We start from the raw sequence: 112225 nt of genomic DNA on the forward strand, positions 1-112225 counted from the left end.
ACATCGAGGACATCGTCGGGCAGGCCGTGCGCGAGCACGACCCCGACATGCTGTTCCTCCCGGAGAGCGCCAACGCTCCCAACATCGCCCACCCCGTCATGCGCGACGTCACCGAGCCGCTCGTCGGCCCGACGCTCGCGACCTACCGGCGCCTCGCGCGCGAGCACGGCTGCACGATCGGCGGCGGCTACCTGGCGGTGCGCGGCGCGCACGCCCGGGGCACGTACGCGGTCTGCGAGCCGGACGGCTCCGTGCACTTCCACGACAAGGACCAGCCGTCCATGTGGGAGAACGCCTACTACTCGGCCGGCACCGACCCGGGAATCGTCGACACCGCGCTTGGACCCGTGGGTGTCGCGAACGGGTTCGAGTGGCTCCGCAGCCGTACCGCGGCCCGCCTCCGGGGTCGCGTGCGGATCGTCGCGGGCGGGATGTGCTTCCCGTCGTTCCCCCTCGTGGAAGGCGACCCGGCCGTGGTTCTGGAATCGCGAGCACGCGACGATGGTCGAGCTCGCACGCGAGACGCCCGGTCGCATGGCGCGCGTCGTCGGCGTGCCGTGCGTCATGCCCTCGCACGTCGGCGACATCACGATGAAGACCCCGTTCGCGTCGTGGATCGACTGGCCGACGATCACGCTCGGCGAGACGCAGATCTGCGACGCGCAGGGCACCTCGCTGGGATCGCTGTCGTACGCCGACGGCGAGGGGTACGTGTGCGCGGACCTCGACTGGAGCGGTGCCGCGGAGCCGATGAACCCGGTGCCGCCCCGCTTCTGGATGCCCGTGCTGCCGTGGACGGTCCACGCCGTCTGGTACGCCACCAACGCCCAGGGACGCTGCTCCTACGCGCTGCGCCACCGGCGCGGCGAGCACTGGTGGCAGCAGCCCGGCGCCCACGACGGCAGCGACCTGCCCGACCACGTGCCGGCCGGCATGCTCCCCGACCCGGCCGGGGCGCCGGCGGCGGCCGACGATCCGTCGCTGAGCGCCGCGTAACTTCCGGGTCCGTCGGCAGTTGGGCGGGCATGACCCTGCGCTCCACCCTCCTGCTCGCCGCGGCGGGCACGGCCCTGCTCCCCGCCTCGGCGGCCGCCGCGACCCGCCACGCGGCGCCGGACGGCGCCGGCACGGCCTGCACGCAGGCCGCCCCGTGCTCGTTGACGACCGCGGTGAGCGGCGCGACGAGCGGGGACGACGTCGACCTCGGCACCGGGACCTACGGCAGCACCGCCTCGCCCCTGACCACGTCGATCCAGCCGACCGCGCTCGACGTGCACGTGCACGGGGCAGGCCCGGGGCGCCGGGCGACGATCATCTCGACGGCGGTCGATCCGGTCGCGATCACGATGGCGGGCGGAGCCGTCAGCGACCTCACGATCCGTCAGCTGTCCACCGCGAACCACCGCGGCCTGCTGCTGAGCGGCGACACGACCGCGACACGCGTCGACGTGCGCGTCGTCGGGACCGGTGGCTCGAGCGCCTGTCAGCTGCAGGGCAACGCGGTACTGGCGGACGCGCTCTGCGTCGCGACCGGCCAGTACGCGAACGCGCTGTCGGCTTCGGGAACCCTCAGCGGCCCGAACGCGCCGACCGCCCGCAACGTCACCGCGGTCGTCACGACGCCGGTGCCGGCCGGCAACGACAACTTCGGCAACGCCATCTCGGTGTTCTCGGTCGCGACGCGCCCGACGACCCTGCGGCTGGTGAACGCCGTCGCCGACAGTCCCAACCACGACATCCGCGTCGTCCAGGACACCGCGACCGCCGGCGTCGTGCGCTCCTTCACGGTGGCCGACGACATCAGCCTGGCCGGCGGCGGCTACGCCCTCGGCGGAGCCGGCAACACGGCAGCCGCGCCCACCTACGGCGGTGACTACCTGCCGGCGCCCGGATCGGCGATGGTCGACGCGGGCGTGACGGAGCCCGCCAACGGCCTGCTGGACCTGCAGGGGGTCGCCCGGTCGATCGGGCCGGCGACGGACATCGGCGCCTTCGAGCGGCCGCTGGCGCCGGTCGCCGACGCGGCGACGGCCGAGGCGGTCACCCAGACCGGGGCGGGCCTGCGCAGTCGCGTCGACCCGCGCGGCTCGGCGACGACGTACCGCTTCGAGTACGGCCCGACCGCCGCCTACGGGAGCAGGACGCCGGAGCGCACGGCCGCGACGCTCGACCCTGCCCGCGACGTCGCCGAGACGATCGCCGGCCTGACGGCCGGGACGACCTACCACGCGCGGCTCGTCGCCACGAACACCGCCGGAACGGCCACCGGACCCGACCTGACCTTCGCCACGCCGCCCGCCCCGGTGACCGCGACCCCCGCTCCCGCGGTCACGCCCACTCCGACCCCGGCGCCCGCGCGCGCATGCACGGTCCCGCGCGTGAAGCGCGGCACGACCCTGACCGCGGCGCGTCGGGCCCTGACGCGGGCGGGGTGCCGAATCGCCGCCACCCGCCGCGTGCGGTCCCGCACCGTCCGCACGGGCCGGGTCGTCGGCCTGAGCGTCGCGGCGGGGCGGCGGACGACCGCCGCCGTCGCGGTGCGCGTCAGCCGCGGCCGGCGCTAGGTCCCGCCGGAGCGGACGGGACCGCGGTCAGTCGGTCGCGGTCTCCGTCCCGCCCTCGGCCTCGGCCTCGGGCGGCAGCGCGTAGCCGCGCTGGGCCTTGACGACCTGCCCGACCTGGGTCAGGTGCTTGATCTTCGCCGAGACGGTGCTGGCGCTGACGTCGAGGCCGCGCGCGATGTCCCCGGCGGTCGAGCCCGGGTGCGCGCGCAGGAACGCGACCACCTCGGCGACGAGGTCGCGGCGCAGCGGCTTGATCTCCGCGCGCCGCTTGCGGGCCCGTGACGCCTTCTCGACGCGCTTGGTGTGCCGGGCCTTCTCCGGGGACGGGGAGGCGGGCGCGTCGGCGACCGGCAGCTGGGCGGCGTGGTCACGGAAGCTGCGCAGCTGCACCTCCACGTACTCCAGCCGGCCCTGCAGCTCGGCGATCTCGGACGCCAGCTGGGCGCGCTCGGCCTCGAGCGTCTCGATGACCTGGGTGATGCGTGTCGACACGGGGTCTCCTTGGGGGGTCGCGCGCCGGCTCAGTGCGGGCGGCGGAGGTTCGCGAACGTGCGCGGGCCGCTGAGGACCGGCACGGGGGCGATGCGCCCGCTGCGAGCGGCGCGCCGCTCGGCCTTCGCGGCGGCGGCACGGCGCTTGAGGCGCTGCATGTCGCGCTCACGCTGGCTCATCGTCGAGAGCTCGGGGAGCACGTCGGTCGCGTCGGCGCGGCGCGGGGTCATGATCGGGGCGTCGGGCACGACGTCCACGGCGAGGCCGGGCTCGATCTCCACCCGCCGCGAGGACTCGTAGTAGCGGCCGTAGCGGCCGTCGGCGACGTCGACGACCATGATGTCGGTGTCGGCGCCGTCCACGCGCATCGGCCAGCGCGACGGGCCGCAGCGCAGCAGGTGGTCGTAGTCGACCGGGAGCGTCTCGCGCTCGCCGGGGACGCGGCCGGTCGCGTTCATGCGCTGGAGCGCGCGGACGAGCCGGTCGAGGTTGCGGCGCGAGGGGCCGGGCACGACCGTGATCGAGTCGATGTCGTCGTCCTCCAGCAGGAGGAACTCCACGCCCGAGGCCCGCAGGCCGCGGGCGAGGGCGGTCACGTAGTCGTCGAACTGCTCCGCTCGCATGGTGCGTTGCACCGTAGGCGCGGGCGGAAGGAGTGTCGACCGCGGCAACGACGCTTGCGCGACGTCGCGGTCCGGGCTCAGGCGAATCGCGGGGCGTTGAGGGCGATCCAGTCCTCCATGGCGGCGTCGACGCCGGCGCGGTCGCCGGTGGCGAGCAGGTCGAGCAGCAGCCCGCGGGTCAGCGCCAGGCCCGCCCGTGCGAACGCCCGCGCCTGCGCGGGGGGAGGCCGAGGGCCTCGGCGAGCCGCGCGGTCGGCTCCAGCCACGAGTCGACCGCGCCGGGGAGGAACGCCCCGGTGGGCGGTCGTCCCCGAAGCGCCTGGGCGTAGACCTCGAAGAACAGCCGCTCGCTGGGCCACAGCGACGGGTCCGAGATGTGCGCCCACCAGGCACGCTGCGCGTCGGCGAACGACAGCGTCGGGTCGACCGAGAGGTCGTCGATCGCGGCGAGCTGGCGCCGTTCGACCTCCTGCACGATCGCGACCCACAGCCCGTCCTTGGAGCCGAAGTGGTGGATCAGCATGCGGTGGCTCGTCCCGAGCTCCGCGGCCAGGGCGCGGAGCGAGAGGTCGGTGAGGCCGCGGTCGGCGACGAACGCGATCGCGGCGTCGAGGAGCTTCTCGCGCGGGCCGGGCACGAGAAGAGTGTACCATCTGGTACATCATGCCCGAGCCTGTCACCGTCTCCATCGACGTCCCCCAGGGACGCGAGGCCGTCTACGACCACCTCGACGTGCTCGCCAACCACGAGGCGTTCACCGACCACCTGCTGCGCGACTGGCAGCGCAGTGGTCCGACGCGCGGCGTCGGCGCGCGCGCCCGCGTGCACGTCAAGGCGCTCGGCGTCCGCGACGTCGTCGACATCGAGGTCACCGAGGTCCGAGCGCCCGAGCTGATCGTCGAGCGCAACATCGCCCACCGGGCCGGACGGACCGCGGAGGGCACCTACCGGCTCCAGGAGCTGCCGGACGGCGGCACGCGGATCGCCTTCGAGTACCGGTGGATCGTCACCCCGTTCGTCGACCGGCTCACCGCCCCGGTCGCGCGCGCGGTCATCCGCCGGACCAACGAGACCGCGATGCGGCGGCTGGCCGAGCAGCTCGCAACCGCCTGAGGCGGCCCACGACGACGTCGGGCCGGCGCCGCGCAGCACGCGGACACCGGCCCGAGCGGTCGCCTGAGGGAGCTACAGGACGGAGGCGCGCGCGCCGCCGTCGAGGACGTAGGCCGAGCCGGAGCTGAAGCTCGACCGGGGGCCCGCGAGGAACACGGCGAGCTTGCCGACCTCCTCGGCCGTGCCGTAGCGGCCCTGCTTGGCGGCGATGAGGTCGTCGAACGGCATCGGCAGCCCGAGCGCCTCGAAGTCCGCCTTGCGGTCCTGGACGAGCTGGGTGTCGATGAAGCCCGGGCAGATCGCGTTGACGCGGACGCCCGCGTCACGGAGCTCGACCGCCGCGGTCTGCGTCAGCGACACCACGGCGGCCTTCGACGCCGCGTAGCTGCCGGTGAGCGGCAGCGCCGCCTGCGCGGTGATCGACGCGATGTTGACGATCGTGCCGCCACCCCCGCCGGCGATGACCGGACCGGCGTAGCGCGTCACGAGGAACACGCCGTCGAGGTTGATGGCCGTGACCTTGCGCCAGTCCGCCAGCGACTGCGCGACCAGCGGCGCGGTATGCGCGATGCCCGCGTTGGCGACCGCGATGTCGAGCCTGCCGTGCGTGTCGACCGCGTGCTGCACGAGCGCCTGGACGTCCTCCTCGCTGCTGGCGTCCGCCGCGAACGCGGAGCCGCCGCCCAGCGCGGAGGAGACGGCCTGGGCCGCGTCGGCGTTGACGTCCGACACGACGACCGTGGCGCCCTCGGCCGCGAGGGCCTCCGCGACGGCCTTGCCGATGCCCTGTCCGGCACCGGTGACGATGGCGACCTTGCTGTCCAGCTGACCCATTTAGAGCAACCCCGCAGTCAGAGCGTTGTCGAGGACGTAGTGCGACCCGGTGGTCCACGCCGCGTCGTCGGACGCGAGGAACGCGGTCATCTCGGCGACCTCGGCCGGGGTGCCGCGACGGCCCTGCTTCATCGCCGCGAGCTCCTCGAAGTCCATGCCGGTGAGCGCCTCGACGGGCGCGACCAGGCGGTCGACCATGGCGGTGTCGATGAACGCCGGGCAGACCGCGTTGATGCGGATGTTGTGCGCCCGCAGCTCGAAGGCGGCGACGCGGGTGAGCTGGATGACCGCGGCCTTCGACGCGCAGTAGCTGCCGAGCAGCGGCGCGCCGCCGACCCCGGCGACCGAGGACATGTTCACGATCGTCCCGCCGCCACCGGCGACGAGGTGCGGGGTGGCGTGCTTCATGCCCAGCCAGACGCCCTTGACGTTGATGTCCATCATCCGGTCGAAGTCCTCCTCGGACTGCTCGACCAGGATCGACGCGATCTCGATGCCCGCGTTGTTGACGACGAGGTTGAACCCGCCGTCGAAGGCCTCCTGGGCGGCCGCGAACTGCGCCTCCTGGTCGGCGGCCGAGGAGACGTCGCAGCGGCTGGAGCCGACGGCGCCGAGCTCCCTGGCCGTCTCGGCGACGCCCTCCTCGTTGATGTCCGTGAGGTACACGGACGCGCCGCGCTCCACGAACAGCTCCGCGATCGCGCGACCGAGCCCGGTCGCGGCGCCGGTGATCACGGCTCTCTTGCCCTCCAGCTCTGCCATCTCTCCTCCTGGGACGTACTCGGGGACCCGACCCTAGTCCGCGCGTCGCGCACGGCGGTAGGGCGGTTCCCACCCCGGCCCGGGGTGGAGTTGGGCTCCTGCGACAAACGCCCGCGACGGCGGGCGCACGGTCCGTCAGGCGCGCGGCCCGGGGATGTTGCGGAAGCCGAACGGCTGGCTCTCGCGCCCGGCCTGCACGAACCAGCACTCGCCGCTCATGTCGCCGTCGAACAGCGCGAGGACGGTGTCGGCGACCTGCTCGGCGGGGATGATCGGCAGCCCCTGGGCGACGAGCGCCTCGCGGAACGGGGCGATGATCTTCGACTCGCTGAACCCGGGGCAGACCGCGTTGATCCGCACGCCGCGCTGCTCCTTCATCGCCGCGAGGGAGCGGACCAGGCCCACGACCGCGTGCTTGTTGGCCGCGTACAGCGGGTCGAGCGGCACGGCGGTGAGCCCGGCCAGCGAGGCGGTGGCGACGATCGCCCCGCCGCCGCGGCGCTCGAACGCCGGCAGCGCGGCGTGGATGCCGAACACGACGCCGTCGAGGTTGACCCCCATCACGTGGCGGTAGCGCTCCTCGTCGAACTCCTCGCCGAGGCCGATGCCGCTGGAGACGCCCGCGTTGGCGTAGAGCAGGTCGAGTCCTCCGTAGGTCGCCTCGGTGGCGGCGACCGCGGCGCGGTTCTCCTCCAGGGAGCGCACGTCGCAGCGCACGAACGTGCCGCCGAGCTCCTCGGCGACCGCCTGGCCGCCGGCCTCGTCGACGTCGGCGCACATGACCTGGGCGCCGCGGGCGGCGAGCGCGGTGGCGACGGCGCGGCCGAGACCGCTCGCCGCGCCGGTGACGAGGGCGACCTGGGGAGAGCTCATGGGCGCAGCCTACGCGGCGGCGCGGGAGGCGCGCCCGCGCGGGGGCCCGCCGAGCACGGCGGCGGCCAGCGCGACGAGCGCGGAGACCACGAGGACGGCCGCCCACGAGCCGATCTCGTGCCCGAGCGGGTGCGAGACGACGAACAGGGCCAGCGCGACGAGCAGCAAGACCACGGTCCGCGCGGTGCCGGCGACCGGGCGCACCTGGCGCGCGCACCACACCCCGCCGGCGACGAGCACGAGCCCGCCGAGCGGGCGCACGCCGGTGAGGTCGGCGACCCCGAAGCCGAGGAGGAAGCTGAGCGCGGCGACGAGCGGGACGGGCACCACGAACAGGGTACGGACGAGGCGCCCGTCCGGGTCCCAGGACGGGGTGGCGACCGGCTGGCCGCCACCACGCCCGTGGGATGAGGGAGGGTGCTGCTGGAGCGGGTCCGCTCCGGTCCTTGCACCGCGGACGGCTGTGACATCCCCGGCCACCGAGCACGGTAGGCGGACGGTGACGGCCGTCGCATCGGCCCGGAGCGGGACCTTCGTCCCCCGTTGGGGGCAGGCCCGCGGCTCAGTGCCCGCGGCGGGCGAAGATCGCGAAGGTGCCGACCGCGGTCGCCATCAGCGTGCCGTCCTCGTGCAGGACCTCGGCGCGCAGGGAGGCCGCCCGGGCGGTGCGGCGGTCCATCGTCGCGGTCGCGCGGATGCGACCCTCGCGCGCGGACCGCAGGTAGTTCACCGAGATGTTCGTGGTCGCGATGTCCTCGTCCTCGGTGACGTGCGCCCACAGCGCGGTGGCCATCGCGTAGTCGATCAGCGCCATCGTGACCGGCCCGGAGACCAGGCCTGCCGGGTTGAACAGCGCGGGACGGACGTCGAGCTCGGTGACGCCGCTCGCCGGGAGGCGCATCCCGAGCCAGCGGGTGACGTCGTCGACGGCCTGGTCGGCAGGTCGTCCGGTCATGGCACCCAGTATCGCGGGCGCCGGAGCCGGACGACCGGCCGAGGGAACCTCCGGGCTACAGGAAGCTGACGCGCCCGGTCTCCAGGTCGTAGCGGGCGGAGACGATCGCGAGGCGGCCGTCGGCGATCCGCGGGGCGAGGACCGGGTTCTGGCGCAGGATGCGGGCCTGGCGCTTGGCGTTGAAGTTGATCGCCGACTCGACGATGTCCTTCGCGCCCGCCTTCTTCGCCGCCTCGACCGACGGGGCGATCGACTTCGCGAGCGCCCCGACGTTCTCGGACGCCTTGAAGTTCGGGTCCTCCAGCGCGGTCTTGGTCGCCTTGACGGCGCCGCAGGCCTCGTGGCCCATGACGACGATCAGCGGCACGCCGAACTCCTCGGCGGCGAACTCCAGCGAGCCGACGCCCTCGGGCGAGGTGACGTTGCCGGCGAGCCGGACGATGAACAGGTCACCCAGGCCGCGGTCGAAGACGAGCTCCGGCGGGACGCGGGAGTCCGAGCAGGACAGGATGCTCGCGAACGGCGTCTGGCCCTCGGCCTGCGCGACGCGGCGACCGCGCGAGCGGTTCGGGCCCGCGGCGCGGCTGGCGACGTAGCGGCGGTTGCCGGCACGCAGCCGGGCGAGCGCCTGGCCGGGCGTCAGGCCGCTGGTCTTCTCCGACGCGGAGGCGGGCGTGGCGAGCAGGCCGCCGCCGGCGACGGCACCGGCCGCGACGGCGGAGCCGCGGGTGATGAGGGATCGGCGGGTGATGTCGGACATCCGGAAGCTCCTTGGTGAGGGGGGAACAGCTGTCCGACGACGGTGACGGGGGGCCTGGCAGCGCTCGTGCAGGGGCCGTGCAGGGCTCGGTCAGCGTTCGGGCAACGCCCCTTCGATTGGCGCGTCGGCGATCCATCGACGGCGGTTCGGCGTATGCACGGGTGTGACCACCGCGCCGCTCACCCGGGTGCTGCTCGTCGAGGACGACCGGTCGATCGCCGCCGGGCTCGTGAAGGGCCTGTCCCGGTACGGCTTCGAGGTCGAGGCCGTCGCGACGGGCGCCGCCGTCCCGGAGCACCCCGACCACGACATCGTCCTGCTGGACCTGGGCCTGCCGGACGTGGACGGGCTCGACGTCTGCCGCGCCCTGCGCACCCGGTCGGCGGTGCCGATCATCGTCATCACCGCCCGCGGGGACGAGACCGACCGCGTCGTCGGGCTGGAGCTCGGCGCCGACGACTACCTCGCCAAGCCGTTCGGCCTGCGCGAGCTCGTCGCGCGCATGCGCGCGGTGCTGCGCCGGGTCGCGGCCCCGTCGCAGCCGTCCGCGCCAGTCGCGGTCGCCGTCGGCGCCCCCGACGAGGCGGCCGCCGTCCCGGACCCGCAGGTGCTCGGGCGGATGACGATCGACCGTCGCGCGCGGCGCGTGCTCGTCGACGGCGACGAGGTCGCCCTGTCCCCGCGCGAGCACGACCTGCTCGTCGCGCTCGCGTCCGACCCGGGCGCGCTGATCACGCGCGAGACGCTCATGTCCGACGTCTGGGACCGCGAGTGGTTCGGCTCGACCCGCACGCTGAACGTCCACGTCGGCACGCTGCGCCGCAAGCTCGGCGACGCGGTCCGCATCGAGGCGGTCCGCGGGGTCGGGTACCGCCTGGCGCGCGGGGCCTGACCCACCGTGGTCCGCCGGCTCGTCACCTCGTACGTCGCGCTCGTCGCGCTGGCGCTGATCGCGTTCACCATCCCCGTCGCGATCACGCTCGTGCAGCAGCTCGGCGAGCAGCAGCAGGCGCGCGTCGAGCGCGACGCCCGCGGCCTCGCCGCGCTGGTCGGGGCGCCCGAGGTGAGCGTCCCCGCCGTCCGCCGGCTCGCCGCGGAGATCGAGGCGGAGTCCGGCGGGCGCGTGTCCGCGGTCGCTCGCGACGGCGCGCCGATCGGCGGGCTGCCGCGCCCCGGCGGGGCGAGCGCGCTGTCCGCCCTCGCGGGGGAGGAGGTCGTCGAGCGCGGCGACCGGCCGGAGCTCGGCGAGGACGGCATCGCGATCACCGTCCCGGCGCGCGACGACGCCGGCCGCGTCGTCGGCGTCGTGCGCGTGGTCGAGTCCGACGCCGAGCGCGAGGAGCAGCTCGCCTCGATCTGGACGCTGCGCGGGGCGATCGCCGCGGTCGTCATCCTGCTCGGCGGGATCGTCGGGGTCCGCCTCGCCCGCCGCCTGACCCGGCCGCTGCGCGACCTGCGCGAGGTCGCCGCCCGGGTCGGCGCCGGGGACTTCTCCGCCCGCGCGGGCGAGACCGGCCCGCCCGAGGTCGTCCAGCTGGCGACGACGCTGAACGACACGACCCGTCGCCTCGACGAGCTGCTCGGCCTCCAGCGCACGTTCGTGGCCGACGCCTCGCACCAGCTGCGCACGCCGCTCGCCGCGATCCGGCTGTGGGTCGACTCCGCCGCCGAGACGGTCGAGGACCTCGACACGCGCGAGGACCTCGACCGCGCGACCGAGGAGATCGACCGCATGGCCCGCCTGATCGACGCGATGCTGCTGCTCGCCCGGGCCGAGGACTCGCCCACCCGTGCGGTGCCGGTCGACCTCGACGCGCTCGTGCACGAGCGCCGGCCGGGCTGGGACGAGCGCGCGCAGTCCACGCACGCCCGCGTCGTCACCGAGCTGGCCCCGGGTCTCGTGGTCCGGGGCCGTGCGGCGAGCCTCGAGCAGGTGCTCGACAACCTCGTCGACAACGCGCTCGGGGTCGGGGCCGGCGAGGTCGTCGTCCGGGCGCGCGCGGAGGCCGGACGGGTGGTCGTGACCGTCGAGGACGACGGGCCCGGGCTGCGGCCCGCCGACCGGGAGCGGGCGTTCGACCGGTTCTGGCGCGGGCCGGGCGCCGACGAGCGTCCCGGGTCCGGCCTGGGGCTGGCGATCGTGCGGCGGCTCGTCGAGCAGGAGGGCGGCGAGGTGACGCTCGAGGCGTCGGCTACCGGCGGCCTGCTCGTGCGGCTGACGCTCCCGGCGGACCGGGCCGCGACGCCCGCGGGCGTGCGCTGAGGCGCGGCGCCCGGCGTCAGGCCGGGCGGTTCTCCCACTCGCGCCGCAGCCGCTCGAACTGGTCCCAGTCCGGGGTCAGCAGCGACGGGGCGACCCCGACCGCGCGCCACAGGCCGCGCGCCCAGCCCGCCAGGACGAGCAGCACCCCGGCGCCGAGCAGCAGGCCGCCGATCGGCGCGTCGTCGAGCAGCCGCACCGCGTACGAGAACGCGATGATCGCGCCCACGAGCGGGACGCCCGCGAGGACGAGCGTGAGGGCGGCGTGACGGATGCTGGCGGGGTTCCACATGGCGGGTCTTCAGAGGGTACGCCTCACCCCTGGCATCGGACGATCGGCGCGGGGCTTGAGCCCCGCGCCGTGACGCAGCTCACAGAACGCGGTCGACGAACGCCGTCACCGCGGCGATGACCTCGTCCTTGTTCGTCTCGTTGAGCACCTCGTGCATCGCGCCCTCGTAGGCGTGGTGCTCGCTGTCGGGCCCCTGCAGCCGCTCGACGACGGCCCGGGCGAGCGGGTAGGGCACGAGCTGGTCCTCGGTGCCGTGCACGTACAGCAGCGGCAGGTCCCCGAACCCCGGGCCCGCCTCGATCGCCTTCGCGCTCGCCAGGAACGCCTCGAGCGTCGGGCGCTGGAACGGGCCGTGGTAGACGAGCGTGTCGGCGGCGTACGCCTCCCCGACCGCCGGGTCGCGCGAGAGGACGGCGGGGTCCAGCGGCACGTCCGGGATCGGGTCGAGCTCGAGCAGCCCGAACATCGGGTTCTCCGCCCCGAGCGCGGGACCGGAGAGGATCAGGCCGCGCAGGCGCTCACCGTGCAGCTGCGCGTAGCGGGTCGCGATCAGCCCGCCCATCGAGTGCCCGAGCAGCACGAGCGGCAGGCCGGGGTTCGCGGCCACGGCGAGGTCGGCGACCGCGTCGAGGTCCGCGACCTGCACGGCGTCGAAGTCGGTCAGCAGCGCCCGGTCGCCCTCGCTGAGCCCGTGACCGTGATGGTCGGGGGCGTACACGTCGGCCCCGTGCGCCACGAGCGCCTGCGCGACGTGCTCGTAGCGGCCGGCGTGCTCGCCGTAGCCGTGCGACAGCAGCAGGACGTAGCGGGGGTTCTCGCACGGCCAGTGGTGCACGTGCAGCCGGCCCGCGCGGCCGGCGATCTCGAGGGTGGAGGAGGTCGTGCTCATGGGGATGGGTCTCCTGGGTCGGGGTCGGGGGTCAGGCCTGCGCGAGCGCGTCCTGCAGCAGCTCGTCGTCGATCTCGCCGACCCGCCGGACGCGGTCGAGGACCTCCTCGATCTCGGCGAGGAACGCCTCGCGGCCGCGGCGCAGCGCCTCGCGGCCGGGATCGACGAGGTCGCGGTTGGCGGCGAGGTCGAGCGCCGCGCCGTAGAGCTCGCGGGACACGGACTCGGGGCCGTGGACGAGCCCCTGCAGCTGCAGCTGGCGGCCGACGCGCACGCACTCCTGCAGGAAGGCGTCGCGCTGCACCGGCTCGCGCGGCTCGCGCTCGGCCAGCCGTCGCGCCACGACGAGCTGCGCGTCGAAGAACGACCGCAGCGCGCGGTGCGCGGTCAGCGTGCCGGTGCGGCGCAGCATCGCGCGCGCCACCTCGGTGTCGGCGACGTGGTCGCGCCAGTCGGGGTCGATGAGGTCGAGCTCGCGGTAGAGGTTGTCGCGGAACTGGTCCTTCTCCGGGAAGAAGAACTCGAACTTCAGGAGGTCGCGGATCGCCAGCGCGTCCTCGAACGCCGCCTGGATCGGGTCGCCGGCGGGCTGCTCGCGCGCCACCGCCAGCAGCGCCAGCTCGACGATCGCCCGGTGCACGAGGTGGTGCAGCGCCCCGTTGCGGTAGAAGGCCGCCTCGTGGTGGCGGTCGGGGTCGACCTTCCACACCGGCTCGAGCCCGTCGTCGTAGCAGCGGACGATCCCGGCCTCGGTCAGGGCGTCGAGCGTCGCGCGCAGCGCGGCGGGTCGCCGCAGCTCGTCGACGGTGCGCAGTGTGTCCGCGCGCTCGAGGTGGTCGAGCAGCGGCGCGAGCAGGGCCTGCAGCTCACGCAGCGTCAGCGCCCGGTCGCGCACGCCGAGCATCGCGAAGCCGACGAGCGACGTGGAGGTCACGGGCGTCGCCCGGTTGATCCCGTCCATGACCGCGAAGCCGACCTTGTGCAGGCGGGCGGCGCCGTCCCCGACCCCGTCCAGGGTCGCCTTCAGCGACACCGGCTCGCCGAAGCGCACGCGCGCCTTGCCCATGTTCGTGCGCTGCGCGCGGACGTAGTCGACCATCCAGCCCATGCCCTCGCGGCGCTTCTGCGCCCCGGTCTGCTCGGCGGCGGTCGCGCCGATCTCGTGCAGCTGGTCGTAGACGATCGAGGTCGGCACGAGCAGCACGTCCGGGGCGCGGCCCTCCTCGACGGCCGCGGTCAGGTAGTGCAGGAGCCCCAGCCGGGGCGGGCGCAGCTTCCCGGTCCGGGTGCGGCCGCCCTCCGGGTACCACTCGAGGTTGAAGCGCTTGGCGACGAGGTGCCCGAGGTACTCGCGGACCGCGAGCTTGTACACGCGGTCGCTGCCGAAGCTGCGGCGGATGAAGATCACGCCCGCGCGCTTGCCCAGCGCGCCGATGGGCCCGAAGGACATGTTGTCGCCGCCGAGCAGGTGGTTGCGCGGGAAGTCGTGGTCGTGCATCACCTGGTTGAGGACCAGGGGATCGACGTAGGAGCGGTGCGAGGGCAGGAAGACGAGCGCCGCACCGCGGTTGGCCTCGCGCAGGCGCTCGAGCGAGTCGACGTCGACGTCGACGGTCCAGGCGCGCGAGTGCATCGGGCTCAGCAGCACCCGGTAGAGCTGCTCGCCCAGACGGGACTGGACGGTCGCGAGCTCGGCGAGGCAGCCGGTCAGCTCCTCCATCACCGACTCCGGGCTGCGCTCGAGCTCGTGGGCCAGGGCCGTCACCCGCTCGCGCACGACCCCCGAGGCGGTGATCTGCTCGGCGACGAGCCGCGGGACCTTATAGCGGTCCCCGATGACCGCGCGCTCGGCCCGCTCGGCGGCGAGCGTCGCCTGCCGCGCGACGAACGCGGCGAGCTCGTCGTCGCTGCCGGCACGGCCCGCCTCCGCCCGGAAGCGGCGCTGCAGGTCCCGCAGGTGCGCGGGCTCGCCGGCGACGACGCGCGCCCGGTCCGGGTTGCGGCGGGCCGCGACGCCGTGCAGCCGCCGCAGCGGTCCGCCCGGGTCCGCGAGCAGCAGCAGCTCGCCGATCCGCGGGCGGGCGCCGGGCACGGGCTCCGGCGGCATCCAGGTGACGCGCGCGGGCACGAGCAGCGGGTCGCCCGCCTCGCGCAGCAGCCGCGGCAGCGTCGGGCTGGCCTGGTGCACGACCGGGGCGCCCGGGTGCGTCTCGCGCGCCCACGCGGCGACACGGTCGCGCTCGGCGTCGGTGCGGGCGTCGGTGAGGACGATCGCGCCCGGACGGCGGGCCGCGCCCGGCCGGTCGGGCAGGGCGACGACGGTCACGCGGCGACCGCCATGACCTCGTCGAACCCCTCCCGGAGGCTCTGCACGAACAGCTCCTCGTCGGTGATCGCCGCGGGGTCGAAGTTGATCCCGATGCAGCAGCCGTCCAGGTGCGACAGCAGCGTGATCATCGCCGCGCAGCCCGGGAGCGGCGCGAACGGGTACGCCTTGAGGATCTTCGCGCCCGCGAGGTAGCGCTCCTCGCGCAGCCCGGGCACGTTGGAGGCCTGCAGGTCGTTGGCCTTCGTCATGTTCCCGGCGAGCTGGGAGATCAGCGGGGACGGCAGCCGCGACAGCGCCGGGGCGACGACGCCGACCGCGGCGATCGCGCGCTCCTCCCGGGCGACGCGCATCATCCGCCCGATCTCCTGCATGCGGCGGACCGGGTCGGGCTCGTCGGCCGGGGCGGCCAGGCGGGCGGCGGCGAACGCGTTGCCGCCCGCCGGGTCGCCCTCGCGGCGCACGGAGATCGGGACCGCGATCGGGATCGCGCCGATCGCCATCCCGTAGCCCTCGTGGTAGCGGCGGTAGCCGCCCAGCAGCGCGGCGAGGAACGCGTCGTTCAACGACCCGCCGACCGCCTTGGCCGCGGCCCGCAGCGGCGCGAACGGCACGTCGAGCGTCGCGAACCGCCACGACAGGCTGCGCTCGGCCAGCAGCGGGGAGCCCGACGCGTCCGGGTCGGCGAGGACGCGCTGCAGGGAGGACGCGTACGCGGCGGCGTCGCGCGCCGCCCGGTCGGGACGCCGCAGCGCGCCGAGCCGGCCGAGGCCGCCGGCGACCGCGCGCGGGACCGCGGTGGCGTCCTTCACGAGCTGCCGGGCGAGCACGTCGGTGGACGTCGTGCGCTCGGGCGGCAGCGGCGCGGGCTGCGGCTTGGCGGCGTTGTGCTCGCGCGTGGTCGAGTGCAGCATCCCGAGCAGCTGCACGCCGCCCATGCCGTCGGTGGTCGAGTGGTGCAGCTTCAGCAGGAACGCGCACTGCCCGTCGGGCAGGCCCTCGATCAGCACCGCCTCCCAGGGGGACCGCGCCTTGTCGAACGGCGTCATGGCGATCTGCTCGGCGACGCGCAACGCGTCCTCCCAGGTGCCGTCCCCGGCCAGCCGCACGCGCCGCACGTGGTAGTGCAGGTCGAAGTCGCGGTCGACCACCCAGGCGGGCATGCCGAGCCCGAGCGCGGGCTCCACGACGCGCTGGCGGAACCGCGGGACGAGCCGGGTCGCCCAGTCGCACGCGGCGACGAAGCGGTCCCAGTCCGGGGTCGTGTCGAGCAGCTCCAGCGACACGATCGTGGAGCGCAGCCGCGGGTCGCCCTCGGCGCGCCACATCAGCGCCTCGAGCGCGTTCATCTCCCGGGCCTGGCCCCAGGTCTGGTCGTCGGTGCTCACCATCACGCCACCTCGTGGTACTCGTGCTCGGCCGCGGCGCGCCGCAGGCCCCGGTAGGCCTCGCGCGGGTGGCGGCCGTCGTTGACGACGGCGTCGACCTCCTCCGCGATCGGCATGCGCACGTCGTGCTCGCGGGCCAGCTCGACCACCGTGCGCGCGGTCTTCACCCCTTCGGCGACCTGGCCCATCTCCGCCGTGATCTCCTCGAGCGTCTTGTCACGGGCCAGCGCCTCGCCGACGCGCCGGTTGCGCGACAGCGGGCTCATGCAGGTCGCCATCAGGTCGCCGAGCCCGGTGAGGCCGGCGAACGTCCGCTCCTGCGCGCCCATCGCGACACCGAGCCGGGTGATCTCGCTGAGGCCCCGCGTGAGGACCATCGCCCGCGTGTTGTCGCCGACGCCGAGGCCCTCGGCCATCCCGGCGGCGATCGCGATGATGTTCTTCAGCACGCCGCCGAGCTCGCTGCCGAGCAGGTCCTCGTTGCGGTACACGCGGAACAGGTGGGCCGCGAACAGCGGCTGCAGCGCGCACGCGGTCGCCGCGTCGGGGAGCGCGACGACGGCCGCGGCGGCCTTGCCGTCGAGGACCTCACGGGCGAGGTTCGGGCCCGCGAGCAGCCCGACCGGGTGGCCCGGGAGCGTCTCGCCGATGATCTGCGTCGGGCGCAGCCGCGTCCCGGCCTCCAGGCCCTTGGCGAGCGACAGCACCGGCACCCACGGGCGGACGTGTGGGGCCGCCTCGGCGAGCACGTCGCGGATGCTGTGCGACGGGGTGCCGACGACGAGCACGTCGGCGTGCTCGGCGGCCTCGCGCAGGTCGCTCGTCGCGCGCAGCGACGGGGTCAGCGCCCGGTCCTCGAGGTAGCGGGAGTTCGTGTGCTGCTCGTTGATCTCGCGGGCCGTGTCGGCGCTGCGCGCCCACAGCAGCGTCGGCGTGTTGCCCGCCGCCAGCGACGCGACGGTCGTGCCCCACGAGCCGCCGCCCAGGACGGTCACCTGCACCGGCCGGCTCATCGGTCCAGCTCCAGCAGGCCGTTGCGCGGCCAGTCCTCGAGCGTCTCGACGAACATGCCGCGCACCTCCTCGACGTGGTCGTCGATCGTCTCGACCGCCCAGGCGGACGTGTCGACCGGGGGCAGGACCACGATCTCCACGGTGCCGGGGCGCAGCATCTGCGCGCCGCGCCACATCACCTCGCCGGCGTTGCGGATGACGATCGGCACCATCGGCACCTCGGCCTGCATGGCGATGTGGAACGGGCCCTTCTTGAAGCGGCCCAGCCGCGGGGTCGCCGAGCGCGTCCCCTCGGGCGCGATGACGAGCGAGACGCCCTCCTCGCGGACCTTGTCGACCGCCGGCTGCATCGCGGCCTTCGCCTGCTCGGTGTTGCCGCGCTCGACGAACGCGACGCCGGCGAGCTGGAACAGCTGCCCGAAGCCCGGGACGTTCTTCGCCTCCTTCTTCGCGACGCCGGTGAAGCCGCCGCGCAGGAGCTTCATCACGAGGATCGGGTCGAGCTTGCTCTGGTGGTTGAAGACGAACACGCACGGCCGCGCGCTCCACAGGTGCTCGTGGCCGCGCACGACGTCGACGTCGATCCCGGCGATCGACAGGCCCAGGTCGGACCCGACCCCGCCGGTGATGTCGAGCAGCGTGTCGCGCTTGCGGTTCAAGGCCGCGAGGCCGAGGCCGGCGCCGAACGCGGTCGCGAACGCGCCGTAGAACCCGGCGGTGCGGACGAGCTCGCCGACGCTCGGCAGCGTGCCGCCCCGCGGGACGCAGTCGAGGATCGGCCAGCCCTCGAGCTCCGCATGCGCGCGCAGCACCTTGTGGGGGAGACGGCGACCGGGTTCCCGCAGGTCTCCAGGAACTCGATGTCCTCGCCGCCGTTGGAGTACGCGAACGACGCGTCGAGGTCGAGGTCCTCCTGCGCGGCGAGCTCGCGGACCGCGCGCGCCTTGCCGTCCGCCCACAGCGGCGGCCCGGAGGTGCGGCCGGTGATGATCCCGTCGACGACCTCGACCGGCGTGCAGAGCACGTGGTCGACGTCGAGCTCGCGGGCCATCGGGTCGACCTGGAAGCGCGTGGCGCTCGACGCGAGCGCGAGCGTGTGGCCCTTGGCCTTGTGGGCGCGGACGATCTCCCAGACCTCCGTGTGCAGCCGGCCGGCGATCTCGTGCTTGAACAGGCGGTCGCCGAGCGCCTCGATCTCCGGCAGCGGCCGGCCCTTCCAGGCGCCGAGCGACAGCTCCAGGAACGCGGCGAACTCCTCCGCGGACTCGATCCCCTGCGCGCTCATCAGCGCGGTCCGCGCGAGCTCGATCGGGCCGAGGTCGCCGGTGAGGATGCGGTGCTTGTAGAACGTCTGGGCGCTGTAGCCGGTGATGACGGTGCCGTCGTAGTCGAAGAACGCACCGACCTGCGGCCCGTCGGGCGCCGCGGCGATCGCGGCCAGGCGGCGCTCAAGCGGCGTCGTCATCGAGCACCCCCTCCAGCAGGGCGGAGTCGAGCTGGCCGATCCGGGCGAGCCGGTCGACGACGTCGCGGACCTCGTCGCGCCACGCCTCGCGGGCGACGCGGACCTCGTCGCGGCCCGGGTCGACGAGGTCGCGGTTGGCGGCGAGCTGCAACGCGGAGGCGAACAGCTCCTGGGAGACGGACTCGGCACCGTGCAGGCGACCCTGCAGCAGCATCTGGCGTCCGACGCCCAGGCAGGTGTCCAGGAACGCGGCGCGGTCGAAGCCCTCGCGCGGGTCGCGCGCGGCGAGCTGCTCGGCGACGACGAGCTGCGCGTCGACGAACGAGCGCAGCGCCCGGTCGGCGACGAGCGTGCGGCGACCGGCGAGCAGCCGGGCGGCCGGGACCCGCTCCCAGTCCGGGTCCATGTGGGCCATCTCGGCGCGCAGCTCCTGCAGAAACCGCTCCTTCGGCCCGAAGAAGAACTCGAACTTCAGGAGGTCGCGGAGCGCGAGCGCGTCCTGCGTGGCGGCCGCGATCGGGTCCTGCGGCGGCGGGTCGGCGCTGGCGGCGCGCAGCAGCGCGAGCTCCGCGATCGCCCGGACGACGAAGTGGTGCAGCGCCCCGTTGCGGTAGAAGGCCGCGACGTGGTGGTGGCCGGGGGCGATCTGCCACACGGGTTCGGTGCCGCCGTCGAAGCACTGGGCGACCCCGGCCTCGCAGAGCGCGTCGAGCACGCGGCGGACCGCGGCGGGCCGGCGCAGCTCCCCGACCTGGCCGGGGATCTCGCGGGCCTCGACGTGCTCGAGCAGCGGCGTGATGACGCGCCGGACCTGCTCGAGCGTCAGCGCCCGGTCGCGGACGCCGAGCAGCGCGAGCGTCACGAACGACGTCGACGCCAGCGGCGTGGTGCGGTTGATCCCGTCGCAGATCCGGAACGCGACCTTCTCGAGGCGGGCGCGGCCCTCGCCGGCCTCCGCGAGCGCGTCGCGCAGCGAGAACGGCTCGCCGAAGCGCACCTGCGCCCGCCCGACGTTCGTGCGCTGGGCGCGGATGTAGTTCGCCAGCCAGCCCAGGCCCTCGCCCTTCTTCGTCGCGCCGCCCTGCTCGGCGGCCATCGCCCCGACCTCCTGGAGCTGGTCGTAGACCATCGAGGTCGGCACGAGGATGACGTCCTCGACGCGCTCGTCCTGCAGCGTCTGCGCGAGGTAGTGCAGGAGCCCGTACTTCGGGGGGCGCAGCTTGCCGGTGCGCGTGCGGCCGCCCTCGAGGTACCACTCGACGTTGAAGCGCTTGGCGGCGAGGTGCGCGAGGTACTCGCGGACGGCGAGCTTGTAGACGGGGTCGTCGCCGAACGTGCGCCGGATGAAGATCAGGCCGGCGCGCTTGCCCAGCGGACCGATCGGCCAGAACGACAGGTTCGCGCCGCCGAGGACGTGGTTGCGCGGGAAGTCGTGGTCGTGGAGGACCTGGGCGAGGACCAGCGGGTCCGCGTAGGAGCGGTGGCTGGGGAGGAACACGAGCGCGTGGCGGCGGTTGAGCTCGCGCAGCCGCTCGAGGCTCTGCACGTCGACGTCGACGTCCCACGCGTTGGCGTGCAGCGGCCGCATCACGAGCCGCCACGCGTCGATCGCCAGGCGGCTCTGGACGGCGGCGACCTCCTGGAGGCAGTCGGTCGCCTCGGCGAGCACCTCCTCGTAGGGACGGTCGAGCCTCGTGGCGAGCTCGGCGACCTTCTCGCGGAACACCTTCGACGCGGTGATCTGCTCGGCGACGAGCCGCGGGACCTTGTAGCGGTCCCCGATGATCGCGCGCTCGGCCCGCTCGCAGGCGAGGTGTCCCTGCCGGGCGACGAACGCCCCGAGCGCCTCGCCGCCGCCCCCGGGCCGGCCGGCCTCCGCGCGGAAGCGGCGGCGCAGGTCCATCGCGTGCGCGGGCTCGCCGGCGGTCACGGTGACGCGGTCGGGCTCGCGCCGCGCGATCCGCGCCTGCAGCCGCGACCAGGGACGGTGCGGGTTGGTCAGGGCGAGCAGGTCGGCGGGCCGGACGCTGCGGTCGCCGTCGCGCTCGCGCGGCAGCCAGGTGACCCGCACGGGCAGGACCAGCGGGTCGTCCCCGCGCTCCAGCCGGCGGCCGAGCCCGGGGTCGTCGTGGTCGAGCTGCTCGGCCCCGGGATGGTGCTCGCCCGCCCAGGTGGCGATGAGCTCCCGCTCCGTCGGGGTCCGCGCGTCCACCAGCAGGACGACGGGATCGGTGATCGATCGACGCTCGGTGACGGTGGCCATGCACGGAGCCTCCCCGACGCGCCGGGGTGCAGGCATCGTCCGCGGGCGACGAACCCACCGGGTGACGGGCTGTGCGCGGCGCACAACCCGCGCAGGCTCAGTCGCCGCGGCGGCGCTCGAACAGCAGGCTCGCGACGTGCAGGGCGATGACGTCGTCGAGGCTGCGCAGGTCCAGGCCGGTGCGCTCGCTGATGCGCCCGAGCCGGTAGCGGGCCGTGTTGACGTGCACGTGCAGGCGGCGCGCGGCGACCTTGACGTTCAGGTCGCTCGCGACGTAGCTGGCGAACGTGTGCAGCAGCTGGCCGCCGTCGGCGGCGTCCTCCTCGAGGAAGCGGCGCAGCGGCTCGGGGACGAGCGTCCACGTCGTGTCCCCGGCGCGCAGCGCCATCCAGTCCAGCGGGGCGAGCGTGGGGAGGGCGAGGACGCCGCCGCCGGTCGGCACGCGGGCCCGGGCGCGGCGGGCGTCGGCGATCGCGTCGCGTGCCCCGTCGGGCAGCGCGTGCCGGGCGCTGACGCCGAGCGCGAGCCGCACGGGCCCGTCGGCGAGTCGCCGCCAGGCGCGCTCGAGCGCGGCGACGACGTCGTCGAGCTCCTCGGCGACGACGGGACGGACGATCACGATCTCGTCGTCGACGAGGCCGGCGAGCGGCAGCATCACGGGCTTGCCCGCGCGCGCGAGCGCGCCGACCGCGCTGGTCAGGGTGCGCCCGGCGGTCGCGGTCGTCACCGCGCGGGCGCTGACCGCGACGACCGACGCGCCGGGCACGAGGCCGAGGTCGCGCGCGAGGTCGCCGAGCCCGTGCAGCTCGGGGTCGCCGCCCTCCAGCAGCGTGTCGAGCAGCGCCCGGCGCCGTTCGGTGCCGCCGCTGCGCGTGACCTCGCGGGCCTCGACCCAGGCCTGAGCGGCGAGCGCGCCCGCGACGTCCATGAGCTCCAGCAGCCGCGCCCCGACGAGGACGACGGCGGCCGGGTCCCCGGTCTCCCCGGCGATCGCGGCGACGCGCTCGTAGATCGTGCGCTGCGCGATCCGCAGGCCGCGCGTCGTCTGCTCGATCCAGTCGCCGCGTGCGGCGCGCGCCTCGATCGCCGGGCGCAGCACGGCGACGTCCTCGACGTCCAGCGGCCGGTCGTGGTCCAGGGCGTCGGCGAGCGTGTCGACGAGCGCCCCGACCTCCTCGCCCAGCCGCGCGACGGCGTCGTCGTCGAGCTCGGCGAACGCGGGGACCTCGACGCGCCGCTCGAGCAGCACCGCGACGAGGTCGTCGCGCTCGGCGCGGAGCGCGCGGGCGATGCGACTGGTGGGCACGTCGGGCCGGTCGGTGCGGGTGCTCGGGGCGATCGGGCGAGCGTACCGCCGCGACGCGGCTCGCAGGGAGGGTCCCGCGGATAGGCTCTGCGCCGTGGAGCGGATCGGGGTGATCGGAGCGGGTCCCGCCGGGCTCGCGGCGGTGCGGGAGCTGACCGCGGCGGGGCTCGACGCGGTCGCGTTCGAGCGCGGCGCGCGGGTCGGCGGGGTGTGGACGCTGGAGGACCGGCCGACGGCCGCGTACCGCTCGCTGCACCTGATCACCTCGCGCGAGCGCACGGAGTTCGCCGCCTTCCCGCTGCCGCCCGGGACCGCCGACTACCCGTCCCGGGACGCGGTGGGCCGCTACCTGGAGTCCTACGTCGAGCACTTCGGGCTCGCCGACCGGCTGCGGCCGGGCAGCGGCGTCGCCCGGGCCGAGCGCGACCCGGCGGGCGGCTGGACGCTCACGCTCGACGACGGCGGCACCGAGGAGGTCGACCGCCTGGTCGTCGCCAACGGGCACAACGCGGTGCCGAAGTGGCCGGAGCCCGCCTACCCGGGGGCGGACGCGTTCGCGGGCGAGCAGCTGCACGCCGTCGACTACGACGACGCGCGCGCGTTCGAGGGCCGGCGCGTCCTCGTCGTCGGCATGGGCAACAGCGCGATGGACATCGCCTCGGACCTGTCGCTCGTCGCCGACCACGTCGTCCTGTCGGTGCGGCACGGCAGCTGGGTCGTCCCCAAGCGCCTGCTCGGCAAGCCGGCCGACCAGGTGACGAGCCCGTGGGCGGCGGTGCACGTGCCGCTCGCGCTGCGCCAGGCGGTCTCGCAGACGCTGCTGCGGCTCGTCAGCGGCCCGCCGGAGCGCTACGGGCTGCCGAAGCCGCAGCGTGGCCTGTTCGAGGACCACCCGACGATCTCCGACACGATCCTCAGCCGGATCAGCCACGGGCGGATCACGCCGCGGGGCGCGATCTCGCGGCTGGAGGCCGACGGGGTCGTGTTCGCGGACGGGGTGCGCGAGCAGCTCGACGCGATCGTCTGGTGCACGGGCTACCGGGTCGACATGCCGTTCCTGGACCCGGCGCTGCTGGGTCCCGAGCCGACCGAGCTGCCGCTGTACAAGCGGGTCTTCCACCTCGACGTGCCCGACCTGCACTTCGTCGGCTACATGCAGTCGACGGGGTCCGCGTTCCCGATCGTCGAGCGGCAGTCCGCGCTGCTGGCCGCCGCGCTGACCGGCCGCTGGGCGCCCCCGTCCCGCGCGGAGATGGCCGCGGACTGCGCGCGTCGCCGCGCCGACGCGGTCCGGCGCTGGGGCGATCGCGGACGGCCCGCGATGCGCGTGGACTTCGACCGCTACATGCACGAGCTGGCCGCGGAGCTCGAGGCGGGCGCCGCCCGGGTCGCGACGGTGGCGGCATGAGGCGCGCGATCATCACCGGTGCTGGCGGCGCGTTCGGCACGGCGCTGACCGCGCAGCTGCGCGAGCGCGGCTGGCGGACGGTCGGCCTGGACCTGCGCGGCGACGGCGACGACGTCCTCGCCTGCGACGTGACCGACGAGGCGGCGGTGCCGGCCGCGGTCGCGGCGGCGGTGGAGCGCCTGGGCGGCGGGGTCGACGTGCTCGTCAACAACGCGGGGATCGGCGGGCCGGCCAGCGCGGGCGCGCCGCCCGGCGAGGTCGTGCGGCGGATGCTCGACGTGAACCTCCTCGGCGCCTGGACGGTGACCGCCGCGACGATCGACCACCTCGTCGCCTCCCGCGGCCGGGTCGTGCTGCTGGGCTCGCGGATGTCGTTCCTCGGCCTGCCGCTCGGCGCCGCCTACGGGGTCTCCAAGCGGGCGCTCGGCGCGTACGCGGACGCGCTGCGGGCCGAGTACGGCACGCACGTCGGGGTGACGTGCGTGCACCCGGCGTTCGTGAAGACGCCGATCCACGACCGCACGCGTGAGGCGGGCCTGCAGCTGGAGGGCTTCTCCACCGAGGAGCCGATCGCGCAGGTCATCGCCACCCTCGTCCGCGCGTGCGAGGCGCCGCGGGCGCGCCGCGACCTGGCAGTGACGCGCGGCGGCGCCCTGCAGATCGCCGCCGCCCGGCACCTGCCCGCCGTGGTCGACCGCGTCGTCGCGCGCACCCTGCGCGGCCGCATCGCCGACGGCGCCCTGGACGCCGCCGAGATCGCCCGCGGCCTGCGCGAGCGCCACGGGCGCCCCTGACCCCGGGCGGCGGTGGGCGCCGCGGGGCGTGCGGCTGGGGCGTGGCCTGGTCGGCGGGTGGGTGACCGCCGTGCGAACTCCGCGCGTGGTGGGGGAGACGTACGGCGGTCGCGCGGCCGGGCGTTCAGAGGACGACGACCTGCCGGACGCCCTCGCCGCGCGCGAGGCGGTCGAACGCCGGGTTCAGCTCGTCGAGGCCGATGCGGTGGGTCAGCAGCTGCTCGACCGGAAGGCGGCCGGCACGGTGCAGGGCGATGAAGCGCGGGATGTCGCGCGCCGGCACGCACGATCCGAGGTAGGAGCCCTTCAGCGTGCGCTCCTCGGCGACCAGCGACACGGCCGGGATCGTCAGCATCCGGTCGGGGTGCGGCAGGCCGACCGTCACGGTCGTGCCGCCGCGGCGCGTCGCCGCGTAGGCCTGCCCGAGCACGTCGGCGTTGCCGACGGTCTCCAGGACGACGTCGGCCCCGGTCCCGCCGGTCGCGTCGCGGACCGCGGCGACGACGTCCTCGTCGGCGAGCACCGCGGCGTCGGCGCCGAGCGTGCGCGCGAGGTCGAGCTTCTCCTGCACGCGGTCGACGACGACGATCCGCCCGGCCCCGCACAGCACGGCCCCGAGCAGCGCGGCGAGCCCGACGCCGCCGAGCCCGAACACGGCGACCGAGTCGCCCGGACGGATCTGGGCGCCGTAGACCGCCGCGCCCACGCCGGTGAGCACCGCGCAGCCGAACAGCGCCCCGAGGTCGTACGGGAGCGCCGGATCGATCCGCACCGCGGAGCGCTCGGAGACCACCACGTGCTCGGCGAACGCGCTGACGCCGAGGTGGTGGTGCATCACGTCGTCCTCCGGGGAGACCCAGCGCCGCTCGCCGCTGAGCAGCGTGCCCGCGGCGTTCGCGGCGGCGCCCGGCTCGCACAGCGCGGCGCGCCCGTCCTGGCAGGGTCCGCACGCCCCGCAGACGGGCACGAACGCGAGCGCCACGTGGTCGCCGACCGAGAACGCGGAGCGCCCGCCGACCGCCACGACCTCGCCGGCCGCCTCGTGGCCCAGCGCCATCGGCATCACCCGCGGGCGCGACCCGTCGATCACCGACAGATCGGAGTGGCAGAGCCCGGCGGCGTGCACGCGCACGAGCAGCTCGCCCGGACCGGGCGGCGCGAGCTCCAGCTCGGTGACGGTCAGCGGCGCGGAGGTCGCGTACGGGGCGGGCAGTCCCATCTCCCGCAGGACGGCGGCACGGGTGCGCATCAGGCCTGCACCTCCAGCTGCTCCAGCGCGCGGCGCAGCTCGTCGGGGATCGGGGTGGACCGGCGCGACGCGCGGTCGACGAACACGTGCACGAACCAGCCCTCCGCCTGCGGCTCCTCGGCGCCCTCGCGGAACAGGCCGATCTCGTAGCGCACGCTCGAGCTGCCGAGCTTGCCGACGCGCAGCGCCGCCTCGACCGTCTCCGGGAACGCGAACGGGCCCTTGTAGGAGCAGTGCGACTCGGCGCAGAGGCCGATGACGTCGCCCTCGTGGATGTCGAGGCCGCCCTGGGCGATCAGCCACTGGTTGATGACCGTGTCGAAGAACGCGTAGTACTGGACGTTGTTGACGTGCCCGTAGACGTCGTTGTCCGCCCACCGGGTGGGGATCTGGGCGACGTGGGCGTAGCCGGAGCGCATGGACGCCAGGCTACCCGCACGCGGTTCGCGGCCGCGGGGTCCGGGCATCACCGGGCGGATGACGGCGCACGAGCTCGCGACCCCCACGATCCAGGACGCGGTCGGCGCGTTCGTCGACGAGGTGGTGCTGCCGCACGTCGCCGACTGGGACCGCGACGACGTGCTCCCCGACACGGCCTGGGAGCAGCTCGTCGCGCTCGGCGTGCCCGGTGCGCTCGTGCCCGTCGAGCACGGCGGTGCCGGCCGCACGGTCGCCTCGATGGTGCCGGTGTGGCGGACGCTGTCACAGGGCTGGATCTCGCTGACCGGGGCGGTCAACCCGACCGGTCTGGCGACCGCGCTGCTCGTGCGCGACGGCACCCCGGCGCAGCGGGAGCGCTGGCTGCCCCGGTTCGCCGACGGGACCGCGCACGCCGCGTTCTCGATCACCGAGCCGCAGGCGGGCAGCGACCTCGCCCGCCTCGAGACGACCGCGACGCCCGAGCGCGACGGCCTCACGCTCCGCGGGCGCAAGCGCTGGGTCGCGGGCGGGGTCAGCGCCGACGTCGTGTTCCTGCTCGCCCGGGTCGACGGCGAGCTGTCGTGCGTCGTGCTGCCCGCCGACGGGCGCGGCACCGCGAGCTGGCAGGTCGACGAGATCGACAAGGTCGGCTACCGCGGGGTGGAGTCCGCCGCCTACCGCTTCGCCGCGCACCACGAGCCGACCGCGGAGATCCTCGGCGGCCCCGACCGCGTGGGGGCCGGGGCCCGGCAGATGCTCGGGGCGCTCGGCGTCGGCCGGGTGAACGTCGCCTGCCGTGCGTTGGGCATCGTCGACCGGGCGCTCGCCGTCGCGCTGCAGGAGTCGACCGGCCGGGAGATCGGGGACGGCCTGCTCGGCGACCACACGCACGTCCAGCTGCGCGTCGGCGAGCTGCGCGCGCGGCTGATGGCGGCCGAGTCGCTGACCGAGCGGGCCGCGTTCGCCGTCGACGAGGAGGCCGAGAACGCGCGCGAGCTGTCGACCGCCGCGAAGGTCGTCGCCTCGGACACCGCGGTCTGGGCGGTCGATCTCGCCGCGCGCCTGTCCGCGAGCCGCTCCTACCGTGCCGGGGACGAGCTCGCGCGGCTGCGTCGCGACGCGCCGCAGACGCAGATCGGGGAGGGCGCCAACGACGCGCTCCTGCTGGCGCTGGGCCGCGGGGAGATCGCCGGGGCCAGCTGAGGCCGACGGCGGGTCAGACCGCGGCGGACAGCCCGCCCGGCCGGTGGTGCTGCAGCGCCACGGCGTGCAGCTCCTCGTCAGCCACGTCGAGCGCGAACCAGACGCGGGTGCCGCCGTCGGCGTCCACGCCCCACTCCTGGGCGAGGGTGGCGACGAGGTGCACGCCCCAGCCGGAGCCCTGCGAGGGGTCCGGACGGGAGGGGTCGGGCTCGAAGCCTTCGCCGTCGTCGCGGACCTCGACGACGAGCCGGCCGCGCTCGCGGCGGATCTGCACGCGGACGGCGGTCCCGGCGCCGTGACGGATCGCGTTGGTGACGACCTCGGACATCAGCAGCCGCGCCCGCTGTCGCACGTCGGGCGGCAGGGCGGGCTCCACCGTGTCGATCAGCGCGCGCGCGTACGCGACCGACTGCGGGGCCGCGGCGAGCGTGCGATCGACCTGGGCGGGGCGGGCCATCTCCCCCGGTCGTTCCCATTCGCGCCCGTCTTGAACATCATCCGCGCATTCTGCAGCGGTTCATCCGCAGCCCGACCAGCCGCCGTCGAGGGGGATGACGGTCCCGGTGAGGTACGCCCCCGCGCGCGAGGACAGGAAGATCGTCAGCCCGGCGGCGTCCTCGTCGCTGCCGATCCGTCCCAGCGGGACCTGGGCCGCGACGGCGGCGCGCCCCTCCTCGCTGCTGAGCAGGAACGCGGTCATCTTGCTCTCGAACGGGCCCGGGGCGATCGCGTTGACCGTGATCTGCTCGCCCGCGAGCCGCTTGGCGAGGTGCCGCGTCAGCATGTGCACGGCCGCCTTCGAGGCGCTGTAGGAGTAGTTCTCGGTGAGCGGGACCTTGATCCCGTCGACCGATCCGATGTTGATGACCCGGCCCGGGTCCTCGGCGCTGGCGGCGGCGCGCAGCTGCGGCAGCAGCGCGACGGTGAGGTGGAAGATCCCCTCGACGTTCACGTGGCTGACGCGGTCCCAGCCGGACTGCGGGAACTCCTCCAGCGGCGCGCCCCAGGTGGCACCCGCGTTGTTCACGAGCACGTCGAGCCGGTCGGTGCGCTCGCGCACCGCGTCGGCGAGCGCGACCGCCCCCTCCTGCGTGGAGACGTCCGCGACGATCGCCTCGGCGCCGATCTCCTGCGCGGCGGCGACGATGTCGGCCTCCTTGCGGGAGGAGACGAGGACGCGCGCGCCCGCGTCGACGAGGCCGCGCGCGATCATCAGGCCGATGCCGCGCGAGCCGCCGGTGACGAGCGCGACCTTGCCACGGACGTCGAAGAGCTCAGTGCTGGGGATCATGGGCGGCATCCTCGCGCACCCAGGCGAGGAAGGCCACGACCGCGAACGCGGCGCCCAGCGCGACGACCGCCCCCCAACCCGCGAGCGCGTACGCGGCCGCCGCACCGGCCGACCCGACCGCGCCCCAGAGGAAGTTGTGCGCCATGTAGGCGGTGTTCAGCCGCGAGCGCGCCTCTGGCCGCAGCGTGAAGATCGCGGCCTGGTTGGAGATGTGCTGGCCCTGGACGCCGAGGTCGAGCACGACGATCCCGGCGATCACCGCGGCCAGCGACGAGCGGCCGAACGCGAGCAGCGCCCAGCCGAGCAGCACGCACGCCCAGAACCCGCCGGTGGCCTCGCGCAGCCGGCCGCGGTCGGCGAACCGCCCGGCCGCCTGCGCGGACAGCGCGCCCGCGAGGCCGAACAGCCCGAAGAGGCCGACGGTGGCGTCCCCGTAGTCGTAGGGGGCGTCGGTCAGCAGGAACGTCAGCGACGTCCACAGCACGCTGAAGGTCGCCATCCCGGCGGCCCCGTAGAGCATCCGGCGGCGCAGCAGCGGCTCCTCCCGGACGAGTCCCGGGATCGAGCGCAGCAGCCCGCGGTAGCCGCCCTCCACCTGGGCGGCGATCCGCTGGCGCGGCAGCGCCCGCCAGAGGACGAGCGCGAGCACGAGCATCAGGACCGCGGCGGCCGCGTAGACCGACCGCCAGCCGAACGCGTGCGACAGCACGCCGCTGACGGTCCGGGCGGCGAGGATGCCGATGAGCAGGCCGCTCATGACGGTGCCGACGACGCGCCCGGACTCCTCGGGCGGGGCGAGCGTCGCGGCCATCGGCACGAGCACCTGCGCGACGACCGCGGTGACCCCGACGGCCCCGAGGGCGGCGGCGAGCACGGCGAACGACGGAGCCGCCGCGGTGAGCGCGAGCGCGAGGGCGCACGCGAGCAGCAGCCGGACGATCAGCGCGCGCCGCTCGAGCAGGTCGCCGAGCGGGACGATCAGCACGAGCCCGGCGGCGTACCCGAGCTGGGTGGCGGTGACGACGACGCCGGCGAGGCCGGTGCTGACGTCGAGCTTGCCGGCGATCGTGTCGAGCAGCGGCTGCGCGTAGTAGAGGTTCGCGACGGCGGCACCGCACACGACCGCGAGCAGGAGGACGAGCCGGCGGCTCACTCCGTCAGCGCCTCGGCCACGTCCCCCTCGACGGCGTGCCGGTCGCCCCCGGCGTCGCGGCGCGCGTGGATCGTCCGCAGGAAGCGCTCGATCGTCTCGACCACGGGCGCGGTGCGCCACGAGGGGATGACGTCGAAGGCGTGCTCGCCCCCCGCGAGCTCGACGTACGCGACCGGGGCGCGCGACACGGCGCGCAGCTCCTCGACGAACGTGCGCGCCTGCACGACGGGGATCAGCGAGTCCGCGTCCCCGTGCACGACGAGCATCGGCGGCGCGTCGGCGGTCATCCGGTGGCGTGGCGAGGCGGCGCGGAAGGCGTCGGGGTCGCGGGCCAGGCGTCGCTTCAGCACGAGCGGCTCGAGCACCCACGGGTGCAGCAGCGGCAGGCTCGTGCGCTCCTCGTCGACGAAGTCGTAGACGCCGTAGAACGGCACCGCCGCCTGCACGGTGGTGTCTGCGTCCTCGAAGCCGGGCTGCAGGAGCGGGTCGTTCGGCGTCAGCGCGGCGAGCGCGCTGAGGTGCCCGCCGGCGCTGCCGCCGGTGATCGCGACGAAGTCGGGGTCGACGCCGTACTCGTCGGCGTGCTCGCGCACCCAGGCGATCGCCCGCTTGACGTCGACGACGTGGTCGGGCCAGGTCGCGAACGGCGAGAGCCGGTAGTCGATGTTGAACCCGACCCAGCCGCAGCGCGCGAGGTGGTTGAGCAGCGGGATGCCCTGCTCCTTGCGGCTGCCGAGCACCCAGCCGCCGCCGTGGACCTGCACGATCGCGGGGCGCCGCACGCCGGGAGCGGGGTCCTCGCGCGGGAGGTAGACGTCCAGGCGCCGCGGCCGCTCGTCGTCGTCGGTGTAGGGGACCCCGCGGACGTGCCGCACGTCGCGCGCGCGGAGCATCAGCAGCGGGAGGGCGATCTCCCGCCGGGGCACGCGGTGGGTCGTGTCCTCGTCGTCGAGGTCGAGCTCGGCGACCTGCCCGGCGACCGACACGCGCGCACCGCGGGCGGTCAGCGTCCACGCGATCCCGACCGTCGCGGACGCGAGCACGAGGAGCGCGCCGACGACGCCGGTCGGCTCGTCGAGCGCCCCGAGGGCGGCGAGCAACGCGGTCAGCAGCAGCCCCCCGACGACGAGCAGCGGGGTGAGCTCCCGCGCGACCCAGGAGGCGGGCCAGCGCACGAGGATCGTCCACCAGACGTGCCGGGGCCGGCGCGCGTTGAGCACGAGCGCGACGGACAGCAGGCCGAAGAGCAGCAGCAGGATCGACACGGTCAGGGCTGCTCCTCGTCGATGATCCCCAGGCCCAGGGCGGCGGCGAGCACGGGGGCGTGCTCGAGCAGGTCGCCCCAGGGCAGCCGGGCGCCGCGGAGCCCCTCGATCCCGCGCACGCCCTCGAGCCGGCAGCCGCGCAGCTCCACGCGCGAGCAGCTCGCACCTTCGAAGTCGGCGCTGCCCAGGTCGCAGTCCACGAACGCGACGGAGTGCAGCCGCGCGCCCGCGAAGGAGCTGTCCCGCAGCACGCAGTCCTCGAACACGACGCGCTCCATCGTCACCTGCGCGAAGGTCGCGAGGTCGACCCGGCAGTCGCGCACGACGACGTCGCGCAGGCGCGTGCCCATGAGCATGGCGCCGGTGCCGCGGCAGCGATGGACCTCCAGGCGCGTGACGTGGGCGCGGCGCGCGTCGACGTTCGCGAGGTCGCAGTCGCGCAGGACCGTGTCGACGAGGCTCACGCCGAGGAACCGCTGGCCGGCGTACCGGTCGGTGACCACGGGGGCGTCGTCCTCGGGCGCGACCGGGGTCGCGGGGCGGGCGGGGACGGCCACGGGTTCAGCGTACCGGGGGCCGATGGCGGGCCAGCTCGGCGGCGGCGGTGTCGCGGTCGCCGAAGGCGCGCATGTCGTGGATGCGCCCGTCGCCGTCGGTGCGGTAGGTGAAGTGCAGGTGCTCGGCCAGGAGGGTCTGCTCGTCGTCGGCGATGCGCCGGTGCCCGGCGACGAGGACGCCTTCACCGTGCGGCTCGAACGTGAACGGGGCGGCGATGAACCGCTCGTCGCGCGCGTCGAACGAGGCGAAGAACGCGCGGATGCCGTCGTGCCCGTCGAACCGCTGGCCGTCGGCGGCGACGAAGACGGCGTCGGGGGCGACGACCTCGAGCGCGGCGTCGGGCCCGCCCTCGCGCAGGAGGACCCACATGCGGCGGACGATCTCGAGCGGCTCCCGGGTCACGCTGCCCGGGAGCCTACCCCCGGATCAGCGGGCCGCACCCCCGTCGGCGAACTCGCGCACGAGCGTCGCGCAGAACGCGGGCAGGTCGTCCGGGTTGCGGCTGGTCACGAGGCCGTCGGAGACGTGGACCTCCTCGTCGACCCACGTGCCGCCGGCGTTGCGCAGGTCGGTGGCGACCGACGGGAACGAGGTCAGCGTGCGGCCCGCGACGACGCCCGCGTCGATCAGCGTCCAGGGCGCGTGGCAGATCGCGGCGACGGGCCGGCCGTCGTCGAAGAACGCGCGGACGAACGCGACGGCGTCCTGGTCGGCGCGGAGGCTGTCGGGGTTCGCGACGCCACCGGGGAGGACGAGCGCGTCGAAGTCGGTGGCCTGCGCGTCGGCGACGGTGCGGTCGACCGTGAAGCGCTCGCTCGGGTCGATGTCGCCGTCCATGGAGGTGATCTCGCCGTCGGACAGGGACACGAGGACGGGGGTGCCGCCGGCCTGCTCGACGGCGTGCCACGGGTCGACGAGCTCGACGCGCTCGACGCCGTCGGCGGCGAGGAAGGCCACGGTGCGACCGGTGAGGGAGGGGGTCTGCGGAGTGCTCATGGCGTCGGGGTACCCGGGGTGCGCGGCGGGACACGGGGGCGCCTTGCACGAAAAACTACGGTTGTGCAGTATTTGCGCGCATGGGCCTCATCCCGAACCCCGCCGGCGACCTGCTCAAGCGCGTCGACATCACGCTGGCCAACGTCGATCCGGTGCTCTCGCGCGTGGACGACACGCTCGGCCACGTCGACCAGACCCTGGACACGGTCCGCGACACGCTCGGCGAGGTGTCGGGCACGCTGAAGGACGCGACGACGACGCTCGGCGACGTGCGCGAGCTGCTCGTCCGGCTGGAGGGCGAGCTGGCGCTCCTGCACCAGGTCCCCGACCTCGTCGCGAAGGTCGACGCGATCCACGCCGCGGTCGTCGTCAAAAGTTGACGCTGGCGTCATCTTTGGCGTAGGCTGGGGCGCATGAGCGATCCCCAGCTGCGCACGCCGCGCGTCGCGATCATCGGCGCCGGCATGTCGGGCATCGGCATGGGCTGCGACCTGCGCCGGGCCGGCATCGAGACCTTCCGGATCTTCGAGAAGTGGGACGGCGTCGGGGGCACCTGGCACGCCAACACCTACCCCGGCCTGCACTGCGACGTCCCCTCCCGCAACTACCAGTTCCGCTTCGCGCCGAACCCGAACTGGTCGCGCGTGTTCTCCCCGGGTCCCGAGATCCGGGCCTACCTCGAGCGCGTCGTCGACGACTTCCAGCTGCGCGACCGCATCTCGCTGCGCACCGAGGTCGACGAGGCGGTCTGGGACGAGGACCGGCACGTCTGGACGCTCACCACGAAGGCCGGCGAGGTCAGCGAGTGGGACTTCGTCATCACCGCCTGCGGCGGCCTCGTCGAGACCCGCACGCCGGACATCCCCGGCCTCGACGACTTCGAGGGCGCGCGCTTCCACTCCGCCGAGTGGGACCACTCCGTGCCGCTGGAGGGCAAGCGCGTCGCCGTCATCGGCACCGGCTCGACCGGCATGCAGATCACCAAGGGCCTCGCCGGGGTCGCCGGGCACTTCGAGCTGTACCAGCGCACCCCCCAGTGGATCCTGCCGATCCCCAACCGCCGCTACACCCGGCTCACGAAGTGGGCGATGCGCCGCTTCGGCGACCAGCTCGAGCCGCTGTTCTTCGCCGGCCACCAGAAGCTCACCGAGGGGTCCTTCGGCGTCGCCGTCGTCCAGCCCGGCTGGCAGCGCCGCCTGCTGTCGTGGATGTGCCGCAAGCACCTGGACTGGACGGTCCGCGACCCCGAGCTGCGGCGCCGCTTCACGCCCGACGACCTGCCGATGTGCAAGCGGCTGATCATCGGGACGGGCTTCTACCAGCTGTTCCGCCGGCCGGACGTCGAGCTCGTCGACGTCGGCATCGACCACATCGAGGCGCGCGGCATCGTCACCACCGACGGCGTCCTGCACGAGCAGGACGTGATCGTCACCGCGACCGGCTTCAACGCCCACCAGTTCGTGCGCCCGATGGAGCTCGTCGGCCTCGAGGGCCGGCGGCTGTCCGACGCGTGGGGCGAGCGGGAGCCCTACGGCTACCGCTCCGTCGCGATCCCCGGGTTCCCGAACGTCTTCATGCTCATCGGGCCGCACTCGCCGTTCGGCAACCAGTCGCTGTTCATCATCAGCGAGACCCAGCGCGCGTTCGCGATGGGGTGGATCGAGCGGTGGCGCCGCGGCGAGATCGCGTGGGCGACCCCGACCGACGAGGCCGCCGAGCGGTTCAACGCGGAGATGAAGCAGGCACTGCCGAACACGATCTGGACCAGCGGCTGCTCCTCCTGGTACATCGGCAAGGACGGCCTGCCGTCGGTGTGGCCGTGGCAGGCCTCCCATCACCGCGAGATCCTGCGCGAGCCCGAGCCCGCCGACTGGCGCGTCGAGCAGCCGCGCGAGCGCGAGCCCGCGCACGCGTAGCCGTCCCGTCCGGACGGGGGCACGCGGCGAACTGCTACGGTCGTCGCGTGCAGTCCGCCTTCCTCTAGGTCCTCGGTCGTCCGCCACACCGGCACCCGTCGCGCGCGCCTCCCGGGCCGCGCCGGGTCGACGTACCGCCCGCTGCTCCGCAGTCGAAAGGACCTTCCATGCACCTCGTCATGGCCGGCGTCACCGCGCCCAGCCACGTCTACCCGAGCCTCGCGCTGATCCGCGAGCTCGTCTCCCGCGGACACGACGTCCGCTACGCCGTCGGCGACCGCCTCGCCGACCTCGTCGCCCCGACCGGGGCGACCGTCTCCCCTACCGCTCCGTGCTGCCGACCACCGACGAGGCGTGGTCCGGCGACCCGGGCGAGGCGATGCAGCTGTTCCTCGACGAGGCCCGCGCCGGCTTCGACGTGCTCGTGGACGGCCCCGCCCCGGACGCCGTGCTCTACGACATCGGCGGGCTCGGGGCGCGGATCGCCGCGCACCGCTGGGGCGTGCCCGCGATCCAGCTGTCCCCCGCGATGGTCGCCTGGGACGGCTACCGCGAGGAGACGGCCGAGTTCACCGCGCAGCTGAAGGCGTCGGCGAGCGGGGCCCGCTACTTCGCGTCGCTCGGCGCGTGGCTGCGCGAGCACGGCGTGACGCTCGACGTCGACGACTACCTCGGGCTGCCGCCCGCGTGCGTGGCGCTGCTGCCGCGGGTGCTGCAGCCGCACGCCGACCGGGTCGGCCCGCACGTGGTGTTCGCCGGACCATGTGTCGACGAGGGTCGCCGCACGGGGTTCGTGCCGCCGGCCGGTGACCGGCCGCTGGCGTACGTGGCGCTCGGCACCTCCTACACGGACCGGCCGGACCTCTACCGCGCCGCGGTCGACGGGCTCGCCGACGCCTACCGCGTGGTCCTCGCCACCGGCAAGGTCGATCCGGCGACGCTCGGCCCGCTGCCCGACGGGGTGGTCGCGGCGCGTGCGCAGCCGCAGCTCGACGTGCTCGACCACGCGGCGGTGTTCGTCACGCACGCGGGCATGGGCTCGGCGTCGGAGGCGCTCTGGGCGGGCGTGCCGACCGTCGCGCTGCCCCAGGCCGTCGACCAGTTCACCAACGCCGAGCAGCTGGCCTGCGCCGGGGCGGGCGTCGTCCTCGCCGAGGACGCGGTCACCCCGGCGGGGGGTGCGGGCGGCGGTCGACGCGGCCGTGGCGCTCGCCCCGCGGGCCCGGACGCTGCGCGAGGAGGTGCGCTCCGCGGGCGGGGTCGTCGCCTGCGCGGACGCGGTCGAGCGGCTCGTCGGCGCCGGCCTCGGCGCCTGACCCTGGCGGGCCGGGGAGGTGGGCGTTACCCGCAGCTCACCTTCCCCGGGCCCAGCCATGGCCGTCGGTGCGGGACAACATGGGGGCGACGACCACCCGTCGCCCGGGATCCCCTCCCGGCTTCCCCGACCGACGGAGCACCATGTCCCCTCGCAGCACCGCCGCCCTGGCCGCCCTGACCGCCGTCCTCGCCACGCCCGCCCTCGCGCTGGCCGGTGCAGGCGACCGTGACCACGACCGCATGCCCGACCGCTGGGAGCGCAGCCACCAGCTGTCCACGCGCAGTGACGACAGCGCCCGCGACACCGACCGCGACGGCCTGACCAACCGCGGCGAGTACCTCTCGGGGACCGACCCGCGCGACCGCGACAGCGACGACGACGGCGTGCGCGACGCCCGCGAGGACCGCGACCGCGACGGGGTCTCCAACGCGCGCGAGATGCGCGACGGCACGAGCCCCTGCGACCGCGACAGCGACGACGACGGCGTGCGCGACGACCGCGACCACGGCGACGACGATCGCGGCGGCGACCGCACGGAGGACCGCAGCGACGACGACCGCGACCACGACCGCAGCGACGACGACCGCAGCGACGACTGACCCGCCGCCGCGGCACCGCTGACACCGGCGGGCCCGCTCGCGCCCCACCCCACGCGGGGTGGGGCGCGGTATCGCTCAGGCGACCGTCCAGGTGTCGCCGGCGTGGAGGAGCCCGTGGAGGTCCTGCGCGCTCGGCGCCGCCGGCGGCGGCACGTCGGCCTGGTACACCGGGCGGGACACGTCGCGGAACACGCCGATCGGGGTCGGCCCGTCGGGGTGCGAGGACAGCCGCGAGAGCGCGAACGCGAGCGCCGGGTTCTCCCGACGCGCGTCGTGCACGACGATCCGCGACTCGTCCGCGTCGGCGAGCGCCACGACCTCGAGGTCGCCGTCCGCGCCGTGGACGACCGCGCGGCGCGCGTCGTCCGGACCCCACACGACGGGCTCCCCGTCGACGAGGCGGATCTGGTTCAGCGCCGCGTGGTCCTTGTCGGTCAGCGCGGTGAACGCCCCGTCGTTGAACACCGGGCAGTTCTGGTAGATCTCGACGAGCGCGGTGCCCGGGTGGGCGGCCGCGGCCCGCAGGACCTCCGGCATGTGCTTCTTGTCCTTGTCGATCGTGCGGGCGACGAACGTGGCGTCGGCGCCGAGCGCGAGCGACACCGGGTTGAACGGCGCGTCGCTGGAGCCGAACGGCGTCGACTTCGTGACCTTGCCGCGCTCGGAGGTCGGCGACACCTGGCCCTTGGTCAGCCCGTAGATCTGGTTGTTGAACAGCAGGATCTTCACCGGCACGTTGCGGCGCATCGCGTGGATGAGGTGGTTGCCGCCGATCGACAGCGCGTCGCCGTCACCGGTGACGACCCAGATCGAGAGGTCGTCGCGCGCCGTCGCCAGGCCGGTGGCGAGCGCGGGACCGCGGCCGTGGATGCCGTGCATCCCGTACGTGTCCATGTAGTAGGAGAAGCGCCCGGCGCAGCCGATGCCGGACACGAACACGACGTTCTCCGGCGGGATGCCGAGCTCGGGCATGAAGCCCTGGACCGCCGCGAGGATCGCGTAGTCCCCGCAGCCCGGGCACCAGCGCGTCTCCGCGTCGGACTGGAAGTCCGCCTTCGTGAACGGGGTCTCGATCGTGCTCATGACTGACGCTCCAGGATGGCCTGCTCGATCTCGGGCGCGAAGAGCGGCCGGCCCTCCACCCTGCTGTAGGACTCGATGTCGACGAGGTAGCGGGCGCGCAGCACCATCGCCAGCTGCCCGCAGTTCATCTCCGGCAGCAGCACGCGGTCGTAGGACCGCAGCACGTCGCCGAGGTTCGCGGGCAGCGGGTTGAGGTTGTGCAGGTGCGCGGTGGCGACCTTCGCGCCGGACTCGCGCGCGCGGCGGGCGCCCGCCCGGATCGCGCCGCGGCTGGACCCCCAGCCGAGCACGAGCAGCGTCGCGTCCTCGTCGCCGTCGACGACGACGTCGGGGACCTCGATCCCGGCGACCTTCGCGGCACGCACCTCGGTCATGCGCGCGTGGTTGGGGCCCTCGTAGCTGATCGCGCCGGTCAGCTCCGCCTTCTCCAGTCCGCCGATGCGGTGCTGCAGCCCGGGGGTCCCGGGGATCGCCCACTGGCGCGCGAGGTCGTCGTCGCGCGAGTAGGGGAGGAACACGTCGTCGTCGGACGGCGCGCTGGTCCGGAACCGCGGGTCGATCGCGGGGAGCGCGTCGGGCTCCGGGATCCGCCACGGCTCCGAGGAGTTCGCGAGGAACAGGTCGGTCAGCAGGATCACCGGGGTGCGGTAGCGGACCGCGATGCGGCAGGCCTCGTAGGCGGCCTCGAAGCACTGCCCCGGCGTCGACGCGGCGACGACCGGCATCGGCGACTCGCCGTGCCGGCCGTAGAGCGCCTGCAGCAGGTCGCCCTGCTCCGTCTTCGTCGGCAGGCCCGTGGAGGGGCCGGCGCGCTGCACGTCGATGATGACCATCGGCAGCTCGAGCATCACGGCCAGGCCGATCGTCTCGGTCTTCAGGTCCATGCCGGGGCCGGAGGTCGAGGTGACGCCGAGCCGGCCGCCGAACGAGGCGCCGAGCGCGATCGACGCGGCGGCGATCTCGTCCTCCGCCTGGACGGTGCGCACCCCGAGCTTCGCGTGGCGCGACAGCTCGTGCAGCAGCTCCGAGGCGGGCGTGATCGGGTACGCGCCGAGCACGAGCGGCAGGCCGCTGCGCGAGCTCGCCGCGATCAGGCCGAGCGCAGTCGTCGTCGTGCCGTTGACGTTGCGGTAGGTGCCGGCGGGCACGTCGGTCGCGGCGGGAACGGAGATCTGGACGTCGATCAGCTCGCTCGTCTCGCCGAAGCTCCAGCCCGCCTTGAGCGCCGCGACGTTCGCGGCGGCGATGTGCGGCTTCTTCGCGAACTTCTGCGCGATCCACGCCTCGGTGACGTCGAGCGGCCGGTCGTACAGCCACGAGATCAGCCCGAGCGCGAAGACGTTGCGGGACTTCTGCGCGTCGCGGGTGCCGACGCCCTCGAGCCCCTCGACCGCGGCCTGCGTGAGCGTCGTCATCGGGACGCGCTTGACGCTGTAGGAGTCGAGCTCGCCGGTCTCCAGCGGGTTCTCCTCGTAGCCGGCCTTCTGGATCGCCCGGACGGTGAACGCGTCCTCGTTGAGGATGATCGTGGTCCCGCGGTCCATCAGCGCGATGTTCGCCTTGAGCGCCGCGGGGTTCATCGCGACGAGCACGTTGGGCTTGTCGCCCGGCGTGAGGATGTCGCGCGCGGCGAAGTGGATCTGGAAGGCGCTGACGCCGCCGATCGTGCCGGCGGGCGCGCGGATCTCGGCGGGGAAGTCGGGGAGGGTGGCGAGGTCGTTGCCGAGGGCGGCGGTCGCGGCGGTGAACCGGTCGCCGGCAAGCTGCATGCCGTCACCGGAGTCGCCAGCGAACCGCACGACGACGCGCTCCTGGACCTCCGTTCTCTTCGGAGGGCCTTCGACGGTGCTCATGGCGTTGCGGTCCGTTCGTCTCGCTGTCGGGGATCGACGGCGGCGCGGAGGACGGTGGAACGAGCCCCCTCGCTGCCCGTGGATCGCACGTTACACCGGGCGCGGGTCGGTCACGGGGTCATCTTCCTCCCCCATCGGGGGGACGCCGGGATACGGGCGTCCCGGCGGGGCGCGCGGCCGCGTCTGCCACACTCGACCGGTGGCGCTGCACCGCGACGTCGATCCCGCGAAGGGCGATGGGCCGGACCGGTCCGCGGCGGTCGGCGGACCGCACGAGGTGCGTCGCGACCGGCGGACCGGGACGCTCGGCGACGGCACCCTGGCGTGTCCGGACTGCGACTTCCCGACCCACCCGACCGCGCCGCGGATGCGTCCCGACGAGGAGCTGTGGTGCTCCTACTGCGGCCGCCGCGGGCCGGTGCGCGACTTCCTCACGCTGAGCGACGAGCCGCGCCCCGCACGGGTGACCGTGCTCGTGCGCGTGCCGCCGCTGCGGCCGCGCGCCTGACCGCGGCGGCGCGCCCGCGCGTGTCCTACTCGCGCGCGAGGGCGCGCATGATCGTCCCGACGAACGCCTCGAGCCGCGCGGCGGAGTAGCGCTCCGGGTCGACGAGCAGCAGCCGTCCGGCCTCCTCGATGATCGCGAGGATCGAGCGTGCCGCGAGCTCGACGTCGAGCCCGGCGGGACCGCCGCGCTGCTCGAGCCCCCAGGAGACGAGCTCGGTGATGCGGTCCGCGTACTGCTGGCGGTTCTGCTCGACCACGTGCCGGATCGCGGAGGGCGTGCCGTCGGGGGGCAGGAGCACGAGCCGCCAGCCGCGCGGGTCCTGCGCGACGGCGTCGACGAAGCGGCCCATCGCGCGCACGAGCGCGGCGTCCGGGTCGGCGAGGTCCTCCTTGGTCGGCAGCGACTGCTCGACGACCGTGCGCGCCCGCTCCTCCTGGCGGGCGAACAGCGCGGCGAGCACGGCGCCGAGGTCGCGGAAGGCGGAGTAGACGACCGGGCGGGTGACGTCGACCTCGCGCGCGAGCGCCTCCATGGTGAGGGCCTGCCAGCCGTCGCGGGCTATCACGTCGAGCGCCGCGTCGAGCAGCTGCTCGCGGCGGTCCTCGACCGCCATGCGCGGGGCGTACGGGCGACGGGTGCGGGCGGCCACGCGCCCATCCTCGCACGGCGGCCGGGGGAGCGGGCGCCAGATCTACGTCGGCGTAGCTTTGTCGCGGGGCGCGGGGCCATAGGCTGCCCGGCATGTCCCCGAGCCCGCTCCGCACCGAGATCGCCGACGGCATCGCCCGGCTGACCCTCGCGACCCCCGCCAACGGCAACTCGATCGACCCGGCGATGGCCGGCGCCCTGAAGGACGCGGCCGCCGAGCTCGCGGCCCGCGACGACGTGCGCGTCGTCGTGCTCGCGGGCGAGGGCCGGTTCTTCTGCGTCGGCGGCTCGATCGACTACTTCGCCTCCGCGGACGACCCGCGCGCCGCGCTGCACGCGCTGGCGACCGACCTGCACGACGGCCTGCTCGGCCTCGCCGCGCTCGACGCGCCGGTCGTCGCGAAGGTGCAGGGTGCCGCCGCGGGCGCGGGGATGAGCCTCGTGTGCGCAGCGGATCTCGCGATCGGCGGTCCGGGCGCGTCGTTCACGGTCGCGTACACCGGGATCGGCCTGTCCCCCGACGGCGGGTCCTCCTGGCTGCTGCCCCGTCTCGTCGGCCGCCGCGTCGCCGCGGAGCTGATGCTCACCAACCGGCGCGTGAAGGCGGACGAGGCGCGGGCGCTCGGCCTGCTCAACGAGGTCGTGCCCGAGGAGGAGCTCGACGCGCGCGTGGACGAGATCGCCGAGAAGCTCGCCGCCGGCCCGGTCGCGGCGCACGGCGCGGTGAAGCGGCTGCTCGACCGCAGCGCGACGGCGACGCTCGCCGACCAGCTGCAGGCCGAGGCGGACAGCATCGCCGACCTCGCGGGGTCGCCGACGGGCGTCGAGGGCGCGGCGGCGTTCCTCGCCAAGCGCCCGCCGGTCTTCCCGTAGGCGGTCGGCCGGACGGCGGCGGGGAGGGCGCCACGGGCCCTGTCGGATGGGCGCCCTCATCGCTGCTCTCGTGGCGCGTGGGCGCTCGGCGGCGTGAACGGCGGACACATCTCCAGGCCGGTTCACCGGCCGGTCACAGCGGCACGTGGGCGGCGCCCCTAGACAGCGCGGGCCAACCACCACAGGGAGACCCGTCTTGTCCCGTCGCACCCCGTCCGTCCTGGCCATCGCCGCGTCCGCGGCGTCGCTCGGATTCATCGCCGCCACGCCCGCCCTCGCGGCGACCGGCCCGTCCACCACCGTCGCGCCGTACGTGAAGCCCGTCGGTCCCGGCGTGGAGACCACCTCGCTGCTGACCGTCGGCGACCTGCCCGCCGCCAACGGCTACAAGATGGTCGGCATCCCCGACGGCCTGGGTGCGCGGGCCTCCGCGGCGACGGGCAAGCTCGACCTGTTCATGAACCACGAGCTCGGCGCCACCGCCGGTGCGGTGCGAGCGCACGGCCAGACCGGCTCGTTCGTGTCGAGCTACGTCATCGACCGTGACACGCTGAAGGTCGACACCGGCGCCGACCTCATCGGGCCGAACGAGACGAGCTTCTGGCAGTACGACGCGTCGACCCCGACGGCGGGCGCGTACGCGTCGACCCCGACCGGTCCGTTCGGGGCGGCGTTCGCCCGCTTCTGCTCGGCGACCCTGACCGCCCCGGGCGGCCTGTTCAACCCGACCACCGGAAACGGCTTCGCCGGCCAGATCTACTTCGGCAACGAGGAGAGCGGCGACAACTCGCGCGTCTTCGGCATCCTCGACGACGGCACGACGAAGCAGCTGCCGCGCCTGGGCCTGTTCTCCTGGGAGAACACGGTGCCCGCCGCCAACCGCACCGACACGACCCTCGTGCAGGGCCAGGAGGACGCGACCCCCGGCCAGATCTGGACCTATGTCGGCACGAAGACGGCCAGCGGCGACGCCTTCGACAAGGCCGGCCTGACCAACGGCACGAACTACGTGATCGACCTGCTCGACGAGACCGTCGACTCCGACGCGGAGTTCCGCGACACCTACGGGAAGGGCGTGCCGGTCCAGGTCGACCTCGCCGAGGTCCCGTGGAACCAGACCGGTGCCGCGCAGAACGCCGAGGCGCTCGCGGACGGCCTCTCGCTCTCGCGGGTCGAGGACGGTCACTGGGATCCGCAGAACCCGCGCGACTTCTACTTCCTCACCACCGAGGGCGGGGCGACCGACCTCAACGGTCCCGGGTCGCAGGACGACCGCAACGGCGGCGGCCTGTGGCGCCTGCGCTACAAGGACATCGAGAACCCGCTGAAGGGCGCCACCCTGACGCTGCTGCTCGACGGCTCCGAGGCGCCGTTCCTCAACAAGCCGGACAACATGGCGATCGACCGCCACGGCAACGTCCTCATCCAGGAGGACCCGGGCAACAACGCGTCGGTGGCGCGGATCGTCGCCTACGACATCGGCACCGGCCGTCGCGGCGTGGTCGCCGAGTTCGACCGCCAGCTCTTCGCCCCGGTCACCCCGGGCGGCGTGAACGCGCCGTTCACCGCCGACGAGGAGTCGTCCGGGATCATCGACGTCGAGGACCTGCTCGGCCGCGGCGAGTTCCTGTTCGACGCGCAGGTCCACAAGGCGTTCCCGACCTCGCAGGATCCGTCGCTCGTCGAGTACGGGCAGCTGCTGCACCTGAGCGTCCCGGACTTCGAGGCGGTCTACCAGGGCCGGGCGACGAGCGGCCAGGGCCCGGCGGGCCCGGCCGGACCGCAGGGCCCGGCCGGTCAGGACGGCGCCGACGGGACGAACGGCACCAACGGGACGAACGGCACCAACGGGACGAACGGCGCCAACGGTGCGGCGGGCACGAACGGGACGAACGGCGCCAACGGTGCCGCCGGGACGCCGGGCGCGGCCGGGCCGGCGGGGCCGCAGGGCACGCCCGGTGCGGCGGGCCCGGCGGGCGCCCAGGGTCCGGCCGGGGCGGTCGGCCCGCAGGGCCCGGCCGGCCGGGACGGCACCGTCACCTGCAAGGTGACGAAGACCCGCACGCGCGTGACCTGCACGGTCGCGTTCGCGTCGCGCTCGACCGTGCGCCTGGTGCGTGGCGGCCGCACGGTCGCGAAGGGCTCGGTGAGCCGTGGCCGCGTGACGCTGAAGAGCACCCGCCGGCTGGGCGCCGGCTCCTACACGCTGGTCGCGGGCGACACGAAGGTGCGCCTGCGCCTGCGCTAGCTGGCCGCGAGCTCCGGTCCCCGCACGGTGCGCCGTGCGGGGACCGGGGGCGGCTCAGGTGGCCCGGGGCGGCGCCGATCAGTCCGACCCCGCGCTGCGCCCGCTCGCGAAGCCCGCGGGGGTCCGTCCGACTGCGCGGTGCCCGGACACGACGTCGTCGATGAGCCCGTACTCCTTCGCCTGCTCGGCGGTGAAGAAGCGGTCGCGCTGCATGTCCTCGTGGACGCGCGCGACCGTCTGACCGGTGTGCTCGGCGTAGATCTCGTCGAGCCGGCGGCGCAGCTCGCGCGTCTCCTGCGCGTGGATCTCGATGTCGCTGGCCTGGCCCTGGTAGCCGCCGTGCGGCTGGTGGATGAGGATGCGGCTGTTCGGCAGCGCGAACCGCTTGCCGGGGGCGCCGGCGGTGAGCAGGAGCGAGCCCATGCTCATGGCGATCCCGCAGCAGATCGTCTGCACGTCGGGCTTGATGAACTGCATCGTGTCGTAGATCGCCAGGCCGCTGTAGACGACCCCGCCCGGGCTGTTGATGTAGAGCGCGATGTCCTTGTCGGGGTCCTGGCTCTCGAGGTGCAGCAGCTGCGCGACGACGAGGTTGGCGATCTCGTCGTTCACCTCGCTGCCGAGGAAGACGATCCGCTCGTTGAGCAGTCGCGAGTAGATGTCGAAGCTCCGCTCGCCGCGGGAGCTCTGCTCGACGACCATCGGGGTGAGGGGCATGACCGCGTGTATCCTTTCGACAATGAATCGGTTGTCATACGAGCATAGCAACCAGTCGGTTGTCACGCGCGAGGTGGAGATCGACGCGACCCCGGAGGAGGTCTGGGAGTCCCTGGCCACCGAGGAGGGGCGCGACGCCTGGCTCGAGGACGAGCCCGGCCGCGAGGTCCACGTCGAGGTCGTGCAGGCGCCGTCGCGGCTGGTCTGGTGGTGGTGGAACGGCGAGGAGCCCGCCACCCGCGTCGAGCTGCTCGTCGTCGCCGCCCCGGCGGGTGCCCGCGTCGTGGTGACCGAGTCCGTCCCCGCGTTTCCGCTCGCCGCGCTCGCGTGCGCGCACGCGTGCGCCCGCGCGTGACCGCCGACGGGAGCCCCGGGCAGGAGCAGGTCAGCGCGGTGTTCGCCGCGCTCGCCGACCCGACCCGGCGACGGGTCGTCGAGACGCTCCTGCGCGACGGCACGACCTCCGTCCCGGCGCTGACCGAGGCGCTGCCGATCACGCGGCAGGCGGTCGCCAAGCACGTCGCGATCCTCGACGACGCCGGCCTCGTCGAGCGCGCGCCCGGCGGCGTCGGACGGGAGGTCCGCTACCGGCTGCGCGAGGAGGCGCTGGTGCCCGCCGCGACGTGGATGGCACAGGCCGACCGGGCCTGGGCGGGCCGCCTCGCCCGGTTGAAGGACGTCGTCGAGGGGCGCGCAGGGGGCTGATCCGGGCGCGCCCGCCGCACGCCTCCCGGCCGCTGTTGTGCTACACCACAACAAGCGGTCCCGCAGAACCTTCCGACCAAGGAGCATCCCCATGGCCATCACGCTCGCCCCCGGCGCGCGCCGCCCGCTGTTCGACGACGTCCACGACGACTACCGCGAGAGCTTCCGGCGCTTCCTCAAGGCCGAGGTCGTCCCGCACCACGAGCAGTGGCAGCACGACCACATCACCTCGCGCGAGCTGTACACGAAGGCCGCCGAGCACGGCTTCCTCGCGATGGCCGTGCCGGAGGAGTACGGCGGCTCCGGCGTCGACGACTGGCGCTTCAACGCCGTCCTCTCCGAGGAGGCCGCCTACGCCGGCGTGCAGTCCTCGTGGATGGGCCCGAACGTCCACAACGACCTCGGCCTGCCCTACCTCCGCGCCGCCGCCAACGAGGAGCAGAAGGAGCGCTGGTACCCCGGCGTCGCCTCCGGCGAGTCCATCCTCGCGCTCGCGATGACCGAGCCCGGCACCGGCTCCGACCTGTCGGCGATCAGCACGAAGGCCAAGCGCGACGGCGACCACTACATCGTCAACGGTGGCAAGACCTTCATCTCCAACGGCATCAACGCCGACCTCGTCGTCACCGCCGTGCGCACCGGCGACGACCCGCACCGCGGCCTCTCGATGATCGTCATCGAGCGCGGCATGGACGGGTTCGAGCGCGGCAACCAGATCCACAAGCGCGGCCAGCACGCCAACGACACGGCCGAGCTGTTCTTCAACGACTGCAAGGTCCCGGTCGAGAACCTCCTCGGCGAGGAGGGCACGGGCTTCGCGCAGCTCATGGCCCACCTGATCCCCGAGCGCCTGGGCCTGGCCGTCAGCTCGATCGCCTGCGCCGAGGCCGCCCTCGACCTGACGCTCGACTACGTCAAGGAGCGCAAGGCGTTCGGCAAGCCGATCGGCTCGTTCCAGAACTCGCGCTTCGTGCTCGCCGACCTCCACACGAAGGTCACGATCACCCGCGCGTTCATGGACCAGACGATCCAGAAGTACGTCGACGGCACCTGCACCGTGCCCGAGGCCGCGATGGCGAAGTTCTGGACCACCGACCTGCTGTCCGAGGTCACCGACGCGTGCGTCCAGCTGTTCGGCGGCTACGGCTACACCACCGAGTACAAGATCAGCGAGATGTGGGCCGACGCGCGCGTCAACCGCATCTACGCCGGCACCAACGAGATCATGAAGGAGCTCGTCGGTCGCAGCCTCGGGCTGTGACCGAGGTCGCTCGCCCGGGGCGCGCCGCGCGGCGCCTGCCCCGGGCGGAGCGCCGCGCGCAGCTGCTGTCCGCCGCGCGCGCGGTGCTCGCGCGCACCGGGGTCGACGGCTTCTCGCTCGAGGAGGTCGCCCGCGAGGCGGGCGTCGCCGCGTCGCTGCCCCGCCACTACTTCTCGAGCTCCGAGCGCCTGCTCGTCGTCGCCGTCCTGGACGCGGTCCAGCAGGCGACCGCGCCACTGGTCGCCGCCGAGGGCGACGTCCAGGAGCGGCTGCGCGAGTGGATCGACGTGCTCGCCGCCGACCCGTGGATCCACGGGATCTGGATGCACTCCGCCGGCGTGCACCCCGAGATCGACGACGCCGTGCGCCGCCGCCGCCGCGAGCTCGTCGAGCGCGCCGCGGGCCGCCCGTGGTCCGCGCTCTCGCGCGCCGACCAGCTGCGTGGGCTGGGCTGGATCGGCGCGTGCGACGCGATCACCGCCGAGTGGGTCGCCGACGGCGCCCACGACGGCACCCGGCTCGTCGCCGCGCTGACCGACGTGTCGCGGCGCATGGGCCTCGGCGTCGGCTGACCGGGCCGGGTCCCTCTCGGCGCATTCGCGTCACGCCGGGGCTCAAGTTATGCGGGCGGCGTCCGACCGACTGGTGGTGTCCCGGGTTCCCCAGCCCTGTCGGAACGCGCCGTGACCGAGGCGCTGAGCCCGTTCGGTGACCGCGCGGTCCGTGCGGCGCTCGCGGCGATGCCCGGCGTCTCGGTCGTGGTCGTCGACCGCGAGATGCGCATCGTGTCCGTCGAGGGCGGGGCGCTGATACGGCACGGGTACATTCCGGAGCGCGTGGTCGGCCGGCGGGCCCCCGACGTCCTGCCTGCACCTGCGTGGGAGACGCTCGGGCCCCTCTACACCCGCGCGCTGACCGGCGAGACCGTCACGGTCGAGCTCCCGTCGCACGACGGCACTGCCGTCTACGAGAGCACCTTCGCGCCGCTCCGCGAGGCCGGGGAGCTCGTCGGCGCGACGATCAGCTCCCGCGACGTGACGGCTGCGCGCGGTGCGCTGCACCGCGCGGAGGCGTCGGGCCGTCGGCTGCGTGCGCTCTTGGACACGTCGCCGGACGGTCACTGCCGTCACGACGCGCAAGGCCGCGTGCTGTGGGCCTCTCGGGCGATGTCGACCCTATTGGGCTGCGCGCCCGCGGAGCTCGATGGATCCCGGGTGCCGTCCGCGCTGCATCCCGAGGACCGCGAGCCGTTGACCCGGGCCTTCGAGCGCGTCCGTCGGACGCGCGAACCCCAGACCGTCGAGGTGCGATGCTGCCATCCGGACGGCTCGTGGCGTTGGCTCGAGGTCGCGGTGCGTGGGCTCTTCGCCGACACCGGCGACGCGCTCGAGATCCACACCACCTGGCGGGACACCACGAGCCGCTACGACGCCGATCAGCTGCGCGCTCAGTGGCGCCACGCCTTTGACCGGACGACCGTCGGAGTGGCGGTCATCGACCCGATCACCCACAGGATGGAACGCGTGAACGACGCGTTCGCGTGGATGCACGGAGGGGTGCCCTCCGACTTCGAGGGCCGACATCTCGGCGACACCTTCGCGCCGCATGAGCGTGGCCGCATCCGTGACATCAGCCAGCGGGCGCACGCGGTCGGCTACGTCCGCTACGAGGCCGATCACGTCCGCCTCGACGGAACGGCCTTCCCGACGGAGACGGAGGTGATCGCCGCTCGGGATGCCGAGGGCAACCTCGTCTATCGACTGGGCTACTTCCGCGACGTCACGGAGGAGCGGCGGGCGCAACAGGAGCTCGTCAGGCGCGAAGCCGACTTCCGCATGCTGGCCGAGACGTCGACGGACGTGGTGCTGCGGATCGCCCCGGACGGCTCCCTGCGCTACGTCTCGCCCGCCGCGACCGCGGTGCTCGGCGCATCGCCCGAGCACGTGGACGCGGGGTTCCTGCACCGTTCGACGCTTCCGGAGGACCGCTGCCAGAACGCGGAACTCCGCGCCGCAGTGGTCCGCGATGGCCGGTCCCGGACGTCGGAATCGCGCTTCACCCGGCCCGACGGCGAGCAGGTCTGGCTGGAGACCACCATCCGCGCCCTCCATGACGACACCGGGGAGGTCATCGAGCTGCACGCCTCCGTCCGTGACATCACCCGTCGACGACGTGGGGAAGACGCCGCGCGCCTCTGGCAGCTGTCCTGGGAGGTCGCCCCGCGTGGACTGGCGATCCTCGACGAGGAGTCCGGGTTGGTCGAAGCCGTGAATCCGGTGTTCGCCGCGCAGCACGGCGGCCGGCCGGAGGACCTCGTCGGGCGGTCGCTGCGGGACCTGCTGCCCGCGTCCGAGCTCCAGCGAGCGGGCTCGATCGCGTCGGCGATGGAGGTCGAGGGGCGCGTGACGACGGAGGTCGATCACCTGCGCCTCGACGGCAGTCGCTTCCCGGCACGTGTCGAGCTCGTGGCGATCCGCGATCACGACGGGCGCGTCGTTCGGCGGATCTCGGTGTGCACGGATCTCACCGAGGAGCGGGCTCGCGCCGAGGCGGAGCGGCGCGCGACATCGCGATTCGAGCGGGCGTTCTCCGAGGCCCCCGCCGGGATGGCGCTTCTGCGCGACGGGCGGTTCGAGCGGGTCAACGAGGCGCTCGCCTCGCTGCTCGAAGTGCCCGCCGACGAGCTGGTCGGCGAACGGATGGCGCGATTCGCGGATGCCTTCGCCTCGGCCGACCCACTGGAGGCACGCGACGGCGAGCAGCGCCTCATCACCGCCCGGGGCCGCATCGTCCAGGTCCGTGTGCGCTCATCGGTCCTCCGCGAGGGCGCTGCTGGTGACGCGCTCCTGATCCACGTGATCGACCTGACGGCGGAGGTCGAGGTCAGGGCCGCGCGCGAGCGGGCATCCGCGCAGTTCGAAGCCGCGTTCGGCGCGGCGCCCATCGGGCTGGCCCTCGTCGGTCTCGACGGTCACTGGCTGCGCGTGAACCCGGCGCTGTGCCGGCTGTTCGGCCGCAGCGAAGAGGACCTCCTGGCCTCCGACTTCCAGACGCTCACGCACCCCGATGATCTCGACGCCGACCTGGAACTGCTCGAGCAGACGCTCGCCGGTGAGCGCGCGGGGTACGAGATGTCCAAGCGCTACCTGCGCTCGGACGGCACCGTGGTCGACGCCCGCCTCTCCGTCTCCCTCCTGCGCGACCGGGAGGGGGACCCCACTGCACTTCGTCTCGCAGATCGTGGACGTCTCCGATCTCGTCGCGGCTCAGCGCGAGGTGGCGACCGCGAACGCGCGACTCAACGCGGTCCTCGACCACAGCCCGGTCGCCATCTCGCTTCTCGACGCACAGGGGCGGTGGGAGCTGGTCAACCGGGAGGCTGCCTCCCTGCTCGGGGCAGACCCGGAGGATCTCGTCGGACGGGCGCTCCACGAGACGGTGCCCGAGGAGCAACGACGCGCGCTCGTCTCGGGCACCGAGTCTGTCCGGCGGACCGGGGTCCCACTCAGTCGCGATGAGCGCCTCGAGGATCCGCGCACCGGCATGGTCCGCGATCAGGTCTCGGTGATGTTCCCGGTCAGCGGGCTCGATGGCGGTCCCGACGCGATCGGGCAGGTGTCACTCGACGTCACGGCACGGGATCGGGCACTGCGAGAGCTCGCCGCCGCGCACGAGCTGTTCGCCGTCGGGTTCGAGACAGCCCCCGCCGGGATGCTGATCAGCCGGCTTCGGGACGACGGGACGACCGATGTCCTGCAGTGCAACGCGGCCTTCGCGTCGATGGTCGGTCGCCGACCCGAAGGCATCCTGGGAGGGTCCGAGGCCGCGCTCCTCTTCCCGGAGGACCAGGCGACCCACGCGTGGATCATCGCCGAGGTCGCCGCCGGGCGGCGCCCGGCGCGAGAGCTGCGACTGCGTCACGCTGACGGTCGTGCGGTCTGGGCCCTCGTCGCCGGCGTCCGTGTCCTCGACGCCGACGGGCGGCCGTTGCTGCTCCTCCAGGCGGTGGACATCTCCGTGCGCAGGCACATGGAGGTGAGGCTCCGCCACCTCGCAGACCACGATCCGTTGACCGATCTCTTCGGGCGCCGCCGCTTCCACGCCGAATTGCGTCGGGAGGTTCAGCGCGTCGTCCGCGACGGCGGGACGAGCTGTCTCCTGCTGCTGGACCTCGACGGGTTCAAGGCTGTCAACGACCTCCTCGGACACTCGGCGGGAGACGAACTGCTCGTTCGCGTCGCGGCCGCTCTCCGCCAGGCGGTGCGAGCGACAGACGTGCTTGCGCGCATCGGCGGAGACGAGTTCGCGCTCGTCCTTCCCGGAGCCTCGGTCGCCCGCGGCAGGTCCATTGCGCGCGAGCTGGCGTCGGTCATCCGTCGCGCAGGCGTTCTCGAGATCGACGGTGGCCGGCTGGAGGTGACTGCATCGGTCGGCGTGACGGTCGCGGGGGGTGACCGTCGGATCGATGCGGACGAGCTGCTGGTCGAGGCGGACCTGGCCATGTACCAGGCCAAGGACGCGGGCAAGGACGGGGTCGTCGTCTACGCGCCCGATCACGTGCACCGCGCGCGGATCTCCCACCGCACCGACCGGCTCGCGCGCCTGCGTCGCGCCGTCCGCGAGCAGCGCTTCGAGCTGCTGGCGCAGCCCATCGCGCTCCTCGGCGAGGACCCAGCGCCCCACGAGCCGACGGGTCACGAGCTGCTCCTGCGTCTGCGGGACCCAGAGCTGGGCCTCATGGCGCCGTCCGAGTTCCTCGGACTGGCGGAGCGCCACGGCCTGATGGCCGACATCGATCGGTGGGTTCTGCGGTCCGCCATCTCCCTGCTCTCGGAGTCTTCTCGCGCCGGACGGTGTCTGGCGTTGTCGGTGAACCTCTCGGCGCGGACGGTGCAGGACCCGCGCATCGTCGACGACGTCGCCACGATGCTGCGCGCGCATCCGATCCCACCGGGCTCGCTGACCGTCGAGATCACCGAGACAGCAGCCATCACGGACCCGGAAGGGGCGGCTGCGGTGACACGGAGACTGCGGGAGCTGGGCTGTCGGCTCGCGCTCGACGACTTCGGCGCCGGCTTTGCGTCCTTCTCGACGCTCAAGCACCTGGAGTTCGACGTGCTGAAGATCGACGGGGACTTCATCGACCACCTCCCGACCTCGCCGGTCGACCAGGCCGTGGTGCGCGGGGTGGTCGACGTGGCGCGCTGCATGGGGATCGACGTCGTCGCCGAACGGGTCGGCGACGACCGGACGATCGCGGTGCTCCGCGCCGCGGGCGTCCGGCTCGGACAGGGGTTCTTCCTCGGAGCTCCCGTGCCCGTGGCCGAGCTTCATCGGCCGCAACGAGCTCTTTGAGGATTGTTTTGTGTTGTTTTGTGTTGACTTCTGTGGGAAAGCGGGCCATACTGACCGGGCAGTCACCACGGAGGAGCCCGGATGTACGCAGAGGAACGACAGGCAGCGATCGTCGAGCAGGCCCGGTCCCGCGGGCGCGTCGAGGTCGCCGGCCTGGCCCAGGAGCTGAACGTCACGACGGAGACCGTCCGGCGCGACCTCAGCGTCCTCGAGCGCCACGGCGTCCTGCGCCGCGTCCACGGCGGGGCGATCCCCGTCGAGCGGCTCGGCTTCGAGCCCGGCCTCGCCGACCGCGACCGGGCGATGAGCGACGAGAAGGAGCGGATCGCCCGCGCCGCCCTCGCCGAGGTGCCCGCCGAGGGCGCGATCCTGCTCGACGCCGGGACCACCACCGCGCGGCTCGCCGAGATCCTCCCCGCCGAGGCGACGCTCACGGTCGTCACCAACAGCCTGCCGATCGCGCTCACCCTCTCCTCGCGGCCGAACCTCACCGTCCTCACCGTCGGCGGACGCATCCGCGGCCGCACCGCCGCGATGGTCGACGCCTGGGCCCTGCGGGTCCTCGAGGACACGCTCGTCGACGTCGCCTTCGTCGGCACGAACGGCCTCAGCGTCGAGCGGGGGCTCACCACCCCGGACACCGCCGAGGCCGCGGTCAAGCGCGCGATGCTCCGCGCCGCCCGCCACACCGTCGTGCTCGCCGACCACACGAAGATCGGCAACGACCACCTCGCGCGGTTCGGTGACGCCGGCGACATCGACGTCCTCATCACCGACCGCGGCATCGACCCCGACCAGGCCGGCTCGCTCGAGGCCTGCGGCATCCGCGTGGACCGGGCATGACCGTCGTCACGCTCACCGCCAACCCGTCGGTCGACCGCACCTGCGAGATCGACGCGCTGCGTCGCGGCGCCGTCCTGCGGCCGCTCGCCACCCGCGTCGACGCGGGCGGCAAGGGCGTCAACGTCGCCCGCGCGCTGCACGCCGCCGGCGTCCCGAACGTCGCGGTGCTTCCCGTCGGCGGCCACGAGGGCGCGCAGCTCGTCGACCTCCTCGCCGCCGCCGGCCTGCGCACCCGCACCGTCCCGATCGCCGGCGCGATCCGCGCCAACGTGACGATCGCCGAGCCCGACGGCACCACCACGAAGCTCAACGAGCCGGGCCCCGTGCTCGACGCCGACGAGGTCGCCGCGCTGCAGGCCGCGCTGCTCGACGAGGCGCGCACCGCCTCCTGGGTCGTGCTCTCCGGCAGCCTGCCCCCCGGCTGTCCCGTCGACCTCTACGCCCGCCTGACCGTGGCGCTGCACGCCGCGGGCGTGCGGGTCGCGCTGGACTGCGACGGCGAGGTCCTCCAGGCCGCGCTGCCCGCCGGCCCCGACCTCGTCAAGCCCAACCGCACCGAGCTCGCGCAGGCCACCGGCCTGGAGGTCCACTCCGCGCCCGACGCCGTGCGAGCCGCCCACGCCCTGCGCGAGCTCGGGGCGCGCGCCGTCCTCGCGAGCCTCGGCTCCCGCGGCGCCGTGCTGCTCGACGACAGCGGCGAGCACCACGCCCACGCCGCCGTCGACGCGCCGCGCAGCACGGTCGGCGCCGGCGACGCCGCGCTCGCCGGCTTCCTCGCCGCCGGCGCTCACGGCCCCGACGCCCTCGACGCCGCCGTCGCCTACGGCGCGGCCGCCGTCGCGCTCCCCGGCAGCCGCATGCCGACCCCCGCCGACCTTCGTCCCGACGCCGTACGCCGGCTCCCCGTCCGATCCCAGGAGGCCCTGTCGTGAGCATCATCACCCCCGCCCTCGTCGACCTCGACCTGCCCGGGGACGACCGCGTCGCGGCCACCCGCGCGCTCGCGCAGCGGCTGCACGCCGAGGGTCGCGTCACCGACCTCGACGGCTTCCTCGCCGACGTCGCCGCCCGCGAGGCGCAGATGCCCACCGGCCTGGAGGGCGGCATCGGCATCCCGCACGCGCGCAGCGCGCACGTCACCGAGCCGACGCTCGCGTTCGGCCGCTGCGCCGACGGCGTCGACTTCGGCGCGGCCGACGGGCCCGCCACCCTCGTGTTCCTCATCGCGGCCCCCGCGGAGGGGGGACGCCGACCACATGACGATCCTGGCGAAGCTCGCACGCCGCCTCGTCCGTCCCGCGTTCCGCGAGCACCTGATGACGGTCGCCGATGCGACCGCCGCGTCGTCCTACATCACCGAGGAGGTCGGGTCATGAGAATCGTCGCCGTCACGAGCTGTCCGACGGGCATCGCGCACACCTACATGGCGGCGGAGGCGCTCGAGCAGGCCGGCCGCGACGCCGGGCACGAGCTCGCCGTCGAGACGCAGGGGTCCGCCGGGATCGAGGCGCTCAGCGCCGAGCAGATCGCGGCCGCCGACGCGGTCATCTTCGCCGCCGACGTCGAGGTGCGCGACCGCGCCCGCTTCGCCGGCAAGCCGCTCGTCACCGCCACCGTCAAGCAGGGCATCAACGACGCGGCCGGGCTCGTCGCGCGCGCCGTCGCCGCCGCCCAGGAGGCCCCGGCCACCGCGGCGACCGCGCACGTCCTCGCGGCGGGCGCCCCCGTCGCCGCCGGTGCCGACGGTCCCGGCGGCCCGGGCCGTGCGAGCGTCGTGCGCGGCTGGTTCATGACCGGCGTCAGCTACATGATCCCGTTCGTCGCCGCGGGCGGCCTGCTGATCGCGCTCGCCTTCCTCTTCGGCGGCGCCGAGATCGCGTCGAAGGTCAACGGCGGCACGTTCGAGGGCGTCACGTACGACGGCGTCTCGAGCATCACCGACATCTACGACCAGCTCGGCATCGCCGGCCTGATGTTCAAGATCGGCGCGACGTCGTTCTCGATGCTCGTGCCGATCCTCGCCGGCTTCATCGCGTTCGCGATGGCCGACCGTCCCGGCCTCGTGCCCGGCGTCGTCGCCGGCCTGCTCGCCAACGAGATCGGCGCCGGCTTCCTCGGCGGCCTCGTCGGCGGCCTGCTCGCCGGTGCGGTCGTGCTCGGCATCCTGCGCGTCAAGGTCCCCTCGGCGATGGCCGGGATCATGCCCGTCGTCGTCATCCCGCTCGTCTCGACGCTCGTCGTCGGCCTCCTGATGATCGTCGCGGTCGGCGAGCCGATCGCCTCCGCGCAGAACGAGCTGACCGACTGGCTCGGCGGCCTCAGCGGCACCAACGGCATCGTCCTGGGCCTGCTGCTCGGCGCGATGATGGCCTTCGACATGGGCGGCCCCGTGAACAAGGTCGCCTACACGTTCGGCGTCGCCTCGCTCGCCTCCGGCGACCTGAAGATCATGGCCGCCGTCATGGCCGCGGGCATGACCCCGCCGATCGCCATGGCCCTCGCGACCGTCCTGCGCCCGAAGCTGTTCACGCGGGCCGAGCGCAAGGCCGGCGAGGCGGGCTGGCTGCTGGGCGCCTCGTTCATCACCGAGGGCGCGATCCCGTTCGCCGCCGCCGACCCGGCGCGCGTGATCCCCTCGCTGATGGCGGGCAGCGCGGTCACCGGGGCGCTGTCGATGGCCTTCGACGCCACGTCGCGCGCCCCGCACGGCGGCATCTGGGTCGTCGGCCTGATCGGCAACCCGCTGCTCTACGTCGTCGCGCTCGCCGCCGGCATCGCCGTCAGCACCGGCGCGGTGATCGCGCTGAAGAGCCGTCGCGGCGAGGTCACCGAGGACGCCACGAGCCCCTCGGTCACCGACCTGCTCGCCCCGTCGTCCCCGGCCCCGGCGCCCAGCGGCACCGCGGTCCCGGCCTGACATCCCCACCACCACGATCCCCAGGAGCACCGAGATGATGAGTGAGCGCCTCGTGAAGGTCGGCTCGCGGGTCGGCCTGCACGCCCGCCCCGCCAGCCTGTTCGTCCAGGCCGCCGCCGCCCAGCCGGCCGTGGTCACGATCGGCCGGCCCGACGGTGACGCCGTCGACGCCCGCAGCATCCTCGGCGTCCTCGGCCTCGGGGCCGCGCACGGCGACGAGGTCGTCCTGCGGGCCGAGGGGGAGGGCGCGGACGTCGCCGTCGCCGCCCTCGCCGAGCTCGTCGCGTCCGACCTCGACGCGGTGCAGTAGCGCGATGGCCTCCCTCGAGCACCACGGCCTGGGCGTCAGCGCCGGCATCGCGGTCGGGCCGGTCGCCCGGCTCGCACCCGGCCCGCAGCTCCCCGCCCACGACGCGCCGGTCGCCGACACGGCGGCCGAGGCGCGGCGCGCGACCGCGGCGCTCGAGGCGGTCGCCGCCGACCTGGAGGCCCGGGCCGCGACGGCCGGCGGCGAGGCCGCCGACGTGCTGACGGCGCAGGCCCTCATGGCCCGCGACCCGATGCTCGCCTCGGGCATCGCCGACCGCGTGACGGGCGGCCGCGACGCGCCGCACGCGGTCGACGCGGCGCTCGCCGAGCACCGCGCCGCGCTCGTCGCGCTCGGCGGCTACATGGCCGAGCGCGCCGCCGACCTCGACGACCTGCGGACCCGCGCGATCGCGCACCTGCTCGGCGTGCCGATGCCCGGCGTCCCCGACCCGGGGCACCCGTTCGTCCTCGTCGCGACCGACCTCGCGCCCGCCGACACGGCGACCCTCGACCGCGACCGCGTCGTCGCGATCGTCACCGAGCGCGGCGGGCCCACCGATCACACCGCGATCCTCGCGAAGTCGCTCGGCATCCCCGCCGTGGTCGCCTGCGCGGCCGCGGCCGGCCTGCGCGACGGCGACGAGCTGCTCGTCGACGGGGGTGTCGGGCGGATCGTCGTCGGCCCCGACCGCGCGCAGGTCGCCGACGCGCAGCGCGCCGCCCAGGAGCTCGCCGCGCGTCGCGCGGGCTCGCACGGCCCCGGGCGCACCGCGGACGGTCACCCGGTCCGCCTGCTCGTGAACATCGGCGGCCCGGCCGACGTCGACAGCGCCGGGGTCCCCGGGGCGCAGGGCGTCGGCCTGTTCCGCACCGAGTTCCTCTTCCTGGACCGGGCGACCGCCCCGACCCGCGACGAGCAGGAGGCCCTCTACCGGGAGGTCTTCACCGCGTTCGCCGGCCGCCGCGTGATCGTGCGGACGCTCGACGTCGGCGCCGACAAGCCGCTCGCGTACGTCGACCAGCCCGACGAGGCCAACCCGGCGCTCGGCGTCCGCGGCCTGCGGCTCGCGCGCCGCGACCCCGGGCTGCTGACCGAGCAGCTCCTCGCGATCGCCGCGGCCGCCGCCGGGACCGACGCCGAGGTCGGCGTGATGGCCCCGATGGTCGCGACCGCCGCCGAGGCGCGGGACTTCGCGGCGGTCGCCCGCGAGCACGGCATCGACCGCGTCGGCGTCATGGTCGAGGTCCCGGCCGCCGCCCTGTGCGCGACCGAGATCCTGCAGCACGTCGACTTCGTCAGCCTCGGCACGAACGACCTCGCCCAGTACACGCTGGGCGCGGACCGGCTGGCGGGCGAGCTCGCCGACCTGCTCGACCCGTGGCAGCCCGCGGTCCTGCGGCTCGTCGCGATGGTCGGCGAGGCCGGCCTGGCCCACGACAAGCCCGTCGGGGTCTGCGGCGAGGCGGCGTCCGATCCGGAGCTCGCGCTCGTGCTGACCGGCCTGGGCGTCTCGTCCCTGTCGATGGCGGCCGCCTGCCTGCCCGACGTCCGCGCGACGCTCGCCGCGCACACGCTCGAGCAGTGCCGCGCGCTGGCGCAGCTCGCGCTCGCCGCGCCGTCGGCGCCCGACGCGCGCGCGGCCGTCCACGCCGCCGTTCGCGGGGAGGGCGCCGCGGTCGCGTCGGGCTAGGCGCCGGGACGCCCGCGCCCGGCGGGTGCCTACCGCAGGGCGACCGGGATGTGCGTGTACTGGTTGAGGAACAGCGACCGGATGCGCGTGGGGTCGCCGTCGAGGCGCATGTCCGGCCAGCGGGCGAGCGTCTCCTCGATCCAGATCCGCAGCTCCATCCGGGCGAGCGACGCGCCGAGGCAGAAGTGGCGGCCGCCGGCGCCGAACGCCTGGTGGCGGTCCAGGCCCTCGCGCGTGAGGTCGAAGGCGTCCGGGCGGTCGGGGTAGAGGGCCGGGTCGCGGTTGCTGGCGATGTACCAGAGCAGGACGCGGTCGCCCTCGCGGATCTGCGCGCCGCCGAGCTCGACGTCCCGGGTCGCGGCGCGACCCATCATCCCGAAGGCCGGGAAGCAGCGCAGGCCCTCCTCGACGGCGGCCGGGATGCGCGAGGGGTCCTCCACGAGCAGCCGACGCTGCTCCTCGTCCTCCATCAGGGCGAGCATCGTCGCGCTGTAGGTCGCGCGGGTCGAGTCGTTGCCCGCGGCGAGCAGCAGGACGAAGAAGGTGGCGATCTCCATCTCGGTGAGCCGGTCGCCATCGACCTCGGCGGTGATGAGGGGCCGACAGGAGGTCGTCGCCGAGGTGCTCGACCCGCTCCTGGCGGACGGCCTCGATGTAGGCGACGACCTGCATGATCTCCTCGAGCGAGTCGCCCCAGGTCGCCCGGATGGCCGGGTCCTCGAACGCGGTGGCGACGTTCGTCCAGTGGACGAGCCGGCGGTCGTCGGACTCGGGGGTACCCAGGAGCGAGCCGATCACGCGCGCGGGGACGGGCTGGGCGATGTCGGTGACGAGGTCGACGTGGTCGTGGTCGGTGAAGCGGTCCAGGACGGTCTGGACGATCCGCCGCACGACGTGCTCGTGCTCGGCGATGCGGCCGGGGGTGAATGCCTTGCCGACGAGCTTCTTCATGCGGTCGTGCCGGGGCGGGTCCATCGAGATCATCTGCAGGCGCTGGACGTCCAGCGGGACCCCGACGTCGTCGACGAGGAAGATGCCGCGCCGCTCGGAGGAGAAGGTCGTGAAGTCGCGCGTCGCGGCGTGGACGAGGTCGGCGCGGGTGACCGACCAGAACCCGTCCTCGTCGGGGAAGCGGTCGTTCGGGCTCCAGTGGACGGGCTGCTCGCGGCGCATCTGCGCGAACAGCTCGTACGGGGGCCCGTCGGTCCAGTGGGCGTGGTCGCCGAGGTCGAGCGTCGACAGGTCGGCGGGGGCGGCGGTCGCGGGGCTCATGCCGCGAGCGTAAAACAGACACAGTGTCATTGCAAGCTGTCATCACGAGGTGCGTAGACTGCGGCCCGTGGCCCTGCTCGAGAAGCGCACGCGCGAGGACCCCCGCCGGGGGGAGACCGAGCGCGCGTTCCTCGCCGCGACCGAGGCGCTCCTCGCCGAGGGCGCCTCGTTCGCCGACCTGAACGTCAGCCGCATCGCCAAGCGCGCGGGACGCACCCGCACCGCGTTCTACGCGCACTTCGAGGATCGCCGCGACCTGCTCGTGCGCCTCGTCGAGGACTTCGCCACCGAGATCCACGGCGTCACCAGCGCGCACTGGGACCAGCCGCTCGCGCTCGCCGACGTGCGCCGCGTCGTCGCCGACCTGCTCGGCACCTTCCGGGCCCACGCCCCGCTCGTGCGCGCGCTCGTGGAGGCGTCGGGCTACGACCCGGAGATCCGCGCCTACTGGTCGGGGACGATCGAGCGCTTCGTCGGGCTCGCCGAGGAGCGGCTGCGGCGCGACGGTCGCCCGCCGGCCGCAGCCACCGCGACCGCCCAGGCGCTCGTGTGGATGACCGAGCGCACCGCCTACCAGCAGGTCGTCGCCGAGGACCCCGCCGTCGCCGATCGCACGCTCATCGCCGCACTCGCCGAGATCTGGGAGCGCACGCTCAACGGCTGAGCGGTCCCCGCACGGCGCGCTCAAGTCCCCGTGCGCGTCCGTCGATGGTCGGCGGATGCCCTCGCCGGTCCGCCACGCGCTCGCCGCCCTCGCGCTCCTGTGCGCGATCGTCGTCGTGCTCGACGGCCGCGGCGCCGACGCGCGCACCGAGCCGGTCGCCCGGTCGCCGGACCGGGGCACCTTCACGTTCGCGCCCGGCACGCACCCGCTGGACCGTCAGGCCGTCCTGCAGGCGGTCGCGGCCGCACGCCCGGAGGCCCGGGCGCTGATCGACCGCATCGACGGTCGCACCACGATCACCGTCGGCACCCCGTCGCTGCCCCAGGCCGCCGGGACCGCCCGCTCGCTGCCCGACGGCCGCCACGAGCTGACGCTCGACCTCGGTCCCGTCAGCCGCGGGCTCGGCGCCGCGGGCGTGGCGCGTCTCGTGCTCCACGAGCTCGGGCACGCGGTCGACGCGGCGCTCGTGCCCGCCGACCTGGCCGCCCGGCTCGACGCGCTCGTGCCCGCGGGCTACCCGTGCGGCACTCCCGGGGACGATCGCTCGTGCCTGGGCCGGTCGGCGCGCGAGGAGCGCTTCGCCGAGACGTTCGCCAAGTGGGCGACCGGCGACCTCGGGATCACCCTGCACATCGGCTACAAGGTGCCGCCCCCGCGGGTCTCGCTGGACCGCTGGGGTGCGCCGCTCGCCGCGCTCGCGCGACCCTAGGCGGCGACCGGCTCACGCTCGCGCGCGGCGCGCGGCCGCACGACCGGCGGCACGGGCGGTCCGCCGCCGGTGCGCCGGTAGGCGACCGCGGCGCCGACGGCGGCGGCCAGGGCGGCCAGCCCACCGAGCGCGAGGCCGGCACGGGGGCCGGCGTGCTCGCCGATCCAGCCGAGCAGCGGGGCGCCGAACGGGGTCGAGCCGAGGAACACGAGCGAGTAGAGCGCCATCACCCGACCGCGCATCTGCGGGTCGACGCGCAGCTGGAGCACCGACGTGACGCCGGAGGAGAACGTGACGCTCGCGGCGCCCAGCAGCACGAGCGCGACGAGCTGCACCGCCACGGTGGGGGAGGCGGCGACGAGCAGGTCGGTCACCCCGAACGCGGCCGCGGACGTGACGAGCGCGGCCGGCCCGAGGTCGCGCGCCCCGCCGATCGCCACCGCGCCGGCGATCGAGCCGACGGCCATCGCCATCGTCATCGCGGTGAACAGCCACGCGTCGCCGCCCCAGGTCGTCGACGCGAGCAGCGCGAGCAGGACCTGGAAGTTGAAGGCGAGCAGGCCGACGAGGGCCATCATCCCCAGCGGGATCAGCAGCTCGGGCGTGCGGCGGACGTAGGCGACGCCGGCCCGGATCGCGTGCGGCTGGCGCGGGCCGCGCGCGGGGGCGCCCATGCGCGCCGGGTCGAGCCGCGCGACGGCGACGATCATCGCGACGAAGGTGAGCGCGTCGACGACGAAGCACCAGGCGATCCCGGCGACGCCGATCAGCAGGCCGGCGACGGCCGGGCCGATGATCCGCGACGCGTTGATCGCGAGGCTGTTGAGCGCGACCGCCCCGACGACGCGGTCGGGCCCGACGAGCTCGATCGGCAGCGCCTGCCGTGCGGGACCGTCGAGCGCCATCGCGATGCCGCGCAGCAGCACGGCCGCGTAGATCAGCGCCGGGGTCGCCGCGTCGAGGAAGGCGATGACGGCGAGGGCGGCCGCGGGGACGATCATCACCAGCTGGGTGCAGAGCAGCAGCCGGCGCTTGTCGACGCGGTCGGCGAGCAGACCGCCGACCTGCCCGAGCAGCAGCAGCGGCACGAACTGCAGGGCGGGCACGAGGCCGACGGCGAGGCCGTCGCCGGTGAGCGAGACCATGAGCCAGACGGCGGCGACGTTCTGGATCCAGTTGCCGCTCGTCGAGATGAGCTGGGCGATGAAGTAGCGCCGGTAGTCGGCGACGTGGAGGGGGTCGAACGTGCGGCGGATGCGCGCGCTCATCGGCGGTCCACGAGCCGCTCCAGGATGTCGGCGGCACGGTCGAGGGTGGCGCGGTCCTCGGCGCTGAGCTCGGCGAGGCGCCGGGCGAGCACGGCGTCCTTGCGCGAGCGGATCGCCTGCAGGTGGTCGCGGCCGGGCTCGGTGATCGCGACCCGGCAGGAGCGGCCGTCGGCCGGGTCCGGGGTGCGGGTGACGAGGTCGTGCTCCTCGAGCTTGGCGACGATCCGGGTCGCGGAGGGCCGGCGGATGCGCTCGCGGTCGGCGAGCTCGCTCGGAGCGAGCGGGCCGTGGCGCTCGACGGTGGCGAGCGCGGCGGTGAGCGTCGGGCCCAGGAGCGTGACCTCCTCGGCGCCCGCGTGGCGCAGCCAGCGGGCGGTGCGGGCGATCACGTGGCGCAGGTGCGTGGCGGACTGGGCAGCGGATGAAGTTGCGATAGGTAATTACTTTAGCAAACCACCCGGAACGACGACCGCCCGCCCGGCGCGAGGCCGGACGGGCGGGTCGGGGGACGTCGGGGTGGGGTCGGTGAGGACTAGGAGCTGACCTTCTCGGCCGCCGGGGCGGACTGGACGTCCTCCGAGGCGGACTCACGCGGCTTGGGGTCCTTGCGCTCGACCTGCTCGCACGAGCCGTTGGGGTTCTCGGCCGTCGCGTCGGCGATCACGTCGACGTTGTCGAGGAACGCGCGGTCGGTGCCCGCGCCACAGGTGATGCGGTCGACCTCGCCGTCGCGGGTGCGGAAGCGGTCGTTGCCGTTGCCGCCGTCGAGCGTGTCGCCGACCTGGTCGACCTCGCCGCCCGGACCGGGCTTCACGTCGGACCGCGCGAGCGCCCACAGCGTGTCGTTGCCGTCGCCGCCGATGCTCGTGTCGGTCCCGGCGTTGGCGTAGATGACGTCGTCGCCCGCGCCGCCCTCCTGGCGGTCGTCGCCGGTGCCGCCGGCCATCTTGTCGTTGCCCGACTCGCCGAAGGACGTGTCGTTGCCCGAGCCGCCGTACACCCAGTCACGGGAGTCGCCGCCGCGCAGCGTGTCGTCGCCCGAGGCGCCGTAGAGGCGGTCGAACGAGGTGCGGTCACCGGTGTTGTTGGCGTCGCCGGTGATGGTGTCGTTGCCCTTGCCGCCGTTGAGCCAGTCGTTGCCGGGCCCGCCGAACAGCGTGTCGTTGCCGTCGGCCGCGAACACGCGGTCGTTGCCGGAGCCGCCGTTCAGCTTGTCGTCGGCCGCGAAGCCGAAGAGGCGGTCGTTGCCGGCGTTGCCGTTGATCACGTCGGCGGCGTTGGTCCCCCGCAGCCGCTCGTTCCCGGCACCACCGTCGATGTTCGCGGCGAAGGCCGAGGCCGGCACGAGCATGAGGGCGGCGAGGGCGCCGGCGGTGGCCTTGCGGCGGTCGGTGATGAAGTTCATGGTGGGGTCGATCCTCCGGTGGGTCGTTGCGGACTGCGACCGTTATCCCCGACCGGTGACGCTCCGTGGGGTCGCTCTCACGCAACGCTCACGATCCGTGAGGAAACGGTGAGAGATCCGTCGTGCGCGTGCGTGGGGGACGTTCGGCTGCAACCCTTCCGTCATGCCCCGCCGCCCCTCCGTGATCGCCGCGCTGACCGCGGTCCTGCTCGCCTGCACGCCGATCGTCGCCGACGGCGCGAAGCGCACCGGGACGAACGGGCGCGACGTCCTCACGGGCACGAGCAGCGTCGACAAGCTCTACGGGCGCGGCGGCGACGACAAGCTGTACGGGCGCGGGGGCGGAGACACGCTCGACGGCGGGACCGGCAACGACCTGATCCTCGGCGATGCGGGCAACGACACCATCACTGGCGGGGCGGGCAACGACACGCTGATCGGCGGCTCCGGCAACGACCGCATCTTCGGGCAGGCCGGCGTCGACACCGTCTCCGGCGGCAACGGCAACGACGTCATCAACACGGCCGGCGACGGCGCGGCCGACACCGTGACCTGCGGCAAGGGCCGCGACGTCGTCATCGCCGACGCCGCGGATCTGGTCGACGCCGACTGTGAGAGCATCACCCGTCGATGAGCGAGCAGCCCGGCGGGAGCAGCGAGACGGACGGCCGGCCGACCGTCCTGCTCGTCGACGACGACCCGGCGATCCGCCGCGCCGTCTCCGTCGGACTGGAGCTCGAGGGCTTCGCCGTCGTGCCCGCCTCGGGCGGCCGGGCGGCGCTGGCCGCGGTCGGGACCGTCCGGCCGGACGCCATGCTGCTCGACCTCACGATGCCCGACCTCGACGGGCTCGAGGTGCTGCGCCAGCTGCGCGCCGACGGCGAGGAGGTGCCGGTCTGCGTGCTCTCCGCGCGCGACGAGGTCGACGACCGCGTCCTGGGTCTCGAGGCCGGCGCCGACGACTACGTCGTCAAGCCGTTCGCGCTCGAGGAGGTGGTCGCCCGCCTGCACGCGCTCCTGCGACGCCGTCCCGCCTCCCAGCAGCAGCGGGTGACGGTCGGCGACATCGAGCTCGACCCCGCCACGTTCGTCGCCGCCCGCGACGGCCACGACCTCGGGCTCACGCGACGCGAGTTCGAGCTGCTGCACCTGTTCCTGCGCCACCCCGGCGAGGTCCTCGAGCGCAAGGTGCTGCACGAGGAGGTCTGGGGCTACACGTTCGACCCGGGCACGAACGTCGCCGACGTCTTCGTCGGCTACCTGCGCCGCAAGCTCGAGGCGCACGGCGGCGAGCGCGTCCTGCACACGGTGCGCGGCGTCGGCTTCGTCCTGCGCGTCTGAGCGTCGGCCCTCCGCGGTCCGCGACCCCCATGCGCCTGCGCAACCTCCGCAGCCGACTCACGCTCGGGGTCCTGTCCGTCCTGACGGTGGTCTTCGTCATCGGCGGGATCGTCGTCGCCGGCGTCAGCGACCGCTCCGAGCGCAGCGGCGTCGACGACCGGCTGCGCCGGACCGCCGAGCTGTCCGACACGGCGGCGCTCGCGGCGATCGAGGAGGACTCCAGCGACCAGCAGGGCCGGGATCCGCGGCTGAACAACGTCCTGCGCGCGACCGGCAGCTCGCTGGAGGCGACGCTCGGCAGCACGCCGGTCTTCGAGGCGGGGGTGCCGTTCCCGACGCTGAGCGACGCGCCGCTGGGCTTCTCGACCCGCAAGATCGACGGGCGCAACGTGCGGATCTACGTGACGACGCTGCGCGTCGACTCGCTCGGCGGTCTGAGCCGGCTGCAGGCCACGACCAGCCTGCGGCAGGTCGAGCGCCGCCAGCGCGAGCTGCGCGAGCGGCTGCTGCTCACGGGGATCCTGATGCTCGTCGCCGCCGGGATCGGCACCTGGTTCGCGGCCGACGTCGTGCTGCGCCCGCTGCGGCGGCTGCGCCGTGCCACCCGCGACATCGCGGGCGAGGAGGACCTGTCGCGGCGCGTCCCCGAGCAGGACGGCACCGAGGAGCTGCGCGCGCTGGCCCGAGGCTTCAACGACATGCTCGAGCGGCTCGGGCGCTCCGCCGCCGAGCGCAACCGCGCGCTCGAGGCGACCCGCCGCTTCGCCGCCGACGCGGGCCACGAGCTGCGCACGCCGATGACCGCGATCCAGGCGACGCTCTCGACGATCGCCCGCCACCCCGACATGCCCGGCGAGACGCGCCAGTCGATCGCGCAGGACGCCCTGGCCGAGCAGCGGCGCCTGGTCGAGCTGCTCGACGGCCTGCAGGCACTCGCCCGCGGTGACGCGAACCCGGTCGAGCACGCCCCCGTCGATCTCGCCGGACTGATCGCCGACGGCGTGCAGTCCGCGCGCGGCACCCACCTGGGGACCACGATCCAGCACGAGCCGCCGGCGGAGGCCGTGGTCGTCGTCGGCTGGGAGCCGGGCATCCGGCTGATCCTCGACAACCTCGTGCGCAACGCGGTGCGGCACGGCCGTCCCGGCGGGACCGTCCGCGTGACGCTCGAGGGCGGCGCCGCGCCGCGGCTGCTCGTCGAGGACGACGGTCCCGGGGTCGCGCCGGAGGACCGCGAGCGGATCTTCGAGCCGTTCACGCGCGTGGGCGACGAGGTCGACCAGCGGCCCGGGTCCGGCCTCGGGCTCGCGCTCGTCGCCCAGCAGGTCGGCCACCACGACGCGACGATCGCCGTCGACGCGTCGCCCGCGCTCGGCGGGGCGCGCTTCGTCGTGACGTTCTAGCGCACCGGATCCGCGAGCGCGGCCGTGAGCGCCTGCCGCGCCGCGACGATCGCGGGCGCGCTCGAGCCCGGCAGCAGCGGGCCGCGGACCCGCGAGCGGGCGCGGGCGACCTGCCCCTCCTGCAGGTCGGCGAGGACCGCGGCGACGTCGCTGTCGACGTGCTCCAGCCGGTACGGGCGGGTCGCGAGCCCGGCGCCGAGGACGTCCCGCAGCCGGTGCATCTCGGCGCGGACCGTCACCTCGCGCGTGCGGTCGCCGTAGAGCATCTCGGCGAGGTCGGCGCTCGACAGGCCGTCCGGGTTGAGGGCCAGCAGCGCCACGATCTCGCCGTGGCGGCCCGAGAGCCGGTGCTCGCCGTCGGGGGCGCGCAGCGTCACGAACGGCTTGCCGAACACGGTCACCGCGACGCGGGAGCGGGCGGCGCGCGCGTCCTGCGGCGCGGTCAGGAGCAGGCCCTCCCCGAGGTCGTGGAGCGTGCCCGTGCTGCCGTCGGGGAGCACGATCCGTCCGGTGCCGCCCGCGACCTCGAAGCGCTGGTCGCGCCATGCGTCGTGGGTCGCGGCGAGCACCCGCCCGCTCGGGGCGAGCGCCGCCGCCGGGCCGCCGTGGCGCGAGGCGTGCTCGGCGAACAGCCCGAGGATGCGCGTGTGGCGCTCGAGCATCTCGCTGCGCAGCCGCTCCTCCGCGAGCCGGGCGGCGGTCTGCACGAGCGCGAGGTTGTGCGGGTGCCCGGTCCGGTAGCTGCCGGTCACGTCGATCACGCCGAGGATCTCGCCGCTGTCCGGGTCGCGGATCGGGGCGCCCGAGCACTGGAACGCGTGGACGGCGCTGCGGAAGTGCTCGGCGCTGAAGATCTGCACCGGCCGGCCGGCGGCGAGCGCGGTGCCGACCGCGTTGGTGCCCGCGTGGTCCTCCGCCCACGAGTACCCCGGGCTGAACTGGATCGCCTCGGAGGCCCGCAGGACCTCCGGGTGGCCCTCGCTCCAGAGCAGCGTGCCGTCCGCGTCGGAGACGACGAGGATGTGGCGCGCGTCGTGCAGCAGTCCGGCGAGCACGCCGCGCAGGAGGTCGGCGGTCCGCGACAGCGGGTGCTCCTCCCAGCGGCTGCGCGCGTCGGCGGGCTCCACCATCAGCGGCGCCGCGGGCGCGTCGGGCGTCAGCCCGCTGGTGGTGCACCGCTCCCAGGAGTCGGCGACGACGTCGCGCACGATCGACGGCGCCCGGCCGCGCGCGAACGTGGCCTCGTGCGCGCGGCGCAGGAGGTCCGCCCACCGTCGGGGGTCCACTCCGGCCTGGAGGCTCGCGTCGGGATCGTGCACAGGAACTGACCTCCCGGTCAGCGTAGCGCCGCCGCGCGGTCGCCGGACGGGGATGCCACGTCGATGCAACGTCGGCGCGACGGCCGCGCAACAGTCCCGCGGCCGGTTGCGTGGCCGTCGCGGCGGGAGGAACGTCGCGGTCCCCAGCCCCGGCACGGTGCCGGGGCACCCGAGAGGAGAGATCCCACCATGGCCACGACCGCCCCCGCACCCTCCGGCGCCACCACCTTCCGCCCCGGCGGCCGCAAGCTCCTGATCGACGGCGAGTGGGTCGACGCCGCGTCCGGCCGGACCTTCGAGACCCACGACCCGGGCACCGGCGCGCTGCTGGCGACCGTCGCCGAGGGCGACCGCGAGGACGTCGACCGTGCCGTCAGGGCGGCACGCCGGGCGTTCGACAGCGGCCCCTGGTCGCGGCTGTCCCCGTCCGAGCGCGGGCGCATCGTCCACCGCGTCGGCGACCTGATCATGGAGCACGCCGAGGAGCTCGCCGAGCTCGAGTCGCTCGACAACGGCAAGCCCAAGTCGGTCGCGCTCGCCGCCGACGTCCCGCTCGCCGCCGACCTCTTCTGGTACATGGCGGGCTGGGCGACGAAGCTCAAGGGCGGCACGATCACGCCGTCCGTGCCGTACCTGCCGGACGCCGAGTTCCACGCCTACACGACGCGGGAGCCGATCGGTGTCGTCGGGCAGGTCATCCCCTGGAACTTCCCGCTGCTGATGGCCGCCTGGAAGCTCGGGCCGGCGCTCGCCACCGGCTGCACGATCGTCCTCAAGCCCGCCGAGCAGACGCCGCTCAGCGCGCTGCGGCTCGGCGAGCTGCTGCTCGAGGCGGGCGTGCCCGCGGGCGTCGTGAACATCGTCCCCGGCTTCGGGGAGACCGCGGGCGCCGCGCTCGCCGAGCACCCCGACGTCGACAAGATCGCGTTCACCGGCTCGACCGAGGTCGGGAAGATCATCGTGGGCGCGGCGCGCGGCAACCTCAAGCGCGTCTCGCTGGAGCTCGGCGGCAAGTCCCCGAACATCATCTTCAGCGACGCCGACGTGGACGCCGCGATCGCCGGTGCCGCGCAGGGGATCTTCTTCAACCAGGGCGAGGTCTGCTCCGCCGGCTCGCGCCTCTACGTCCAGGAGGACCAGTTCGACCGGGTCGTCGAGGGCCTGTCCGCCGCCGCCTCCGCGATCAAGGTCGGCCACGGCCTCGACCCGGAGACCGAGATGGGCCCGCTCGTCTCGCAGGAGCAGTTCGACCGCGTCACCGGCTACCTCGCCAAGGGCGAGCAGGAGGGCAACCGCGCGGTGACCGGCGGCAAGGCGATCGAGGGTGACGGCTACTTCGTCGAGCCGACCGTCCTCGTCGACGCGCGCCCCGACCACACGATCGTCCGCGAGGAGGTCTTCGGCCCGGTCATCGCCGCGATGCCGTTCAGCGACGTCGACGACCTCGCCCGCCAGGCCAACGACTCCCACTACGGCCTTGCCGCCGGCGTCTGGACCCGCGACATCAGCAAGGCGCACCAGCTCGCCGCGCGGATCAAGGCGGGCACCGTGCACGTCAACACGTACCACGTGTTCAGCGCCGAGCTGCCGTTCGGCGGCTACAAGCAGTCCGGCTGGGGACGCGAGATCGGCGAGGAGGTCCTCGGCGCGTACCTCGAGACGAAGAGCGTGATCGTCTCGCTGTAGGACGCCGCCACCTCGGGGGTCACCGCGCCCGGGACCGGGTACGGTGGCCCCATGGCGTCCGTGGAGGAGACGACGACGCGCACGGCCGGGGCCCGGGGCCTCGAGGCCCGTGCGGTGACCGTGACGGCGGGCGGCCAGACGATCCTGCGCGGCACCTCGATCACCGTCCCGGTCGGGAAGCTCGTCGCGCTGATCGGCCCGAGCGGATCGGGCAAGTCGACGCTGCTGCGCGCGCTCGCGGGCGTGACCGTGCCGACCGCCGGGAGCGTCGACCTCGACGGGCACTCGATCCGGCTGCGGTCCACGGACGTCGGCTACGTCCCGTTCGGGACGCTGCTGCACCCCGAGCTCACCGTGCGGGAGGCCCTGCGCTACGCGGCCGAGCTGCGCCTCCCGGCGGGCACGACCGCCGCCGAGCTCGACGAGCGCGTCGACGAGGTGCTCGCGCAGCTGCAGATGACCGACCGGGCCGACCACCGCGTCGCGACCCTCTCCGACGGGCAGAAGCGCCGCGCGTCCTGCGGCGCCGAGCTCGTCGGCCGGCCGCCCGTGCTGCTGCTGGACGAGCCCGCCACCGGTCTCGACGCGGTGCTCGAGGCGCGGATGATGCGGCTGCTGCGTCGCCTCGCCGACGAGGGCCGCGGCGTCCTCGTCGCCACGCACGCGACGTCCTCGCTGGGGCTCTGCGACCAGGTCGCCGTGATGGCCCCGGGCGGCGAGCTGCGGTTCGTCGGCACCCCGCAGGAGATGCTCACGCGGTTCGGCGTCTCGAGCTACGACGAGGTCTACGAGGCGCTCGACCTCGAGGGCGCCCCGGCGATGGAGGACGAGCCGTTCCCCGACGCGCTGCCCGGCCCGCCGCCCGCGATGGAGCGCAAGCCGTTCCCGCCGCTGGGCCGGCAGACGACGGCCCTCGCCGCCCGCTACGCCACCTGCACCTGGCGCGACCGCCGCTCGCTGGCGATCCTCGTCGGGCAGGCGCCGATCATCGGCCTGGGCATCGGCCTCGCGATGCCGCCGAACGTCTTCGACAACCCGACGCTCGGCCCGTACTACAAGGTCACGATGTGCTTCCTGCTGCTGGTCGGCGCGATCTGGCTGGGGATCATCACCGCCTGCCGCGAGATCGTGAAGGAGCGCGCGATCGTCGACCGCGAGGTGGCGGTCGGGGTGCGCTTCGACGCCTACCTGCTCGCGAAGTGCGCGGTGCTGTTCCCGATGGTCGCCGGGCAGGTGACGCTGCTGCTCGTCGCCGCGATGCTGCTGCAGCCGATCGCCGGCGGCCCCGCCGGGTTCGGGCAGCTGCTCGTCGTCTGCGTCGCCGCGGGCTGGGCGGCGGTGGCGATGGGCCTGTGGCTGTCGGCCGCCGTGCAGAAGCCCGACCAGGCGACGAGCTCGGTCCCGCTGCTGCTGATCCCGCAGCTGCTGTTCGCGGGCGCGGTGATCCCGTACGCGACGATGGTCGCGCCGGTGAAGGCGGTCGCGAACCTCATGATCTCCCGCTGGGCGCTGACCGGCATGGGCAACTCGGTCGGGCTCGACGGGTCGCTGTCCAACGACTTCGGCGCGGTCACCGGCTTCGAGCCGGACTTCTACGCCACCCCGATGGTCGTGACGGTCGGCATCCTCGTGGCGGGCACGCTGCTGATGCTGTCGGCCACGGGCATGACGCTCGACCGCCGGCTCTCGGCGGCGCGCTGACCGCGCCGCCGGGCCGGGACCGCCGTCAGGGCTCGATCAGCACCTTGATCGCCTCGCGCCCGTCCATCGCCGCGTAGCCCGCCGGGACGTCCTCGATCCCGATCGTGCGGTCGAAGACGCGCCCCGGCTGGATCGCTCCCGACAGCACGTCGGGGAGCAGCTCCTCGACGTAGGCGCGGACCGGCGCCATGCCGCCGGCGACCGAGACGTTCTTGGCGAACATCAGCTGGGAGGCCGGGATGTCCCCGGACTGCGGGACGCCGACACGGCCGACGGTGCCGCCCGCGCGGGTGACGCGGATCGCGGTCTGCAGCGAGTCGGCCATGCCGACGCACTCGAGCACCGCGTGGGCGCCGTCGCCGCCGGTGAGCTCGAGCACCTTCGCGGTGCCCGCGCGGCCACGCTCGGCGACGACGTCGGTGGCGCCGAACTCGCGCGCGAGCGACGTGCGGACCTCGTGGCGTCCCATGATCACGATCTGCTCGGCCCCGAGCCGCTTGGCGGCGATGACGCCGCAGAGGCCGACCGCGCCGTCCCCGACGACGACGACCGTGGAGCCGGGGCGCACGCCGGCGGCGACGGCCGCGTGGTGCCCGGTGCCCATCACGTCGGAGAGCGTGAGCAGCGACGGCATCAGCGCGTCGTCCTCGCCGACCGGCAGGACGACGAGCGTGCCGTCGGCCTGCGGGACGCGTACCGCCTCGCCCTGGCCGCCGTCGACGTCGCCGACGCCCCAGAAGCCGCCGTTGCGGCACGAGGTGTGCAGGCCCTCGGCGCAGAAGTCGCAGCGGCCGTCGGAGTACACGAACGGCGCGAGGACGACGTCCCCGGGCTTCACCGTCGTCACCTCGGCGCCGACGTCCTCCACGACGCCGATGAACTCGTGGCCCATCCGCTGCCCGTCGGCGCCGGCGGGCTTGGACTTGTAGGGCCACAGGTCGCTGCCGCAGATGCAGGACCGGGTGACGCGCACGAGGGCGTCGGTCGGCAGGGAGATCGACGCGTCCGGCACGTCCTCGACGCGGACGTCGCCGGCGCCGTACAGCAGGGTGGCTCGCATGTGCGGACCCTACCCGCGCGGTCCGTTCGCGGTTCGTGCTCGATTCCCCGGCCGCAACGTGGCACCATGCCCTGCGTGCCGTCCTACGTGCACGCGATGTTCGGCGCCGTCGGTCTCACGCTCGTCGTCGCGGTCCTCGCGCCCGCGCCCCGCATGCCCGTCAACCGGGCGGCGCGCGCCTGCCGTGTCCTGATGATCTCCGGCGGGCTGCTGTGGATCGCCGCGTTCACGATGCCGGCGTTCGACGTCTGGTACCCCGCGCTCGCGCTGCTCGGCGCGGCGATGGGCACGTGGTTCGGCATGTTCTGGCTCGCGCGACAGCCGTCGCTGTACGACCTGCCGCCGGAGCGCGCCGAGCACTCCGACGACGCCGACGACGACGACCAGGGCGGTGGTGGCGGCGGCGGGCGCGGTCCCGAGCCCGATCCGGGCCCCGAGCCCTCCGGTCCCGACGGGATCGACTGGGACGACTTCGACCGGCAGCGCCGGTCGTGGGAGTCCGACCGGGATCGCACCCCGGTCGGCACGCTCTGAGGCGCCTGCCGCGCCCGACTCATGTGGGACGGCCTGCAGGCCGCCGGCCCGCGGGTGGCGTAACGCGGTGTCTACTGCCCGCGTATACGCTGTGTGTATACTCGCCGTATGTCCATCGCCAAGACCTTCCTCGGGCTGCTCGAAGCGGGCCCGAGTCACGGCTACGACCTCAAGCGCTCCTACGACGAGCGGTTCGGGCACGACAAGCCGCTCGCCTACGGGCAGGTGTACGCCACGCTCGCCCGGCTGCTGAAGAACGGCCTCGTCGCCGTCGACGGCATCGAGCCCGGGGAAGGACCCGAGCGCAAGCGCTACGTCATCACGCAGGAGGGCGTCGCCGACATCGCCGCCTGGCTCGAGCAGCCCGAGCGGCCCGACCTCTACCTGCAGAGCACCCTGTACACGAAGGTCGTCCTCGCGATGCTCACCGGCCGCTCGGCCCGCGAGGTGCTCGACACCCAGCGCGCCGAGCACCTCGCGCTGATGCGCGAGCTCACCCGGCGCAAGCTCGACGGCGACCTCGCCGACCAGCTGATCTGCGACCACGCGATCTTCCACCTCGAAGCCGACCTGAAGTGGCTGGAGCTGACCGCCGACCGCCTTGACGACCTCGCGACGGAGGTCGCACGATGAGCCCGAGCACCGTGTCCCAGGACCCGATCACCACCGCGGCCGGCGGCCGCGCCCCCGACCCGCTGCTTCGTGCCGGCGGCCTGCGCAAGCAGTTCGGGACCACCCTCGCCCTCGACGGCGCCGACTTCGAGATCGCCGCGGGCGAGGTCGTCGCCGTGATGGGCGCCTCCGGCTCCGGCAAGTCGACGCTGCTGCACTGCCTCGCCGGCATCGTGCCGCCCGACACGGGCACGATCAGCTACGACGGCACCGACCTCGTCGCGCTCGGCGACGCCGGCCGCAGCGAACTGCGCCGCACCGCGTTCGGCTTCGTGTTCCAGTTCGGCCAGCTCGTCCCCGAGCTGCGCTGCGTCGAGAACGTCGCGCTGCCGCTGCGCCTGCAGGGCGTCCGGCGCCGCACGGCCGAGCGGCAGGCGCGCGAGTGGATGGAGCGCCTCCAGGTCGCCGACGTCGCCGACCAGACCCCCGGGCAGGTCTCCGGCGGTCAGGGCCAGCGCGTCGCCGTGGCCCGCGCGCTCGTCACCGGCCCGCGGGTCGTCTTCGCCGACGAGCCCACCGGGGCGCTCGACTCGCTCAACGGCGAGCGCGTCATGCAGCTGCTCGTCGCCGCCGCGCGCGACAGCGGCGCCGCGGTCGTGCTCGTCACCCACGAGGCCCGCGTCGCCGCCTACGCGGACCGCGAGATCGTCGTCCGGGACGGGCGGACCGCATGACCGCCCTGCTCCTCGGCGTGCGGCTCGCCCTCGCGGGCGGGCGCCCCTCCGCCGTGCGCGCCGCCATGACCGCGGCGGGGGTCGCGCTCGGCGTCCTCGTCCTGCTCGTCGCCGCCTCGATCCCCACCATGGTCGACGGGCACGACGGCCGCGAGGCCGCCCGCGCCGTGACGCCGAGCCCCGGCCCGGCGACCGCGACCTCCACGCTCGTCACCGCCGCGGACACGACCTTCCGCGACGAGGACATCGGCGGCCTGCTCGTGCAGGCCGAGGGCGGCCGTCCCGCCACGCCGCCCGGCGTGCGCCGGCTCCCCGGCCCCGGTGACCTCGTCGTGTCCCCGGCGCTGCGCGACCTCCTCGCCCGCCCGGACGCCGCGCTCCTGCGCGAGCGCCTGCGCGGCCGCATCGTCGGCACGATCGGCGACGCCGGGCTGACCGGCCCGGGTGAGCTGTTCTTCTACGCCGGGACCGACCGGCTCTCCGCCGCCGACGGCGACCGCGTCACCCGTTTCGGCGGTGGCGTCGCGCCCGACCCCCTGCCCGGGTTCCTCACCTTCCTGATCGCGGTCGCCGTCGTCGTCCTGCTGCTGCCGATCGGCGCGTTCATCGCGACCGCCGTGCGGTTCGGCGGCGAGGACCGCGACCGGCGCCTCGCCGCCCTGCGCCTGGTCGGCGCCGACCGCGCGATGGCCGCGCGGGTCGCCACGGGCGAGACGCTCGTCGGCGCCCTCGGCGGCCTGCTCGTCGGGGTCGGGCTGTTCGCGCTCGCCCGGCCGCTCGCCGGCGGGATCGAGCTGTTCGGGGTCAGTGTCTTCCCGGCCGACGTGCGGCCCGACGCCACCCTCGCGGCGCTCGTCGTCCTCGCCATCCCGCTCGCCGCGATCGTCTCCTCGCTGGCCGCGCTGCGCTCCGTCGTCATCGAGCCGCTCGGCGTCGTGCGGCGCAGCGCCACCGCACCGCGCCGCCTCGGCTGGCGCCTGCTGCCCGCGGTGATCGGCGCCTGGATGCTGTGGGGCATGCGCGGCGACCTGCTGCGCACCGACCAGGAGTTCGACGCCCACCGCGCCGGGGTCGCCGTGCTGCTCGTCCTCGTCGGGATGACCGCGGTGCTGCCCTGGGTCGTCGAGGCGAGCGTCCGCCGGCTCGGCGGTGGCGGCCTGCCGTGGCAGCTCGCCGTCCGCCGGATCCAGATGGACGGCGGCACCGCCGCGCGCGTCGTCAGCGGCGTCGCCGTTGCCGTCGCCGGGGCGATCGCGCTGCAGACGCTCTTCACCGCCGCCGAGCGCGTCTCCACGCTGCCCAACCCGCAGAGCAGCGCCCGCGCGAACGTCGCGATCTACCCCGTCTACCCCGGGGACGCCGCGATGCCGCAGCGGAGCGTCGCCGCGCTACGGGCGATCCCGGGGCTGCAGGAGGTCAGCAGCGTGCGGCTCGCCCCCGCCCAGCGGGTCGGGGCCGACGAAGGGGCCGAGATCATCGTCGGCGACTGCGACTCGCTACGCGCCTACGGACGCATCGGGCGCTGCCGGGACGGCGACACGTTCCTGACCGGGCGGACCGCCGCCGCACCGGCCCGCACGTTCGAGCTCGGTGGGGAGGGCGCCGCCCCGAGCCGCTGGCGGATCCCCGCCGGCGCCCGCCGCGTCGAGCCCGCTCCCGGCCCGACCGGCGGCGCGCTCACCGGCATCCTCGCGACGCCACGCGCGCTCGCCGGGATCCGCCTGCCGGGCGCGGAGGAGGAGGTCTACGCGACCGTCGCCCCCGGGGTCGGCGGCGACACGATCGAGCGGATGCGCAACGTCGTCGCCGACGGGGCGCTGCGCAGCGACGTGTTCCGCACCGACGACCCGATCGAGCTCGGTGCGTTCACGAGCGTGCGGCGCGCGATCTTCGCGGGCACCGCGCTCGTGCTGCTGCTGCTCGGCGCCAGCCTGCTCGTCGGTGGCCTCGAGCAGCTGCGCGAGCGGCGCCGGCCGCTGGCCGTGCTCGCCGCGTTCGGCACGCGGCGCCGGGTGCTCGCCTGGTCGGTGCTGCTGCAGGCCGCGGTGCCCGTCACGCTGGGTCTCGCCGTCGCGGTCGGCACCGGCATCGGGCTGGGCTGGATGCTGCTGCGCGTCGGCGGTGCCTCGTTCGTCATGGACTGGGGCGCGGTCGCCGGGATGACCGGGATCGGCGCGGCCGTCGTGCTGCTCGTCACCGCGCTGACGCTGCCTGCCCTGCTGCGCCTCACCGCGCCGTCCGGGCTGCGGACGGAGTAGTCCGGGTCAGTCGAGCTGGAGCAGCAGGTCGTCCAGGTGGTCGGCGAGCCCGACCTCCTGGGCGCCGCGGCCGACCGCCACGTCCGTCGAGGCGGCGTGCACGTGCCGGTCGGGTGGCCACAGCGCCGCGAGCAGCAGGTCGTGCGCGAGCCCGGCCGCGTCGGTCGCCGTGGCGGCCTGCAGCTCGACGATCCACACCGGCGTGCCGGTCGGGTCCTCGCGGACGTGCACCGCGGTCACGTCCCCGTGCGCGGCGACCTCGCGCGCCACGAGCTCCGGGTCCGCGCCGTGCGCGAGGTCCGGGTCGTGGACCGCGAAGTACCAGTCGTGCACGTCGTCGTCGGCGTCCGCCGCCCGCTCCTGCGCGAACCGCGCGTGCGCCGCAGCGACCGTCGAGCGGGCCTGCGCCGCCGCCTCGCCCCGGAACCGCGGGTACGCCGCGACGTCCTCCACGCCCGCGGTCAGCCGCCCGCCCACCTCGACGACGATCCGCGGGCAGCGCTCCGCCGCCCAGAGGATCGCGTCGTCGAGGTCGGCGAACTCGCCGGTGTCCTGCGCCCCGGTCGCGTGCACGCCCGCCACGCCCGCGGGCTCCAGGCTCCCGGCGAGCACGGGCGGTGACCCGATGCCGCGGGTGCGCAGGCGGATCCAGGCGGTCGCGGGCACCGGCGGTCCGTCCTACGAGGCCGCGGGCTCGGCGGTCGCGGGCGCGCGCTCGGGCGCCGGCACGAACGTGTACTCGGCCGGGTCGAGCACCGCGGTCCGCTGCGTGTACTCGCCCATGTACCCCGGCCAGTTCGTGACGATCCGGCCCGACTCGTTGCGGTACCAGGAGTCGCACTGCGTCCACGCCGTCCCCGCGAAGCGCGCCTGCAGCTCGCGGTCGGAGGCCGCCTCGACCTCCGGGCGGACCTCGATCGCGGCCGCGTCCGCGCGCCCGCGGACGTGCTGGAGCGCCTGCCGGATGTACGCGGCCTGCGCCTCCAGGTAGACGATGATCGAGCCGCCCGACGTGTTCGTGTTCGGCCCGTACATGAGGAACATCGACGGGAAGCCGGGCACCGTCACGCCCAGGTGGGCGTGCGGGCCGTCCGCCCACGCGTCGGTGAGCGCCACCCCGTCACGACCGGTGACGGTCATGGGGAGCATGAAGTCCGTGGTGCGGAAGCCGGTCCCGTAGATGATCACGTCGACCTCGCGCTCGAGGCCGTCGGCGGTGACGACGCCGCGCGGCGTGATCGCCGTGATCGCGTCGGTCACCAGCTCCACGTTCGGGCGCTGCAGCGCCGGCAGCCACTTCGAGCTGAACAGGACCCGCTTGCAGCCGAACGTGTAGTCCGGCCACGCCTTGCGCCGCACCTCCGGGTCGCGCAGCTGCCAGCGCATGAACGCGGTCGCGCGCAGCCGGCCGAGGCGGCCGAGCGTGCGCGGGTTGCGGATCATCGCGGTCAGCGACTCGCCGTAGTGGTAGATGAACCGGCGCCGGAAGGCCTGCAGGCCGGGGGTGTGCCGGATCAGCGCGCGGACGAGCGCCGGGTAGGGCCGGTTGCGGCGCGGCATGAACCAGTTGCCCGACCGCTGGAAGACGTGCAGCCGCCCGACCTCCTTGGCGATCTCGGGCACGAACTGCACGGCGCTGGCGCCCGTGCCGACGACCGCGACGCGGCGTCCGGCGAGCGGCACGTCGTGGTTCCACTCCGCGGAGTGGAAGGCGTCGCCCTCGAACTGCTCGAGGCCGGGGATGCGCGGGTAGGCCAGGCGGTGCAGCTGGCCCGTCGCGATGACGACCGCGTCGGCCTCCCAGGTGCGGCCGTCGGTCGCGGTGACGGTCCACTGGACGTTCGTGTCGCTCCACGTGCACGACGCGACCTCGACACCGGTCTCCGTGCGGCCGGTGACGCCGTGCTCGGCGGCGACGCCCTGGAGGTAGTCGAGGATCTGCGCCTGCGGGGAGCAGAGGTGCGACCAGTCGGTGCGGGTCGCGAACGAGTACGAGTACAGGTGGCTGGGCACGTCGCACGCCGCGCCCGGATAGGTGTTGTGGAACCACGTGCCCCCGACCTGCTCGCCGCGCTCCAGCAGCGTGATGTCGCGGAAGCCGTGCTGCTGCAGCTCGATCGCGCAGCCGATCCCGCCGAATCCGGCGCCGACGATGACGACCCTCGTCCCCGAACGTGACATGCGCGTCATCTTCGCAGAGGACGCGGCCCGGGCGAGGCGGCGCGACCGCTAGCCTCCGGCACGATGCCGCCGGGCCCCGCGACCGCCGACCGCAGCGACGCCCTCGACGGCATCCGCGCGCTCGCCGCCCTGTCGGTCCTCGCCTTCCACGTCTGGCTCTACCGCGACGACCGGCCCCGCGGGTTCGCCGACCGCGACCTCCTGGACCGGGTCCTGTTCGAGGCCAACGCCGGGCTGATCGCGTTCTTCGTCCTGTCCGGCTACCTCCTCTACCGGGGGTTCGCGCGCGCCGCGGTGACCGGGGCGGCGCCCCCGTCGGTGCGCGGCTACGCGGTGCGCCGCGCCGCGCGCATCCTGCCCGCCTACTACGTGTGCGGCGCGGTCGTCTTCCTCCTCTACGCGACCGTCGGGCCGACGACGATCCAGCCCGAGCTGCACGAGCTGCCGCTGTTCGCGGTCTTCGCGCAGAACTACTCGCTCGACACGCTCATGCAGCTGAACCCCGTGCTGTGGACGCTGACGATCGAGATGGCGTTCTACGTCGCGCTGCCGCTGATCGCGCTCGCGGGCCTCGCGCTCGGCCCGCGACGCACCGCCTGGCACGCCGGGGTGCTGCTCGCGCTCGTCGGCGTGACGCTCGCCTGGTACTACGCGGACTACCGCGGCGACTGGGGCGAGATCCCGCGCAAGACGCTCCCCGCCTACATCGGGCACTTCGCGCTCGGCATGCTCGTCGCGCTGTGGCTCGAGCACCGGCGCGCGCGGCGCGACGGGGCGCGCCTCACCCCGGCCGTGACCGCCGCGCTCAGCGTCGTCGGCTGGCTGCTCGTGGTCGCCGAGGGCTACTGGCACGAGACCGAGCCCAGCGGCGGCCTCGCGCGGGCGCTGTTCTCGACGCTCATGGTCGCGCTCGGCTTCGCGCTCGTCGTCGCGGCCGCCGCCGGGGGGAGCGGCCCGTCGGTCGAGTGGCTGCGCGCACGCTGGCTCGCCCGCACGGGCCTGATCTCCTACGGCCTGTACCTCTGGCACCTGCCGCTGCTGCTCGTGCTGCGCGACAACGGCCTGCTCCCCGAGGCGCTGTGGCCGCGCATGCTCGTGGTCCTCGCGGTGTCGCTGCTGGCGGCCGAGGCGACCTGGCGCTGGGTCGAGCGTCCCGCGATCGACTGGGCGGCGCGCCGACGCGCGGGACGGGCAGGCTCCTTCACACGGTCGAAACAGGTCGCCGCCGAAATTTCCTAGAGTTGGCGGGAATGGCACTCCGCAGCCGCCGGGGCGCGCTCGCGCTCGTCGCCCTCGGTCTGGGGTGGGCGCTCGTCATGCAGTCGCTCGGCTGGGCCCAGACGTCGTACTACGCGTTCGTCAAGGCGCTCGGCGCCGGGACGACGAAGATCGACGCCTACCACTGGGAGACGCGCGACAAGTCGTACATCGACGGGCATTTCTACTCGGTGAAGGCGCCCGGGCTGCCGCTGCTCCTCACGCCGGTGAGCGAGGTCCTCGACGCCGCCGGCGGGCGCACCGTCGCCGCGGACGCCGCGAAGCGCGCGAAGGAGGGCGGCGCCGCGCAGTGGTCCTACCGGGCGCTGAACGTGCACGCCTACGGCTACGACCGCGCCAACGCGATCGCCACGAAGAGCCGCCTCGAGCGACAGGCGCCGCTGGTCTGGGCGCTCGGCCTCGTCGGCACGGTGATCCCGGCGCTGCTGCTGCTCGTGCTCGTGCGACGACGCGTCGAACGGGTGGAGCCCGGCCTCGGGGCGCTCACCGCGGTGACGCTCGGCGGCGCGACGCTGATCATGCCGTTCGCCGTGAACCTCTTCGGCCACGTGCTCGCGACGCTGCTCGCGTTCGCCGCCTTCGCCCTGGCCTGGCACGAGCGCGAACGCCCCACACCGCGGCTCGTGCTCCTCGCCCTCGCGGGCCTCCTCTCCGGGCTCGCCGTCACGACCGAGTACCCGCTCGCCATCGCCGGCGCGATCGTCGGCCTGTACGCGATGCTGCGGCCCGACGCGATCACCGCCGGGCCGCGCGCGCTCGCCGCACGCGCCGGCACCTACGCGACCGGCGTGATCCTCGGCGTGGTGCCGCTGTTCGTCTACAACCTCGTCGCGTTCGGCTCGATCACCACGCTCTCCTACAAGAACGCGGTCAACGAGCAGGGCCGCACCGGGCACGAGACGCTCGGGCTCAACGACGGCGGCTTCTTCGGCATCGGCGTGCCCGCCCCGCGGCAGGCGCTCGACCTGCTGATCTCGCCGCGCGGCGTGCTCGTGCTCATCCCGATCATCGTCATGGCCTGCGTCGGCACCTGGCTGCTGTACCGCCGCGGCCGCCGCGCCGAGGCGTCGGTCATCGGCGCGATCGCCGCCGCCTACTACCTCTACGACACCGGCTACTGGCTGCCGATGGGCGGCGGCTCGCCCGGCCCGCGGTTCCTCATCCCGATGCTGCCGTTCCTCGCCGTCGGGCTCGCCTGCGCGTGGCGCCGCTACCCGGGTCCGACGCTCGCGCTCGCCGTCCCGAGCGCGGTGACGATGGTCGTCGCCACGATCACGATGCCGCTCATCGGCCCCGGCGGGACCGCGACCTGGATGGACCGGCTGGAGATCGCGAACTTCCAGCACACGTTCCTCAGCGTGCTCGGCCTCGACAACGGCTGGGTCGCCATCGCGCCCGTGCTGCTGCTGTTCGGTGCGGCCGCCGTGCTCGCCGCGCGCTCCGCGCCGCGCCTGGCGCTGCTGCGCGGGCAGGCGCGGCCGGCGGCGCTGACGCTGCTGGCCTGGGGCGTCCTCGCCGGGCTCGTCGCGCCCGCCTACGGCGAGGAGGAGATCTCCGGGGCGATCGTCGGCCCGACCGGCAAGATCATCCACACCGCCCACCAGTCGCTCGTCGTGGCCGCCGTGCTCGTCGCGGCGCTCGTCCTGCTCGTGACGATCCGCCGTTCAGCGGACGCGGTAGACGACGAGGTCCCCACGGACGCGGCGCTCGAGACCCAGGCCCGTGAGCGGGCGCGCACGCCACGCCTGCCATGGCGTCCCGGCGAGCCGATCGGCGTGCAGCACCACCGACCGGACCCCGAGACGGCGTAGCGCCGCCACCGACCGGGCGTCCGGGAAGCCGTCCATGCGGGCCAGCAGCCGCGTCGTGCGCTGCGGCTGGATGCTGCTGCGCCCGTTGACCATCGGGGCGAACCCGTCGGTCGACCACAGCAGGTACTCGCGGTTGTCCTGGGCCCCGACCGGCAGTTGCAGCAGCGGCCCGGGCACGTCCGCCAGGCCGGCCGGTGCGGGCGGCGCGGTCGGGTGCGGGTAGGCGCGGCCGGGCGCGAAGCCCGCGCCCTCCGCGAGCACGACCGCGGCGAGCGCCAGCGCCAGCGCGGTCCGCGCCCGGGCGGCGGTGACGCGGGCCAGCAGCGCCGCCGTCCCGCCCGCCGCGAGCAGCGCCAGCAGCAGCGACGTGAACGTGTTCATCCGCTGCGGCACGCGGATCCCGGAGAAGCCGGGCACCAGCTCGTAGAGCAGCCGGTAGGGGAGCAGCTGCCCGAGCCCCGAGGTCTCGAAGCCGAGCGACAGCACCGCGAAGAGCCCGGTGCCCGCGACGAGCGCGCGTCGCAGCCGCCGCGACCAGCCCGCCCACAGCGCGCCGAGGACCGCGAGCGCGACCGCCGCCAGGCCGGGGAACAGGGTCTGCTCGGCGACCGCGGGGAGGTCCTCGCGGGCGCCCGCGCCCGCCGGACCCCACAGCGGGTTCAGCGACGAGCTGACGAGGAACTGCTTCGGGCCGACGCTGTAGGTGGCGAGGGTCTCGGCGCTGCGCTGCGCCGCGGGCTCCCCGTCGCGCACCCGCAGGTACGGCCGCCCGATCACCGCGCTGACGACGAGCACGAGGACGACCCCGAGCGCGGTCGCGCGAACGAGCGTCCGGCCGGGCCGCGGCCGGGCGTCCGGGGCGGTCCGCCACCAGGCGACCGCGAGCACCGCCGCGCCGCCCGCGAGGACGACGAGGAACGGCAGCCCGAGGCTGAAGCCGATCGACACCTGCCACGCCACGGTCGCCCAGCCCGCCACCACCATCCGCGGCCGCCGCGCGCGGTAGCCGCGCAGCAGCAGCATCAGGGCGAGCGGGATCCCACCGCTGGAGAGGATGTGCAGGTGCCCGCCCTGCTCCAGCCGCCATGGGGCGTAGGCGAAGACCGCGCCGGCGACCACCGCCCCCGCGACCGGGGCGCCGAGCTCCCGCGCCAGCAGGTACGCCCCGGCGAACGCGAGCGCGGTCGCGAGCAGGAACAGCAGCGCGTACCGCGTCAGGGCCGCCTCGACCCCGTCCCCGGGAACGGCGAGCGGCGCGTACCCGACGAGGGCGTCCGACAGGGCCAGCGTGTCCCGCATCGGCCAGAACTGGTTGCTCTGGAAGAACGCGCCCGGCTGCTCCACCAGCGCATGGCCGCCCCAGGCCAGCTGCCAGGCCTGCGAGAGCGGGTCGCCGAGGTCCTTCGGGACGTCGCTGCCGAGGTGCAGCACCAGCGGCCAGAACATCGCGACCGCCAGGAGCGCCGAGCCGACGGCGAGCACGACGAGCTCGCGGGGCGTCAGCCGCGGTGACGGCGGCAGCATCGGGGCGCGCATCCGCGCTGGAGGGTACGGCAGCGGCACGGCGATCCGGGACTCGACCGTCGGTCGAGTGACCCGGTGCGGGCGCACAGCTATCGTCCGCCGCTCCTGTGAGCGTCCGCGTCGCCATCGAGCACCGCACGGTCTACCGCTTCGACCGTCCGGTCCGGCTCGGACCGCACGTCGTCCGGCTCCGTCCGGCGCCGCACTGCCGGACCCCGATCGACGGCTACGCGCTGACGGTCGGGCCCGACCCGCACCGCGTGGTCTGGCAGCAGGACCCGTTCGGCAACCACACCGCGCGGCTCGTCCACGCCGAGCCGGTGCGCGAGCTGTCGATCACCGTCGAGCTCGTCGCCGACCTCACGACGATCAACCCGTTCGACTTCTACCTCGACGAGGACGCCGCACGCTGGCCGTTCGCCTACCGCGAGCCGACCGCGACCGACCTCGGGCCGTTCCTCGTCCTCGAGCCGAGCTCCGCGCTCGACGCGTGGGTGGCGGCCTACGGGCGGCAGGAGCGCGGCACGATCGACCTGCTCGTCGACCTGACCGCCCGGATCGCGCAGGACGTCCGCTACGAGACGCGCCTGGAGGAGGGCGTCCAGACCCCGGACGAGACGTTCGAGCGCGCCGCGGGCTCGTGCCGGGACAGCGCCTGGCTGCTCGTGCAGCTGCTGCGCCGCCTCGGGGTCGCGGCCCGCTTCGCCTCCGGGTACCTCGTGCAGCTCGCGGGCACCGACGGCGACGGGCCCGCGCACGACAGCACCGACCTGCACGCCTGGGCCGAGGCGTACGTCCCGGGCGCCGGCTGGATCGGCCTGGACGCCACCTCCGGCCTGCTCGCCGGCGAGGGCCACATCCCGCTCTGCTGCACCTCCACCCCCGCGGCGGCCGCCCCGGTCAGCGGCACCAGCGAGGCCGCCGGCACGCTGACCTTCGCCAACGCGGTCCGGCGGCTCGAGGAGGACCCGGACGTCACCGCCCCGTACACGCCCGAGCAGTGGGAGCGCATCGACCGCCTCGGCCACGAGGTCGACGCGCGCCTGGAGGCGGGCGGGGTCGCGCTGACGATGGGCGGCGAGCCGACGTTCGTCGCGGTCGACGACCCCGACGCCCCCGAGTGGAACATCGCCGCGCTCGGCCCGACGAAGCACGGACGCGCGATCGAGCTCACCCACCGGCTCGCCGACGCCTTCGCCCCGGGGGCGCTCCTGCGCTACGGCCAGGGCAAGTGGTACCCGAGCGACCCGCTGCCGCGCTGGGAGATCGGCGTGCACTGGCGGCACGACGGCGTGCCGGTCTGGCGCGACCGGTCGCTGCAGGCCGACCCGACCACCGAGGGCTCCGCGACCGCCCAGGACGCCGAGGAGTTCGTCCGCGGCCTGCTGCCGCGGCTGGGCCTGCCCGCCGAGGCCGCCTACCCCGCCTACGAGGACACGATCGACGAGCTGTGGCGGGAGGCCCGCCTGCCCGGCGGCGACCCGCCGGAGCTCGAGGCCCCGGACCCGACCGACCCGCGGCTCGCCGCGTCGGTGGCGCGGGCCGCGTTCATCGAGCAGCTCGACGCGCGCACCGGCGACCCGGTCGGCTGGGCGGTCCCGCTGCACCGGGCCCCGGGCGACGAGGAGTGGTCGACGGGCCGCTGGGCGCTGCGCCGCGGACGGCTGTTCCTCACCCCGGGCGACTCGCCGATCGGCTTGCGGCTGCCGCTCGACGCCCTGACCTGGCGGCCGCCGGAGTTCGTGCCCGAGCCGTCCGTGTTCGCCGAGGTCGCCCCGCTGCCCGTCCCCGCCGACGCGGTCCCGGGCGAGCCCGGGTCGGCGCCGCCGACGGACGTCGCCGCAGCGCCCACCGACACGCCCGCGCCCGCGCCCGCGCCCGCCGACGCGCGGCTCGTCGAGCCGCCCCCGATCACGACGCTCACCGCCCAGGTCCGCGCCAGCGGGCACCTGCACGTGTTCCTCCCGCCGCTCACCGCGCTCGAGCACGCGCTCGAGCTCCTGCGGGCGATCGAGGACACCGCCGCCGAGATCGGGGTGCCCGTCGTCATCGAGGGCTACGCGCCCCCGTCGGACCGGCGCGCCGGCCGCTTCGTCGTCACGCCCGACCCGGGCGTCATCGAGGTGAACATCCACCCCAGCGCGAGCTGGCCCGAGCTGTGCGAGCGCTCCCGCACGATCGTCGACGCCGCCCGCGAGACCGGGCTCGCCGCCGAGAAGTTCGCGCTCGACGGCACCCACACCGGGACCGGCGGCGGCAGCCACCTCACCGTCGGCGGCGCGACGCCCGCGCAGAGCCCGTTCCTGCGCCGTCCCGACCTGCTGCGCAGCCTCATCACCTACTGGCAGATCCACCCGTCGCTCTCCTACGTGTTCTCCGGCCGGTTCGTCGGCCCCACGAGCCAGGCGCCGCGCATCGACGAGGCCCGCCACGAGGCGCTCTACGAGCTGGAGATCGCGTTCGCGGAGCTCGAGAGGCTCGGCGAGCAGGCGCGCGAGAACGGCTGGGAGACCCCCGCCTGGCAGGTCGACCGGCTGCTGCGCAACATCCTCACCGACCTGACCGGCAACACGCACCGCGCCGAGTTCTGCATCGACAAGCTCCACAACCCCGCGCTCGAGAGCGGCCGCATCGGCGTCCTGGAGCTGCGCGGCTTCGAGATGCCGCCGCACGTCGACATGGGCCTCGTGCAGGCGCTGCTCGTCCGGACCCTGATCGCGCGCTTCGCGGAGACCCCGTTCACCGCGCCGCTGCGCCGCTGGGGCACCGAGCTGCACGACCGCTTCCTGCTGCCCTGGTGGGCCGCGGAGGACCTCCGCGCCGTCGCCGCCGACCTGCGCGACAGCGGCTTCGCCTTCGACGACGACTGGCTCGACCCGTTCCTGCACTTCCGCTTCCCGCGCCTGGGCGAGGTCACGCTCGACGGCACCCGGATCGAGCTGCGCCGCGCGATCGAGCCGTGGAACGTGCTCGGGGAGGAGGCGACCACCAGCGGCACCGCCCGGATGGTCGACTCCTCGCTCGAGCGGCTGCAGGTCCGCGTCGACCACCTCGATCCCGACCGTCACCTCGTCACCTGCAACGGGCACGCGCTGCCGCTGCACCCGACCGCCGTGCCCGGCGTGCAGGTCGCCGGGGTGCGCTATCGGGCGTGGAGCCTGTGGTCGGCGCTGCACCCGACGATCGGCGTGCACGCCCCGCTGGAGCTCGAGCTCGTCGACCGGCGCACGCGCCGCTCCCTGGGCGGCTGCACCTACCACGTGACCGAGCCCGACGGGCGCGCCTACGGCGGCGTGCCCCGTGGCGCGAAGGAGGCGGAGGCCCGCCGGGCGTCCCGCTTCGTGCCCGGTGGACGCCCCGGGACGATCGTCGACGCGCTCGACCCCGGCTGGGACGCCGACTACCCTCGGACGCTCGATCTCCGCCGGAAGCCCGTCCGGCCGCGCTCCTGACCCCCCGTGAACCCGCCCACGGCCACCACCGACGCGCCGTACCGGCCCCTGGACGGGTGCTACGACGAGATGGTCGACGCGCGGGGCGAGACGCGCGAGCACTGGACGCCGCTGGCCGGGCGCTGCGCGGCCTCGGGACCGCGGCGCTGCTGGACCGGCGCGCCGAGGCCGCCCGGCTGCTCGACCAGGACGGCGTCGTCTACCACGCCTACGAGGACCAGCGCTCCGACGCGTGGCTGCTCGACCCGCTGCCCACCGTCCTGACCAGCCGCGAGTGGCTGCTGCTCGAGGCGGGCCTGATCGAGCGCGCCGAGCTGCTCAACCTCGTGCTCGAGGACCTCTACGGCGCGCGGGACCTGCTGCGCCGCGGCATCGTGCCGCCCGAGGTCGTGTACGGCCACGACGGCTTCCTGCGCGCCTGCGACGGCATCCGCCTGCCCGGCACCCAGCAGCTCTTCTCCTACGCCGCCGACCTCGGCCGTGACGCGAGCGGCGCCTGGGTCGTCGTCAGCGACCGCGCGCAGGCCCCGTCCGGCTTCGGGTACGCGCTCGAGAACCGGCTCGTCGTCTCGCGCGTGCTGCCGTCCCTGTACCGCGACGCGCACGTCCACCGGCTCGCCCCGTTCTTCCGTCAGCTGCGCACCGCCCTGCAGGAGGCCGCCCCGCCCGGCGTCGACGACCCGCGGATCGTCGTGCTCTCCCCGGGCCCGTGGAACGAGACCGCGTTCGAGCACGGCATCCTCGCCTCGACGCTCGGCTACCCGCTCGTGGAGGGCGCCGACCTCACCGTGCGACGCGACGGCGTGTGGATGCGCTCGCTCGGGCGGCTCGAGCCCGTGCACGTCATCCTGCGCCGCGTCGACGGCGACTCCTGCGACCCGCTGGAGCTGCGCGCCGACTCGCTGCTCGGCGTGCCCGGGCTGGTCGAGGCCAGCCGCCGCGGCGTCGTCAGCGTCGTCAACACGCTCGGATCCAGCGCCCTGGAGAACCCGGCGCTGCTCGCGTACCTGCCGCGCATCAGCCGCCACCTGCTCGGACGCGAGCTGCGCCTGCCGACCGTGCCGAGCTGGTGGTGCGGGGACGAGGACGGGCGCGCGGAGGTGCTCGCGCGCCTCGACGAGCTCGTCGTCCGGCCACTCTCGCGCGGCGCCGGCAGCGCCACCGTCTTCGGCTGGGAGCTCAGCAACCACGAGCTCGAGGAGCTGCGCGCCCGCATCGAGGCACGCCCCGGGGCGTGGGTCGGGCAGGAGCGCGTCATCACCTCGAGCACGCCGACGCTCACCGACGACGGGCTCGTCGCGCGCCGCAGCCTGCTGCGGTCCTTCGCCGTCGCGCGCAACGACTCCTACGCGGTGATGCCCGGGGGCTCACCCGCGTCGCGCCCGACGACGGCGACGGGCGCATCAGCAATCAGGCGGGCGCGATCTCCAAGGACACCTGGGTCCTGGCCAGCGAGCCCGAGCACCTCACCGGCTTCTGGCTGCAGACCGGGCCGGTCGTCGAGGGCATCGACCCGATGGCGCAGGTGCCCTCGCGCGTCGCCGAGAACCTCTTCTGGCTCGGCCGCTACGCCGAGCGCGCCGAGTCCGTCACGCGGCTGCTGCGCGTCATCGACGACCGGCGCACGGAGTTCGAGGGCAGCGACAACCCCGCCGGGGTGGAGGCGCTGCGCACGCTGCTGCAGGCCGTCACGCGCGTGACCGCGACCGAGCCCGGGTTCCTCGGCGCCGGCGCCACGCAGCGCCTCGCGAGCCCCGGGACCGAGCTGCGCGACCTCGTCATCGACGAGCGCCGGCCGGGCACGGTCGGCCACGCGGTCCGCGGCATGCTCGGGGCCGCGTACGCGGTGCGCGACCAGCTCTCGACCGACACGTTCCTCGTCGTCGGCACGCTCGACCGCACGATCGGCGGGATCTCCGGGGCGGCGCGCGCCGCGACCGTGCAGGCCGCGCTCGGCAAGGTCATGCAGTCGGTGCTCGCGTTCTCCGGCCTCGCGCAGGAGAGCATGGTCCGCGACCTCGGCTGGCGCTTCATGGACGCGGGACGACGGCTCGAGCGCGCCCTGCAGCTGCTCGCGCTGCTGCGCGCCACCGTCACGACGGACCGCGGCACCGCGGCCGACAGCCTCGTGCTCGAGAGCGTCCTGGCGGCCGGCGAGTCGCTCATCACCTACCGCCGCCGCTACCGCTCGCAGGCGCAGCTCGCGACGCTGCTCGACCTGCTGCTGCTCGACGACGGCAACCCCCGCTCGCTGGCCCACCAGCTCGCCCGGGCCGCGGAGGACCTCGCCGAGCTGCCCGCGGGCAGCGGCCGCCTGCGCGAGGACCAGCGCCGCGTGCTCGAGGCGTCGACCGCGCTGCAGCTCGCGGACGTCGGCGGCCTCGCGCTGTCCGGGGCCGACGGCGACCGGCCGGCGCTGTCCGCGTTCCTGGACGAGCAGCTGCGGCTGCTCGAGGAGGCGGCGCTCGCCCTGGAGCGCGACCACTTCGTCCACCGGCTGCCGCAGAGGACGCTGTCGTGAGCACCCGCTACCGCGTCGTCCACCGCACGCAGTACACGTACGCCTCCGTCGTCAACCCGAGCTACTCGCAGCTGCACCTGCTGCCGCGCGACGTGCCCGGACAGCGCTGCGTCTCCAGCGAGGTCGTCGTGTCCCCGCGGCCGGAGGACTACCGCGAGCACGTCGACTTCTTCGGCAACCGCGTCGGGTACGTCGCGATCCACCGCCCGCACAAGACGCTCACGGTCACGGCCACGAGCGTCGTCGAGGTCGACGACCGGCCCGCCGGCCTGCCGCTGCTCGGCCGCCGGCCGTGGGAGGAGGTCCCCGTCGCGCTGCGCGAGACCGACCCGCTGTGGGCCGCGCACTACACGCTCGACTCGCCGCTGGTGGCCGCGTCCGAGGCGGCCCGCGCGTACGCGGAGCCGTCCTTCCCGCCGGGCCGTGACGTGGCGGAGGCGGCCACCGACCTGTGCGCGCGCATCCACCGCGACTTCACCTTCGACGCGAAGGCGACGACCGTCGCCACCCCGCTGGAGGAGGTGCTGCGCGACCGGCGCGGCGTCTGCCAGGACTTCGCGCACGTCGGCATCGCGTGCGTGCGCGCGATGGGCCTGCCCGCCCGCTACGTGTCCGGCTACCTGGAGACCGACCCGCCGCCCGGCAAGCCGAAGCTCGTCGGCGCCGACGTCTCGCACGCGTGGTTCAGCGTCCTGCTGCCCGAGGTCGGCTGGCTCGACCTCGACCCCACGAACGACCAGGTCGTCGGGTCCCGCTACGTCGTCACCGCGTACGGGCGCGACTACCAGGACCTGCCCCCGGTGAGCGGCGTGATCTTCACCGAGGGCCGGACGAAGAAGCTCGAGGTCACGGTCGACGTGACCGCCCTCTGACGGTCACGTCGACGCCCGCCCCGCTCAGCCGCCGGTGTAGCCGGCGATCTGGAACCGGTGCGGGTACGGGAACGCGCCGCCCGCCGCCACGATCCGGTCGCCCACGACCACGACGTCGTTGAAGAACCCGGGCGAGCCCGCCGAGGGCACCGTGCGCACGCCGCCGGCGGCGAACGCGGAGTCCGGCTGACCGCTCGCGCTCACCCGACCGAGCACCGCGTGCGTGTCGAGCGCGAAGTCCGACCCGGCGATGACGTAGCCGCCGGCGGCGCGGCGCGCGAGGCCCGGGGCCTCGCAGCCGTCCGGGAGCGCGAGCGTGATCGAGCCGCCGGCGCCGAACGCCGTGTCGACGCCGCCCTGCGGCGTGATCTTCGCGACCGTGCACTGCGGGCGCGGGGTCGCGCTCGTGCGACCGCTGAGGACGAGGGAGCCGTCGGGCTCCCCGACGATCGCGGTCGCGGACGCCACCCGGTCGGGGTCGAGCACGCGGCGACCGGGGGTCCCGGCGTCACCCCAGAGCGCGTCGACCTGCACGTCGCCGGCGCCGGACTGCGGCGCGAGGCGCAGCACGACGCCCTCGGAGTACCCCGGACGCGCGCTGTCGATCGTGAACCCGCTGAGCACCAGGCCGGTGAGGGCGCCGCCCGCGGTCTGCATGGCCATGTCGGTGATCTGGCAGCCGCTGCCGCCGCCCCCGGCGATGTCGCAGGCGTTCGCGGGGAGCGTGACGAGGCCGTCGCCGCCGTTGTCGAACGTCGGGTCCGGGGTGCCGTCCGCGGTGAAGCGGGCGGCGAACACGCGCGAGGAGATGCCGTCGGCGTAGTCGCCGGCCACGACGATCCGGCCGTCGGGCTGGATCGCGACGGCCTGCCCCCTCACGCGCAACGCCCCGGGGACCGGGATCGAGGCGAGGCCGCTGGAGCCGAACGTCCCGTCGGGCGTGCCGGCGGACGTGAGCCCGTAGACGCGGACGTCGCCGAGCGAGGTGGTCTCGCCGACCAGCAGGATCCGGCCCGAAGGCGCGACGGCGGCGTCGCGGCCCCCGAGGTCGATCCCGCTCTCGATGAAGGTCGCCGTGCCGCCGCTGCCGTAGGTGTCGAGCGCGCCGTTGGCCGTGTAGCGCGCCGTCGCCCAGTCGTAGGCGCTGCCGCGCTCGCGCAGGCCGATGAGCACGAACTTGCCGTCCGGGCCGGTCGCGATCCGGTTGACGTACGCGCTGCGCTGCATGCCGCCCTGGCTGAAGGGCAGCGACTCGACGCCCCCGAGACCGAAGGTCGGGTCGAGCGTCGCGGGCGGCAGGCCGCTCACGTCGGGCGCGCCGCCGCCCCCGGTGGCCGGAACCTTCGGCCGGAAGTTCGCGGCGACGATGAGCGACGGCCCGGGCCGGTCGGTCACCAGGCCGACCCGGCAGGTCTCGCCCTTGTTCGGGTTGCCCTTCGTGCAGCCCTCGAAGCTCGCGATCTCCGAGCCCGCCGCCGGCTTGGCGTCGAGGTCCACGCTGTCACCGGTGACGAAGAGGTGCGAGCAGACCGGCGGGCACGAGATCTCCCCGCCCGCGGACACGAGGGCGCCGCTCCCGCTGCCGGTGATCTGCACGGTGATGCGCGTGCCCGGGACCGTCGGCGCGGTGATCCGCGGCGCCTCGATCGCGGCCTGCTGGGTGGAGTTCACCTGGTCACGGATCGTGACCTGGCGGGCGGTGATCCGGGTGCGCGGCACCCGCACGAACTGCGCCTCGGTCCTCGCCGCGGCGGCGTACGTGTCGGGCACCTGCAGCGGCAGCCGCTTGGCGACGTCCGCCCAGCGCGTGGCGACCGCCGCGTTGCCGAGCTCGGCGCGGATGAAGTCGACGACCGCCGGGCTCTTCTTCGCCGCCTGGTAGGAGAGCGGCTCGCCGAGCGTGCCGAAGATCAGCTCGTACATCGTGCGCGTCCGCGCGTTCATCTTCGCGCCACCCGTGGAGATGGTGCCCGCGGTCTGCGGCGGGGCCTGCCGGAAGCGCCCGTGCACGTCGACGGGACGGTGCGCCGCCCGCAGCGCGTTGCGGGCGCCGAGGACCTTGAGGTAGCCGCTCCAGTTGCCCAGCGCGGTCGTGAGCGCGTTGCGCACGGTGAACGTGGTCGCCCGTCCGGTCTTCGCCGACACGGACCGCACCCAGAACGACCGGTTGGCGGTCGCGTTGGTGACCTTCACGGTGAACGAGGCGGTCTTCGGCGTCGTGGCCTTCGTCTTCTTGCGGACGAGGAACACGAGGACGTTGCGGACGGCGGCGCTGCCCTGGCCCTGGACGGGCGCGGTCGCGACGTAGACCTTGGTGGTGCGCCGCAGCCGCTTCCAGGCGCTCGAGCGGATGTCGATGCCGAGGGTCCCGACGGTCTGCCCGACGGCGCGCGTGGCGCCCGGCCGGGATCGCGGCACCTTCGTGCTCGTACGGCGCACCTGCACGACGCCGTAGGAGACGTCGCCGGGTGCGGGGGCGGCGAGGACGAACGAGGCGGGCTTGGCCTTCTGGGCGACGGCGGCCGACGGTGCGACGGCGGCGACCGCGAGCAGACCGACGGCAACGGACGCGGCTGTGGCGCGCGCGGCCCGGGAACCTGCGGGCATGAGGACTCCTGAGGACGAGTGAACCGCTGACCGCGGCCCCTGGACGGGCGCGAATGTACCGGCTGTCGCACCTTCGTGCCACTGCCGCACCGCGTTCAGGTGTAGTCGACGCTCTCCGGGGTCGCGCGGTGCTTCCAGTAGCCGAGCACCTGGACCGCGCCGGCGCACGCGGGCAGGTGGGCGGCGACGTGCCGTCGCACGTCGCGCATGACGAGCGCCTCGCCGCCGCCCCAGCACTGCCCGCGGGTCGTCGGCAGCTCCAGCGTCCGCAGCGTGTCGATCACCACCGTCGACGTCCCCGGCGCGGTGTCCCCGCGCACGCACCAGTGCCAGTCCACGTCCGCGGCGCTGTCCACCGGGGCCCGCTCCGCCTCGTCCTGGACCTCGACGAGCGCGATCGTCCGGTGGCCGGCCGGCAGCTGCTCGACGATCGCCTGCAGGGCGGGCAGCCCGGTCTCGTCCGCGGCCAGCAGGCTCCAACCGGCGTCGGCGACCGGCTCCCAGTGGGTGCGCGGTCCGGCGTGGCCGACCCTGTCACCCGGACGGGCGTTGAGCGCCCAGCGCGCCGCGATCCCCGCGGGGCCGTGCAGGAACACGTCGACGTCGATGGTCGCGTCCGCCGGGGCGCTGCGGCGGACGGTGAAGTTGCGCCAGTGCTGCTCGGGGCCGCCGGGCGGGAAGCGCCAGCCCTCGCGCGGGAGCACGAGCTCCTCCCCGGGACCGGCGAAGCCGAGCGTGACGATCTCCCCGGGCTGCTCGATCCCGGGATCGCCGAACGCGTCCGCGGCGAGCGTCAGGCGCAGCATCCGCGGCGTGAGCGCGCGTCGCGCCACGACCGTGGCGATGCCGGCGTGCAGCGGGAACGGCCGGGTCATGCGGGCAGCTCCTGCGCAACCGCCGTGCGCGCCGCCGGGATGACGAGCGGGGCGCCGGTCTCCGGGTCCTCGATCACCCGGCAGCGCAGGCCGAAGACGCGCTCGACGAGGGCGGCGTCGACGATCGCGCGCGGGTCGCCCTGCGCGACGATCGCCCCCTCGCGCATCGCGACGAGGTGCGTCGCGTAACGGCAGGCGTGGTTGAGGTCGTGCAGGACCGCCACCAGCGTGCGGCCGCGCTCGTGCAGCTCGGCGCACAGGTCGAGCACCTCGACCTGGTGGGCGATGTCCAGGAACGTCGTCGGCTCGTCCAGCAGCAGGATCGGCGTGTCCTGCGCGAGCGCCATCGCCAGCCAGACCCGCTGGCGCTGACCGCCGGAGAGCTCGTCGACGATTCGGTCGGCGAGGTCCGTCACGCCGGTGGCGTCCATCGCCGTGGCGACCGCCTGCTCGTCGGCGACCGACCACTGCCGCAGCAGCCGCTGATGGGGATAGCGGCCCCGGGCGACGAGGTCCGCGACCGTGATCCCGTCCGGGGCGATCGCGCTCTGCGGCAGCAGGCCGAGCTCGCGCGCGACCGCCCGCGACGGCTGCGCGCCGATGTCGCGCCCGTCGAGCAGGACCGTCCCGGTGCGGGGGCGCAGCATCCGCGCGAGCGCGCGCAGCAGCGTGCTCTTGCCGCACGCGTTCGGGCCGACGATCACGGTGAAGGAGCCGTCGGCGATCGCGAGGTCGAGGTCGCGCGCGACGACCCGCCGGTCGTAGGCGAGCTCGAGGTCGGTGGCGGTGAGGCGGGGGCTCATCGGGTTCTCCACTCCTGGGTCAGCAGCCAAGCGAGGAAGACGCCGCCGACGAGGCCGGTGACGACGCCCACGGGCAGGTCCTGGTCGAGCAGCCGCTGGGCGGCGAAGTCGCCGGCGGCCATGAGCGTCGCGCCGGTCAGGGCGCTCGTGCCGAGGCCGGGGACGGCGGCACGCGTCAGGCGCCGGGCGATCTGCGGGGAGGCGAGCGCGACGAACAGCACCGGCCCGGTCGACGCGGTCCCCACCGCGGTCAGCGCCACGGCGAGCGCGGCGAGCGCCAGGCGCGCGCGCTGCACCCCGACCCCCAGCGCGCTGGCGGCGTCGTCCCCGAGTTCGAGCAGCTGCATCGAGCGGGACAGCAGCAGCGCCAGCGGCAGCAGCACCGCGAGCGCGGCCGCGACCGGCCAGACGTGCTCCCAGCCGCGCCCGTTGAGGCTGCCGACGAGCCAGTGCGACGCCTCCAGCGCGTCCTCGCGGGTGGCGCGGGTGATCAGGTAGTCGTTGAGCGAGTAGAGCGCGTAGCCGATCCCGATGCCGACGAGCACCAGCCGGTAGCCCTGCACGCCGCCGCGGAACGCGAGCAGGTACACGACCGCCGCGGTGACGACGCCGCCCGCGACGGAGCCGAGCGCGATCGCGACCGCGCCGCCGCTCGTCGTGAGGATGACGAGCAGCGCCCCGCTCGCCGAGCCGGCGGTGAAGCCGATGACGTCCGGGCTCCCGAGCGGGTTGCGGGTGATCGACTGGAAGATCGCGCCCGCGACGCCGAACGCGGCGCCGACCAGCACCGCGGTGAGGACGCGCGGCAGGCGCAGCGTCTCGACGATGAACGCGTCCCCGGGGTCGCCGCGGCCGACGAGCACGGCGAGGACCTGGCCGACGGAGAGCGGGAAGTCCCCCGTGGTGAGTGCCAGCACGACGGTCGCGAACGTCAGCAGCGCGAGGGCCGCCCCGACGAGGAACGGACGGCGGTGCAGCCGCAGCGAGACGCGGCCGCCGGCGGCGCGGAGGACGATCGCGCTCACAGCTGCGCGATCCGGGTGCGGCGCACGAGCGCGATGAACACGGGCGCGCCGACGAGCGCGGTGACGATCCCGACCTGCAGCTCCCCGGGGCGCACGACGACGCGTCCGAGGACGTCGGCGGCGAGGATGAGGATCGGGCCGAGCAGCACGCAGTACGGGAACACCCAGCGCTGGTCGGGGCCGGTGATCGCGCGCGCGACGTGCGGGATCGTCAGGCCGACGAACGCGATCGGCCCGGCGGCGGCGGTCGCGGCGCCGCACAGGAGCGTGATCGCGACCGCGGCGAGGATCCGCGTGCGGCCGAGGTTGGCGCCGAGCGCGCGTCCGGTCTCGTCACCCAGCGCGATCGCGTTGAGCGACCGGGCGAGCCCGAGCGCGAGCAGCGTCCCGGCGAGCAGGAACGGCCCGACCTGCGCCAGCACGTCGAGGTCCCGGCCCGCGAGCGAGCCGACGCGCCAGAAGCGGAAGTCGTCGAACGCGACGGGGTCGAGCAGCGTGACGCCCTCGATGAACGCGCTGAGCGCCGCGTACGTCGCGGTCCCGGCGAGCGCGAGCCGGACTGGCGTCGCGCCACCGCGGCCCATCGAGCCCAGCGCGTAGACCGCGACCGACGCGAGCGCGGCACCGACGAAGGCGAACCACACGTAGCCGGAGGGGTCGCTGACGCCGAGGAAGCCGATCGCGACGACGACCGCCGCGGAGGCCCCGGCCTGCACGCCGAGGATGCCCGGGTCGGCGAGCGGGTTGCGCGTGATCGCCTGCATCAGCGCGCCGGAGAGGCCGAGGGCGACGCCGACCGCGATGCCCACGAGGGTCCGCGGGATCCGCAGGTCGCGGACGACCGCCGCGTCCTGCGAGCCGTCGTCGGCACGGAGGTGGTCGAGGACCTCGCCGAGCGGGATCGAGCGGGTGCCGACCGCCGCCGAGAGGCCGACGAGCAGCACGAGGACGGCGACGCCGAGCAGCAGTCCGGCGGGACGCGTGATGCGGGGGAGCCGGCGTTCGGCCGGCGGGATGGCTGCGACAGAGGACACGGATAAGGGTGCCCTAACGATGCTAGCGTGGTGACCATGCCTAAGGTCCTCTCCCTCCTCGCCGGCCTCGCGCTGGCCCTCCTCGTCCTCGCCGGGTGCGGTGACGACGACCCGTCGTCGGCCACCGGGGCGGGCACGGTCAGCACCGCAGCCGGCGCGTCCTTCCCCGCCACGATCACCCACCGCTACGGCTCGACCGAGATCGAGCGCGCCCCCGAGCGGATCGTCACCGTCGGCCTCGTCGAGCAGGACGCCCTGCTCGCGCTCGGCATCACCCCGGTCGCCACCACCGAGTGGTTCGGTGACCGGCCCGGCGCGATCTTCCCCTGGGCGAAGGACGAGCAGGGCGACGCCCCCGACCCGACGGTCCTGAAGTCCCCGACCGGCGCGGTCCAGTTCGAGAAGATCGCCGCGCTGCGCCCCGATCTCATCCTGGCCCTCTACGCGGACCTGAAGAAGACCGACTACGACAAGCTGTCGCGGATCGCCCCGGTCGTCGTCGCGCCGAAGCAGTACGTCCCCTACGGCATCCCCTGGCAGGACGTCACGACGATCGTCGGCCGTGCCGTCGGCCGCCCGGCGCAGGCCGCCGAGCTCGTCGACGGCGTCGAGCAGCAGCTCGCCGACGCCAAGGCCGCCCACCCCGAGTTCGCCGGTAGGCGCGGGCTCGTCGCCACCTACTTCGAGGGCAAGCCGTACGTGTACGGCCCCCAGGACCCGCGCGGGCGGCTGCTCACCACGCTCGGGTTCTCGCTTCCGGACGGCCTGCAGGAGTACGTCGGCACCGAGTTCGGCCGCGACCTCAGCGAGGAGCGCGCCGACCTCCTCGACGTCGACGCGATCACCTGGCTCGTCGCGTCCGACAAGGACCGCCAGGTCATCCGCGACCGCCCGACCTACCGGCGGCTGCCCGTCCGCCAGAAGGGCCGCGAGGTCTTCCTCGACGAGACCACCACGCTCGGCCAGGCCGCGTCCTTCATCAGCGTCCTCTCGATCCCCTACCTCCTCGACGAGCTCGTCCCGCAGCTCTCGACCGCCGTCGAGCGGGAGTAGCGGCCGGGCGGCTCTCCCAGGGTCGAGTGGACGCCAGATCCTTCCGCGAAGGACCTGCTGTCCACTCGGCGCCGCCGGCCGCAGGCGCCTGAGTTCGGCGTCCGGCGGGTAGACCGCGACGGATGAGGGATCTCCGCACGCCGACGCCCGTTGCCTCGTTCGAGCTGCACGAGCTGCGCTCCGAGCACGACCGGGTCGTCGTCCGGGGACGGTGGAGCGGCACGCGCGGCATGCGGTTCGTGCGCCCCACGCTGCTCGTCGGCGATCGTGAGGTGCTCGCCTCGCTGGAGCACAAGCCCTGGGCGCCCGACGAGGGCGCCCCCTGGACCGCGGCGTTCCCCTGGGAGGGGCCGGCGATCGAGCCGGGCGACGCCGCGCTGGCGGTGACGCCGGCGGTGACCGTCCCGCTCGCCCCCGAGGCGTCGCGGTCCGCGCCGCCGGCGGCCGCCCCTGCCCCTCGCGGCACGCCGCCCGCGCGTGCCGACCTGCCCGCGCCCGCCGCCCCGCCGGCGGATGTCGACCTGGCCACGCGCGCGGACGAGCGCGACGCCGTGCGCGCCGACCGGCCCGCGCCCGTGGCCGCCGACCGGCGTGACCGCGGATCCGGCGAGCCGTCCGCCTCCGCGGACCGGCCCGCGCCCGCCATGGAGGCACCGGGGGCGGACCCGGAGCTCGATCGGCTGCGGGCGCGGCTCGCCGGCGCCGAGCGCGACCGGGAGGAGGCGCGCGCGACCGCGAGCCGCCTGCGGGAGGACCTCGACGAGGCGCGCGAGCGACGGTTCGCGGCCGAGGACGCGCTCCGCGCCGCGCAGGAGCAGCGCCACCGCGCGGAGCTCGAGCGGGACGACGCGCGCGCCGACGGCCGCCGCTCCGAGGGCTGGGCCGAGCAGCAGAGCCGCCACGTGCGCAGCGTCCAGGAGGAGTCCGCCCGGCTGGTCCGGGAGCGCGACGACCTGCGCGCCGCGCTCGCCGCCGTGGAGCGCGAGCGCGACGAGGCGCTCCGTCGCGCCGACCACGCCCGCGAGGCGCGCGACGAGACGCTGATCGCCTTCCGCGCCCTGGAGCGCCGCGCGCGCACCGGCGACACCGCCGACCACGCCGCGCTCCCGGCCGCGACGCGCGAACGGCGCGCGCCGCGCCCGGAGGCCGAGGACCCGGCGCCCGCCGAGCGGCCGGCCGCCCGCGCGGAGTCCGCCCCCGAGCGGCCCGCTCCCGAGCGGCTCGTCCCCCGCGACGACGGGGACGACGACACGCAGCCGCCCGCCGACCGGCGCCGCGCGCACGCCGGCACGACCTTGACCGCGCCCGACGACGACCCCACGCTCGTGGCACCCGCCGACGACCCGGACGAGCCGCTCGGCGTCGTCGCGCTCCCCGCCGCGAAGGACCTCGCGGCGGACGTCCATCACGTCGACCGGCTGAGCGCCCGCCCGGTCACGGCGTTCGACGTCTGGGCCGTGCGGATCCTCGGCTCGGTCGCGGCGGTGTGCTTCCTCGGGCTGCTGCTGCTCCTGATGCTCACGTTCGCGTGAGCGCCAGCGCGGCGAGCGCCTCGCCCGCCGCCCGCTCGCCGGACTGGATCGCCCCGTCGATGTAGCCGTTCCAGGTCGTCGCGGTCTCCGTGCCCGCCCAGTGCAGCCGGCCGGTCGGGGCGCGCACCGCGCGGCCGAACGCCGTCCACGTGCCGGGGGTGAAGAAGCCCGCGTAGCAGCCGCGGGTCCACTCCTCCGTTGACCAGTCCCGGTCGACGTACTCCACCGGCCGGGCGGCCCGCTCGCCGAACAGCCGCGCGAGCGTGCCGGTGACCGCGCGGCGCCGCTCGTCGCTGGACCGTCCCGAGAACGCCCGCGCCTCCGCGCCCTCGAGGAACACGAGCAGCACGCCGATCCCGGTGCCGTGCGGCGAGTTGTCGAACACGACCTTGCCCGGGCCGCGCAGGCTGATCGCCTGTCCCGACAGCCCGTCCGCCCGCCAGAACGGCTCCTCGTAGACGGACATCGTCTTGATCACGGAGCCGTTGGGCACCCGCTGGGTGAGCTGGTCGCGCGCGGCCGGGAGCGCGGGCGCGTAGCTGATCCGGGCGGCGAGCGCGGGGGCGAGCGCGACGATCACGCGGCGGGCACGGTGCTCGCCGGCCTCGCCGCGGACCACCACCTCCTCGCCCCGGGTCGCGATCGAGCGGACCGGCTGCCCCAGCTGCACCATCCCGTCGGGGAGCGTCGCGGCGAGGTCGAGCGCGAGCCGCTGCGACCCGCCGACGATCCGGTCCTGCTGCGCGCCGCCCCGGGTCCCGAGGAGGAGGTCGAAGCCACCCGCCGCGTGCATGTAGAAGAGGACGTGCAGCAGCGACACGTCCCGGGGCTCGCACGCCCAGACCGCCGCGCACGAGAGCCGCAGCAGCTCGCGGCCGACCTCGGTCCGCAGCGACCGCACGATCCAGTCCTCGAACGTGCGGGCGTCCCAGCGCGCGGCACGGCGCGCGGCCCACGGCGCGTCCGTCGGCACCTGGCGGGCCATCGCCTCGAGCCGCAGCTGCGCCTGCCCGACGTCGACGAGGACCGCCGGGTTCAGCCGCGGGATGTCGCCCCGGTAGCGCGAGACGCCGCGGGCGTGCTCGACGAGGTTCAGCCCGGTCGCGTGCGTCGGGTACGTGCGCAGGCCGAGCCGCTGCGCGAGCGCGACGGCACGGTGCTGGGTCGGCCCGATCCACTGGCCGCCGACCTCGACCGTGCCCCCGTGGTCGAGGTCGTGGTTCAGGAGCCGTCCGCCGACGCGGTCGCGCGCCTCGAGCACGACGACGTCACGGCCCGCGCGGTGCAGCGCGTCCGCCGCGGTGAGGCCGGCGATCCCGGCGCCGACGACGAGGACGTCATGGGTCATGGTGCGACGCAGCCTACGATCCGCCCGTGACCGCTGCCGAGGATCGCCTGCGCGAGGACGTCGAGGCGCTCTGCCGGATCGTCCGGTCCAGCGCGGGGGAGGGGGAGCGCCGGGCCGCCGCGTGGGTGGCCGGGCAGCTGCGCGACGCCGGCCTGCGCCCGGTCGTGCAGCCCTACCGCTCGCCGCGCGGGTACGCGCTCGCGCACGCGTTGCACGACGCCGCCGGGCTCGCCGCGATCGGCCGCGGCGGCCTGCTCGGGGCGGCCCTGACGCTCGCGGTCCTGCGCTCCTACGAGCGCGAGACGAGCGGCCGCGACCAGTGGGTCCGCCGCGTCCTGCCGTCCGGGGAGGGCGTGAACGTCGTCGTGCGCATCCCGGGAACCGGCGCGGTGCGCCGCACGCTCGTCCTCGTCGCGCACCTCGACGCGGCGCCGACCGGCTGGGTCTGGCGTCCGGCCTTCGCCAACGCGGGCGCGGGTCTGGCCCGGCGCACGCGGCGGATGTCCCCCGTGATGGGCGCCCTCACGGGCGCGTTCCTCGCCGGTGCGGCGGGCAGCGCCGTCGAGCGGGCCGCGCCGCGGGCCGGCCGCGCGCTGCGGACCGGCGCGCTGGCGACGATCGGGGTCGGCCTCGCGGGGCTCGTCAGCGTCGCCCGCGGCGCGACCGTGCCCGGGGCGTCGGACAACGCGACGGGCGTCGCGGTCCTGCTCGGCCTCGCCCGCGCGCTGGCCGCCGCGCCGCCCGTGGACGTCGACGTCGTGCTCGTCCTCCCCGGCGGCGAGGAGGCCGGGATGGGCGGCATGCGTGCCTTCGCCGACGGGCCGGTCCTCGCGGCGGCGCTGGCGGCGGGGCCGGTCACGGTCGTCGGCGTCGACACGCTCGGCGGCGGGACCCCGATCGTCGCCGCGGCCGAGGGTGCGATGCGCACCCATCGCTTCGATCCGGAGGCCGTCGCGCTCGTGCAGGCGGGCGCCCGTGCGGCCGGGGAGGACCCGCCCGGGCGCTGGCGGATCGGCGCCTGGACCGACCCGATCCTCACCCAGCACCGCGGCATCCCGTCGACGACGCTGCTGAGCGTCGGCGACCGCGGCCACTACACCGAGTACCACCTGCCGACCGACACGCCCGACCGCGTCGACTGGGAGTGCGTGGAGCGGTGCGCGCGGATCGTCGCGGGCGTGGTCGTGGCCGCGTCCGGGTAGCCGTCGGACATGGCTTCACCATCGACGCTCGACGTCGGGGCCGCCCGGGTCCTGCTCCTCGACGCCCACGACCAGCTCCTCGCCCGTCGCGGCCGCTTCGTCCGCGCCGTCGAGGCGGAGGCCCTCGACCGCGTGGAGCGCGCACTGCAGAAGCTCGACGAGGGCACCTACGGGACCTGTGACGACTGTGGCCGCGCGATCGCCGCGACCCGGATCGACGCGGCGCCGGACAGCGTCCTGTGCGTCGCGTGCGAGGGCCGCGCCGCCCGCCGCCTCACCGCGCCTCGCAGCTGACCACCCGTACCATCCGGGCGCCATGACGGCGCCCGACGGCATCGACCCGCAGGACCTCCAGCACGCGCTGCGCGTGCTCGCCGACGCGCAGTCGCTGTCGCCGCAGCACCCCGACTCGATCGCGTTGCAGCGCGCGACCGCCGCGCTGTTCAAGGCGGCCAAGGACCGCCGCCGCGCGGAGCGCCGCGCCGAGGTGAAGGCCAACGACGACGCGGTGACCGCGGCGACGGCGACCGCCGCGCCCGACCGGATCGACGACGAGACCGAGGGCCTGCCGCTCGCCTCGCGGGCGGGCAACGGCTCGGCCGGCCGCCTCATCAAGGCACGCGCCTGCTACGTCTGCAAGGAGCGCTTCCACGAGGTCGACGCGTTCTACCACCAGCTCTGTCCGTCCTGCGCGGCGTTCAACCACGAGCGTCGCGACCAGCACACCGACCTGCGCGGCCGGCGCGCGCTGCTCACCGGCGGGCGCGCGAAGATCGGCATGCACATCGCGCTGCGGCTGCTGCGCGACGGCGCGGACCTCACGATCACCACGCGCTTCCCGCGGGACGCCGCGCGCCGCTTCGCGCAGCTGGCCGACAGCGAGGAGTGGCTGACGCGGCTGCACGTCGTCGGCGTGGATCTGCGCGACCCGGCGCAGGTCGTGGCGCTCGCCGACGAGGTCGCCGCGCGCGGCCCGCTCGACGTCCTGATCAACAACGCCGCGCAGACGGTCAAGCGCCGCCCGCAGGCCTACGCGCTCGTCGCGGCGGGGGAGCGCGAGCCGCTGCCGGGCGGGCCGCTGCCCGAGATCGTCCAGCTCGGCCGCTCCCCCGACGCGGACGCCCAGACCTCCCGGCCGGCGATCTCGACCCCGCACTGGTCCCCGACGCCGGACGTCGTGGCGTCGATGGCGCTGACCGCCGGGAGCGCATCGCTGGAGCGGATCGCCGCCGGTCGCGCGGTCGACGCGGGCGGCCTGATCCCGGATCTCGACGACACGAACAGCTGGATCGACGCGGTCGACCAGGTCGACCCGATCGAGATGCTCGAGGTCCAGCTCTGCAACGCGACGGCGCCGTTCATCCTCATCGGCCGCCTGCGCGCGACGCTGGCGGCGTCGACGGCGCGCCGCACGTACGTGGTCAACGTGTCCGCGATGGAGGGGCAGTTCGCGCGCGGCTACAAGGGGCCGGGGCACCCGCACACCAACATGGCGAAGGCCGCGCTGAACATGCTCACGCGCACGAGCGCGCAGGAGATGTTCCAGACCGACGGGATCCTGATGACCGCGGTCGACACCGGCTGGATCACCGACGAGCGCCCGCACCCGACGAAGGCGCGGTTGGCGGAGGCGGGCTTCCACGCGCCGCTGGACCTCGTGGACGGCGCTGCCCGTGTGTACGACCCGATCGTGCGCGGGGGAGGCGGGGGAGGACCTCTTCGGCGTGTTCCTCAAGGACTACCGGGTCGCTGACTGGTAAACCGCCCTACTCCACCATTTGACAACTACACAGTAGTGAAGTAGCTTGCGGTCCATGGTGCGAACCGTGGACCCCGAGACCCTCGCCGCCGAGCTGCTGTCCGGCGACCGCCCCGCCCTCGTCGACGTGCGCCCGGCCGCCGACGCCGCCGGCTGGACGCTCGACGGGGACGGCGTCACGACCGTGAACGTCCCCGCCGGCAGCGTGCTGGACCCCCCCGCACGCCGCCGCGGACCAGGTCCCCGCCGGCAGCGTGCTCGTGTGCACCCGCGGCCGCATGGCGACCGCCGTCGCGCAGGCGCTCCCGGAGAAGGACCTCCGGGTCCTCGACGGCGGGCTGCGCGCCTGGATCGGCCTGCTGCTGCCCCACCGCGTCGACGTCGGCGTCGACGGCCTCACCGTCCTGCAGGTCCAGCGCCCCGGTCGTGGCTGCCTCTCCTACGTCCTGGTCGCCGACGGGGAGGCGCTCGTCGTCGACCCGGCCCCGCACCCCGACGCGTACGTCGCGCTCGCCGCCGAGCACGGCGCGCGGATCGTCGGCGTGCTCGACACGCACCTGCACGCCGACCACCTCTCCGGGGCCCGCGCGCTCGCCGCCGCGGCCGACGCCCGTCACGTCGTCCCGGCCGCCACGGTCGACCGCGGCGTCGCGTTCACGCCCGACGCCACCGTCGCCGACGGGGCGACGCTCACGCTCGGGGCCCACGCCCTCCGCGTCGTCGCCCTGCCCGGCCACACGACCGACATGACCGGCCTGCTCGTCGGCGACCGCGCGATCCTCTCCGGCGACTCGCTGTTCGCCGACGGCATCGCCCGTCCCGACCTCGAGGTCGGCGACCTCGAGCGGTCCCGCGCGATGGCGCGCACGCTGCACGCGACCCTGCGCCACCAGGTCCTCTCGCTGCCCGGTGACGCGATCCTGCTCGGCGGTCACGCCCACCCCGGCCTGCGCGCGGGCGCGGTCGCGCCGACGCTCGACGAGGTCCGCGCCGCGGTGCCCGAGCTGGCGCTGGCGGACCCCGAGGCGTTCGCCGACGAGCTGCTGCGCGCGATGCCGCCGCGCCCCGCCAACTACGAGGCCGTCATCGAGGCCAACGCCGGCCGCACCGATCCCGATCCCGAGCTGGAGAGCGGCGGCAACAGCTGCTCCTCCCGCTGACCCCTCCCGCCCAGGAGCACCGACCATGGCCGTCCCGCATCCCATCCCCGCCGACCTCGCCGAGCTCATCGCCCAGCGCTTCCGCGTCATGGGTGACCCGCTGCGCATCCGCGCGCTCGACCTCCTGCGCGAGGAGGAGCTGTCCGTCGGGGAGCTCACCGAGCGCCTCGGCGCCTCGCAGCAGAACGTCTCCAAGCACCTCGGCGTCCTGCTCCAGGCCGGCATCGTCTCGCGGCGCAAGGAGGGCACCAGCTCGATCTACGCGATCGCCGACCGCGCCGTCTTCGACCTCTGCGAGCAGGTCTGCGGCGGGCTGCAGCAGCAGCTCTCCGAGCTGACCGCCCTGCTCGGCGGCACCGAGCAGGAGTCGGCACGATGAGCGCGCCGGCCTGCCCCGCCGACGCCGTGGCCCGCCGCACCGGCTGGCCGCTGGAGCGCGTGCTCTTCGCGATGGCCGGGACGATGACCGTCCTGGCCGCCGTCCTCGCCCTCGCGGTCAGCGAGTGGTTCGTCCTGCTGGCCGCGTTCGTCGGTCTCAACCAGTGGCTGTTCGTCGCCGTCGGCGACTGCCCGGCCTCCCTGATCCTCACCCGCGTCTTCCGTCTCCCCAGGAGCGTCCCCCGATGAGCACCACCGTTCCCCGTCCGCCCGCGCCCGTCTCTCAGGCCGCGGCGACGCCGCACCACCACGGCCCGATCGGCCGACTCGGCCGCTGGGCGGCCACGCATCGTCGTGCCGTGTTCGCCGTCTGGGCGGTCCTCGTCATCGGCCTGGGCGTCTTCGCCCCGAAGGTCGAGCACGCGCTCTCGGGGGCCGGCTGGCAGGACTCCGGCTCGGAGTCCGTCCAGGTCCGCGACCTCGTCCAGCAGGAGTTCGGCGGGCTGAACTCGACCGGGCTGATGGTCGCCCTGCACAGCACCACGGACACCGCGACCTCTCCCGCGTTCGCGCAGCGCATCGCCGCGGTCACGCGGGTGCTGCAGGAGGACGACCGGGTCTCGCAGGTCGTCGGGCCGCAGCCCGGCGTGACGATCAGCCAGGACGGCCGCACCGCGATCGTGATGGCCGGCGCCGCGGCGGACGCCAACGACATGGTCCGCGCGGCGGACGACCTGAAGGAGCCGGTGCGCGCGCTCGGGGACGACCGCATCGAGATCGCCATGACCGGCGCCTCGGGGCTGTGGTCGGACTTCAACGAGGCCAACCGCGCCGCGATGATGAAGAGCGAGCTCTACAGCTGGCCGGTCACCCTCAGCATCCTCGTGCTCGCGTTCGGCGGCCTCGCCGCCGCCGGTCTGCCGCTGCTGCTCACGATCCTCGGCCTGGTCGCCTCCGCCGGCTCCCTGTACCTCGGCACGCACGTGTTCGACATCTCGATCTGGGCGATGAACTTCGCGCTGATGTTCGCGCTCGCGCTCGGCATCGACTACGCGCTGTTCGTGGTGATGCGCTTCCGCGCCGCGCTGCGCGAGACGCCGGACGACGTCCCCGACGCGGTCGCGGCGACGATGGACACCGCCGGCAAGGCCGTGCTCTTCAGCGGCATCACCGTCCTGATCTCGCTCAGCGCGGTGATGCTCGTGGACAGCCCCGCGTTCCGGTCGATGGCCGGCGGGATCATGGTGAGCGTCATCTTCGTCCTCGCCGCGAGCCTGACGCTGCTGCCCGCGGTGCTCGGTCGCAAGGGGCACCGGATCAACGCCCGGGCGGTCCCGTGGGCGAAGACGAGCGAGCCGCGCTCCGCGCGCTTCGCCGCCTGGGGTGAGCGGCTCTGGGCCCGGCCCTGGCTCGCCGGTCTCGCGGCCCTCGGCGTCCTGCTGGCGCTCGCCGTCCCGGTCCTGCACCTCGACACGGGCATGCCGTCGATCAAGGTCGTGCCCCAGGAGGACTCCTCGCGCGTCGGCTACGGCCTGGTCCAGGACGCGTTCGGCCCCGGGGCGCCGGGCACGCTGCAGGTCGTCGTCCCGACCGCCGAGGCCGACGCGGCCCGCACCGCCCTGCAGGCCGACGGCGGGATCGCGCAGGTCGCCCCGGCCCAGCCCGGTCGCAGCGGCGACGTCGTGCTGCTCCAGGCCGTCCCCAGGACGGACCCCTCGGACCCGTCGGTCGGCGCGACGATCGACCGCCTGCGCGACACCCTGCCCGCGGGCAGCCAGGTCGGCGGGGCCACCGCGGAGAACCACGACCTCGAGCAGGAGCTCGCCGCCAAGACCCCACTGGTCATCGGCGTCGTCCTCGCGCTCGGCTTCCTGCTGCTGCTCGTGGCGCTGCAGGCGCCGCTCGTGGCGCTGATCGGCACGGTCACGAACCTCCTCGCCACGGGCGCGGCGTTCGGCGTCGCGAAGCTCGTCTTCCAGGACGGCCACGGGGCGAGCCTGCTCGGCTTCGAGTCCCAGGGCTTCCTCGACGCCTGGGGGCCCGTGTTCTTCTTCGCGATGATCTTCGCGATCTCGATGGACTACACGGTCTTCCTGCTGTCGTCCGCCAAGGAGCACTGGGACCGCACCGGTGACCCGAAGGAGGCGATGGTCGGCGGCCTCGCCCACTCCGGCCGCGTGATCTTCGCCGCCGCCGCCGTCATGGTCGCCGTGTTCTTCACCTTCGCGCTGTCCGGGCCGCTGCCCCCGAAGGAGATGGGGATCATCCTCGGCGTGGCCGTGCTGCTCGACGCGGCGCTCGTGCGCCTGCTGCTCGTGCCGGTCCTGCTGCGGCTGATCGGCCGCGCCGCCTGGGCGGTGCCCGCACCGCTCAAGCGGATCCTCCCCGACGTCCGGTTCGGTCACTGACATGGGGTTCCTCGATCGCCTCCTCGGGCGCTCCGCCGCCCTGACCCCGGCCGCCGCCCAGGAGCGGGCGGCGGCCGGGGAGCTGCTGCTCGTCGACGTCCGCGAGCCGGGGGAGTTCCGCTCCGGGCACGCGCCCGGGGCGCGGAACGTGCCCCTCGCCGGCGTCGGTGCCGCCTGCGCGCAGCTCGCCGCCGACGGCCGTGACGTCGCCTTCGTCTGCAAGTCCGGGATGCGCAGCGGCGCCGCGGTGAGCGCCGCCCGGCAACACGGTCTGCACGCGGCGAACGTCCGGGGTGGCATGCTGGCCTGGCAGCGGGCCGGACTCCCCACGACGACGAAGGGTCGCTAGATGCGCCGACGACTGCTGAGCACGTTGATCGCGCTCGCCGCCTCGGGCGGTCTGGTCGCCTGCGGTGGCGACGACCGCTCCACCGGCGCGACTCCCGATGCGTCGTTCACGACGGTCACGCCCGCGCAGATCGCACCGCGCGTTGCTGACGGCGAGGTCCTGCTCGTCGACGTCCGGGAGGACGACGAGTGGCAGGCAGGCCACGCCGGTGACGCGCAGCACGTGCCGCTCGCCGAGGTCCCCGGCCGGCTCGACCGGTTGCGTACCGAGGCGGCCGGCCGCCCGATCGCCTTCATCTGTCGCTCGGGCAACCGCAGCGGCCAGGCCGCACGCGCGGCGGTCGACGCCGGACTGACGCAGGTCATCAACGTCGACGGCGGCATGGGCGCCTGGCTGGCGGCCGGGCTGCCGATCGTCCCCGCCGACGGGCGGGTGCTCTGAGCTCGTGATCGCGCTCGCGATCCCGTTCGGCCTCGCCATCGGGCTCGTCGTCGGCACCGTCGGCGGCGGCGGGGCGATCCTCGCGCTGCCGGTGCTCGTCTACGTGCTCGGGGAGCCGCCCGGGCCCGCGTCGACGGCGTCGCTCGTCGTCGTCGCGCTCGCGGCGGCCGTCGGGGCGGGGCGTCCCGCGCTGGACGGCACGGTCTGCTGGCGGGTCGCGCTGCTGTTCGCCGGGCCGGCCGCGCTCGGCGCGCTCGGCGGCGCGGTGCTCAACGAGCAGGCCGACCCGAAGGTCCTCGTCCTGTCGTTCATCCCGGTGATGCTCACCGCGGCAGCGGCCACATGGCGGCGCGCGTGCGAGGACCACGAGGGGGGAGGAGGACGGCCTGTGCGCGGTCGTCACCGGCCGCCGGATCGCGCCGGCCGGGCTCGGCGTCGGGCTCCTGACCGGGTTCTTCGGGGTCGGTGGCGGCTTCGTCATCGTGCCGCTGCTGACGGTCTGGCTGGGCATGCGCTTCCGCCGGGCGGTCGCCACCTCGCTGGTCATCATCACGCTGACCGGGCTCGCCGCGCTCGCCAGCCACCTCGTCGCCGGCGCCGGTCTCGCCGACATCGGGCTGACCGCCGCGCTCGCGGGCGCCACCGCCACCGGGGCGCTGGCCGGGTCGTTCGTCGGCGCGCGGCTGCCGCAGGCCACGCTCGGCAAGGCGTTCGCCGTCATGGTCGTCGCGGTCGCCGCCTTCCTGCTGGTGGACGTCTCGCTGCTGGGCGGACCGCCCGGATAGGGTCCGGGCATGGCCCTCACCGGAACCGCGAGCGTCGAGATCGACGCGCCCATCCAGACCGTCTACGCCATCGCCGCCGAGCCCGGCATCGCGCCCAAGTGGCAGCCGGAGATCAAGTCCGCGGACGTCGTCGAGACCAACGCGGCGGGCGAGCAGACGAAGGTCGTCATGGAGACCGATCTGAAGGTCAAGACGATCGACGTGACGATGCGCTTCGCCTACACGCCGAACTCGGGCCTGACCTGGGAGCAGGAGAAGGGCGCGCTGAAGTCGATCAAGGGCCGCTGGGAGTTCGAGGACCTCGGCGGCGACCGCACGAAGGCGACCGTCCACATGGAGGTCGACTTCGGCCGCACGCTCGGCATGGTCATCCGCGGCCCGCTCGTCGACGTGCTGCGCGGCCAGCTCGTCGAGTCGATGCCCACGAAGCTGAAGACCTACGTCGAGGCGCAGGGCTGAGGCTCGGGGTCCGCGGGCCGCGCCCCGGGGACCTCGAACAGCGGGACGAACACGTGCGCGAGCGGCCCGATGCCGACCGCGTACACGAGCGTGCCGATCCCGACCGTGCCCCCGAGCACGGCGCCGACCACGAGCACGGCGACCTCGATCGTCGTGCGGACCGCCCGGATCGAGCCGCCGCGCAGCGCGACGTAGCCCGTCATCAGGCCGTCGCGCGGGCCCGGCCCAAGGCGCGCGCCGATGTAGAGGCCGGTCGCGACGCCGTTGAAGAGGACGCCGCCGAGCAGCAGTGCCCAGCGCGCCGCGAGATCGTCCGGGGTCTCGAGCGTCGTGAGCATCAGCTCGATGACGAGCCCGACGACGAGCACGTTGCTGACCGTCCCGAGGCCCGGACGCTGGCGCAGCGGGATCCACAGCAGCAGCACGGCCGCGCCGACGAGCATCACCCAGATGCCGACGCCGATCCCGGTCTGCCGGGAGAGGCCCTGGTGCAGCACGTCCCACGGATCGACGCCGAGCCCGGCGAGCAGGATCGCGCCGCCGCTGGCCCCGTAGAGCACGAGGCCGAGGTAGAGCTGGACGAGGCGGCGCGGCACGCGGCCATCCTCCCGCACCCGGGCTCGTCACCGGCGTGTCGTGCGGGCGACCGCCGTACGAACACCGCGCTGGGCACGGGGGTTCGTACGGCGGTCGCGGGGCCGGGGCGTCCCGGGGGCCGCCGGGTGCCGGTGCGGGGCGCCGCGGTCAGGCGGGGGAGACGCGCTTGCGCCGGCCGGCGCCCCAGGCGGGCGCGGCGGTGACGAAGCGGTAGAGGGCGGCCGGGCGGCCCGGGCCGTCGCTGCGCCGCTCGCCGGTGGGCTCGACGAGCCCCGTGGCCTTGAGGTCCCGCGCGAACGTGGCGCCGTCGTAGCCCGTGTCGGCGACGCCCTCGTAGACGGCACGGGCCTGGCTGAGGGTGAACGCGGCGGGGAGCAGCCCCACCGCGACGTTGGACCACCACAGCTTCCCCTCGACGCGGTCCACCGCGAGGGCGAGCATGTCGCGGTGGTCGTGGGCCCAGCGGTGCCGGCCGCGCGCGGCGACCCAGCGGGCCGCGGGGTCACGGGGGGTCGTGTCCGCGGGGACGAGGGCGAGGTGGGCGATCGACGGGATCCAGCCCCGGGGGTCGCGGTCCGGGTCGGCGAAGGCGGCGAGCTGCTCGAGGTAGATCCCGTCGAGCCCGGTCTTCTCCGCGAGGACCCGGCGGACCGCCTCGGCCGGGTCGTCGCGGGGGCCGAGCAGGCCGCCGGGCAGCGCGCGCCGGCCGTCCTCCGTGCGGAGCGCGAGCACCTCGAGCCGGCGGTCGGCGACCCGCAGGACGACGGCGTCGACCGCCAGGGCGGCGGGGGCGGGGTGGCCCTCGGAGTTGGTCGCGGTCCACGGCACGTCCGGCAGCCTACGCAGCGCAGGGAGCGCATACGCGCCAAATAGGCAGATTGACCAATATCTGCTTGACGCGCCGCGTGTCGCAGGTCTAGGGTCCTTTTAGGCATTACGACCAGAAAGGAATCGACCCCATGGCCGAGATCAGGCAGTTCCCCCTCTTCCGTCACCTCCGCGCCGAGCCCACGAGCCACGTGCTGCGCTACCGCGGCGGCACGCTCACCACCGCCGGCCCCGGGGCGGCCTTCTGGTTCCGCCCGATCAACACCGCCGTCGCCGAGGTCCCCGTCGACGACCGCGAGCTGCCGTTCGTCTTCCACGTGCGCAGCGCCGACTTCCAGGAGCTCACCGTCCAGGGCGTCATCACCTTCCGCGTCACGGACCCCGAGCTGCTCGCCCGCCGCATCGACTTCGCCATCGACCTCGAGACCGGCCGCTGGACCCAGACGCCGCTGGAGCAGCTCGCCGGCCTGCTCATGCAGCTCGCCCAGCAGTTCGTCATCGACGACCTCGTCAAGGTCGAGCTGCGCCGCATCCTCGCCGACGGCGTCGCCCCGATCCGCGACCGGATCGCGGCCGGCCTCGACGCCGAGATCGCACTCGACGAGCTCGGCCTCGAGGTCGTCGCCGTGCGCGTCGCCGCCGTCACCCCGACCGCGGACATGGAGCGGGCCCTCCAGCAGCCCACCCGCGAGGCGATCCAGCAGAAGGCCGACGAGGCGACGTTCCGCCGCCGCGCCCTGGCCGTCGAGAACGAGCGTGCGATCGCCGACAACGAGCTGAAGAACCGCATCGAGCTCGCCCGCCGCGAGGAGGAGCTCGTCGCCCAGGACGGCGCCAACGCCCGCCGGCGCGCCGAGGAGGAGGCGGCCGCCGCGCTCGTCGCCGCCCAGGCCGCCGACGAGCGCGCCGAGCTGGGCGCCCGCCGCGACGCCGCGACGATCGACCTCGTCGACGGGGCCCGCCTGCGGATCGAGGAGGCCCGCGCGCAGATCGACGCGCAGACCCCGCCCGAGGTCCTGCTCGCCCTCGCCGTCCGCGAGCTCGCCGGCCAGCTCGGGGCCATCGAGCACCTGACGATCACCCCCGACATGCTCACGCCGCTGCTGGCGCGCGTCGGGCGCCAGGAGGGCTAGGCGATGCTCCCCCGCGCCGTGCTCGTCGAGCGCCCCACCGAGTACCGGCAGCTGCTCGCGCGGCACGGCACGCGCGAGCAGGCCCGGTTCTTCCTCGCCCAGCGGGACCTCGAGCTCGCCGAGGTCGAGGAGCGCCACCTGCGCTACGAGGAGACCCGCACCCGCGTGCTGGCCGCCGTCCCCCCGGACTGGCGGCGGGCGACCGTCGACCGGGCCAAGCTCGACCGGTTCCTGTTCGGGCCCGACGACGTCGTCGTCGTCCTCGGACAGGACGGCCTCGTCGCGAACGTCGCGAAGTACCTGGACGGGCAGCCGGTCGTCGGGCTCGACCCGGACCCCGGACGCAACCCCGGGCTGCTCGTGCCGCACCCGCCGGACGCGCTCGCCGACCTCTGCGCCGACCTGCTCGCCGGCCGCGACCGCAGCGAGCAGCGCACGATGGTGCAGGCGCGGCTCGACGACGGGCAGCGGCTGCTGGCGCTCAACGAGATCTTCCTCGGACACCGCACCCACCAGTCGGCCCGCTACGTCCTGGACGTCGGCGACGCCCGGGAGCGCCACTCGTCCTCGGGGCTGATCGTCACGACCGGCACCGGCGCGACCGGCTGGGCCGCGAGCATCAACGCCGCGCGGGGCGAGCGGCTCGCCCTGCCCGCCCCCACCGACGAGCGGCTCGCCTGGTTCGTCCGCGAGGCGTGGGCCGGCCCGGCCACCGGCGCGTCGCTGACGGCGGGCCTGCTCGCCGCCCGCGACGAGCTGACCGCCACCTGCCAGCTCGACGAAGGCGGGGTCGTCTTCGGGGACGGCATCGAGGACGATCGGCTCACGCTCGACTGGGCCCAGCGGGTGCGCATCGGCGTCGCCGACCGGCGCCTGCGACTGCTCGTCTGAGTCGCGCGCGGGTCTGTGGCCGTCCCACATGGACAGACGGCCCCGCGCCCGGCAGCATGGAGGGATGAGCACCACAGCGGAGGTCGACGTCCTCATCGTCGGCGCGGGCATCTCGGGCATCGGGGCCGCGCACCACCTGAGCACGAAGCGACCGGGCACGACGTTCGCGATCCTCGACGGACGGCAGGAGATCGGCGGCACCTGGAGCCTCTTCAAGTACCCGGGCATCCGCTCGGACTCCGACATGCCGACCTTCGGCTACGACTTCAAGCCCTGGACGCACGAGAAGTCGATCGCCGAGGCGCAGTACATCGTCGAGTACCTGCAGGACACCGTCGACAGCGCCGGGATCGGCCCCCACATCCGCTTCGGCCACCAGGTCCGTCGCGCCGAGTACGCCACCGACACCGGCACCTGGACGGTGACCGCCGAGCGGCCCGACGGGGAGACCGTCGAGGTGACCTCCCGGTTCCTGTTCCTCGGCACCGGCTACTACGACTACGAGGCGGGCTACACCCCGGAGTTCGCGGGCCTCGAGGACTTCGAGGGCCAGCTCGTGCACCCGCAGCACTGGCCCGAGGACCTCGACTACAC

The 112225-nt window shown here is 74.8% G+C and carries 103 protein-coding genes and 6 pseudogenes (2 of these 109 running past the window's edge); 62 read left to right on the forward strand and 47 right to left on the reverse strand.

Translation table 11 applies throughout. The features are described from left to right. From GKE82_RS31560 to GKE82_RS28785, 3 genes and pseudogenes are all read left to right on the forward strand, one after another. Window positions 1–302 (forward strand): annotated as a pseudogene (locus GKE82_RS31560) (nitrilase-related carbon-nitrogen hydrolase) (its annotated part extends 73 nt beyond the left edge of the window); the annotation flags it as partial. A 199-nt stretch (window positions 303–501) separates the two neighbouring features. Further along, the gene (locus GKE82_RS28780; RefSeq protein WP_230316200.1) at window positions 502–996 is read left to right on the forward strand and encodes a hypothetical protein; all 495 of its coding nucleotides are present in this window, start codon (window positions 502–504) and stop codon (window positions 994–996) included. Window positions 997–1025: 29 nt separating this feature from the next. Then, window positions 1026–2564, forward strand: a complete 1539-nt coding sequence (locus tag GKE82_RS28785) for a choice-of-anchor Q domain-containing protein (protein WP_230316201.1) — start codon at window positions 1026–1028, stop codon at window positions 2562–2564. 27 nt (window positions 2565–2591) lie between these two features. Here the strand turns inward: GKE82_RS28785 and GKE82_RS30900 are convergent, their stop codons facing one another. The 3 genes from GKE82_RS30900 to GKE82_RS17120 form a co-directional block, all read right to left on the reverse strand. After that, the gene (locus GKE82_RS30900) at window positions 2592–3056 is read right to left on the reverse strand and encodes a helix-turn-helix domain-containing protein (RefSeq protein ID WP_196189279.1); all 465 of its coding nucleotides are present in this window, start codon (window positions 3054–3056) and stop codon (window positions 2592–2594) included. Between the two features lie 29 nt (window positions 3057–3085). Further along, the gene (locus tag GKE82_RS17115; protein WP_154734128.1) at window positions 3086–3679 is read right to left on the reverse strand and encodes a hypothetical protein; all 594 of its coding nucleotides are present in this window, start codon (window positions 3677–3679) and stop codon (window positions 3086–3088) included. A gap of 178 nt (window positions 3680–3857) precedes the next feature. After that, window positions 3858–4316 carry a TetR/AcrR family transcriptional regulator gene (locus GKE82_RS17120; RefSeq protein WP_309233671.1) on the reverse strand — a complete coding sequence of 153 codons (459 nt, stop codon included), beginning with the start codon at window positions 4314–4316 and terminating at the stop codon, window positions 3858–3860. A gap of 26 nt (window positions 4317–4342) precedes the next feature. Here GKE82_RS17120 and GKE82_RS17125 point away from each other — a divergent pair, with 26 nt between their 5' ends. Next, on the forward strand, window positions 4343–4792 hold the full coding sequence (locus GKE82_RS17125) for an SRPBCC family protein (RefSeq protein ID WP_154734129.1): 450 nt from the start codon (window positions 4343–4345) through the stop codon (window positions 4790–4792). Between the two features lie 72 nt (window positions 4793–4864). On the opposite strand, the gene GKE82_RS17130 is transcribed toward GKE82_RS17125, so the two are convergent. The 6 genes from GKE82_RS17130 to GKE82_RS17155 all read right to left on the reverse strand — a co-directional run bounded on the left by GKE82_RS17130 (window position 4865) and on the right by GKE82_RS17155 (window position 8976). Beyond that, the gene (locus GKE82_RS17130; RefSeq protein ID WP_154734130.1) at window positions 4865–5626 is read right to left on the reverse strand and encodes an SDR family NAD(P)-dependent oxidoreductase; all 762 of its coding nucleotides are present in this window, start codon (window positions 5624–5626) and stop codon (window positions 4865–4867) included. After that, entirely contained in the window at window positions 5627–6388 is a 762-nt protein-coding gene (locus GKE82_RS17135; RefSeq protein ID WP_154734131.1) for an SDR family NAD(P)-dependent oxidoreductase, read from the reverse strand. It lies immediately after the preceding gene. 135 nt (window positions 6389–6523) lie between these two features. After that, the gene (locus GKE82_RS17140; protein ID WP_107568267.1) at window positions 6524–7261 is read right to left on the reverse strand and encodes an SDR family NAD(P)-dependent oxidoreductase; all 738 of its coding nucleotides are present in this window, start codon (window positions 7259–7261) and stop codon (window positions 6524–6526) included. Between the two features lie 9 nt (window positions 7262–7270). Then, complete coding sequence (locus GKE82_RS17145) at window positions 7271–7588, reverse strand: hypothetical protein (protein ID WP_230316202.1); 318 nt, start codon at window positions 7586–7588, stop codon at window positions 7271–7273. A gap of 235 nt (window positions 7589–7823) precedes the next feature. Further along, entirely contained in the window at window positions 7824–8216 is a 393-nt protein-coding gene (locus GKE82_RS17150; RefSeq protein WP_107568268.1) for a PaaI family thioesterase, read from the reverse strand. A 55-nt stretch (window positions 8217–8271) separates the two neighbouring features. Continuing rightward, on the reverse strand, window positions 8272–8976 hold the full coding sequence (locus GKE82_RS17155) for a carbonic anhydrase (protein WP_154734132.1): 705 nt from the start codon (window positions 8974–8976) through the stop codon (window positions 8272–8274). A 163-nt stretch (window positions 8977–9139) separates the two neighbouring features. On the opposite strand from GKE82_RS17155, the gene GKE82_RS17160 reads away from it, so the two are divergent. Together GKE82_RS17160 and GKE82_RS30905 are read left to right on the forward strand one after the other, a co-directional pair. Continuing rightward, window positions 9140–9868 (forward strand): response regulator transcription factor, encoded by a 729-nt coding sequence (locus tag GKE82_RS17160; RefSeq protein ID WP_309233672.1) that lies wholly within the window; start codon window positions 9140–9142, stop codon window positions 9866–9868. Window positions 9869–9874: 6 nt separating this feature from the next. Further along, window positions 9875–11239 (forward strand): HAMP domain-containing sensor histidine kinase, encoded by a 1365-nt coding sequence (locus GKE82_RS30905; protein ID WP_154734133.1) that lies wholly within the window; start codon window positions 9875–9877, stop codon window positions 11237–11239. Between the two features lie 16 nt (window positions 11240–11255). Here the strand turns inward: GKE82_RS30905 and GKE82_RS17170 are convergent, their stop codons facing one another. The 9 genes from GKE82_RS17170 to GKE82_RS30910 form a co-directional block, all read right to left on the reverse strand. Next, window positions 11256–11528 carry a hypothetical protein gene (locus GKE82_RS17170; protein WP_154734134.1) on the reverse strand — a complete coding sequence of 91 codons (273 nt, stop codon included), beginning with the start codon at window positions 11526–11528 and terminating at the stop codon, window positions 11256–11258. Between the two features lie 79 nt (window positions 11529–11607). Continuing rightward, on the reverse strand, window positions 11608–12417 hold the full coding sequence (locus GKE82_RS17175; protein WP_154734135.1) for an alpha/beta hydrolase: 810 nt from the start codon (window positions 12415–12417) through the stop codon (window positions 11608–11610). A gap of 31 nt (window positions 12418–12448) precedes the next feature. Next, a complete protein-coding gene (locus GKE82_RS17180) occupies window positions 12449–14743 on the reverse strand; it encodes a glycerol-3-phosphate 1-O-acyltransferase (protein ID WP_309233673.1) in 2295 nt (764 codons plus the stop codon). Next, complete coding sequence (locus GKE82_RS17185; protein ID WP_154735230.1) at window positions 14740–16134, reverse strand: wax ester/triacylglycerol synthase family O-acyltransferase; 1395 nt, start codon at window positions 16132–16134, stop codon at window positions 14740–14742. The genes GKE82_RS17180 and GKE82_RS17185 overlap by 4 nt, the downstream gene beginning before the upstream one ends. Continuing rightward, the gene (locus tag GKE82_RS17190) at window positions 16134–17144 is read right to left on the reverse strand and encodes an NAD(P)H-dependent glycerol-3-phosphate dehydrogenase (RefSeq protein ID WP_107568275.1); all 1011 of its coding nucleotides are present in this window, start codon (window positions 17142–17144) and stop codon (window positions 16134–16136) included. The genes GKE82_RS17185 and GKE82_RS17190 overlap by 1 nt, the downstream gene beginning before the upstream one ends. Then, entirely contained in the window at window positions 17141–17803 is a 663-nt protein-coding gene (locus GKE82_RS28800; RefSeq protein WP_230316203.1) for a 1-acyl-sn-glycerol-3-phosphate acyltransferase, read from the reverse strand. The genes GKE82_RS17190 and GKE82_RS28800 overlap by 4 nt, the downstream gene beginning before the upstream one ends. Next, the gene (locus GKE82_RS28805; protein ID WP_230316204.1) at window positions 17800–18609 is read right to left on the reverse strand and encodes an HAD family phosphatase; all 810 of its coding nucleotides are present in this window, start codon (window positions 18607–18609) and stop codon (window positions 17800–17802) included. Before GKE82_RS28805 ends, GKE82_RS28800 begins: the two co-directional genes overlap by 4 nt. After that, the gene (locus GKE82_RS17200; RefSeq protein ID WP_154734136.1) at window positions 18593–20872 is read right to left on the reverse strand and encodes a glycerol-3-phosphate 1-O-acyltransferase; all 2280 of its coding nucleotides are present in this window, start codon (window positions 20870–20872) and stop codon (window positions 18593–18595) included. Before GKE82_RS17200 ends, GKE82_RS28805 begins: the two co-directional genes overlap by 17 nt. Window positions 20873–20969: 97 nt before the next feature. After that, window positions 20970–22178: a CdaR family transcriptional regulator gene (locus GKE82_RS30910; RefSeq protein WP_154734137.1), complete on the reverse strand. Its 1209-nt coding sequence runs from the start codon at window positions 22176–22178 to the stop codon at window positions 20970–20972. Between the two features lie 94 nt (window positions 22179–22272). Between GKE82_RS30910 and GKE82_RS17210 the strand changes: the two genes are divergently transcribed. Further along, a complete protein-coding gene (locus tag GKE82_RS17210) occupies window positions 22273–23586 on the forward strand; it encodes an NAD(P)-binding domain-containing protein (protein ID WP_309233676.1) in 1314 nt (437 codons plus the stop codon). Then, entirely contained in the window at window positions 23583–24380 is a 798-nt protein-coding gene (locus GKE82_RS17215) for an SDR family oxidoreductase (protein ID WP_154734139.1), read from the forward strand. The genes GKE82_RS17210 and GKE82_RS17215 overlap by 4 nt, the downstream gene beginning before the upstream one ends. 124 nt (window positions 24381–24504) lie before the next feature. Here the strand turns inward: GKE82_RS17215 and GKE82_RS17220 are convergent, their stop codons facing one another. Continuing rightward, on the reverse strand, window positions 24505–25629 hold the full coding sequence (locus tag GKE82_RS17220) for a zinc-dependent alcohol dehydrogenase family protein (protein WP_154734140.1): 1125 nt from the start codon (window positions 25627–25629) through the stop codon (window positions 24505–24507). Then, window positions 25629–26048, reverse strand: coding sequence for a thioesterase family protein (locus GKE82_RS17225; RefSeq protein ID WP_154734141.1), 420 nt, complete (start codon window positions 26046–26048; stop codon window positions 25629–25631). Before GKE82_RS17225 ends, GKE82_RS17220 begins: the two co-directional genes overlap by 1 nt. Window positions 26049–26106: 58 nt before the next feature. On the opposite strand from GKE82_RS17225, the gene GKE82_RS17230 reads away from it, so the two are divergent. Then, window positions 26107–27252, forward strand: a complete 1146-nt coding sequence (locus GKE82_RS17230) for an acyl-CoA dehydrogenase family protein (protein WP_158276725.1) — start codon at window positions 26107–26109, stop codon at window positions 27250–27252. A gap of 13 nt (window positions 27253–27265) precedes the next feature. Here the strand turns inward: GKE82_RS17230 and GKE82_RS17235 are convergent, their stop codons facing one another. The 7 genes from GKE82_RS17235 to GKE82_RS17265 are packed head-to-tail and all read right to left on the reverse strand — an operon-like array spanning window position 27266 to window position 32515. After that, window positions 27266–27709 (reverse strand): ATP-binding protein, encoded by a 444-nt coding sequence (locus GKE82_RS17235; protein WP_154734142.1) that lies wholly within the window; start codon window positions 27707–27709, stop codon window positions 27266–27268. A 60-nt stretch (window positions 27710–27769) separates the two neighbouring features. Continuing rightward, window positions 27770–28543, reverse strand: coding sequence for an SDR family NAD(P)-dependent oxidoreductase (locus tag GKE82_RS17240; protein WP_107568285.1), 774 nt, complete (start codon window positions 28541–28543; stop codon window positions 27770–27772). Continuing rightward, entirely contained in the window at window positions 28527–29696 is a 1170-nt protein-coding gene (locus GKE82_RS17245; protein WP_107568286.1) for an MFS transporter, read from the reverse strand. Before GKE82_RS17245 ends, GKE82_RS17240 begins: the two co-directional genes overlap by 17 nt. Continuing rightward, complete coding sequence (locus GKE82_RS17250) at window positions 29693–30961, reverse strand: alpha/beta hydrolase (RefSeq protein ID WP_309233677.1); 1269 nt, start codon at window positions 30959–30961, stop codon at window positions 29693–29695. Before GKE82_RS17250 ends, GKE82_RS17245 begins: the two co-directional genes overlap by 4 nt. 2 nt (window positions 30962–30963) lie before the next feature. Beyond that, complete coding sequence (locus GKE82_RS30915; RefSeq protein WP_107568287.1) at window positions 30964–31518, reverse strand: pentapeptide repeat-containing protein; 555 nt, start codon at window positions 31516–31518, stop codon at window positions 30964–30966. A 4-nt stretch (window positions 31519–31522) separates the two neighbouring features. Then, window positions 31523–31921 (reverse strand): nuclear transport factor 2 family protein, encoded by a 399-nt coding sequence (locus tag GKE82_RS17260; RefSeq protein ID WP_107568288.1) that lies wholly within the window; start codon window positions 31919–31921, stop codon window positions 31523–31525. Window positions 31922–31945: 24 nt separating this feature from the next. Then, window positions 31946–32515 (reverse strand): type 1 glutamine amidotransferase domain-containing protein, encoded by a 570-nt coding sequence (locus GKE82_RS17265; RefSeq protein ID WP_107568289.1) that lies wholly within the window; start codon window positions 32513–32515, stop codon window positions 31946–31948. Window positions 32516–32595: 80 nt separating this feature from the next. On the opposite strand from GKE82_RS17265, the gene GKE82_RS17270 reads away from it, so the two are divergent. The 4 genes from GKE82_RS17270 to GKE82_RS17285 all read left to right on the forward strand — a co-directional run bounded on the left by GKE82_RS17270 (window position 32596) and on the right by GKE82_RS17285 (window position 36348). Further along, complete coding sequence (locus GKE82_RS17270; RefSeq protein WP_107568290.1) at window positions 32596–32895, forward strand: hypothetical protein; 300 nt, start codon at window positions 32596–32598, stop codon at window positions 32893–32895. A gap of 33 nt (window positions 32896–32928) precedes the next feature. Then, window positions 32929–34431 (forward strand): NAD(P)/FAD-dependent oxidoreductase, encoded by a 1503-nt coding sequence (locus tag GKE82_RS17275; RefSeq protein ID WP_154734143.1) that lies wholly within the window; start codon window positions 32929–32931, stop codon window positions 34429–34431. Between the two features lie 331 nt (window positions 34432–34762). Further along, window positions 34763–35926: a nucleotide disphospho-sugar-binding domain-containing protein gene (locus tag GKE82_RS17280; protein ID WP_309233678.1), complete on the forward strand. Its 1164-nt coding sequence runs from the start codon at window positions 34763–34765 to the stop codon at window positions 35924–35926. Next, a complete protein-coding gene (locus GKE82_RS17285; protein WP_154734144.1) occupies window positions 35890–36348 on the forward strand; it encodes a hypothetical protein in 459 nt (152 codons plus the stop codon). The genes GKE82_RS17280 and GKE82_RS17285 overlap by 37 nt, the downstream gene beginning before the upstream one ends. A gap of 75 nt (window positions 36349–36423) precedes the next feature. On the opposite strand, the gene GKE82_RS17290 is transcribed toward GKE82_RS17285, so the two are convergent. Both GKE82_RS17290 and GKE82_RS17295 read right to left on the reverse strand, forming a co-directional pair. Beyond that, window positions 36424–37431, reverse strand: coding sequence for a 2-oxoacid:ferredoxin oxidoreductase subunit beta (locus GKE82_RS17290; RefSeq protein WP_154734145.1), 1008 nt, complete (start codon window positions 37429–37431; stop codon window positions 36424–36426). Then, window positions 37428–39284, reverse strand: coding sequence for a 2-oxoacid:acceptor oxidoreductase subunit alpha (locus GKE82_RS17295; RefSeq protein ID WP_107568295.1), 1857 nt, complete (start codon window positions 39282–39284; stop codon window positions 37428–37430). The genes GKE82_RS17290 and GKE82_RS17295 overlap by 4 nt, the downstream gene beginning before the upstream one ends. A gap of 199 nt (window positions 39285–39483) precedes the next feature. On the opposite strand from GKE82_RS17295, the gene GKE82_RS17300 reads away from it, so the two are divergent. Beyond that, window positions 39484–39792, forward strand: coding sequence for a hypothetical protein (locus tag GKE82_RS17300; protein WP_107568296.1), 309 nt, complete (start codon window positions 39484–39486; stop codon window positions 39790–39792). Window positions 39793–39817: 25 nt separating this feature from the next. Here the strand turns inward: GKE82_RS17300 and GKE82_RS17305 are convergent, their stop codons facing one another. Further along, complete coding sequence (locus GKE82_RS17305; protein ID WP_107568297.1) at window positions 39818–40441, reverse strand: TetR/AcrR family transcriptional regulator; 624 nt, start codon at window positions 40439–40441, stop codon at window positions 39818–39820. Between the two features lie 92 nt (window positions 40442–40533). On the opposite strand from GKE82_RS17305, the gene GKE82_RS17310 reads away from it, so the two are divergent. After that, window positions 40534–41313, forward strand: a complete 780-nt coding sequence (locus GKE82_RS17310; RefSeq protein ID WP_154734146.1) for an enoyl-CoA hydratase/isomerase family protein — start codon at window positions 40534–40536, stop codon at window positions 41311–41313. A 196-nt stretch (window positions 41314–41509) separates the two neighbouring features. Further along, complete coding sequence (locus GKE82_RS17315; RefSeq protein WP_154734147.1) at window positions 41510–43561, forward strand: alkaline phosphatase PhoX; 2052 nt, start codon at window positions 41510–41512, stop codon at window positions 43559–43561. Between the two features lie 78 nt (window positions 43562–43639). On the opposite strand, the gene clpP is transcribed toward GKE82_RS17315, so the two are convergent. Continuing rightward, on the reverse strand, window positions 43640–44278 hold the full coding sequence (gene clpP / locus GKE82_RS17320; protein ID WP_154734148.1) for an ATP-dependent Clp endopeptidase proteolytic subunit ClpP: 639 nt from the start codon (window positions 44276–44278) through the stop codon (window positions 43640–43642). Between the two features lie 31 nt (window positions 44279–44309). On the opposite strand from clpP, the gene GKE82_RS27205 reads away from it, so the two are divergent. The 11 genes and pseudogenes from GKE82_RS27205 to ptsP all read left to right on the forward strand — a co-directional run bounded on the left by GKE82_RS27205 (window position 44310) and on the right by ptsP (window position 57359). Then, the gene (locus tag GKE82_RS27205) at window positions 44310–44633 is read left to right on the forward strand and encodes a hypothetical protein (protein ID WP_146175301.1); all 324 of its coding nucleotides are present in this window, start codon (window positions 44310–44312) and stop codon (window positions 44631–44633) included. Further along, window positions 44618–44983 (forward strand): helix-turn-helix transcriptional regulator, encoded by a 366-nt coding sequence (locus GKE82_RS27210; protein ID WP_196189280.1) that lies wholly within the window; start codon window positions 44618–44620, stop codon window positions 44981–44983. The genes GKE82_RS27205 and GKE82_RS27210 overlap by 16 nt, the downstream gene beginning before the upstream one ends. Before the next feature lie 91 nt (window positions 44984–45074). Then, complete coding sequence (locus GKE82_RS17330; protein WP_107568307.1) at window positions 45075–46244, forward strand: acyl-CoA dehydrogenase family protein; 1170 nt, start codon at window positions 45075–45077, stop codon at window positions 46242–46244. Continuing rightward, window positions 46241–46816 (forward strand): TetR/AcrR family transcriptional regulator, encoded by a 576-nt coding sequence (locus GKE82_RS17335; RefSeq protein WP_154734150.1) that lies wholly within the window; start codon window positions 46241–46243, stop codon window positions 46814–46816. Before GKE82_RS17330 ends, GKE82_RS17335 begins: the two co-directional genes overlap by 4 nt. Before the next feature lie 168 nt (window positions 46817–46984). Beyond that, window positions 46985–49453: pseudogene (locus GKE82_RS28820) on the forward strand (PAS domain S-box protein); the annotation flags it as partial. Between the two features lie 67 nt (window positions 49454–49520). After that, window positions 49521–51599: an EAL domain-containing protein gene (locus tag GKE82_RS31565; RefSeq protein ID WP_196189281.1), complete on the forward strand. Its 2079-nt coding sequence runs from the start codon at window positions 49521–49523 to the stop codon at window positions 51597–51599. 81 nt (window positions 51600–51680) lie between these two features. Further along, window positions 51681–52442: a DeoR/GlpR family DNA-binding transcription regulator gene (locus GKE82_RS17350; protein WP_154734153.1), complete on the forward strand. Its 762-nt coding sequence runs from the start codon at window positions 51681–51683 to the stop codon at window positions 52440–52442. Next, window positions 52439–53374, forward strand: coding sequence for a 1-phosphofructokinase (pfkB, locus tag GKE82_RS17355; RefSeq protein WP_154734154.1), 936 nt, complete (start codon window positions 52439–52441; stop codon window positions 53372–53374). The genes GKE82_RS17350 and pfkB overlap by 4 nt, the downstream gene beginning before the upstream one ends. Next, window positions 53353–55359: pseudogene (locus GKE82_RS30920) on the forward strand (fructose-specific PTS transporter subunit EIIC). Before pfkB ends, GKE82_RS30920 begins: the two are co-directional and overlap by 22 nt. A gap of 37 nt (window positions 55360–55396) precedes the next feature. Further along, complete coding sequence (locus GKE82_RS17365; protein WP_107569719.1) at window positions 55397–55669, forward strand: HPr family phosphocarrier protein; 273 nt, start codon at window positions 55397–55399, stop codon at window positions 55667–55669. Window positions 55670–55673: 4 nt separating this feature from the next. Next, the gene (ptsP, locus tag GKE82_RS17370) at window positions 55674–57359 is read left to right on the forward strand and encodes a phosphoenolpyruvate--protein phosphotransferase (RefSeq protein ID WP_154734155.1); all 1686 of its coding nucleotides are present in this window, start codon (window positions 55674–55676) and stop codon (window positions 57357–57359) included. Between the two features lie 29 nt (window positions 57360–57388). Here ptsP and GKE82_RS28840 read toward each other — a convergent pair whose 3' ends face one another. Then, window positions 57389–57916 (reverse strand): cytochrome P450, encoded by a 528-nt coding sequence (locus tag GKE82_RS28840; protein ID WP_230316207.1) that lies wholly within the window; start codon window positions 57914–57916, stop codon window positions 57389–57391. On the opposite strand from GKE82_RS28840, the gene GKE82_RS28845 reads away from it, so the two are divergent. From GKE82_RS28845 to GKE82_RS17385, 3 genes are read left to right on the forward strand one after another with little or no spacing between them, the layout of a single operon-like run. Next, the gene (locus tag GKE82_RS28845) at window positions 57903–58688 is read left to right on the forward strand and encodes a hypothetical protein (protein WP_230316208.1); all 786 of its coding nucleotides are present in this window, start codon (window positions 57903–57905) and stop codon (window positions 58686–58688) included. The two genes, GKE82_RS28840 and GKE82_RS28845, sit on opposite strands and share 14 nt — an antisense overlap. Before the next feature lie 10 nt (window positions 58689–58698). Further along, complete coding sequence (locus tag GKE82_RS17380; RefSeq protein ID WP_158276728.1) at window positions 58699–59295, forward strand: TetR/AcrR family transcriptional regulator; 597 nt, start codon at window positions 58699–58701, stop codon at window positions 59293–59295. Window positions 59296–59350: 55 nt separating this feature from the next. After that, window positions 59351–60004 (forward strand): hypothetical protein, encoded by a 654-nt coding sequence (locus GKE82_RS17385; RefSeq protein ID WP_154734157.1) that lies wholly within the window; start codon window positions 59351–59353, stop codon window positions 60002–60004. On the opposite strand, the gene GKE82_RS17390 is transcribed toward GKE82_RS17385, so the two are convergent. The 3 genes from GKE82_RS17390 to GKE82_RS17400 all read right to left on the reverse strand — a co-directional run bounded on the left by GKE82_RS17390 (window position 60001) and on the right by GKE82_RS17400 (window position 62677). Further along, complete coding sequence (locus GKE82_RS17390) at window positions 60001–61272, reverse strand: MFS transporter (RefSeq protein ID WP_154734158.1); 1272 nt, start codon at window positions 61270–61272, stop codon at window positions 60001–60003. The genes GKE82_RS17385 and GKE82_RS17390 overlap by 4 nt on opposite strands. After that, window positions 61269–61661: a MarR family transcriptional regulator gene (locus GKE82_RS17395; RefSeq protein WP_233243779.1), complete on the reverse strand. Its 393-nt coding sequence runs from the start codon at window positions 61659–61661 to the stop codon at window positions 61269–61271. Before GKE82_RS17395 ends, GKE82_RS17390 begins: the two co-directional genes overlap by 4 nt. 143 nt (window positions 61662–61804) lie before the next feature. Further along, window positions 61805–62677: a calcium-binding protein gene (locus tag GKE82_RS17400; RefSeq protein WP_154734160.1), complete on the reverse strand. Its 873-nt coding sequence runs from the start codon at window positions 62675–62677 to the stop codon at window positions 61805–61807. Between the two features lie 163 nt (window positions 62678–62840). On the opposite strand from GKE82_RS17400, the gene GKE82_RS17405 reads away from it, so the two are divergent. The 3 genes from GKE82_RS17405 to GKE82_RS17415 are packed head-to-tail and all read left to right on the forward strand — an operon-like array spanning window position 62841 to window position 65421. Then, window positions 62841–63311 (forward strand): calcium-binding protein, encoded by a 471-nt coding sequence (locus GKE82_RS17405; protein ID WP_154734161.1) that lies wholly within the window; start codon window positions 62841–62843, stop codon window positions 63309–63311. After that, a complete protein-coding gene (locus GKE82_RS17410) occupies window positions 63308–64018 on the forward strand; it encodes a response regulator transcription factor (RefSeq protein ID WP_107568320.1) in 711 nt (236 codons plus the stop codon). Before GKE82_RS17405 ends, GKE82_RS17410 begins: the two co-directional genes overlap by 4 nt. A gap of 29 nt (window positions 64019–64047) precedes the next feature. Next, window positions 64048–65421 (forward strand): cell wall metabolism sensor histidine kinase WalK, encoded by a 1374-nt coding sequence (locus GKE82_RS17415; RefSeq protein ID WP_154734162.1) that lies wholly within the window; start codon window positions 64048–64050, stop codon window positions 65419–65421. Here the strand turns inward: GKE82_RS17415 and GKE82_RS17420 are convergent. Further along, a complete protein-coding gene (locus GKE82_RS17420) occupies window positions 65418–66707 on the reverse strand; it encodes a helix-turn-helix domain-containing protein (RefSeq protein ID WP_196189282.1) in 1290 nt (429 codons plus the stop codon). The genes GKE82_RS17415 and GKE82_RS17420 overlap by 4 nt on opposite strands. A 222-nt stretch (window positions 66708–66929) precedes the next feature. Between GKE82_RS17420 and GKE82_RS17425 the strand changes: the two genes are divergently transcribed. Together GKE82_RS17425 and GKE82_RS17430 are read left to right on the forward strand one after the other, a co-directional pair. Next, a complete protein-coding gene (locus GKE82_RS17425; RefSeq protein ID WP_154734164.1) occupies window positions 66930–68426 on the forward strand; it encodes an aldehyde dehydrogenase family protein in 1497 nt (498 codons plus the stop codon). Window positions 68427–68477: 51 nt separating this feature from the next. After that, window positions 68478–70127, forward strand: a complete 1650-nt coding sequence (locus tag GKE82_RS17430) for an ATP-binding cassette domain-containing protein (protein WP_154734165.1) — start codon at window positions 68478–68480, stop codon at window positions 70125–70127. 25 nt (window positions 70128–70152) lie between these two features. Here GKE82_RS17430 and GKE82_RS17435 read toward each other — a convergent pair whose 3' ends face one another. After that, window positions 70153–71187, reverse strand: coding sequence for a zinc-binding dehydrogenase (locus GKE82_RS17435; protein WP_154734166.1), 1035 nt, complete (start codon window positions 71185–71187; stop codon window positions 70153–70155). 75 nt (window positions 71188–71262) lie between these two features. Between GKE82_RS17435 and GKE82_RS17440 the strand changes: the two genes are divergently transcribed. The 4 genes from GKE82_RS17440 to GKE82_RS17455 all read left to right on the forward strand — a co-directional run bounded on the left by GKE82_RS17440 (window position 71263) and on the right by GKE82_RS17455 (window position 75325). Beyond that, complete coding sequence (locus GKE82_RS17440) at window positions 71263–71721, forward strand: sulfite exporter TauE/SafE family protein (protein WP_107568326.1); 459 nt, start codon at window positions 71263–71265, stop codon at window positions 71719–71721. 108 nt (window positions 71722–71829) lie between these two features. Then, window positions 71830–72354, forward strand: a complete 525-nt coding sequence (locus GKE82_RS17445) for a PadR family transcriptional regulator (protein ID WP_154734167.1) — start codon at window positions 71830–71832, stop codon at window positions 72352–72354. Continuing rightward, complete coding sequence (locus GKE82_RS17450) at window positions 72351–73067, forward strand: ABC transporter ATP-binding protein (RefSeq protein WP_154734168.1); 717 nt, start codon at window positions 72351–72353, stop codon at window positions 73065–73067. Before GKE82_RS17445 ends, GKE82_RS17450 begins: the two co-directional genes overlap by 4 nt. Beyond that, window positions 73064–75325 carry an ABC transporter permease gene (locus GKE82_RS17455; RefSeq protein WP_154734169.1) on the forward strand — a complete coding sequence of 754 codons (2262 nt, stop codon included), beginning with the start codon at window positions 73064–73066 and terminating at the stop codon, window positions 75323–75325. Before GKE82_RS17450 ends, GKE82_RS17455 begins: the two co-directional genes overlap by 4 nt. Before the next feature lie 6 nt (window positions 75326–75331). Here GKE82_RS17455 and GKE82_RS17460 read toward each other — a convergent pair whose 3' ends face one another. Both GKE82_RS17460 and GKE82_RS17465 read right to left on the reverse strand, forming a co-directional pair. Further along, on the reverse strand, window positions 75332–75991 hold the full coding sequence (locus GKE82_RS17460; RefSeq protein WP_107568330.1) for a hypothetical protein: 660 nt from the start codon (window positions 75989–75991) through the stop codon (window positions 75332–75334). A gap of 12 nt (window positions 75992–76003) precedes the next feature. Next, window positions 76004–77506, reverse strand: a complete 1503-nt coding sequence (locus GKE82_RS17465; protein WP_154734170.1) for an NAD(P)/FAD-dependent oxidoreductase — start codon at window positions 77504–77506, stop codon at window positions 76004–76006. A 63-nt stretch (window positions 77507–77569) separates the two neighbouring features. Between GKE82_RS17465 and GKE82_RS17470 the strand changes: the two genes are divergently transcribed. The 6 genes and pseudogenes from GKE82_RS17470 to GKE82_RS30925 all read left to right on the forward strand — a co-directional run bounded on the left by GKE82_RS17470 (window position 77570) and on the right by GKE82_RS30925 (window position 88964). Continuing rightward, on the forward strand, window positions 77570–78745 hold the full coding sequence (locus tag GKE82_RS17470; RefSeq protein ID WP_154734171.1) for an acyltransferase: 1176 nt from the start codon (window positions 77570–77572) through the stop codon (window positions 78743–78745). Window positions 78746–78756: 11 nt separating this feature from the next. After that, the gene (locus GKE82_RS17475) at window positions 78757–80595 is read left to right on the forward strand and encodes a hypothetical protein (protein WP_154734172.1); all 1839 of its coding nucleotides are present in this window, start codon (window positions 78757–78759) and stop codon (window positions 80593–80595) included. Window positions 80596–82226: 1631 nt separating this feature from the next. Beyond that, window positions 82227–85571 (forward strand): transglutaminase family protein, encoded by a 3345-nt coding sequence (locus GKE82_RS17480; protein WP_309233680.1) that lies wholly within the window; start codon window positions 82227–82229, stop codon window positions 85569–85571. Between the two features lie 56 nt (window positions 85572–85627). Beyond that, a pseudogene (locus GKE82_RS28855) lies at window positions 85628–86878 on the forward strand (circularly permuted type 2 ATP-grasp protein); the annotation flags it as partial. A gap of 218 nt (window positions 86879–87096) precedes the next feature. Next, a complete protein-coding gene (locus GKE82_RS28860; protein ID WP_309233681.1) occupies window positions 87097–88092 on the forward strand; it encodes an alpha-E domain-containing protein in 996 nt (331 codons plus the stop codon). Continuing rightward, entirely contained in the window at window positions 88089–88964 is an 876-nt protein-coding gene (locus GKE82_RS30925) for a transglutaminase family protein (protein ID WP_309233682.1), read from the forward strand. Before GKE82_RS28860 ends, GKE82_RS30925 begins: the two co-directional genes overlap by 4 nt. Window positions 88965–88988: 24 nt before the next feature. Here GKE82_RS30925 and GKE82_RS17500 read toward each other — a convergent pair whose 3' ends face one another. The 5 genes from GKE82_RS17500 to GKE82_RS17520 form a co-directional block, all read right to left on the reverse strand. Then, entirely contained in the window at window positions 88989–91571 is a 2583-nt protein-coding gene (locus tag GKE82_RS17500; protein ID WP_154734175.1) for a hypothetical protein, read from the reverse strand. 95 nt (window positions 91572–91666) lie between these two features. Then, window positions 91667–92446: a siderophore-interacting protein gene (locus GKE82_RS17505; RefSeq protein WP_154734176.1), complete on the reverse strand. Its 780-nt coding sequence runs from the start codon at window positions 92444–92446 to the stop codon at window positions 91667–91669. Next, window positions 92443–93249 carry an ABC transporter ATP-binding protein gene (locus GKE82_RS17510; RefSeq protein ID WP_154734177.1) on the reverse strand — a complete coding sequence of 269 codons (807 nt, stop codon included), beginning with the start codon at window positions 93247–93249 and terminating at the stop codon, window positions 92443–92445. The genes GKE82_RS17505 and GKE82_RS17510 overlap by 4 nt, the downstream gene beginning before the upstream one ends. Next, window positions 93246–94274: an iron chelate uptake ABC transporter family permease subunit gene (locus GKE82_RS17515; RefSeq protein WP_309233683.1), complete on the reverse strand. Its 1029-nt coding sequence runs from the start codon at window positions 94272–94274 to the stop codon at window positions 93246–93248. Before GKE82_RS17515 ends, GKE82_RS17510 begins: the two co-directional genes overlap by 4 nt. After that, complete coding sequence (locus GKE82_RS17520; protein WP_309233684.1) at window positions 94271–95308, reverse strand: iron chelate uptake ABC transporter family permease subunit; 1038 nt, start codon at window positions 95306–95308, stop codon at window positions 94271–94273. Before GKE82_RS17520 ends, GKE82_RS17515 begins: the two co-directional genes overlap by 4 nt. A gap of 36 nt (window positions 95309–95344) precedes the next feature. On the opposite strand from GKE82_RS17520, the gene GKE82_RS17525 reads away from it, so the two are divergent. Next, window positions 95345–96361 (forward strand): iron-siderophore ABC transporter substrate-binding protein, encoded by a 1017-nt coding sequence (locus GKE82_RS17525; protein ID WP_154734178.1) that lies wholly within the window; start codon window positions 95345–95347, stop codon window positions 96359–96361. 122 nt (window positions 96362–96483) lie between these two features. Beyond that, window positions 96484–97893, forward strand: a complete 1410-nt coding sequence (locus tag GKE82_RS17530) for a hypothetical protein (protein ID WP_154734179.1) — start codon at window positions 96484–96486, stop codon at window positions 97891–97893. On the opposite strand, the gene GKE82_RS17535 is transcribed toward GKE82_RS17530, so the two are convergent. Continuing rightward, window positions 97880–99253, reverse strand: a complete 1374-nt coding sequence (locus GKE82_RS17535) for a flavin monoamine oxidase family protein (RefSeq protein ID WP_375337049.1) — start codon at window positions 99251–99253, stop codon at window positions 97880–97882. The two genes, GKE82_RS17530 and GKE82_RS17535, sit on opposite strands and share 14 nt — an antisense overlap. 14 nt (window positions 99254–99267) lie before the next feature. Here GKE82_RS17535 and GKE82_RS30930 point away from each other — a divergent pair, with 14 nt between their 5' ends. From GKE82_RS30930 to GKE82_RS17595, 12 genes and pseudogenes are all read left to right on the forward strand, one after another. Continuing rightward, the gene (locus GKE82_RS30930) at window positions 99268–100443 is read left to right on the forward strand and encodes a M20/M25/M40 family metallo-hydrolase (protein WP_154734181.1); all 1176 of its coding nucleotides are present in this window, start codon (window positions 99268–99270) and stop codon (window positions 100441–100443) included. A 9-nt stretch (window positions 100444–100452) separates the two neighbouring features. Then, window positions 100453–100737 carry a TraR/DksA C4-type zinc finger protein gene (locus tag GKE82_RS17545; RefSeq protein ID WP_154734182.1) on the forward strand — a complete coding sequence of 95 codons (285 nt, stop codon included), beginning with the start codon at window positions 100453–100455 and terminating at the stop codon, window positions 100735–100737. Between the two features lie 22 nt (window positions 100738–100759). Then, a pseudogene (locus GKE82_RS17550) lies at window positions 100760–102203 on the forward strand (SDR family NAD(P)-dependent oxidoreductase). A gap of 277 nt (window positions 102204–102480) precedes the next feature. Beyond that, window positions 102481–103362: an MBL fold metallo-hydrolase gene (locus tag GKE82_RS17555; protein WP_154734183.1), complete on the forward strand. Its 882-nt coding sequence runs from the start codon at window positions 102481–102483 to the stop codon at window positions 103360–103362. Window positions 103363–103387: 25 nt separating this feature from the next. Further along, window positions 103388–103741, forward strand: coding sequence for a helix-turn-helix transcriptional regulator (locus tag GKE82_RS17560; RefSeq protein WP_154734184.1), 354 nt, complete (start codon window positions 103388–103390; stop codon window positions 103739–103741). Then, complete coding sequence (locus tag GKE82_RS17565; protein ID WP_154734185.1) at window positions 103738–103989, forward strand: DUF2892 domain-containing protein; 252 nt, start codon at window positions 103738–103740, stop codon at window positions 103987–103989. Before GKE82_RS17560 ends, GKE82_RS17565 begins: the two co-directional genes overlap by 4 nt. Beyond that, entirely contained in the window at window positions 103986–106148 is a 2163-nt protein-coding gene (locus GKE82_RS17570) for an MMPL family transporter (RefSeq protein WP_154734186.1), read from the forward strand. Before GKE82_RS17565 ends, GKE82_RS17570 begins: the two co-directional genes overlap by 4 nt. A gap of 1 nt (window position 106149) precedes the next feature. Beyond that, window positions 106150–106497, forward strand: a complete 348-nt coding sequence (locus GKE82_RS17575; protein ID WP_154734187.1) for a rhodanese-like domain-containing protein — start codon at window positions 106150–106152, stop codon at window positions 106495–106497. After that, window positions 106498–106938 carry a rhodanese-like domain-containing protein gene (locus GKE82_RS17580; protein WP_154734188.1) on the forward strand — a complete coding sequence of 147 codons (441 nt, stop codon included), beginning with the start codon at window positions 106498–106500 and terminating at the stop codon, window positions 106936–106938. It abuts the gene before it with no gap. Between the two features lie 4 nt (window positions 106939–106942). Then, window positions 106943–107266 (forward strand): annotated as a pseudogene (locus tag GKE82_RS31570) (TSUP family transporter); the annotation flags it as partial. Between the two features lie 85 nt (window positions 107267–107351). After that, window positions 107352–107723 carry a TSUP family transporter gene (locus GKE82_RS30015; protein ID WP_309233818.1) on the forward strand — a complete coding sequence of 124 codons (372 nt, stop codon included), beginning with the start codon at window positions 107352–107354 and terminating at the stop codon, window positions 107721–107723. A gap of 9 nt (window positions 107724–107732) precedes the next feature. Continuing rightward, the gene (locus GKE82_RS17595; RefSeq protein WP_107568357.1) at window positions 107733–108182 is read left to right on the forward strand and encodes a type II toxin-antitoxin system RatA family toxin; all 450 of its coding nucleotides are present in this window, start codon (window positions 107733–107735) and stop codon (window positions 108180–108182) included. Here the strand turns inward: GKE82_RS17595 and GKE82_RS17600 are convergent. Both GKE82_RS17600 and GKE82_RS17605 read right to left on the reverse strand, forming a co-directional pair. Beyond that, window positions 108161–108778, reverse strand: coding sequence for a YitT family protein (locus tag GKE82_RS17600; RefSeq protein ID WP_196189284.1), 618 nt, complete (start codon window positions 108776–108778; stop codon window positions 108161–108163). The two genes, GKE82_RS17595 and GKE82_RS17600, sit on opposite strands and share 22 nt — an antisense overlap. Window positions 108779–108926: 148 nt before the next feature. Next, window positions 108927–109607: an NUDIX domain-containing protein gene (locus tag GKE82_RS17605; protein ID WP_154734190.1), complete on the reverse strand. Its 681-nt coding sequence runs from the start codon at window positions 109605–109607 to the stop codon at window positions 108927–108929. A gap of 131 nt (window positions 109608–109738) precedes the next feature. Here GKE82_RS17605 and GKE82_RS17610 point away from each other — a divergent pair, with 131 nt between their 5' ends. The 3 genes from GKE82_RS17610 to GKE82_RS17620 all read left to right on the forward strand — a co-directional run. Beyond that, window positions 109739–110740: an SPFH domain-containing protein gene (locus GKE82_RS17610; RefSeq protein WP_154734191.1), complete on the forward strand. Its 1002-nt coding sequence runs from the start codon at window positions 109739–109741 to the stop codon at window positions 110738–110740. Between the two features lie 3 nt (window positions 110741–110743). Then, window positions 110744–111631 carry an NAD(+)/NADH kinase gene (locus GKE82_RS17615; protein ID WP_154734192.1) on the forward strand — a complete coding sequence of 296 codons (888 nt, stop codon included), beginning with the start codon at window positions 110744–110746 and terminating at the stop codon, window positions 111629–111631. Between the two features lie 64 nt (window positions 111632–111695). Further along, window positions 111696–112225, forward strand: the 5' end (the start) of a protein-coding gene (locus tag GKE82_RS17620) for an NAD(P)/FAD-dependent oxidoreductase (RefSeq protein ID WP_154734193.1). It continues 949 nt past the right edge of the window; 530 of the gene's 1479 nt are visible here — the first part of the coding sequence; its start codon is at window positions 111696–111698; its stop codon lies off the right edge, out of view.

The organism is Conexibacter sp. W3-3-2 (assembly GCF_009707605.1).
Lineage (GTDB): Bacteria > Actinomycetota > Thermoleophilia > Solirubrobacterales > Solirubrobacteraceae > Paraconexibacter > Paraconexibacter algicola.

Excerpts from the sequence above, each read along its gene's own strand:
- GKE82_RS28780 (WP_230316200.1), top strand. The coding sequence starts at position 502 with ATGGTCGAGCTCGCACGCGAGACGCCCGGTCGCATGGCGCGCGTCGTC.
- GKE82_RS28785 (WP_230316201.1), top strand. The coding sequence starts at position 1,026 with ATGACCCTGCGCTCCACCCTCCTGCTCGCCGCGGCGGGCACGGCCCTG.
- GKE82_RS17115 (WP_154734128.1), bottom strand. The coding sequence starts at position 3,679 with ATGCGAGCGGAGCAGTTCGACGACTACGTGACCGCCCTCGCCCGCGGC.
- GKE82_RS17125 (WP_154734129.1), top strand. The coding sequence starts at position 4,343 with ATGCCCGAGCCTGTCACCGTCTCCATCGACGTCCCCCAGGGACGCGAG.
- GKE82_RS17130 (WP_154734130.1), bottom strand. The coding sequence starts at position 5,626 with ATGGGTCAGCTGGACAGCAAGGTCGCCATCGTCACCGGTGCCGGACAG.
- GKE82_RS17135 (WP_154734131.1), bottom strand. The coding sequence starts at position 6,388 with ATGGCAGAGCTGGAGGGCAAGAGAGCCGTGATCACCGGCGCCGCGACC.
- GKE82_RS17140 (WP_107568267.1), bottom strand. The coding sequence starts at position 7,261 with ATGAGCTCTCCCCAGGTCGCCCTCGTCACCGGCGCGGCGAGCGGTCTC.
- GKE82_RS17150 (WP_107568268.1), bottom strand. The coding sequence starts at position 8,216 with ATGACCGGACGACCTGCCGACCAGGCCGTCGACGACGTCACCCGCTGG.
- GKE82_RS17155 (WP_154734132.1), bottom strand. The coding sequence starts at position 8,976 with ATGTCCGACATCACCCGCCGATCCCTCATCACCCGCGGCTCCGCCGTC.
- GKE82_RS17170 (WP_154734134.1), bottom strand. The coding sequence starts at position 11,528 with ATGTGGAACCCCGCCAGCATCCGTCACGCCGCCCTCACGCTCGTCCTC.
- GKE82_RS17175 (WP_154734135.1), bottom strand. The coding sequence starts at position 12,417 with ATGAGCACGACCTCCTCCACCCTCGAGATCGCCGGCCGCGCGGGCCGG.
- GKE82_RS17185 (WP_154735230.1), bottom strand. The coding sequence starts at position 16,134 with ATGGTGAGCACCGACGACCAGACCTGGGGCCAGGCCCGGGAGATGAAC.
- GKE82_RS17190 (WP_107568275.1), bottom strand. The coding sequence starts at position 17,144 with ATGAGCCGGCCGGTGCAGGTGACCGTCCTGGGCGGCGGCTCGTGGGGC.
- GKE82_RS28805 (WP_230316204.1), bottom strand. The coding sequence starts at position 18,609 with ATGACGACGCCGCTTGAGCGCCGCCTGGCCGCGATCGCCGCGGCGCCC.
- GKE82_RS17200 (WP_154734136.1), bottom strand. The coding sequence starts at position 20,872 with ATGGCCACCGTCACCGAGCGTCGATCGATCACCGATCCCGTCGTCCTG.
- GKE82_RS17215 (WP_154734139.1), top strand. The coding sequence starts at position 23,583 with ATGAGGCGCGCGATCATCACCGGTGCTGGCGGCGCGTTCGGCACGGCG.
- GKE82_RS17220 (WP_154734140.1), bottom strand. The coding sequence starts at position 25,629 with ATGCGCACCCGTGCCGCCGTCCTGCGGGAGATGGGACTGCCCGCCCCG.
- GKE82_RS17225 (WP_154734141.1), bottom strand. The coding sequence starts at position 26,048 with ATGCGCTCCGGCTACGCCCACGTCGCCCAGATCCCCACCCGGTGGGCG.
- GKE82_RS17230 (WP_158276725.1), top strand. The coding sequence starts at position 26,107 with ATGACGGCGCACGAGCTCGCGACCCCCACGATCCAGGACGCGGTCGGC.
- GKE82_RS17235 (WP_154734142.1), bottom strand. The coding sequence starts at position 27,709 with ATGGCCCGCCCCGCCCAGGTCGATCGCACGCTCGCCGCGGCCCCGCAG.
- GKE82_RS17240 (WP_107568285.1), bottom strand. The coding sequence starts at position 28,543 with ATGATCCCCAGCACTGAGCTCTTCGACGTCCGTGGCAAGGTCGCGCTC.
- GKE82_RS17265 (WP_107568289.1), bottom strand. The coding sequence starts at position 32,515 with ATGAGCACTCCGCAGACCCCCTCCCTCACCGGTCGCACCGTGGCCTTC.
- GKE82_RS17270 (WP_107568290.1), top strand. The coding sequence starts at position 32,596 with ATGGGCCTCATCCCGAACCCCGCCGGCGACCTGCTCAAGCGCGTCGAC.
- GKE82_RS17275 (WP_154734143.1), top strand. The coding sequence starts at position 32,929 with ATGAGCGATCCCCAGCTGCGCACGCCGCGCGTCGCGATCATCGGCGCC.
- GKE82_RS17285 (WP_154734144.1), top strand. The coding sequence starts at position 35,890 with ATGTCCCCTCGCAGCACCGCCGCCCTGGCCGCCCTGACCGCCGTCCTC.
- GKE82_RS17290 (WP_154734145.1), bottom strand. The coding sequence starts at position 37,431 with ATGAGCACGATCGAGACCCCGTTCACGAAGGCGGACTTCCAGTCCGAC.
- GKE82_RS17295 (WP_107568295.1), bottom strand. The coding sequence starts at position 39,284 with ATGAGCACCGTCGAAGGCCCTCCGAAGAGAACGGAGGTCCAGGAGCGC.
- GKE82_RS17310 (WP_154734146.1), top strand. The coding sequence starts at position 40,534 with ATGTCCCCGAGCCCGCTCCGCACCGAGATCGCCGACGGCATCGCCCGG.
- clpP (WP_154734148.1), bottom strand. The coding sequence starts at position 44,278 with ATGCCCCTCACCCCGATGGTCGTCGAGCAGAGCTCCCGCGGCGAGCGG.
- GKE82_RS17330 (WP_107568307.1), top strand. The coding sequence starts at position 45,075 with ATGGCCATCACGCTCGCCCCCGGCGCGCGCCGCCCGCTGTTCGACGAC.
- GKE82_RS17350 (WP_154734153.1), top strand. The coding sequence starts at position 51,681 with ATGTACGCAGAGGAACGACAGGCAGCGATCGTCGAGCAGGCCCGGTCC.
- pfkB (WP_154734154.1), top strand. The coding sequence starts at position 52,439 with ATGACCGTCGTCACGCTCACCGCCAACCCGTCGGTCGACCGCACCTGC.
- GKE82_RS17365 (WP_107569719.1), top strand. The coding sequence starts at position 55,397 with ATGAGTGAGCGCCTCGTGAAGGTCGGCTCGCGGGTCGGCCTGCACGCC.
- ptsP (WP_154734155.1), top strand. The coding sequence starts at position 55,674 with ATGGCCTCCCTCGAGCACCACGGCCTGGGCGTCAGCGCCGGCATCGCG.
- GKE82_RS28840 (WP_230316207.1), bottom strand. The coding sequence starts at position 57,916 with ATGGAGATCGCCACCTTCTTCGTCCTGCTGCTCGCCGCGGGCAACGAC.
- GKE82_RS17385 (WP_154734157.1), top strand. The coding sequence starts at position 59,351 with ATGCCCTCGCCGGTCCGCCACGCGCTCGCCGCCCTCGCGCTCCTGTGC.
- GKE82_RS17390 (WP_154734158.1), bottom strand. The coding sequence starts at position 61,272 with ATGAGCGCGCGCATCCGCCGCACGTTCGACCCCCTCCACGTCGCCGAC.
- GKE82_RS17400 (WP_154734160.1), bottom strand. The coding sequence starts at position 62,677 with ATGAACTTCATCACCGACCGCCGCAAGGCCACCGCCGGCGCCCTCGCC.
- GKE82_RS17405 (WP_154734161.1), top strand. The coding sequence starts at position 62,841 with ATGCCCCGCCGCCCCTCCGTGATCGCCGCGCTGACCGCGGTCCTGCTC.
- GKE82_RS17410 (WP_107568320.1), top strand. The coding sequence starts at position 63,308 with ATGAGCGAGCAGCCCGGCGGGAGCAGCGAGACGGACGGCCGGCCGACC.
- GKE82_RS17415 (WP_154734162.1), top strand. The coding sequence starts at position 64,048 with ATGCGCCTGCGCAACCTCCGCAGCCGACTCACGCTCGGGGTCCTGTCC.
- GKE82_RS17425 (WP_154734164.1), top strand. The coding sequence starts at position 66,930 with ATGGCCACGACCGCCCCCGCACCCTCCGGCGCCACCACCTTCCGCCCC.
- GKE82_RS17430 (WP_154734165.1), top strand. The coding sequence starts at position 68,478 with ATGGCGTCCGTGGAGGAGACGACGACGCGCACGGCCGGGGCCCGGGGC.
- GKE82_RS17435 (WP_154734166.1), bottom strand. The coding sequence starts at position 71,187 with ATGCGAGCCACCCTGCTGTACGGCGCCGGCGACGTCCGCGTCGAGGAC.
- GKE82_RS17445 (WP_154734167.1), top strand. The coding sequence starts at position 71,830 with ATGTCCATCGCCAAGACCTTCCTCGGGCTGCTCGAAGCGGGCCCGAGT.
- GKE82_RS17450 (WP_154734168.1), top strand. The coding sequence starts at position 72,351 with ATGAGCCCGAGCACCGTGTCCCAGGACCCGATCACCACCGCGGCCGGC.
- GKE82_RS17455 (WP_154734169.1), top strand. The coding sequence starts at position 73,064 with ATGACCGCCCTGCTCCTCGGCGTGCGGCTCGCCCTCGCGGGCGGGCGC.
- GKE82_RS17465 (WP_154734170.1), bottom strand. The coding sequence starts at position 77,506 with ATGTCACGTTCGGGGACGAGGGTCGTCATCGTCGGCGCCGGATTCGGC.
- GKE82_RS17470 (WP_154734171.1), top strand. The coding sequence starts at position 77,570 with ATGCCGCCGGGCCCCGCGACCGCCGACCGCAGCGACGCCCTCGACGGC.
- GKE82_RS17475 (WP_154734172.1), top strand. The coding sequence starts at position 78,757 with ATGGCACTCCGCAGCCGCCGGGGCGCGCTCGCGCTCGTCGCCCTCGGT.
- GKE82_RS17500 (WP_154734175.1), bottom strand. The coding sequence starts at position 91,571 with ATGCCCGCAGGTTCCCGGGCCGCGCGCGCCACAGCCGCGTCCGTTGCC.
- GKE82_RS17505 (WP_154734176.1), bottom strand. The coding sequence starts at position 92,446 with ATGACCCGGCCGTTCCCGCTGCACGCCGGCATCGCCACGGTCGTGGCG.
- GKE82_RS17510 (WP_154734177.1), bottom strand. The coding sequence starts at position 93,249 with ATGAGCCCCCGCCTCACCGCCACCGACCTCGAGCTCGCCTACGACCGG.
- GKE82_RS17525 (WP_154734178.1), top strand. The coding sequence starts at position 95,345 with ATGCCTAAGGTCCTCTCCCTCCTCGCCGGCCTCGCGCTGGCCCTCCTC.
- GKE82_RS17530 (WP_154734179.1), top strand. The coding sequence starts at position 96,484 with ATGAGGGATCTCCGCACGCCGACGCCCGTTGCCTCGTTCGAGCTGCAC.
- GKE82_RS17545 (WP_154734182.1), top strand. The coding sequence starts at position 100,453 with ATGGCTTCACCATCGACGCTCGACGTCGGGGCCGCCCGGGTCCTGCTC.
- GKE82_RS17555 (WP_154734183.1), top strand. The coding sequence starts at position 102,481 with ATGGCGACCGCCGTCGCGCAGGCGCTCCCGGAGAAGGACCTCCGGGTC.
- GKE82_RS17560 (WP_154734184.1), top strand. The coding sequence starts at position 103,388 with ATGGCCGTCCCGCATCCCATCCCCGCCGACCTCGCCGAGCTCATCGCC.
- GKE82_RS17565 (WP_154734185.1), top strand. The coding sequence starts at position 103,738 with ATGAGCGCGCCGGCCTGCCCCGCCGACGCCGTGGCCCGCCGCACCGGC.
- GKE82_RS17570 (WP_154734186.1), top strand. The coding sequence starts at position 103,986 with ATGAGCACCACCGTTCCCCGTCCGCCCGCGCCCGTCTCTCAGGCCGCG.
- GKE82_RS17575 (WP_154734187.1), top strand. The coding sequence starts at position 106,150 with ATGGGGTTCCTCGATCGCCTCCTCGGGCGCTCCGCCGCCCTGACCCCG.
- GKE82_RS17580 (WP_154734188.1), top strand. The coding sequence starts at position 106,498 with ATGCGCCGACGACTGCTGAGCACGTTGATCGCGCTCGCCGCCTCGGGC.
- GKE82_RS17595 (WP_107568357.1), top strand. The coding sequence starts at position 107,733 with ATGGCCCTCACCGGAACCGCGAGCGTCGAGATCGACGCGCCCATCCAG.
- GKE82_RS17610 (WP_154734191.1), top strand. The coding sequence starts at position 109,739 with ATGGCCGAGATCAGGCAGTTCCCCCTCTTCCGTCACCTCCGCGCCGAG.
- GKE82_RS17615 (WP_154734192.1), top strand. The coding sequence starts at position 110,744 with ATGCTCCCCCGCGCCGTGCTCGTCGAGCGCCCCACCGAGTACCGGCAG.